At 73.0% G+C, this 110,718-nt stretch carries 102 protein-coding genes, 1 pseudogene, 1 CRISPR repeat array and 3 riboswitches (2 of these 107 only partly in view); of the genes and pseudogenes, 49 read left to right on the forward strand and 54 right to left on the reverse strand.

Annotated elements, in window-relative coordinates; translation table 11 throughout:
* Positions 1-3,181 carry the 3' portion of an ATP-binding protein gene (locus tag ACSTA4_RS12500; protein ID WP_444963666.1) on the forward strand. It extends 2,303 nt beyond the left edge of the window, so 3,181 of the gene's 5,484 nt are visible here — the last part of the coding sequence; its start codon lies beyond the left edge, outside the window; the stop codon is at positions 3,179-3,181.
* Between the two features lie 271 nt (positions 3,182-3,452).
* On the opposite strand, the gene ACSTA4_RS12505 is transcribed toward ACSTA4_RS12500, so the two are convergent.
* Entirely contained in the window at positions 3,453-3,884 is a 432-nt protein-coding gene (locus tag ACSTA4_RS12505; RefSeq protein WP_444963667.1) for a PPOX class F420-dependent oxidoreductase, read from the reverse strand.
* A gap of 324 nt (positions 3,885-4,208) precedes the next feature.
* Positions 4,209-4,422, forward strand: a riboswitch (cobalamin riboswitch).
* A gap of 59 nt (positions 4,423-4,481) precedes the next feature.
* On the opposite strand from ACSTA4_RS12505, the gene ACSTA4_RS12510 reads away from it, so the two are divergent.
* From ACSTA4_RS12510 to ACSTA4_RS12520, 3 genes are read left to right on the forward strand one after another with little or no spacing between them, the layout of a single operon-like run.
* A complete protein-coding gene (locus ACSTA4_RS12510) occupies positions 4,482-5,516 on the forward strand; it encodes an ABC transporter substrate-binding protein (RefSeq protein WP_444964159.1) in 1,035 nt (344 codons plus the stop codon).
* Entirely contained in the window at positions 5,513-6,529 is a 1,017-nt protein-coding gene (locus tag ACSTA4_RS12515) for a FecCD family ABC transporter permease (protein ID WP_444963668.1), read from the forward strand. Before ACSTA4_RS12510 ends, ACSTA4_RS12515 begins: the two co-directional genes overlap by 4 nt.
* Positions 6,526-7,581: an ABC transporter ATP-binding protein gene (locus ACSTA4_RS12520; RefSeq protein WP_444963669.1), complete on the forward strand. Its 1,056-nt coding sequence runs from the start codon at positions 6,526-6,528 to the stop codon at positions 7,579-7,581. Before ACSTA4_RS12515 ends, ACSTA4_RS12520 begins: the two co-directional genes overlap by 4 nt.
* Positions 7,582-7,620: 39 nt before the next feature.
* On the opposite strand, the gene ACSTA4_RS12525 is transcribed toward ACSTA4_RS12520, so the two are convergent.
* Positions 7,621-8,853, reverse strand: coding sequence for an RNA-guided endonuclease InsQ/TnpB family protein (locus ACSTA4_RS12525; RefSeq protein ID WP_444963670.1), 1,233 nt, complete (start codon positions 8,851-8,853; stop codon positions 7,621-7,623).
* Between the two features lie 119 nt (positions 8,854-8,972).
* Between ACSTA4_RS12525 and cobN the strand changes: the two genes are divergently transcribed.
* The 5 genes from cobN to ACSTA4_RS12550 all read left to right on the forward strand — a co-directional run bounded on the left by cobN (position 8,973) and on the right by ACSTA4_RS12550 (position 16,804).
* The gene (gene cobN / locus ACSTA4_RS12530; RefSeq protein WP_444963671.1) at positions 8,973-12,563 is read left to right on the forward strand and encodes a cobaltochelatase subunit CobN; all 3,591 of its coding nucleotides are present in this window, start codon (positions 8,973-8,975) and stop codon (positions 12,561-12,563) included.
* Positions 12,560-13,303: a precorrin-6A synthase (deacetylating) gene (gene cobF, locus ACSTA4_RS12535; protein ID WP_444963672.1), complete on the forward strand. Its 744-nt coding sequence runs from the start codon at positions 12,560-12,562 to the stop codon at positions 13,301-13,303. The genes cobN and cobF overlap by 4 nt, the downstream gene beginning before the upstream one ends.
* A gap of 95 nt (positions 13,304-13,398) precedes the next feature.
* Positions 13,399-14,988 carry a cobyric acid synthase gene (locus tag ACSTA4_RS12540; RefSeq protein WP_444963673.1) on the forward strand — a complete coding sequence of 530 codons (1,590 nt, stop codon included), beginning with the start codon at positions 13,399-13,401 and terminating at the stop codon, positions 14,986-14,988.
* On the forward strand, positions 14,985-15,704 hold the full coding sequence (locus ACSTA4_RS12545; protein WP_444963674.1) for a cobalt-precorrin-6A reductase: 720 nt from the start codon (positions 14,985-14,987) through the stop codon (positions 15,702-15,704). The genes ACSTA4_RS12540 and ACSTA4_RS12545 overlap by 4 nt, the downstream gene beginning before the upstream one ends.
* 263 nt (positions 15,705-15,967) lie before the next feature.
* Positions 15,968-16,804, forward strand: coding sequence for an NAD(P)H-binding protein (locus ACSTA4_RS12550; RefSeq protein WP_444963675.1), 837 nt, complete (start codon positions 15,968-15,970; stop codon positions 16,802-16,804).
* A gap of 117 nt (positions 16,805-16,921) precedes the next feature.
* Here ACSTA4_RS12550 and ACSTA4_RS12555 read toward each other — a convergent pair whose 3' ends face one another.
* Positions 16,922-17,596 carry a TetR/AcrR family transcriptional regulator gene (locus tag ACSTA4_RS12555; RefSeq protein WP_444963676.1) on the reverse strand — a complete coding sequence of 225 codons (675 nt, stop codon included), beginning with the start codon at positions 17,594-17,596 and terminating at the stop codon, positions 16,922-16,924.
* A gap of 131 nt (positions 17,597-17,727) precedes the next feature.
* Between ACSTA4_RS12555 and ACSTA4_RS12560 the strand changes: the two genes are divergently transcribed.
* Positions 17,728-18,903, forward strand: a complete 1,176-nt coding sequence (locus ACSTA4_RS12560; RefSeq protein WP_444963677.1) for a winged helix DNA-binding domain-containing protein — start codon at positions 17,728-17,730, stop codon at positions 18,901-18,903.
* Between the two features lie 439 nt (positions 18,904-19,342).
* Positions 19,343-20,551 carry an MFS transporter gene (locus tag ACSTA4_RS12565; protein ID WP_444963678.1) on the forward strand — a complete coding sequence of 403 codons (1,209 nt, stop codon included), beginning with the start codon at positions 19,343-19,345 and terminating at the stop codon, positions 20,549-20,551.
* Positions 20,552-20,605: 54 nt separating this feature from the next.
* Here the strand turns inward: ACSTA4_RS12565 and ACSTA4_RS12570 are convergent, their stop codons facing one another.
* The 3 genes from ACSTA4_RS12570 to ACSTA4_RS12580 all read right to left on the reverse strand — a co-directional run bounded on the left by ACSTA4_RS12570 (position 20,606) and on the right by ACSTA4_RS12580 (position 24,986).
* Positions 20,606-22,156, reverse strand: a complete 1,551-nt coding sequence (locus tag ACSTA4_RS12570; protein ID WP_444964160.1) for a cobyrinate a,c-diamide synthase — start codon at positions 22,154-22,156, stop codon at positions 20,606-20,608.
* Positions 22,157-22,278: 122 nt separating this feature from the next.
* The gene (cobO, locus tag ACSTA4_RS12575) at positions 22,279-22,893 is read right to left on the reverse strand and encodes a cob(I)yrinic acid a,c-diamide adenosyltransferase (RefSeq protein WP_061078750.1); all 615 of its coding nucleotides are present in this window, start codon (positions 22,891-22,893) and stop codon (positions 22,279-22,281) included.
* Positions 22,893-24,986, reverse strand: coding sequence for a VWA domain-containing protein (locus ACSTA4_RS12580; RefSeq protein WP_444964161.1), 2,094 nt, complete (start codon positions 24,984-24,986; stop codon positions 22,893-22,895). The genes cobO and ACSTA4_RS12580 overlap by 1 nt, the downstream gene beginning before the upstream one ends.
* Positions 24,987-25,020: 34 nt before the next feature.
* Positions 25,021-25,162, reverse strand: a riboswitch (cobalamin riboswitch).
* A 50-nt stretch (positions 25,163-25,212) separates the two neighbouring features.
* Between ACSTA4_RS12580 and cbiE the strand changes: the two genes are divergently transcribed.
* Positions 25,213-26,496 carry a precorrin-6y C5,15-methyltransferase (decarboxylating) subunit CbiE gene (cbiE, locus tag ACSTA4_RS12585; RefSeq protein ID WP_444963679.1) on the forward strand — a complete coding sequence of 428 codons (1,284 nt, stop codon included), beginning with the start codon at positions 25,213-25,215 and terminating at the stop codon, positions 26,494-26,496.
* Here the strand turns inward: cbiE and cobM are convergent.
* Genes cobM through ACSTA4_RS12605 form a run of 4 tightly spaced genes read right to left on the reverse strand, consistent with a single transcriptional unit; the run spans position 26,465 to position 30,400 of the window.
* Positions 26,465-27,247: a precorrin-4 C(11)-methyltransferase gene (cobM, locus tag ACSTA4_RS12590; RefSeq protein ID WP_444963680.1), complete on the reverse strand. Its 783-nt coding sequence runs from the start codon at positions 27,245-27,247 to the stop codon at positions 26,465-26,467. The two genes, cbiE and cobM, sit on opposite strands and share 32 nt — an antisense overlap.
* Positions 27,232-28,803, reverse strand: a complete 1,572-nt coding sequence (locus ACSTA4_RS12595) for a precorrin-2 C(20)-methyltransferase (protein WP_444963681.1) — start codon at positions 28,801-28,803, stop codon at positions 27,232-27,234. Before ACSTA4_RS12595 ends, cobM begins: the two co-directional genes overlap by 16 nt.
* Positions 28,800-29,465, reverse strand: a complete 666-nt coding sequence (locus ACSTA4_RS12600; protein ID WP_444963682.1) for a precorrin-8X methylmutase — start codon at positions 29,463-29,465, stop codon at positions 28,800-28,802. Before ACSTA4_RS12600 ends, ACSTA4_RS12595 begins: the two co-directional genes overlap by 4 nt.
* Complete coding sequence (locus ACSTA4_RS12605) at positions 29,462-30,400, reverse strand: nitrite reductase (protein WP_444963683.1); 939 nt, start codon at positions 30,398-30,400, stop codon at positions 29,462-29,464. The genes ACSTA4_RS12600 and ACSTA4_RS12605 overlap by 4 nt, the downstream gene beginning before the upstream one ends.
* Positions 30,401-30,454: 54 nt before the next feature.
* A riboswitch (cobalamin riboswitch) is annotated at positions 30,455-30,662 on the reverse strand.
* Between the two features lie 378 nt (positions 30,663-31,040).
* Here ACSTA4_RS12605 and ACSTA4_RS12610 point away from each other — a divergent pair.
* Positions 31,041-31,208, forward strand: coding sequence for a CsbD family protein (locus ACSTA4_RS12610; protein ID WP_130397637.1), 168 nt, complete (start codon positions 31,041-31,043; stop codon positions 31,206-31,208).
* Positions 31,209-31,397: 189 nt separating this feature from the next.
* On the opposite strand, the gene nhaC is transcribed toward ACSTA4_RS12610, so the two are convergent.
* Entirely contained in the window at positions 31,398-32,846 is a 1,449-nt protein-coding gene (nhaC, locus tag ACSTA4_RS12615; protein ID WP_444963684.1) for a Na+/H+ antiporter NhaC, read from the reverse strand.
* A gap of 35 nt (positions 32,847-32,881) precedes the next feature.
* Entirely contained in the window at positions 32,882-34,015 is a 1,134-nt protein-coding gene (locus ACSTA4_RS12620) for a trans-sulfuration enzyme family protein (RefSeq protein WP_444963685.1), read from the reverse strand.
* 362 nt (positions 34,016-34,377) lie between these two features.
* Between ACSTA4_RS12620 and ACSTA4_RS12625 the strand changes: the two genes are divergently transcribed.
* Positions 34,378-35,181 carry a FadR/GntR family transcriptional regulator gene (locus ACSTA4_RS12625; RefSeq protein WP_444963686.1) on the forward strand — a complete coding sequence of 268 codons (804 nt, stop codon included), beginning with the start codon at positions 34,378-34,380 and terminating at the stop codon, positions 35,179-35,181.
* Between the two features lie 154 nt (positions 35,182-35,335).
* Here ACSTA4_RS12625 and ligK read toward each other — a convergent pair whose 3' ends face one another.
* The 8 genes from ligK to ACSTA4_RS12665 form a co-directional block, all read right to left on the reverse strand.
* Positions 35,336-36,019, reverse strand: a complete 684-nt coding sequence (ligK, locus tag ACSTA4_RS12630) for a 4-carboxy-4-hydroxy-2-oxoadipate aldolase/oxaloacetate decarboxylase (RefSeq protein WP_444963687.1) — start codon at positions 36,017-36,019, stop codon at positions 35,336-35,338.
* Between the two features lie 41 nt (positions 36,020-36,060).
* Positions 36,061-37,077 (reverse strand): amidohydrolase family protein, encoded by a 1,017-nt coding sequence (locus ACSTA4_RS12635; RefSeq protein ID WP_444963688.1) that lies wholly within the window; start codon positions 37,075-37,077, stop codon positions 36,061-36,063.
* Positions 37,077-38,339, reverse strand: a complete 1,263-nt coding sequence (locus ACSTA4_RS12640; protein ID WP_444963689.1) for a 4-oxalomesaconate tautomerase — start codon at positions 38,337-38,339, stop codon at positions 37,077-37,079. Before ACSTA4_RS12640 ends, ACSTA4_RS12635 begins: the two co-directional genes overlap by 1 nt.
* Positions 38,340-38,453: 114 nt before the next feature.
* Entirely contained in the window at positions 38,454-39,479 is a 1,026-nt protein-coding gene (locus ACSTA4_RS12645; protein WP_444963690.1) for an ABC transporter substrate-binding protein, read from the reverse strand.
* 84 nt (positions 39,480-39,563) lie between these two features.
* The gene (locus tag ACSTA4_RS12650; RefSeq protein ID WP_212640240.1) at positions 39,564-40,424 is read right to left on the reverse strand and encodes an ABC transporter permease; all 861 of its coding nucleotides are present in this window, start codon (positions 40,422-40,424) and stop codon (positions 39,564-39,566) included.
* A complete protein-coding gene (locus ACSTA4_RS12655; protein WP_444963691.1) occupies positions 40,421-41,188 on the reverse strand; it encodes an ABC transporter ATP-binding protein in 768 nt (255 codons plus the stop codon). Before ACSTA4_RS12655 ends, ACSTA4_RS12650 begins: the two co-directional genes overlap by 4 nt.
* The gene (locus ACSTA4_RS12660; RefSeq protein WP_444963692.1) at positions 41,185-42,156 is read right to left on the reverse strand and encodes a DUF6282 family protein; all 972 of its coding nucleotides are present in this window, start codon (positions 42,154-42,156) and stop codon (positions 41,185-41,187) included. Before ACSTA4_RS12660 ends, ACSTA4_RS12655 begins: the two co-directional genes overlap by 4 nt.
* 110 nt (positions 42,157-42,266) lie before the next feature.
* Positions 42,267-42,944, reverse strand: a complete 678-nt coding sequence (locus ACSTA4_RS12665) for a GntR family transcriptional regulator (protein WP_249351927.1) — start codon at positions 42,942-42,944, stop codon at positions 42,267-42,269.
* 82 nt (positions 42,945-43,026) lie between these two features.
* On the opposite strand from ACSTA4_RS12665, the gene ACSTA4_RS12670 reads away from it, so the two are divergent.
* On the forward strand, positions 43,027-43,791 hold the full coding sequence (locus ACSTA4_RS12670) for a DUF1932 domain-containing protein (RefSeq protein ID WP_444963693.1): 765 nt from the start codon (positions 43,027-43,029) through the stop codon (positions 43,789-43,791).
* 198 nt (positions 43,792-43,989) lie between these two features.
* Here ACSTA4_RS12670 and ACSTA4_RS12675 read toward each other — a convergent pair whose 3' ends face one another.
* Positions 43,990-46,524, reverse strand: coding sequence for an ATP-binding protein (locus ACSTA4_RS12675; RefSeq protein WP_444963694.1), 2,535 nt, complete (start codon positions 46,522-46,524; stop codon positions 43,990-43,992).
* A 274-nt stretch (positions 46,525-46,798) separates the two neighbouring features.
* Here ACSTA4_RS12675 and ACSTA4_RS12680 point away from each other — a divergent pair.
* Together ACSTA4_RS12680 and ACSTA4_RS12685 are read left to right on the forward strand one after the other, a co-directional pair.
* Positions 46,799-47,569 (forward strand): annotated as a pseudogene (locus tag ACSTA4_RS12680) (response regulator); the annotation flags it as partial.
* 110 nt (positions 47,570-47,679) lie between these two features.
* Positions 47,680-49,119 carry a TrkH family potassium uptake protein gene (locus tag ACSTA4_RS12685; protein ID WP_444963695.1) on the forward strand — a complete coding sequence of 480 codons (1,440 nt, stop codon included), beginning with the start codon at positions 47,680-47,682 and terminating at the stop codon, positions 49,117-49,119.
* A gap of 423 nt (positions 49,120-49,542) precedes the next feature.
* Here ACSTA4_RS12685 and ACSTA4_RS12690 read toward each other — a convergent pair whose 3' ends face one another.
* Together ACSTA4_RS12690 and ACSTA4_RS12695 are read right to left on the reverse strand one after the other, a co-directional pair.
* The gene (locus ACSTA4_RS12690; RefSeq protein ID WP_444963696.1) at positions 49,543-50,838 is read right to left on the reverse strand and encodes an FAD-dependent oxidoreductase; all 1,296 of its coding nucleotides are present in this window, start codon (positions 50,836-50,838) and stop codon (positions 49,543-49,545) included.
* Positions 50,839-50,885: 47 nt separating this feature from the next.
* Positions 50,886-52,220: a YeeE/YedE family protein gene (locus ACSTA4_RS12695; RefSeq protein ID WP_444963697.1), complete on the reverse strand. Its 1,335-nt coding sequence runs from the start codon at positions 52,218-52,220 to the stop codon at positions 50,886-50,888.
* 854 nt (positions 52,221-53,074) lie between these two features.
* Between ACSTA4_RS12695 and ACSTA4_RS12700 the strand changes: the two genes are divergently transcribed.
* Positions 53,075-53,350 (forward strand): hypothetical protein, encoded by a 276-nt coding sequence (locus ACSTA4_RS12700; RefSeq protein WP_444963698.1) that lies wholly within the window; start codon positions 53,075-53,077, stop codon positions 53,348-53,350.
* An 8-nt stretch (positions 53,351-53,358) separates the two neighbouring features.
* Here ACSTA4_RS12700 and ACSTA4_RS12705 read toward each other — a convergent pair whose 3' ends face one another.
* Together ACSTA4_RS12705 and ACSTA4_RS12710 are read right to left on the reverse strand one after the other, a co-directional pair.
* Positions 53,359-54,285 (reverse strand): universal stress protein, encoded by a 927-nt coding sequence (locus ACSTA4_RS12705; RefSeq protein WP_444963699.1) that lies wholly within the window; start codon positions 54,283-54,285, stop codon positions 53,359-53,361.
* Positions 54,286-54,765: 480 nt separating this feature from the next.
* Positions 54,766-54,966 (reverse strand): hypothetical protein, encoded by a 201-nt coding sequence (locus ACSTA4_RS12710; protein WP_444963700.1) that lies wholly within the window; start codon positions 54,964-54,966, stop codon positions 54,766-54,768.
* A 244-nt stretch (positions 54,967-55,210) separates the two neighbouring features.
* Here ACSTA4_RS12710 and ACSTA4_RS12715 point away from each other — a divergent pair, with 244 nt between their 5' ends.
* Positions 55,211-56,317 (forward strand): protein-L-isoaspartate O-methyltransferase family protein, encoded by a 1,107-nt coding sequence (locus ACSTA4_RS12715; RefSeq protein ID WP_444963701.1) that lies wholly within the window; start codon positions 55,211-55,213, stop codon positions 56,315-56,317.
* A gap of 227 nt (positions 56,318-56,544) precedes the next feature.
* A CRISPR array of direct repeats spans positions 56,545-57,120; the repeat unit is 29 nt; unit sequence GTGAGCCCCGCGCACGCGGGGATGGACCG.
* A 112-nt stretch (positions 57,121-57,232) separates the two neighbouring features.
* Here ACSTA4_RS12715 and ACSTA4_RS12720 read toward each other — a convergent pair.
* Positions 57,233-57,661: a MarR family transcriptional regulator gene (locus ACSTA4_RS12720; RefSeq protein WP_444963702.1), complete on the reverse strand. Its 429-nt coding sequence runs from the start codon at positions 57,659-57,661 to the stop codon at positions 57,233-57,235.
* 14 nt (positions 57,662-57,675) lie between these two features.
* On the opposite strand from ACSTA4_RS12720, the gene ACSTA4_RS12725 reads away from it, so the two are divergent.
* Positions 57,676-58,485, forward strand: a complete 810-nt coding sequence (locus ACSTA4_RS12725) for an SDR family oxidoreductase (protein ID WP_444963703.1) — start codon at positions 57,676-57,678, stop codon at positions 58,483-58,485.
* A 329-nt stretch (positions 58,486-58,814) separates the two neighbouring features.
* On the opposite strand, the gene ACSTA4_RS12730 is transcribed toward ACSTA4_RS12725, so the two are convergent.
* The 3 genes from ACSTA4_RS12730 to ACSTA4_RS12740 form a co-directional block, all read right to left on the reverse strand.
* Positions 58,815-59,135: a MazG nucleotide pyrophosphohydrolase domain-containing protein gene (locus ACSTA4_RS12730; RefSeq protein ID WP_444963704.1), complete on the reverse strand. Its 321-nt coding sequence runs from the start codon at positions 59,133-59,135 to the stop codon at positions 58,815-58,817.
* A 49-nt stretch (positions 59,136-59,184) separates the two neighbouring features.
* Positions 59,185-59,805: a 3'-5' exonuclease gene (locus ACSTA4_RS12735; protein WP_444963705.1), complete on the reverse strand. Its 621-nt coding sequence runs from the start codon at positions 59,803-59,805 to the stop codon at positions 59,185-59,187.
* 95 nt (positions 59,806-59,900) lie between these two features.
* Positions 59,901-60,455, reverse strand: a complete 555-nt coding sequence (locus ACSTA4_RS12740) for a pentapeptide repeat-containing protein (protein ID WP_444963706.1) — start codon at positions 60,453-60,455, stop codon at positions 59,901-59,903.
* 871 nt (positions 60,456-61,326) lie between these two features.
* On the opposite strand from ACSTA4_RS12740, the gene ACSTA4_RS12745 reads away from it, so the two are divergent.
* Positions 61,327-61,863, forward strand: a complete 537-nt coding sequence (locus ACSTA4_RS12745; RefSeq protein ID WP_444963707.1) for a class IV adenylate cyclase — start codon at positions 61,327-61,329, stop codon at positions 61,861-61,863.
* A gap of 5 nt (positions 61,864-61,868) precedes the next feature.
* Here ACSTA4_RS12745 and ACSTA4_RS12750 read toward each other — a convergent pair whose 3' ends face one another.
* Positions 61,869-62,084, reverse strand: coding sequence for a helix-turn-helix domain-containing protein (locus ACSTA4_RS12750; protein WP_444963708.1), 216 nt, complete (start codon positions 62,082-62,084; stop codon positions 61,869-61,871).
* A 165-nt stretch (positions 62,085-62,249) separates the two neighbouring features.
* Entirely contained in the window at positions 62,250-62,702 is a 453-nt protein-coding gene (locus tag ACSTA4_RS12755) for an ATP-binding protein (protein WP_444963709.1), read from the reverse strand.
* A gap of 234 nt (positions 62,703-62,936) precedes the next feature.
* On the opposite strand from ACSTA4_RS12755, the gene ACSTA4_RS12760 reads away from it, so the two are divergent.
* Genes ACSTA4_RS12760 through ACSTA4_RS12770 form a run of 3 tightly spaced genes read left to right on the forward strand, consistent with a single transcriptional unit; the run spans position 62,937 to position 64,164 of the window.
* Entirely contained in the window at positions 62,937-63,758 is an 822-nt protein-coding gene (locus tag ACSTA4_RS12760; protein WP_444963710.1) for a helix-turn-helix domain-containing protein, read from the forward strand.
* The gene (locus tag ACSTA4_RS12765; RefSeq protein WP_444963711.1) at positions 63,755-63,934 is read left to right on the forward strand and encodes a DUF397 domain-containing protein; all 180 of its coding nucleotides are present in this window, start codon (positions 63,755-63,757) and stop codon (positions 63,932-63,934) included. The genes ACSTA4_RS12760 and ACSTA4_RS12765 overlap by 4 nt, the downstream gene beginning before the upstream one ends.
* Before the next feature lie 50 nt (positions 63,935-63,984).
* A complete protein-coding gene (locus ACSTA4_RS12770) occupies positions 63,985-64,164 on the forward strand; it encodes a DUF397 domain-containing protein (RefSeq protein ID WP_444963712.1) in 180 nt (59 codons plus the stop codon).
* Here ACSTA4_RS12770 and ACSTA4_RS12775 read toward each other — a convergent pair.
* Complete coding sequence (locus tag ACSTA4_RS12775) at positions 64,142-64,978, reverse strand: AraC family transcriptional regulator (protein WP_444963713.1); 837 nt, start codon at positions 64,976-64,978, stop codon at positions 64,142-64,144. The two genes, ACSTA4_RS12770 and ACSTA4_RS12775, sit on opposite strands and share 23 nt — an antisense overlap.
* Positions 64,979-65,060: 82 nt before the next feature.
* Between ACSTA4_RS12775 and ACSTA4_RS12780 the strand changes: the two genes are divergently transcribed.
* The 3 genes from ACSTA4_RS12780 to ACSTA4_RS12790 all read left to right on the forward strand — a co-directional run bounded on the left by ACSTA4_RS12780 (position 65,061) and on the right by ACSTA4_RS12790 (position 68,485).
* A complete protein-coding gene (locus ACSTA4_RS12780; protein WP_444964162.1) occupies positions 65,061-65,873 on the forward strand; it encodes a sulfite exporter TauE/SafE family protein in 813 nt (270 codons plus the stop codon).
* A gap of 144 nt (positions 65,874-66,017) precedes the next feature.
* On the forward strand, positions 66,018-66,734 hold the full coding sequence (locus tag ACSTA4_RS12785; protein WP_444963714.1) for an SDR family NAD(P)-dependent oxidoreductase: 717 nt from the start codon (positions 66,018-66,020) through the stop codon (positions 66,732-66,734).
* Between the two features lie 257 nt (positions 66,735-66,991).
* Positions 66,992-68,485, forward strand: coding sequence for a hypothetical protein (locus tag ACSTA4_RS12790; protein ID WP_444963715.1), 1,494 nt, complete (start codon positions 66,992-66,994; stop codon positions 68,483-68,485).
* A gap of 332 nt (positions 68,486-68,817) precedes the next feature.
* On the opposite strand, the gene ACSTA4_RS12795 is transcribed toward ACSTA4_RS12790, so the two are convergent.
* Positions 68,818-69,717: a macrolide 2'-phosphotransferase gene (locus tag ACSTA4_RS12795; protein WP_444963716.1), complete on the reverse strand. Its 900-nt coding sequence runs from the start codon at positions 69,715-69,717 to the stop codon at positions 68,818-68,820.
* Between the two features lie 207 nt (positions 69,718-69,924).
* Positions 69,925-70,866: a LysR family transcriptional regulator gene (locus ACSTA4_RS12800; protein WP_444963717.1), complete on the reverse strand. Its 942-nt coding sequence runs from the start codon at positions 70,864-70,866 to the stop codon at positions 69,925-69,927.
* A gap of 114 nt (positions 70,867-70,980) precedes the next feature.
* On the opposite strand from ACSTA4_RS12800, the gene ACSTA4_RS12805 reads away from it, so the two are divergent.
* On the forward strand, positions 70,981-71,508 hold the full coding sequence (locus ACSTA4_RS12805; RefSeq protein ID WP_444964163.1) for a DapH/DapD/GlmU-related protein: 528 nt from the start codon (positions 70,981-70,983) through the stop codon (positions 71,506-71,508).
* A 12-nt stretch (positions 71,509-71,520) separates the two neighbouring features.
* Here ACSTA4_RS12805 and ACSTA4_RS12810 read toward each other — a convergent pair whose 3' ends face one another.
* The 5 genes from ACSTA4_RS12810 to ACSTA4_RS12830 form a co-directional block, all read right to left on the reverse strand.
* Positions 71,521-72,693, reverse strand: coding sequence for an amidohydrolase (locus tag ACSTA4_RS12810; RefSeq protein WP_444963718.1), 1,173 nt, complete (start codon positions 72,691-72,693; stop codon positions 71,521-71,523).
* A complete protein-coding gene (locus ACSTA4_RS12815; protein WP_444963719.1) occupies positions 72,683-73,351 on the reverse strand; it encodes a DUF1028 domain-containing protein in 669 nt (222 codons plus the stop codon). Before ACSTA4_RS12815 ends, ACSTA4_RS12810 begins: the two co-directional genes overlap by 11 nt.
* Positions 73,348-73,770 carry a RidA family protein gene (locus ACSTA4_RS12820; protein ID WP_444963720.1) on the reverse strand — a complete coding sequence of 141 codons (423 nt, stop codon included), beginning with the start codon at positions 73,768-73,770 and terminating at the stop codon, positions 73,348-73,350. Before ACSTA4_RS12820 ends, ACSTA4_RS12815 begins: the two co-directional genes overlap by 4 nt.
* A gap of 7 nt (positions 73,771-73,777) precedes the next feature.
* The gene (locus tag ACSTA4_RS12825) at positions 73,778-75,055 is read right to left on the reverse strand and encodes a flavin-containing monooxygenase (RefSeq protein ID WP_444963721.1); all 1,278 of its coding nucleotides are present in this window, start codon (positions 75,053-75,055) and stop codon (positions 73,778-73,780) included.
* An 88-nt stretch (positions 75,056-75,143) separates the two neighbouring features.
* Complete coding sequence (locus ACSTA4_RS12830; RefSeq protein ID WP_094802439.1) at positions 75,144-76,460, reverse strand: MFS transporter; 1,317 nt, start codon at positions 76,458-76,460, stop codon at positions 75,144-75,146.
* 281 nt (positions 76,461-76,741) lie between these two features.
* Here ACSTA4_RS12830 and ACSTA4_RS12835 point away from each other — a divergent pair, with 281 nt between their 5' ends.
* On the forward strand, positions 76,742-77,650 hold the full coding sequence (locus ACSTA4_RS12835) for a LysR family transcriptional regulator (protein ID WP_444963722.1): 909 nt from the start codon (positions 76,742-76,744) through the stop codon (positions 77,648-77,650).
* Between the two features lie 39 nt (positions 77,651-77,689).
* On the opposite strand, the gene ACSTA4_RS12840 is transcribed toward ACSTA4_RS12835, so the two are convergent.
* Positions 77,690-78,829 (reverse strand): sensor histidine kinase, encoded by a 1,140-nt coding sequence (locus tag ACSTA4_RS12840; RefSeq protein WP_444963723.1) that lies wholly within the window; start codon positions 78,827-78,829, stop codon positions 77,690-77,692.
* 363 nt (positions 78,830-79,192) lie between these two features.
* Here ACSTA4_RS12840 and ACSTA4_RS12845 point away from each other — a divergent pair, with 363 nt between their 5' ends.
* Both ACSTA4_RS12845 and ACSTA4_RS12850 read left to right on the forward strand, forming a co-directional pair.
* Positions 79,193-80,461 carry a DUF418 domain-containing protein gene (locus ACSTA4_RS12845; protein ID WP_444963724.1) on the forward strand — a complete coding sequence of 423 codons (1,269 nt, stop codon included), beginning with the start codon at positions 79,193-79,195 and terminating at the stop codon, positions 80,459-80,461.
* Between the two features lie 218 nt (positions 80,462-80,679).
* A complete protein-coding gene (locus ACSTA4_RS12850; RefSeq protein ID WP_444963725.1) occupies positions 80,680-82,569 on the forward strand; it encodes a S9 family peptidase in 1,890 nt (629 codons plus the stop codon).
* 171 nt (positions 82,570-82,740) lie between these two features.
* On the opposite strand, the gene ACSTA4_RS12855 is transcribed toward ACSTA4_RS12850, so the two are convergent.
* Complete coding sequence (locus ACSTA4_RS12855) at positions 82,741-82,983, reverse strand: PLDc N-terminal domain-containing protein (protein ID WP_444963726.1); 243 nt, start codon at positions 82,981-82,983, stop codon at positions 82,741-82,743.
* A 529-nt stretch (positions 82,984-83,512) separates the two neighbouring features.
* On the opposite strand from ACSTA4_RS12855, the gene ACSTA4_RS12860 reads away from it, so the two are divergent.
* On the forward strand, positions 83,513-84,757 hold the full coding sequence (locus tag ACSTA4_RS12860; RefSeq protein ID WP_444963727.1) for an MFS transporter: 1,245 nt from the start codon (positions 83,513-83,515) through the stop codon (positions 84,755-84,757).
* Positions 84,758-84,914: 157 nt separating this feature from the next.
* The gene (locus ACSTA4_RS12865; protein WP_444964164.1) at positions 84,915-85,379 is read left to right on the forward strand and encodes a TetR/AcrR family transcriptional regulator; all 465 of its coding nucleotides are present in this window, start codon (positions 84,915-84,917) and stop codon (positions 85,377-85,379) included.
* 61 nt (positions 85,380-85,440) lie between these two features.
* On the opposite strand, the gene ACSTA4_RS12870 is transcribed toward ACSTA4_RS12865, so the two are convergent.
* Positions 85,441-86,637 carry an MFS transporter gene (locus ACSTA4_RS12870; RefSeq protein ID WP_444963728.1) on the reverse strand — a complete coding sequence of 399 codons (1,197 nt, stop codon included), beginning with the start codon at positions 86,635-86,637 and terminating at the stop codon, positions 85,441-85,443.
* Positions 86,638-86,764: 127 nt separating this feature from the next.
* On the opposite strand from ACSTA4_RS12870, the gene ACSTA4_RS12875 reads away from it, so the two are divergent.
* From ACSTA4_RS12875 to ACSTA4_RS12885, 3 genes are all read left to right on the forward strand, one after another.
* Entirely contained in the window at positions 86,765-87,658 is an 894-nt protein-coding gene (locus ACSTA4_RS12875) for a LysR family transcriptional regulator (protein WP_444963729.1), read from the forward strand.
* Positions 87,659-87,794: 136 nt separating this feature from the next.
* On the forward strand, positions 87,795-88,169 hold the full coding sequence (locus ACSTA4_RS12880; protein ID WP_444963730.1) for a DUF427 domain-containing protein: 375 nt from the start codon (positions 87,795-87,797) through the stop codon (positions 88,167-88,169).
* Between the two features lie 269 nt (positions 88,170-88,438).
* Positions 88,439-89,167 carry a hypothetical protein gene (locus tag ACSTA4_RS12885; RefSeq protein WP_444963731.1) on the forward strand — a complete coding sequence of 243 codons (729 nt, stop codon included), beginning with the start codon at positions 88,439-88,441 and terminating at the stop codon, positions 89,165-89,167.
* 12 nt (positions 89,168-89,179) lie between these two features.
* Here the strand turns inward: ACSTA4_RS12885 and ACSTA4_RS12890 are convergent, their stop codons facing one another.
* Positions 89,180-89,644: a hypothetical protein gene (locus ACSTA4_RS12890; protein ID WP_444963732.1), complete on the reverse strand. Its 465-nt coding sequence runs from the start codon at positions 89,642-89,644 to the stop codon at positions 89,180-89,182.
* Between the two features lie 123 nt (positions 89,645-89,767).
* On the reverse strand, positions 89,768-90,232 hold the full coding sequence (locus ACSTA4_RS12895; RefSeq protein ID WP_444963733.1) for a hypothetical protein: 465 nt from the start codon (positions 90,230-90,232) through the stop codon (positions 89,768-89,770).
* Positions 90,233-90,489: 257 nt separating this feature from the next.
* Here ACSTA4_RS12895 and ACSTA4_RS12900 point away from each other — a divergent pair, with 257 nt between their 5' ends.
* The 3 genes from ACSTA4_RS12900 to ACSTA4_RS12910 are packed head-to-tail and all read left to right on the forward strand — an operon-like array spanning position 90,490 to position 93,596.
* Complete coding sequence (locus tag ACSTA4_RS12900; protein WP_378771713.1) at positions 90,490-91,167, forward strand: TetR/AcrR family transcriptional regulator; 678 nt, start codon at positions 90,490-90,492, stop codon at positions 91,165-91,167.
* A gap of 9 nt (positions 91,168-91,176) precedes the next feature.
* Positions 91,177-92,031 carry an ABC transporter ATP-binding protein gene (locus ACSTA4_RS12905; RefSeq protein WP_444963734.1) on the forward strand — a complete coding sequence of 285 codons (855 nt, stop codon included), beginning with the start codon at positions 91,177-91,179 and terminating at the stop codon, positions 92,029-92,031.
* Positions 92,028-93,596, forward strand: coding sequence for a fluoroquinolone export ABC transporter permease subunit (locus ACSTA4_RS12910; protein WP_444963735.1), 1,569 nt, complete (start codon positions 92,028-92,030; stop codon positions 93,594-93,596). Before ACSTA4_RS12905 ends, ACSTA4_RS12910 begins: the two co-directional genes overlap by 4 nt.
* 115 nt (positions 93,597-93,711) lie before the next feature.
* Here the strand turns inward: ACSTA4_RS12910 and ACSTA4_RS12915 are convergent, their stop codons facing one another.
* The 6 genes from ACSTA4_RS12915 to ACSTA4_RS12940 form a co-directional block, all read right to left on the reverse strand.
* The gene (locus tag ACSTA4_RS12915; protein WP_444963736.1) at positions 93,712-95,346 is read right to left on the reverse strand and encodes an antibiotic ABC transporter; all 1,635 of its coding nucleotides are present in this window, start codon (positions 95,344-95,346) and stop codon (positions 93,712-93,714) included.
* Positions 95,343-96,260 (reverse strand): ABC transporter ATP-binding protein, encoded by a 918-nt coding sequence (locus ACSTA4_RS12920; protein WP_444963737.1) that lies wholly within the window; start codon positions 96,258-96,260, stop codon positions 95,343-95,345. Before ACSTA4_RS12920 ends, ACSTA4_RS12915 begins: the two co-directional genes overlap by 4 nt.
* On the reverse strand, positions 96,257-96,916 hold the full coding sequence (locus ACSTA4_RS12925; protein ID WP_444963738.1) for a TetR/AcrR family transcriptional regulator: 660 nt from the start codon (positions 96,914-96,916) through the stop codon (positions 96,257-96,259). Before ACSTA4_RS12925 ends, ACSTA4_RS12920 begins: the two co-directional genes overlap by 4 nt.
* A gap of 495 nt (positions 96,917-97,411) precedes the next feature.
* Entirely contained in the window at positions 97,412-98,170 is a 759-nt protein-coding gene (gene pepE, locus ACSTA4_RS12930) for a dipeptidase PepE (protein ID WP_444963739.1), read from the reverse strand.
* Between the two features lie 9 nt (positions 98,171-98,179).
* A complete protein-coding gene (locus tag ACSTA4_RS12935) occupies positions 98,180-99,031 on the reverse strand; it encodes an IclR family transcriptional regulator (RefSeq protein ID WP_444963740.1) in 852 nt (283 codons plus the stop codon).
* Between the two features lie 454 nt (positions 99,032-99,485).
* Positions 99,486-100,655, reverse strand: a complete 1,170-nt coding sequence (locus ACSTA4_RS12940; protein WP_444963741.1) for an RNA-guided endonuclease InsQ/TnpB family protein — start codon at positions 100,653-100,655, stop codon at positions 99,486-99,488.
* 106 nt (positions 100,656-100,761) lie between these two features.
* Between ACSTA4_RS12940 and ACSTA4_RS12945 the strand changes: the two genes are divergently transcribed.
* The 6 genes from ACSTA4_RS12945 to ACSTA4_RS12970 all read left to right on the forward strand — a co-directional run bounded on the left by ACSTA4_RS12945 (position 100,762) and on the right by ACSTA4_RS12970 (position 104,831).
* On the forward strand, positions 100,762-100,926 hold the full coding sequence (locus ACSTA4_RS12945) for a hypothetical protein (protein WP_444963742.1): 165 nt from the start codon (positions 100,762-100,764) through the stop codon (positions 100,924-100,926).
* 14 nt (positions 100,927-100,940) lie between these two features.
* Positions 100,941-101,648, forward strand: a complete 708-nt coding sequence (locus ACSTA4_RS12950; RefSeq protein WP_130397700.1) for an AroM family protein — start codon at positions 100,941-100,943, stop codon at positions 101,646-101,648.
* The gene (locus tag ACSTA4_RS12955) at positions 101,645-102,298 is read left to right on the forward strand and encodes an aspartate/glutamate racemase family protein (RefSeq protein WP_444963743.1); all 654 of its coding nucleotides are present in this window, start codon (positions 101,645-101,647) and stop codon (positions 102,296-102,298) included. The genes ACSTA4_RS12950 and ACSTA4_RS12955 overlap by 4 nt, the downstream gene beginning before the upstream one ends.
* 165 nt (positions 102,299-102,463) lie before the next feature.
* Complete coding sequence (locus tag ACSTA4_RS12960; protein ID WP_444963744.1) at positions 102,464-103,414, forward strand: DUF1177 domain-containing protein; 951 nt, start codon at positions 102,464-102,466, stop codon at positions 103,412-103,414.
* 311 nt (positions 103,415-103,725) lie between these two features.
* Entirely contained in the window at positions 103,726-104,262 is a 537-nt protein-coding gene (locus ACSTA4_RS12965; RefSeq protein ID WP_444963745.1) for a hypothetical protein, read from the forward strand.
* 47 nt (positions 104,263-104,309) lie between these two features.
* A complete protein-coding gene (locus tag ACSTA4_RS12970) occupies positions 104,310-104,831 on the forward strand; it encodes a GNAT family N-acetyltransferase (RefSeq protein WP_444963746.1) in 522 nt (173 codons plus the stop codon).
* A gap of 103 nt (positions 104,832-104,934) precedes the next feature.
* Here ACSTA4_RS12970 and ACSTA4_RS12975 read toward each other — a convergent pair whose 3' ends face one another.
* The gene (locus ACSTA4_RS12975; RefSeq protein WP_444963747.1) at positions 104,935-105,984 is read right to left on the reverse strand and encodes an NAD(P)-dependent alcohol dehydrogenase; all 1,050 of its coding nucleotides are present in this window, start codon (positions 105,982-105,984) and stop codon (positions 104,935-104,937) included.
* Positions 105,985-106,169: 185 nt separating this feature from the next.
* Between ACSTA4_RS12975 and ACSTA4_RS12980 the strand changes: the two genes are divergently transcribed.
* The 4 genes from ACSTA4_RS12980 (at position 106,170) to ACSTA4_RS12995 (ending at position 108,088) form a co-directional block, all read left to right on the forward strand.
* Positions 106,170-106,442 (forward strand): DUF2255 family protein, encoded by a 273-nt coding sequence (locus tag ACSTA4_RS12980; RefSeq protein WP_444963748.1) that lies wholly within the window; start codon positions 106,170-106,172, stop codon positions 106,440-106,442.
* 10 nt (positions 106,443-106,452) lie between these two features.
* Positions 106,453-107,097 carry a hypothetical protein gene (locus ACSTA4_RS12985; protein WP_444963749.1) on the forward strand — a complete coding sequence of 215 codons (645 nt, stop codon included), beginning with the start codon at positions 106,453-106,455 and terminating at the stop codon, positions 107,095-107,097.
* Positions 107,098-107,222: 125 nt separating this feature from the next.
* Positions 107,223-107,657 carry a helix-turn-helix transcriptional regulator gene (locus tag ACSTA4_RS12990; protein ID WP_274977629.1) on the forward strand — a complete coding sequence of 145 codons (435 nt, stop codon included), beginning with the start codon at positions 107,223-107,225 and terminating at the stop codon, positions 107,655-107,657.
* A 20-nt stretch (positions 107,658-107,677) separates the two neighbouring features.
* A complete protein-coding gene (locus tag ACSTA4_RS12995; RefSeq protein WP_444963750.1) occupies positions 107,678-108,088 on the forward strand; it encodes a VOC family protein in 411 nt (136 codons plus the stop codon).
* 129 nt (positions 108,089-108,217) lie between these two features.
* Here ACSTA4_RS12995 and ACSTA4_RS13000 read toward each other — a convergent pair whose 3' ends face one another.
* The 3 genes from ACSTA4_RS13000 to ACSTA4_RS13010 all read right to left on the reverse strand — a co-directional run.
* Positions 108,218-109,162, reverse strand: coding sequence for an RNA polymerase sigma-70 factor (locus ACSTA4_RS13000; RefSeq protein ID WP_444963751.1), 945 nt, complete (start codon positions 109,160-109,162; stop codon positions 108,218-108,220).
* Positions 109,163-109,291: 129 nt separating this feature from the next.
* The gene (locus ACSTA4_RS13005) at positions 109,292-109,765 is read right to left on the reverse strand and encodes a carboxymuconolactone decarboxylase family protein (RefSeq protein WP_444963752.1); all 474 of its coding nucleotides are present in this window, start codon (positions 109,763-109,765) and stop codon (positions 109,292-109,294) included.
* A gap of 277 nt (positions 109,766-110,042) precedes the next feature.
* Positions 110,043-110,718: the 3' portion of an SMP-30/gluconolactonase/LRE family protein gene (locus tag ACSTA4_RS13010; protein ID WP_444963753.1), read on the reverse strand. The gene runs 365 nt beyond the window's last position; the window shows 676 of its 1,041 coding nt (coding positions 366-1,041); its start codon lies beyond the right edge, outside the window; its stop codon occupies positions 110,043-110,045.

The following is a 110,718-nucleotide window of genomic DNA, read 5'->3' on the forward strand; positions in this document are numbered from 1 at the left end:
CTTCCACAGCTATCTGCAGAGCCTGGACGTGGAGCGCGCCGGGGTGAGCGAGGGTTTCCAGGCCAAGCTCACCCGGGTCCTGGCCCACTACGGGGTCGAGGACCTGGACCGCACGCCGGAGCTGGAGGCCGCGGTCTTCCGGATCTTCCTGGCCCAGCAGAACACGGGCGCCGCGCTGGCGATCGTGTCGGAGCTGCTGCGCCGCTGGCTGGCGGGCGGGCCGCCCGCGGAGGCGCTCAGCGAGCGCGCCGGCCTGGCCCTGGAGCACCTGGTGGAGGCCACGCAGGTGCGCTTCCCCACGGTGTCGGACCTGGCCCGCGGTGTGGTCTTCCGCTGGTTCGCCCAGCCGCTGCTGCGCCGCAACCGGGCCCGGGTCTACGCCGCGGTGCGCGACGACCTGCGCCACCTGGACCGTAACCCGGACGCGCCGGACCGGGCGGAGCGGATCCAGGCCATGGTGGCCAGCGCCGAGCCGCTGGTGCGGCTGGTCGGCCAGCGCATGGGGCGGACCGGGCGCGACCACGCCCCGCTGCTGGAGGTGCTGACCCGCCGCTACTACGGCAACCGCGGGCTGTCCGGGGTCGCCGCGCGCGAGGTCGGTGGCTGCCGGTTCGTCACCGCCGACCACAACGGCGCGGGCGGCCTGACGCGCGTGGTCACGACCGCCGTGGACATCGCCGCGCTGCCCGGCGCCGTCGGCGCGGTCGGTGAGCTCGCCGCCGACGTGGCCGAGCACGGCCTGGTGGCCGACCTCTACCTCACCTGGGAGGACCAGCCCGACGCCGACGCGATGGCGGTGCGGCTCGGCGGGCTCCTGGCCGAGCACCCGCTGCCCGCGGGCGTGCGCCGGGTCACCGCCACCGTCGCCGGTACCAGCGGCGCGGTGATGCACCACCACTTCACCTTCCGGCCCGAGGGGGACGGCTTCGCCGAGGACCGGCTGATCCGCGGCCTGCACCCGCAGATCGCGCGGCGCCTGCAGTTGCAGCGCCTGCGCGAGTTCGACCTGACCCGGCTGCCCTCGGCCGACGAGGAGATCTACCTGTTCCGGGCGGTGGCCAAGAGCAACCCGGCCGACGAGCGCCTCTTCGCGATGGGCCAGGTCCGCGACCTGACGCCGCTGCGCGAGGCGGACGGGCGCCTGATCGCGCTGCCCGCGCTGGAGGACACGGTCACCGGGTGCCTGGACGCGATCCGCAACATCCAGGCGCAGCGCCCGCAGAACCGGCGCTTCGACACCAACCGCATCATGATGTACGTGTGGCCGGCGACCGAGCTGACCCCCGAGGAGCTGGACACGCTGGTCCAGCGGCTGCTGCCGACCACGGCCGGGGCGGGGCTGGAGGAGGTCCAGTTCCTGGCCCGCCAGCGCACCTCCTCCGGTGAGCTGACCGAGGTCGCGGTGCGCATCAGCCTGGACCAGGGCCAGGACGCGCGGGTCCACGTCGAGGAGCCCTCGACGGAGCCGGTGCTGCCGCTGGACGACTACCGCCAGAAGGTGCTGCGCGCGGCCCGGCGCGGGACCGTCTACCCCTACGAGCTGACCGGTCTGCTGTCGGGTCCGGGCGGCGGTTTCACCGAGTACGACCTGGACGACAACGGTGTGCTGGTCCCGGTGGACCGGCCGCGCGGGCACAACTCCGCGGCGATCGTGGCCGGTGTGGTCACCACGCCGACCGTGCGCCACCCCGAGGGGGTCACGCGCGTGGTGCTGCTGGGCGACCCGACCAAGGCGCTGGGCGCGCTCTCGGAGCCCGAGTGCTCGCGGGTGATCGCCGCGCTGGACCTGGCCGAGTCGATGCGGGTGCCGCTGGAGTGGTTCGCGCTGTCGGCGGGCGCGCGGATCTCGATGTCCTCGGGCACCGAGAACATGGACTGGGTCGCGGCCGCGCTCAAGCGGATCGTGGAGTTCACCCAGGACGGCGGCGAGATCAACGTCGTGGTCGCGGGCATCAACGTCGGCGCCCAGCCGTACTGGAACGCCGAGGCGACGATGCTCATGCACACCAAGGGCATCCTGGTGATGACGCCGGACTCGGCGATGGTGCTCACCGGCAAGCAGTCGCTGGACTTCTCCGGCGGGGTGTCGGCCGAGGACAACTTCGGCATCGGCGGCTACGACCGGGTGATGGGCCCCAACGGGCAGGCGCAGTACTGGGCGCCGAACCTGGCCTCGGCCCGCGAGATCCTCATGGCGCACTACGACCACACCTACGTCGTGCCGGGGGAGGAGGCGCCGCGCCGGGCCAGGACCCTGGACCCGGTCGACCGCGACGTCTCGGCGTTCCCGCACGCGGTGGCGGGCAGCGACTTCGCCACCGTCGGCGAGATCTTCTCCGCCGAGCACAACCCGGACCGCAAGAAGCCCTTCGACATCCGCACGGTGATGCGTGCGCTCTCGGACCAGGACCACGCGGTGCTGGAGCGCTGGGCGGGCATGGCCGACGCCGACACGGCGGCGGTGCAGGACGCGCACATCGGCGGCTGGCCGGTGTGCCTGGTGGGGATCGAGTCGCGGTCGGTGCCGCGGCACGGCTTCCCGCCCACCGACGGGCCCGACACCTACACCGCGGGCACGCTGTTCCCGCGTTCGTCCAAGAAGGTGGCGCGGGCGATCAACGCGGCGTCGGGCAACCGGCCGCTGGTGGTGCTGGCGAACCTGTCGGGGTTCGACGGCTCGCCGGAGTCGCTGCGCAAGCTCCAGTTGGAGTACGGGGCCGAGATCGGGCGGGCGATCGTCAACTTCGACGGCCCGATCGTGTTCTGCGTGATCTCGCGGTACCACGGCGGCGCGTTCGTGGTGTTCTCCAAGGCGCTCAACCCGAACATGACGGTGCTCGCGCTGGAGGGGTCGTTCGCCTCGGTGCTGGGCGGGGCCCCGGCGGCGGCCGTGGTGTTCGCCGGTGAGGTCAACACGCGTACCGCGAGCGACCCGCAGGTGACCGGGCTCCAGGAGCAGGTGTCGGCGGCCAGCGGCGCCGAGCGGGCCGCGCTCAACGCGCGGCTGGCCGAGACGCAGTCCTCGGTGCGGGCGGAGAAGCTCGGTGAGGTCGCCGCGGAGTTCGATCGGGTGCACAGCATCCAGCGCGCGGTCGAGGTGGGTTCGGTGGACGCGATCATCAGCGCCGCCGAGATGCGGCCGCGCATCATCGAGGCGATCGAGCACGGCATGAAGCGCTAAGCAGTGTTTTTTTGGACCTCCGCTCCGCTTCGGTCCGTGCTCGGGCGCCCGGAGAACAGGAACCTTCGGTGCCTACGGCGGGTTCGCTCGTTCCTCACGAACCCGCCTCCGGCACCTCCAGAACCCTGTGGGCGCCCGAACGGACCCCTCCAAGCTGAGGCCGGTTCAAAAAACAGAACCTAGGGCCGGGCGCGGGTGGACCGCGGCCGTCCGCGCGGGGCTGGCGGGGCGGGGGTGCGGCGGCAGGCCGCGGCCCGCCCCGCCCGTGCGGTCAGCGGATCTTCTCGCCGTACACGTGGTCGACGGGCATGGTCATGAGCACCCTGCGGTCGGAGACCATGACCGACCGGTACTCCTCCCAGTCGGGGTGCTCCCCGGCGGCGAGGCGGTAGTAGTCCACCAGCGCCTCGACATCGGGGCCGTGCGGGTCGGTGCCCGGCCCGGTGAGGGTGGCCACGCCCTCGGCGGTGGCCCACGCCCAGCCGTCGGCACTGGTGACCTGGAGCGTGGCGCGCGGGTCGCGGCGCAGGTTGGCGGTCTTGGCCCGGCCCTCGGTCATGGAGACGTGCAGCAGGTCGGTCTTGACGTCGTAGAAGGGCTGGACGGGGGAGAGCTGGGGGCGGCCGTCGGTCTTGATGGTGGCCAGGACGCCGAGCTTGCTCTGGGCGAGCAGTGCGCGCGGGTCGAACGTCGTCGCGGTCATGGTTCCAGGACCCCTCTCTGCCGGGTGGTGGCGGTGCGCGGTGGCGCCGTCCGTGTGCGGCCGGTCACGATCGTACTCCCGGTGCGCGCGGCCGTCCCGCTCCCGCCGCGCGGCTCGCACCGCCGTGTCCGTCGGCCGGGGCCCGCGCGAGAGGGCCCGCCACCCGGCGCTCCGGGGCACCCGTGTCCGTATCGGCCGGGGCGAGGGTGCGGCCTGAGCACTCCAACGGCTCCGCCGGAGCCGCGCTGACCAGGGCGGGTACCGGAGCGGTGGCGCGGGCGCGGTCCCTGTGCGCCTTCCGGCCGCCAAGGGCCGAGGGGGCCTTGATAGTCTGCCGGGGCCAGTCGTACCACGTACGTGGTCAGGGAATCCGGTGCGAATCCGGAACTGACGCGCAGCGGTGAGGGGGACGGGCGGGGTACTCACGCCACTGGGGCGGAGGCCGCGGAGACCACGGGGTCGAGGCGGCACCGACCTGGGAAGGCATCCCGTCCGGACGAACCCGAGTCCGAAGACCTGCTGGCCCCTCCGCGTCGAGTGCGCGGAGGCGTCCCGTGCCAGGCTCCGCGTTCGAGCCCCGACATCCAAGGCATGCCCATGCTGCGTCGCGCCCCGCGCCCCCTTCCCCTCCTGCTCGCCTCCGCGCTGCTGCTCACCGCCTGCGCCCCCTCCCCGGAAGGGGGGAGCGGCGAGGGGGAGGCCGCCGCCGGCGCCCGCACGGTCGACAACTGCGGGCACCGGGTGGGCGTCGACTCCCCTCCCGAGCGCGTCGTCTCCCTCAACCAGGGCAGCACCGAGATCCTGCTCTCCCTGGGGTTGGCGGACCGCCTCGTCGGTACCGCCACCTGGACCGATCCGATCATGGAGGGGCTGGAGGAGGCCAACGGGGGCATCCCCCGCCTGGCCGACAACGCCCCCTCCTTCGAGGTGGTCCTGGACGCCGAACCGGACTTCGTGACCGCCTCCTTCGTCTCCACGCTCGGCACGGGCGGTGTCGCCACCCGCGAGCAGTTCGAGGAGCTGGGCGTGCCCACCTACGTCTCCCCGACCGACTGCGCCACGGGCAAGGACAACGACAGCGGGGGAGACGGCTCGCGCAGCGAACCCCTCACCCTCGACGCCGTCTACGGCGAGATCCGCGACCTGGCCCTGCTGTTCGGGGTCGAGGAGCGCGGGGAGGAGCTGATCGCCGAACTGGAGGGGCGGGTGGCGGCGGCCACCTCGGACCTGGACGCCTCCGGCGTCTCCCTCATGTACTGGTTCGCCAACTCCCAGTCGCCCTACCTCGCGGGCTGCTGCGGCGCCCCCGGCGCCATCACCCGCGCGGTCGGCGCGCGCAACGCCTTCGACGACACCCACGACGAGTGGCCCCAGATCAACTGGGAGACCGTCGCCGACCGCGACCCCGACGTCATCGTCCTCGGCGACCTGACCCGCGACTCCCAGACCGCGGAGTCCGCCGACGCCAAGATCGCGTTCCTGGAGTCCAACCCCGCCACGAGCAACCTCACCGCCGTGCGCGAGGAGCGCTACGTCCTGCTCAGCGGCCAGGCGATGAACCCCTCGATCCGCACGGTCGAGGGGATCGAGCAGGTCGCCGAGGGTCTGCGCGGCCTCGGGCTCGGCCGGTGAGCGGTGCGCGTCTGGCGCTGCTCTCCTGCGGTGGACTGGTGCTCCTGGCCGTGTCGGTCTCGGTCGCGGTGACCATCGGCCCCGCCGACATCACCACGGCCGAGGTCTGGAGGTCGGTCGCCGCGCGGCTGGGGTTCGGGGAGAGCGGCCTGTCGCCGCTGCGCGAGGGCATCGTATGGGACCTGCGCATGCCCCGCACCCTGCTCGCCGCGGTGTGCGGGGCGGGGCTGGCGCTGTGCGGGGCGGTCATGCAGTCCCTGCTGCGCAACCCGCTGGCGGACCCCTTCGTGCTCGGGGTGTCCTCGGGGGCCTCCACCGGGGCGGTCGCCGTGCTGGTGCTGGGCTGGGGCGGCGCGGTGGTGTCGCTGTCGGCGGGTGCCTTCGTCGGCGCCCTGCTCTCCTTCGGGCTGGTGGTGCTGCTCGCGCACACCCTGGGCGCGAGCATGGACCGCGTGGTGCTGTCGGGGGTGGCGGCCATGCAGCTGTTCTCGGCGCTGACCTCGTTCATCGTGCTGACCTCGGCGGACGCCGAGACCACGCGCGGGGTGCTGTTCTGGCTGCTGGGCTCCCTCAGCGGCGCCGGGTGGGACGACGTGGTGCTGTGCGCGGTGGTGCTGGCCGGTGTGCTCGCCGTGTGCCTGGCGCACACCACCACCCTGGACGCGTTCGCCTTCGGTGAGGAGGCCGCGGCGAACCTGGGCGTGCGAGTGGCCCGCGCCCGCATGGTGCTGCTGTGCGCCACGGCGCTGCTCACCGCGGCCCTGGTCAGCGCGGCCGGGGCGATCGGCTTCGTGGGGCTGGTCCTGCCGCACGCGGCCCGCGCGCTCACCGGCGCGGCCCACGCCAGGCTCCTGCCGGTCACCGCCCTGGCGGGCGCCGTCTTCCTGGTGTGGGTGGACACGGTCGCCCGCACCGCGCTGGACCCCCAGGAGATCCCGGTGGGGGTGGTGACCTCCCTCATCGGGGTGCCCGCCTTCGTCGCCGTGCTCTACCGAGCCAGGAGGCACACGTGATCCGTTCCAACCAGGCGGTGGCGCGCGGCCGCGACGGCGCGTCCTCCGCGACGGCGCCGGGGACAGACGCCGCGCCCGAGGTGCTCGGCGCGGGCGCTCCGCCCGCCCGCCCGGCGCTCACGACCGACGGCCCACGGCCCGAGGTAGGGGAGCGGACGCGGCGCGGCGTGCCCGGCGCCACCGGGCTGCGCGCCGAACGGGTGAGCCGCCTGATCGGCGGAGGGCTCGTCCTGGACGGAGTCACCCTCGCTCCGCGTCCCGGCGAGACCGTCGGCCTGCTCGGCCCCAACGGTTCGGGCAAGTCCACGCTGCTGCGGCTGCTCTCCGGTGTCCTGGCGCCCTCCGCGGGCGTGGTCGCCCTCGACGGCGAGCCGATCGGCCGGACCGCGCGCCGGACGGTGGCGCGGCGCGTGGCCGCCGTCGAACAGAACGCGCACACCCAGACCGAGCTGACCGTCCGCGACGTGGTGGCCCTGGGGCGCGTCCCCCACCGCCGCGCCTGGACGCCCATGTCCGCGGCCGACGCGGACGCCGTCACGGCGGCACTGGAGCGCACCGGCCTGACCGCCACCGCCGACCGGTCCTGGCACACGCTCTCCGGCGGTGAGCGCCAGCGCGCCCAGATCGCCCGCGCCCTGGCCCAGGAGCCGAGCGAACTACTGCTCGACGAGCCGACCAACCACCTCGACATCCAGTACCAGCTCGACCTCATGGAACTGGTCGCGGGCCTGCCGGTCACCACCGTCATCGCCATGCACGACCTCAACCTGGCCGCGATGTACTGCGACCGGCTGCTGGTGCTGCGCGGCGGGCGCGTCGTCGCAGAGGGCGCGCCCCCGCGGGTCCTGACCCCCGCCCTCATCGAGGAGGTCTACGGGGTCCGGGCCGAGGTCGAGACCGGACCCGGGCACCCGGTGATCCGCTTCCTGAGACGCGGCGCCGAGCCGCCGCGCCACCGTGACGCCCCCGCCGCCGAGGCGCGGGCGACCCCCGGACCCGAACGGTCCGACCGACGACGGAACACCAACCCCAAGGGAGGAATCCGGCCTTGACTTTCTCTCCTGCCTGAAGGCAGGAGATTCCGGAACCACCTACCGGTGGTTCGAGGCCAAAGCCTCGTCACGGGTCGCCCCGTGGCCTTCCTGTTTCACCGCCGGTCGCCCCGTCCGGGAGGAGTCCCGTTGAGGTCTCACACCAGCTCCGCAGGCAACAACCGCCAGCCCGGCGGCTTCGAGATTGAGCGCCGCGTTCACGTCCCGGTCATGGGCCACCCCGCAACCAGGGCATGTCCACTCCCGCACACGCAGTGGCAACGACGTGTGCACGTACCCGCACCAGGGGGTCGAGCACAACTTGGAGGAGGGGAAGAACCGGTCCACCACGACCAGATCGCGTCCGTACCAGGCGCACTTGTACTCCAGCATGGACCGGAGCTCACGCCAGGCCGCATCAGAGATCGCCCGGGACAGTCTGCGGTTCCTGACCATGTTGCTCACGGACAGGTCCTCGATCACGACCGCTTGGTTCTCGCGGACGAGTCGAGTAGTGAGTTTGTGCAGGAAGTCGCGCCTGCGGTCGGTGATGCGGGCGTGCATCCGCGCCACCTTGCGCCGCGCCTTGTCCCGGTTCGCGCTGCCCCTGGCCTTACGCGACAGGGCACGCTGGGCCTTGGCCAGCCTGGCCCGGTCGCGTTGCTCGTGGCGGGGGTTGGCCACCTTCTCCCCGGTCGACAAGGTCACCACGGAGGTGATTCCGGCATCGACACCGACCGCGTTGTTGACGGCCGGGGCCGATGTGATGGTGTCCTCGCACAGGAGCGAGACGAACCAGCGCCCGGCCGCGTCCCGCGAGACCGTGGCCGTGGAGGGGCGTGCTCCTTCGGGCAGGGGGCGCGACCACACGATGTCCAGGGGTTCGGCCATCTTGGCCAGGGTCAGGTGCCCGTCGCGGTAGCGAAAGGCGGACCGGGTGTACTCCGCCGAGGCTCGGGATTTCTTCTTGGACTTGAACCGCGGGTACTTCGCGCGGCGGTCGAAGAAGTTGCCGAACGCGGTGTGCAGGTGGCGCAGCGTCTGCTGGAGCGGGACACAGGAGACCTCGGCGAGGAAGGACAGCTCCTCGGTCCTCTTCCATGCGGTGAGCATGGCCGAGGTGTGGGAGTAGCCCACCCGCTCGCGGCGCTGCTGCCAGGCGGTGCTGCGTTCGGCCAGAGCGCGGTTGTAGACCAGGCGCACGCACCCGAACGTGCGCGACAGCTCAGCCGCCTGCGCATCGGTGGGATAGAAGCGGTACCGAAACGCCCGCTTCACGCTCTTCCTGGTCATGGCACACACCGTAGCGACCGCCCTGCGATCGCGTGAGGCGAATCCAACAGAAAGCCACAGAAAGGAGAGGGCGTGTTCTTCCCGTCCTGAAGGACGGGGTATCCACGCCCAACAAACAGATGACGGTACGGATCGCACTGCTGTCCACCTCCGACACCGACCTGCTCTCCGCGCGGGCCAGCGACCGCGCGTACGCGTGGGCCAACCCCTCCCGCGCCTCCGACACCGAACTCACCGGCGTCGTCGAGGACGCCGACCTGGTGGTGGTGCGGCTGCTCGGCTCCCCGCACGACCTGTGGCCGGGCCTGGCCGCCGTCCGGGAGCGGGGCACGCCGCTGGTCGTCCTGGGCGGCGAGCAGCAGCCCAGCGCCGAACTGATGGAGCACTCCACCGTCCCGATCGGCCTGGCGGCCGACGCCCACCGCTACCTGGCCGAGGGAGGTCCGGCCAACCTCGCGCGCCTGCACGCCTTCCTGTCCGACACCGTGCTGCTGACCGGCGAGGGGTTCGAGGCGCCCGCGCCCGTCCCGCTGTGGGGCCTGGCCGAGCGCGACCGGCCGCAGGACCCCGGCCTTCCGAAGGTGGGCGTCCTCTACTACCGGGCGCACGAGGCGGGCGGCAACACCGCCTTCGCGCACGCCCTGGCCGACGCCGTCGACGCCACCGGGCAGGCCGTGGGCGTGCCCGTGTTCGCCGGGTCGCTGCGCTCGGCGCCCGACGAACTGTACGAGGCGCTCGGCGGCTTCGACGCCTTGGTGGTCACCGTCCTTGCGGCGGGCGGCAGCGTTCCCGCGTCCGCGAGCGCGGGCGGCGACGACGAGGCGTGGGACGTGGAGCGGATGGCGGCCCTGGACGTCCCCGTCCTCCAGGGGCTGTGCCTGACGAGCCCGCGCGCCGACTGGGAGGCCTCCGACGACGGCGTCACCCCGCTGGACTCGGCGAGCCAGATCGCCATCCCCGAGTTCGACGGCCGCATCATCACCGTCCCCTTCTCCTTCAAGGAGATCGACCGCGACGGCCTGCCCCGCTACGTCGCCGACCCCGAGCGCTGCGCCCGCCTGGCCGGGATCGCGGTCGCCCACGCCCGGCTGCGGCACGTGCCCACCGCAGACAAGCGCGTCGCCGTCGTCCTGTCCGCCTACCCCACCAAGCACTCGCGCATCGGCAACGCCGTCGGGCTCGACACGCCCCGCTCGCTGGTGCGCCTGCTGCGCCGGATGCGCGCCGAGGGCTACGACCTGGGAGAGCCCGGCGCCCTGCCCGGCCTGGACCTGCCCGACGAGACCGAGGCCGGGGACGCGCTGATCCACGCCCTGATCGCGGCGGGCGGCCAGGACGAGGACTGGCTGACCTCCGTGCAGCTGACCGACGCCCAGGTGCGCATCACCCCCGAGGAGTACGCCGCCTGGACCGGGGGCCTGCCCGCCCCGCTGAGGGAGGCGATGACCGAGGCGTGGGGCGCCGCGCCCGGCAGCCTCTACGTCAACGACGCGGGCGAGCTGGTCCTGGCCGCGATGCGCGCGGGCAACGTCGTCGTCCTGGTCCAGCCCCCGCGCGGCTTCGGCGAGAACCCGATCGCCATCTACCACGACCCCGACCTGCCCCCCAGCCACCACTACCTGGCCGCCTACCGGTGGCTGGAGCACGGCTTCGGCGCCCACGCCGTGGTCCACCTGGGCAAGCACGGCTCGCTGGAGTGGCTGCCCGGCAAGAACGCCGCGCTCTCGGCCGCCTGCGCCACCGACGCGGTGCTCGGCGACCTGCCGCTCGTCTACCCGTTCCTGGTCAACGACCCGGGCGAGGGCGCCCAGGCCAAGCGCCGCGCCCACGCCACGGTCGTGGACCACCTCATCCCGCCGATGGCCCGTGCCGAGTCCTACGGGGACATCGCCCGCCTGGAGCAGCTGCTCGACGAGCACGCCAACATCGCGGCCATGGACCCGGCCAAGCTGCCCGCGGTGCGCGGCGAGATCTGGTCGCTGATGCGCGCGGCCGAGATGCACCGCGACCTCGGCCTGGAGGAGCGGCCCGACGACGAGGAGTTCGACGACTTCCTGCTCCACGTGGACGGCTGGCTGTGCGAGATCAAGGACGCGCAGATCCGCGACGGCCTGCACGTGCTCGGGGAGGCGCCCGAGGGTGAGGCCCGGGTGAACCTGGTCCTCGCAGTTCTGCGCGCCGCCCAGGTGTGGGGAGGTGTCGGTGCGGCGGTGCCCGGTCTGCGTTCGGCGCTGGGCCTGAAGGAGGACGCGCCCGCCGCCGAGGTCGACCAGGTGGAGGCCCTCGCCCGCGGACTCGTCGAGCGAATGGAGGCCGCCGACTGGGACCCGGCCGCCGCGTCCGGCCTGCACGACGACCCCGGGGTGCGCTCCGTCCTGGAGTTCGCCGCCGCGCAGGTGGCGCCCCGCCTGGCCCGCACCACCGACGAACTCGACCACGTCGTCCACGCCCTGGCGGGCGGCTTCGTCCCGGCGGGCCCCTCCGGCTCCCCGCTGCGCGGCCTGGTCAACGTGCTGCCGACCGGCCGCAACTTCTACACCGTCGACCCCCGCGCCGTCCCCTCCCGGCTGGCCTGGCAGACCGGGCAGGCGATGGCCGAGTCCCTGCTGCGCCGCCACCTGGAGGAGACCGGGGCCTACCCCGAGTCGGTGGGCCTGTCGGTGTGGGGCACGTCGGCGATGCGCACCTCCGGCGACGACGTGGCCGAGGTGCTGGCGCTGCTGGGCGTGCGCCCGGAGTGGGACGAGGCCTCGCGCCGGGTCTCGCGGCTGGACGTGGTGCCGCTGGAGGAGTTGGGCCGCCCGCGCGTGGACGTCACGGTGCGCATCTCCGGCTTCTTCCGCGACGCCTTCCCGCACGTGGTCGCCATGCTCGACGACGCCGTGAACCTGGTGGCCGACCTGGACGAGCTGGAGGAGAGCAACTTCGTGCGCGCCCACACCCGCGCCGACCTGGCCGAGCACGGTGACCGGCGCCGCGCCACCACCCGGATCTTCGGCTCCGCGCCCGGCTCCTACGGCGCGGGCATCCTCCAGGTGGTGGAGTCGGGCACCTGGCGCGACGACCGCGACCTGGCCGAGGTCTACACGGCCTGGGGCGGCTTCGCCTACGGGCGGGGCCTGGACGGCGTCGCGGCGGCCGACGACATGCGCGCCAACTACCGGCGGATCAAGGTCGCGGCCAAGAACGTGGACAGCGCCGAGCACGACATCGCCGACTCCGACGACTACTTCCAGTACCACGGCGGCATGATCGCCACCGTCCGCGCCCTCACCGGCGCCGACCCCAAGGCCTACGTCGGCGACTCCACCTCGCCCGACGCGGTGCGCACCCGCACCCTGGCCGAGGAGACCGCCCGCGTGTTCCGGGCCCGGGTGGTCAACCCGCGCTGGATCTCGGCCATGCGCCGCCACGGCTACAAGGGCGCCTTCGAGCTGGCCGCCACGGTCGACTACCTCTTCGGCTTCGACGCCACGGCCGGTGTCGTCCACGACTGGATGTACGACAAGCTCGCCGCCGAGTACGTGCTGGACGCCGAAACCCAGGAGTTCCTGCGCCGCTCCAACCCGTGGGCGCTGCACGGTATCGTCGAGCGGCTGCACGAGGCCGCCCGGCGCGGTCTGTGGGCCGAGCCGGACCCGGCGACGTTGGAGGCCCTCCAGGAGGTCTACCTGGAGGTCGAGGGAGACCTGGAGGACCGCTCCGAATGAGGGTGCGCATCCTGGGCATCGGCATGGGGCCGCGGCACGTGACCCCCGAGGTCGCCGACGCGCTGCGCGGCTGCGACTACGCGGTGGCCGCCCGAAAACGCGGGGACGACGGGCTGCTGGCCCTGCGCCGGGCCGTGTGCGAGGCGCACGGCGTGCCGCTGGTCGCGGTGCCCGACCCCGAGCGCGACCGCGACGACCCGGCGGACTACGCGGCCGCGGTGGCCGCCTGGCACGAGGCGCGGGTCGCCGCCTACGAGCGGGTGCTGGGCGAACGCGGCGGCACCGCGGCGTTCCTGGTCTGGGGCGACCCGGGTCTGTACGACTCCACGCTGCGGATCGTGGAACGGATCGCCGAGCGGGGGGCCGTCGCGGTGGAGTACGACGTGCTCCCCGGCGTCAGCGCCCCCCAGCTCCTCGCGGCGCGGCACCGGATCGTGCTGCACGAGGTGGGCCGTCCGGTGCACGTGACCCCCGCGCGCCTGCTGGGCGAGGCGGTGGCGGCGGGGCAGGACAACATCGTGGTCATGCTCGGCGGCGAGGCCGTGCTGGGGGGCGAGCTCGCGTTCGGGGAGTTGAGGGACTGGACGGTCTGGTGGGGAGCCAACCTGGGCACCGACACCGAGGAGCTGGTCGCCGGGCGGGTCGGCGCGGCCCAGCTCGACATCGCCGCGCGCCGCAGGAGGGCCAGGGCGCGGGCGGGCTGGGTGATGGACGTCGCGCTGCTGAGGAGGCCGGTGTGAGCGGAACCGGGTCGGAGGCCCCGTTCGAGGGTGGTCCGTCCCCGCGCGGAACGTCTGCGACGGAGGGCGGCGGGCGACGAGGAGGGGAGGGCCGCGTGGGGAGCGCGTCCGTTGAGGGCGGCGCCGGGCCGCAGGCCCCGGCGGGCCGCGGAGGAGGAGGGCTGCTGGTCGCCGGGACCACCTCCGACGCGGGCAAGAGCGTGGTCACCACCGCCCTGTGCCGGGCCTTCGCGCGCCGCGGCGCGCGGGTCGCCCCCTACAAGGCGCAGAACATGTCCAACAACTCCATGGTCTGCCACGGCCCCGACGGCCGTCCGGCGGAGATCGGCCGCGCCCAGTGGGTGCAGGCCCTGGCCGCCCGCGCCGTGCCCGAGCCCGCCATGAACCCCGTGCTCCTCAAACCGGGCACCGACCGGCGCAGCCACGCCGTCCTGCTCGGCCATCCCGCCGGGGACGTCTCCTCGGCCGACTGGGAGGCGGGCCGCCGCCACCTGGCCCGGGCCGCGCACGCCGCCTACGACGACCTCGCCTCCCGCCACGACGTCGTCGTCGCCGAGGGCGCGGGCAGCCCCGCCGAGATCAACCTGCGGGCGGGCGACTACGTCAACATGGGCCTGGCCCGGCACGCGGGCCTGCCCGTGGTGGTGGTCGGCGACATCGACCGGGGCGGCGTCTTCGCCGCGATGTACGGCACGGTGGGCCTGCTGGAGCCCGCCGACCAGGAACTGGTCGCGGGCTTCGTGGTCAACAAGTTCCGCGGGGACCCCGGGCTGTTGCGGCCCGGCCTGGAGGACCTCGAACGGCTCACCGGCCGCCGGGTCTACGGCACCCTGCCGTGGGACCCGGGGCTGTGGCTGGACTCCGAGGACGCCCTGGACCTGGAGGGCCGCCGCACGCGCGGGGGAGAGGGGCTGCGGGTGGCCGTGGTGCGCCTGCCCCGGATCAGCAACTTCACCGACGTGGACGCCCTCGGGCTGGAGCCGGGCCTGGACGTCGTCTTCGCCTCCGGCCCGCGCGACGTGGCCGACGCCGACCTGGTCGTCCTGCCCGGCACCCGCTCCACCCTGGCCGACCTGGCCTGGCTGCGCTCGCGCGGGCTCGACCGGGCGATCGTCGAGCACGCCCGGCGCGGTCGGCCGCTGCTGGGGATCTGCGGCGGATTCCAGATGCTCGGCCGCACCGTCACCGACGCCGACGGGGTCGAGGCCGAACCCGGGGCGCGCGCGGACGGTCTCGGGCTGCTGGACGCCCGGACCGACTTCACCGCGGACAAGACCCTGCGCCTGCCCTCGGGGGAGGCGCTCGGGGCGCCCGCGCACGGCTACGAGATCCACCACGGCCGGGTCACGGTCGGCGGCGGCGCGGAGGGGTTCCTGGGGGGAGCCCGCGCGGGCAACGTCTTCGGCACCATGTGGCACGGCAGCCTGGAGGGCGACGCCTTCCGCGCCGCCTTCCTGGCCGAGGCGCTGGGCTGCGCGCCCTCCGGGGTGCGCTTCGCCGCCGCCCGGGAGCGGCGCCTGGACCTGCTCGCCGACCTGGCGGAGGAGTACCTGGACGTGGATGCCCTGCTCGCCCTGGCCCGCGAGGGCGCCCCGGCGGGTCTGCCCGCGCTGGCCCCGGGGGCCCCGCCGGCCCCGCCTGCCGCCCGTCCGCGGCACGGGTCCGGAACGGAGGTGTCCCGGTGAGGCTGCTGCTCTTGGGGGGAACGTCCGAGGCCCGTGAGCTGGCCGCCCTCCTGGTCGAGGCGGGCGTGGACGTGACCACGTCGCTGGCCGGGCGGGTGGCCCGGCCCCGCCTGCCGGTGGGGAGGGTCCGGATCGGCGGCTTCGGGGGAGTGCCGGGCCTGCGCGCGGCGCTGGCCTCCTACGACGCGGTGGTGGACGCCACCCACCCCTTCGCCCTGGGCATGACCGCCAACGCGGCGGCGGCCTGCACGGACCTTCCCCTGCTGCGGCTGGAGCGGCCGGGCTGGGACCCCGATCCGGCCTGGTGGTACGCCGCCACCCACGAGGAGGCTGCGGAGCGGGCCGCGGGACTCGGGGAGCGCCCCTTCCTCACGGTGGGCCGCCAGGAACTCGCCCGCTTCGTGCCGAGGCTGGGACGGCGGGCGGTCCTGGCCCGGGTGGTGGACGTCCCCGAACTCGTGTTGCCCGGCACGTGGTCCCTGCTGACCAGCCGGGGGCCGTACACCCTCGACGGCGAACTGGACCTGATGGGCGGGCACCGCGCGGACGTGCTGGTCACCAAGGACTCCGGCGGCGCCTACACCTGGCCCAAGATGGAGGCGGCCGGGCTGCTGGGCGTCCCGGTCGTGGTGGTGCGGCGCCCGCCGGGCCCGACCGGCGTGCCCACCGTCCACGACGTGGCCGCCGCGTTCGCCTGGGTGACCGCCCTGAGGTGAGAGGAGACGCCTCCCGTCGCCGCGGCCGACACCACCGGCGCACGCAGGCCCTTCCGGCGGAGACGGATTCCCGTTCGGGCTCCGGGGACGGCTCCCCGCGGCCCTGGCGCGGGAGCCGACCCCGACCGGGGCGGCACGGGCCGCAAGGGGCCGCCCGTCCGTCGGCCAGCGGACACGTCCGCTCCACCGGGCTGGACGATGACGAAGGTATCGCAGCTTCTCGCCCATGGATTCGTCCGAGCGGGTGCCGTTGAATCGCTTCCATGAGCAACGACACCACCCTCGTCCTCGGCGCCACCGGCAAGACCGGCCGACGGGTCGCCGCCCGACTGCGGCTGCGCGGCACGCGGGTGCGCACCGCCTCCCGGACCAGCCGGACCCGCTTCGACTGGTCCGACCCCGACGGCTGGGGCGCGGCCCTGCGCGGCGTCACCGCCGCCTACGTCGTGCCCCCGACCGTGCCCGGACCCGTGCACGAGTTCGTGGCCAGGGCCGAGGAGGCTGGCGTGCGGCGGCTGGTCCTGCTCTCCGGGCGCGGCTCCGACACCTGGGGCGACTCCGCGTTCGGCCTGGACATGCGGTCGGCCGAGGAGGCCGTGCGCGGCTCGTCCCTGGAGTGGACCGTTCTGCGGCCGTCGAACTTCGACCAGAACTTCGACGAGGACCTCTTCCACGCCCCGCTGGTCGCCGGGGAGCTGGCGCTCCCGGCCGGCGCGGTTCCCGAGCCGTTCATCGACCTGGAGGACGTCGCCGACGTCGCGGCCGCGGTGCTGACCGAAACCGGTCGGCACGCCGGCCGGATCTACGAACTGACTGGACCGCGTGCGCTCACCTTCGGTGAGGCCACCGAACTGATCTCCCGGGCGTCCGGTCTGCCCATCGCCTACAAGCGGATCTCCCCGGACGAGTACGCCGCGGCGCTGGTCGAGGAGGGCTGGGGCGAGGGCGACGCCCACCACGTCGCCGAGATGTTCGTGCTGATGGAGCGCGGGGTCCTCGCCGAGACGACGGACGGTGTGGCCACCGTGCTGGGGCGCGCTCCCCGCACCTTCGAGGACTACGTGGTCCGGGCCGCGGCGGCTGGAGCCTGGCGGCGGTGACCGTCCGGTGGCTCCGGGCCGGGGCCGACCGCGGAGGCGCGCGCCTCGGGCCCCCGGCCGGTCCGGAGGCGCTCGCCCCGGGCCCCCTGCCGGTTCGGGGGCGGTCGTCCCGGCTGGTCAGGGCGTGTGTTCCGGCTCCGTTGAGGGGGCCTCGGCGCGGGGTCCGCGCAGCGCGGGCATCAGGACGCCGTCCACCAGCGACACGAGGAAGTCCCGGTCGAAGGGCCTGCGCTGGACGAGCGCGCGGTAGGCGGCCATCGACGCGACCACCTGCGAGAGGGTGTCGACGTCGGCCGCGGCCGAGGCCTCCCCGCGTTCGACGGCGCGCCGCATGAGGAGGCGGTGGGCCTCGGCCCAGGGCTGGACGATCGCGGCGCTGACGGCGTCGGCGCAGGCCTGGTCCTGGACGAGCACCGACGCCAGCCCCGCCATGATCCGGAGCCTGCGCTCGCCCTCCCGTGCCGACTGGGGCCGGAACAGGCCGAGCAGGTCCTCCCGGAGGTCGCCGGTGTCGGGCAGGCTCCCGGTGTCGACCTGGTCGCGTTTCATGCGCGCCACCGCGTCGATCACCAGTTCCGTCTTGGAGGTCCAGCGGCGGTAGAGCGTGGCCTTCCCGGCTCCGGCGCGGGCCGCGACGGCGTCCATCGTCAGCCCGGCGAACCCGGAGTCGGCCAGGACCTCCAGCGTCGCGTCGAGGATGGCGCCATCACGGGAGAGGTCCCGCCTGCGTCCGGGTCGCGCGGGACCGCCGCCGGTCGCGGCGGGGGCGCGGGTGTCGCTGTCTCGTGTCATGGCGGTCTCCTCCTCGTCTCACCGCTGGTCAGAACGATACACACCAGTTCCGGAACAGAGTAGTTCAGGAACGGAATAGTTCCGGAACTGGTTTGTATCGAAATGTCCGGGCGGTGTGGCACGATGAGCCGATGCACCACGTGAGTGACGACGAACGGCGTGCCCGCATCGGCGTCCGGCACGCCCTGGCCGCGGGTTTCCACGCGGACTCCCCGGAGGCGGCCACGCGGGCGGTGACCGCGCTGCACGCCACCGAACCGGCCACCGTCTACCTGTCGTGCCGGGCGCGCGTGCCCTCGCTGACCGTGGCCGACCTCGACAGGGCGCTCTACGAGGAGCGGCGGCTGGTGAAGCAGCTGGCGATGCGGCGCACGCTCTTCGTCTTCCCGCGCGAACTGCTGCCCGCCGTGTGGCCGAGCGCCTCCGCGCGCGTCACCGCCGCGGAGCGCGCCCGCATGCGCAAGGACCTGGTCAGAGAGGGGATCGCCGACGACGGCGACGCCTGGCTCGACCGGGCCCGTGCCGAGGTCCTGGCCCTGCTCGCCGACGAACCCGGAGGTCTGGTGGCCGCCGACGTGCGCCGGGCGGTGCCCAGGATCGACGTGAGGGTGGCGGGGTCGGCGGGAGAGGTGTGGTCGGCGCCGCGGGTGCTCACCCTCCTCGGCGCCGCCGCCGACATCGTGCGCGGCGCCAACACCGGCCGCTTCGCGGTCTCACAGCCGCGGTGGACCCTGACCGGGCACTGGCTCGACACCGTTCCCGCCCCGTGGAGCGCCGCCGAGGGTTACCGGGAGCTCGTCCGCCTCTGGCTGCACAGTTTCGGTCCGGGTACCGAGGACGACATCGTCTGGTGGCTGGGGTCCACCAAGACGGCGGTGCGCACGGCGCTGGCCGAACTCGGCGCGGTCATGGTCTCCCTCGACGGCGGCGCCACCGGCTGGCTCCTGCCCGACGACCTGGGCGAGGCGGCCGACCCGGGCCCGTGGGTCGCCCTGCTGCCGGTGCTCGACCCGACCGTCATGGGCTGGCGCGGCCGTGACTTCTACCTGGGCCCGCACCGCGCGCAGCTCTTCGACAACCGCGGCAACGCGGGCACGACGGCCTGGGCGGACGGCCGCGTGGTCGGGACGTGGGTGCAGGACGGCTCCGGCGCGGTCAGGGTGCACCTGCTCGAACCGGTGTCGACGGCCACGCGCCGGGCCCTGGGGGAGGAGGCGGCGCGCCTGACCGAGTGGCTCGGCGGTGTGCGGATCGGCACCGGCTACGTGTCGCCCGCGATGAGGGCCGCCCGGGCCGCATGGGAGTGAGGGCGGCGCGGCGGTGACGGGGCGGCCCCCACTGTCGGCAGGGCGGCCATCGCGCCCGCAGGCCCGGCGGCGGGCTCCCGGCCCGCGGTCGCACGCGGCCTGACCGGAAAAGGCGGCGAAGTCGGGTCCCGGCCAGCCTCGATAACTGCCGTCGCCCGAGGTGGCAGCGCGTTTTCCGTCTGGTGCCCGTCCGGCCCGAACTCGGTCGCTGTCGCCCCGGGACCCCCCTTCCGGTGCCACATCGGAGCGTGTAACGTGACCGGGGACCAATGTACGGAAAGTACACGTGGCGCCCGAATTCCGCTGACTGGGTGGGCGATTCTTTTACGAATGCGCCGACGCGCCGGTGACGTGCGTGAGATGGCCGGGGCCGTCGGGGGCGAAGAATGGTGCGAACCGCGTTAGTCGGCGCCATTATGCCCCTGCGCGGGAGACCGTTATGCCCAGCACGACTGTGAACAGCGGAAAGGCGGCCGTCTACGGCGCTTTCGCGACGAACGGAGTGATGTACGCGGCGCTCGTGAGTCGAGTGCCGGCCTTGGGGTCGGAGCTGGGTCTGTCCACGGCAGAACTCGGTCTGCTCCTGTTGTGGCTGTCCGCCGGTGCTGTCTCGGGGCTGCCCGCAGCAGGCCTCCTGGTCCAACGCCTCGGTGGGAGCCGGGGGGTCACCGCAGGTATCTCTCTCGCCGCGGCGGGGCTGCTGCTGCTCGCCATCGGCCTGGGCATCACCTCGTGGCCCCTCGCGGCGGCAGCGCTCTTCGCCGTCGGACTGGGGATGGGGCTGTGGGAGGTCAGCATGAACGTTGTCGGTTCACGCACAGCGCACCTCATCGGCAGCGAGAACCTGTTGCCGCGACTTCACGCCACGCTCAGTCTGGGAACAGTTCTCGGTGCTCTTCTCGGTGCGTTCCTGTCGAGTGTTTCGGTGACGCTGCCGATTCAGAACCTGGGTATGGCAGGCCTGCTTTCGCTGGTCGCTCTTGTGCTCAGGCGGGCCACCCAAGACGCGGATGATCCTGGCACAGGCGATGTCACGCGTGCGCCCGGAGGCGTGCTGCTGGGCTCCTGGCGTGAGCGGAGAACATTTCTTGTCGGAATATGTGTTCTCGGGTTCGCCTTCACCGAAGGAACGGCCAATGAATGGATCGCGTATGTCCTGGTCGACGGTTATGGTGCCGCCGAGCACACGGGAGCCCTGGCGTTCGCCGCCTTCGTGGCGGCGATGACGGCGGGGCGTCTCACCGGAGGCGCTCTCGTGGCCCGCTTCGGCCGCGTCCGCGTTCTTCAGGCATCGGTCGCACTGGCTCTTTGCGGCGTACTCGTCATGGCCTTCGGCGACGCGGTGGCGTGGGTACTCGTGGGAGCGCTTCTGTGGGGGCTGGGGGCCGCGATGGGATTCCCGGTCGGCATCGCGGCTGCGGCGGACGACCCCGCGAGAGCCGCGGCGAGGGTGTCCGTGGTCAGCTCGTTGGGATACGCGGCCTTCCTGGGAGGCCCACCACTGCTGGGACTGCTCGGAGGGCTCTACGGTATCCAGCAGGCGGTACTCGTGGTCTGCGCGGCGCTTCTGCTGGCCTTCCTCGCGGCCGGGGCCACTCGGCGAACCACCGAGACCGAGAAGGCGGGCGACCCCGGCGGACCCCGCTGAGAGGACCGCGCCACAGGCGCTGCCCGACCCGGTACCGCTGTCCGCGGTCCCCGGTCAGACGGCGCGCACGGCGTCCGCGAAGCGGGCGGCGAGCCGGGGGTGCCCGGCCCAGTGGACGTGCAGGTAGGAGGCGTGCAGCGTCGGCGAGGCGAAGCCCTCCGGCGCGCCCTCGATCTCCCACGCCGGACGGTCGCCGCAGGCGCCGGGGGTCGTCGCGGTGCGGTGGAACTCGTGCCCGGTGACCCGCTCCCCGGCCCGGGTCAGCAGGGTGTCCCCCGGTGAGACCGCCTCGGGGTAGCGCAGGGTGAGCCGCCCCGTCATCCGGGCGCGCGCGGGGACGGCCCCGGCCATGGGTTCGCCGTCGAGCGACTCGGCCAGGTAGAGCAGGCCCGCGCACTCGGCGACGGTCGGCACCCCGTCCCGCACCGCCTCGCGCAGCTGGGTCAGCAGGCCGCGGTTGGCGGCGAGCTCACCGGCGTAGACCTCGGGGAAGCCGCCGCCGAGGTAGACGCCCCGGGTGCCCGGGGGCAGCGCGGTGTCGCCCAGCGGATCGAAGGCGACGACCTCGCACCCGGCGGCGGCGAGCAGTTCCTCGGTCTCGGCGTAGCGGAAGGTGAAGGCCCGGCCGCCCGCCACCGCGACCACCGGCCGCCGGGGCGCGGGGGGCTCGTGGGGTCCGTGGTCCGTGTGGGCTGTGTGACGACCACAGGGTTCGCCGGGGACACGAGCCGTGTGGGGCTCATGGTCTGCGTGTGTGGAATGGGAAGCGCGGGACGCCTCCCGCGCCCATGCCGGACCTCCGAGCGGGGCACCGGGACCCGAGTTCTCCCGCGCCCATGCCGAGCCTCCGAGCGGGGCACCGGGACCCGAGTTCTCCCGCGCCGGGCCCCCGGGCGGGGCCCCCAGCGTCCGCGCCGGATCCCACGGGCGGGCCTCCAGCGCGGGCGCGGAACGGGCCACGGCGAGCAGCGCGTCCAGGTCCACCTGGCGCGCGACGTGCTCCCCGAGCCGTTCGACCACGCGCGCCGACTCCACCCGCTCCGACGCCGGGACCAGCCCCAGGTGCCGGGACGGGCTGGCGATCCGCTCGTCGCGGTGGACCACGCCCAGGACCGGCAGGTGCGTGGCCCGGATGATCTCGGCGACGTTGCGCGCCGAACCCGCCTGGTTGAGGATCACCCCGACCACCTCGACCGCCGGGTCGTAGGCGGCCATCCCCGCCACCAGCGCGCCCACCGAACGCGACATCCGCGACACGTCCACCACCAGCACCACCGGTGTCCGCGTCAGGGCCGCGACGTGCGCGGACGAGGCGAACCCGTCGGTGCCCAGCCGCCCGTCGTGCAGGCCCATGACCCCCTCGACGACGGCGACGTCCGCACCGCGCGCCCCGTGCAGCAGCAGCGGCACCACGCGCTCCTCGCCGACCAGGTGCGGGTCCAGGTTGCGGCCCGGACGCCCGGTGGCCAGGGCGTGGTAGCCGGGGTCGATGTAGTCGGGCCCCACCTTGTGCCCGCTCACCGCGTGCCCGGCGTCGCGCAGCGCCGCCATCAGCCCGGTCGCGACCGTGGTCTTGCCCTGCCCGGTCATGGGCGCGGCGATCATCAGCCGGGGCAGCGCCGTCGGCCGGAGCAGCCCTGTCGGCCGGACCGGCGGCGTCGGCCCGCCCGCCCACGGTCTCCCGGCGCCCTGCTCTCCCGCCGAGCCCCCGGAAACTCCGGGGGAGGTCACCACTCGATCCCCCGCTGCCCCTTGCGCCCGGCGTCCATGGGGTGCTTGACCTTGGTCATCTCGGTGACCAGGTCGGCGGCCTCCAGCAGCCGCGGGTCGGCGCGGCGGCCGGTGATCACCACGTGCTGGCGGCCGGGGCGGTCCCGCAGGGCGGCCAGGACGTCCTCGACGTCGACCCAGCCCCAGTTGAGCGGGTAGGTGAACTCGTCGAGGATGAGCAGGTCGTGCGTCTGGTCGGCGAGCCTTCGCCTGATCTCCGCCCAGCCCTCGGCGGCGTCCGCCGCGTGGTCCTCGGCGTCGCCCTTGCGACGGCTCCACGACCAGCCCGAACCCATCTTGTGCCACTCGACCGGACCGCCCTCGCCGGTCTGCTCGTGCAGCTCGCCCAGGCGTTCCAGCACGGTCTGCTCGCCGATGCGCCACTTCGCCGACTTGACGAACTGGAACACCCCGATCCGCCAGCCCTGGTTCCAGCCGCGCAGCGCGAGGCCGAACGCGGCGGTCGACTTGCCCTTGCCGTCACCGGTGTGCACGGCGAACAGGGGCTGGTTGCGGCGCTGGCGCGTGGTGAGCCCGTCGTCGGGGACGACGAGCGGCTGTCCCTTGGGCATCAGGCGGCCCTCTCTCGTACGGCGGTGCCCAGCGCGTCGGCGCTGACCTCGCTGACGGGCATGTGGTCGGCGCCCAGACGGGCGGCCAGGGTGGCGGCCAGGCCCAGGCGCAGCGGCCCGGACTCGCCGTCCACCACGACGGTGGTCACGCCCAGCCCGGCGACATGGTCGGCGGCGGCCATCGCGCGGCCCACCGCGCCCCTGCCGCCGGTGGCCCGGCCGTCGGTGACCACGACCAGGAGCGGGCGCAGCCTCGGGTCCCGCAGCCGCTCGCGCCGCAGGACGCGGGCCGCCTCCTCCAGGCCCTCGGCCAGCGGGGTCCGCCCCCCGGCGGGCAGGTCGTCGAGGCGGGCGGCGGCCACGTCCACCGACCGGGTCGGCGGCAGGGCGAGTTCGGCCTCGCGCCCCCGGAAGGTGACCAGGCCGACCTTGTCGCGGCGCCGGTAGGCGTCCAGGAGCAGGGACAGGATCGCGGTCTTGACCTCGGTCATGCGCCTGCGCGCCGCCATGGAGCCGGACGCGTCCACGCAGAACAGCACCAGGTTGGTCTCCTGCCCCTCGCGGACCGCGACGCGCAGGTCGCGGGGGCGCAGCCGCAGGCGGCCGCCGTGCTGGGGCCGCAGCGCGGCGGCCCGCACGGTCTCCACCAGGTGGACGGCGCTGCCCGAACCCCGTCCGGGCGCGGCGGCGCCGATCCGGCGGCCCCGCGTGCCCACGGCCCGGCTGCGCCTGCCGTCGGCGCCCTCGCCGGAGCCCCGCACGGTGAGCAGCCGGGTCCGGTAGGGGGCGGCGGCCCTGGCGGTGGCCGGTGGGGCGCCGGAGGGGCGGGGCTCGGGGGAGTCGCCCTCGGCGTCCTCGGGCGCGTGCTCGGCGGAGGCGGGGGAGTGCTCCGGGTCGGGCTGTTCGGCGCCGGGGGCCTCGGCTTCCCCGTCTCCCCCGGAGTGATCCGGGGGACTGGCGTTGTCGGAGGGGCCCTGTGGGTCCTGTGCGTCCGACGGGGTTTCGGAACCGTCGCCGTCGTCGCCTCCGCGCGGACCCGGCGGCTCCGGGGGGTCGGGCGGCGGTTCCTCGTCGCCCAGGATCCGGTCCAGGAGCTCCTCGTCCAGTCCCGGCGCGTCGAAGGGGTTGCGTCGGCGCCGGTGCGGCAGGGCGAGCGTGGCGGCGCGGCGGATGTCGGCCCGGGTGACCCGCGTCCGGCCCGCCCAGGCCGCGTGCGCCATCGCCGTGCGCGCGGTCACGATGTCGGCGCGCAGGCCGTCCACGTCGTAGGCCGCGCACACCTCGGCGATCTTCAGCAGCGCAGCCTCGGACAGGCGCACCCGGCCCAGCGCCTCCCGGGCCGCCGCGATGCGTTCGGCCAGGGCCTTCTCCGCCTCGTGGTAGCGACCGGCGAAGGCGGCGGGGTCGGCGTCGTGGGACATGCGCCTGCGCACCACCTCGGCGCGGGTCGCGGGCTCGGACGGCGCGGCGACCTCGACGGTGAGCCCGAACCGGTCCAGGAGCTGCGGGCGCAGCTCGCCCTCCTCGGGGTTCATGGTGCCGATGAGCAGGAACCGGGCCGCGTGCTCCACGGAGAACCCGTCGCGCTCCACGGTGACCCGGCCGGTGGCGGCGGCGTCCAGGAGCAGGTCCACCAGGTGGTCGTGCAGGAGGTTGACCTCGTCGACGTAGAGGATGCCGCGGTGGGCCCGGGCCAGCAGACCGGGTTCGTAGGCGACCCTGCCGTGGGTGAGGGCCTGCTCCAGGTGCAGGGAGCCCAGGACGCGGTCCTCGGTGGCGCCGACGGGCAGTTCGACCAGGCGCACCGGGCGGCTCTCCACGGCCGTGCCGGACCCGAAGGGCCCGTCGGGGGAGTGCTGCGCCGGGTCGGCGGGGTCCACGGAGAACCGGTCGCCCTCGTAGACGTCGACGGGCGGCAGGAGGGAGGCCAGGGCACGGACCGCGGTGGACTTGGCGGTGCCCTTCTCGCCGCGCACCAGGACGCCGCCGATCTCCGGGGAGACGCTGGTGAGGACGAGGGACAGGCCCAGGTCGTCGAGTTCCTCGGCGTCGCAGCCGACGATCGCGGAAAAGGGGTAGTGCGGTGACCGCAATGGCATGTAGAGGCTCCCGCTCATGTCGCCATCGGTAAGGGACGGGCGTGAGGCCGGTCTTCGGACTTGCCGGGTCCTTCCTGGACGGAAGGCTCGGTTCACCGCAGCGGGCCTGTGCCGGAGTCTCACCGGGCTTCCCAGATTCTCCCCGTCGGCCGTCCCCACCGTTTCCGATGGCTGGGCCGTTGGGGCACCTCATGCCTGCCGCCACGATAGCGTCCGAGGAATGAAGGATGACGCGCCCCCTCCCCCCGAACCCAGGATCACCGTCGTCGGCGTCGGCGCGGACGGCTGGTCCGGCCTGCCCGAGCGGCTGCGCGCGCTCGTCCTGGCCGCCGACACGGTGCTGGGCGGTCGCAGGCACCTGGCGATGCTCCCCGACCGGCCCCGGCAGCGCCGCCGGGTCTGGCCCTCACCCCTGCGCGAGGGCCTGCCGCCACTGCTGACCTCGCTCGACGCCGCCTCCGCCGACCACGCTTCCACCGGCGGCGCCTCCACTGACACCCCCTCCACCGTGGCGCTGGCCTCCGGCGACCCCCTGGTGTCCGGTATCGCCACCACCCTGATCGACCTGCTGGGCGCGGACGCCGTGCGGGTGGAACCCGCCGTCTCCTCGGTCGCCCTGGCCCGCGCCCGCATGGGCTGGCCCGCCGAACGCTGCGCGGTGGTGGGGCTGGTCGGCCGCGACCCCCGCCTGCTGCTGCGCCAGCTCGCCCCCGGCCACCGCGTCCTGGTGCTCTCCTCCGACGGCGCCACCCCCGCCGCGGTCGCCGCCCTGCTGGTCGGCGCGGGCTACGGCGCCAGCCGGATGACCGTGCTGGGCGACCTGGGCGCGGACTCCGAGTCGCGCCTGGAGACCACCGCCGACCACTGGCTCGCCTCACCTCCCGGCACGGTGCCCCCGCTGCACGTGCTGGCCCTGGAACTTCTCGGCCCGCCCGGCTACGGCCTGGTCGCGGGGCTGCCCGACGACGCCTTCGAACACGACGGGCAGCTCACCAAGCGCGACCTGCGCGCCTCGGCGCTGGCCCGCCTGGCTCCCTCACCGGGCCAGCACCTGTGGGACGTGGGCGCTGGCGCGGGGTCGGTCGGCGTCGAGTGGATGCGCGCCCACCCCTCCTGCACCGCCACGGCGGTGGAGGCCCACCCCGAACGGGCCGCGCGGATCGGCCGCAACGCGGGCCGCCTCGGTGTTCCCGGCCTGGATGTGGTCACCGGCCGCGCGCCGGACGCGCTGGCCGGGCTGCCCGCGCCCGACGCGGTGTTCGTCGGCGGCGGCGCGACCCGGCCGGGCGTGCTCGACGCCTGCCTGGGGGCGCTGCGGCCGGGAGGGCGGATCGTAGTGCACGGGGTGACGCTGGAGACCGAGCACCTGCTCGCCGACGCCCACCGGCGCCACGGGGGCGAGCTGACCCGGATCGCCGTCGAGACCACCGCGCCCATCGGCGCGTTCACCGGCTGGTCGCCCGCCCGCACGGTCACCCAGTGGTGCCTGACGGCGGGCCGCTGACCCGAGGCCGGGCCGGGTCGTAGAGGTAGGACTCACCACCCGTCTCGGGATCGAGCGCCCGCCCCACCAGGATCACCGCCGCCTGCCGGAACCCGGCCTCCTCCACCGCGTCGGCCACGGTGGAGACCGTGCCGCGCAGCACCGCCTCGCCCGGTTGGCTGGCCCGGTACACCACGACCACCGGGCAGTCGCCGCCGTACTCGGGTTCGATCTCGGCCATCAGCTCGCGCACCCGCCGGATCGCCAGGTGCAGCACCAGCGTGGCCCGGGTCGCGGCGAACGCGGCCAGCGACTCGGTCCCTGGCATGGCGGTCGAGCGGGCCCTTGTCCGGGTCAGCACCACCGACTGGGCGACCAGCGGCACGGTCAGCTCCCGCCCCGCCAGCGCCGAGGCGGCCGCGTACGCGGGCACCCCGGGCGTGACGTCCCACGGAACGCCGTGCGCGTCCAGCCTGCGGGTCTGCTCGGCCAGCGCCGAGTACAGCGACGGGTCGCCGGAGGTGAGCCGTACGACGTCGCGGCCCGCCGCGTGCGCGCGGACCAGGTGGTCGGTGATGCGGTCCAGGTCCAGGCCCTGGGTGTCCACCAGCTCCGCGCCGGGCGCGCAGTGCGTCAGGACCTGCGGGTCCAGGTAGGTGCCGGGGTAGAGCACCACGTCGGCCCCGGCGAGCATGCGCGTGGCGCGCACGGTCAGCAGGTCGGCGGCGCCGGGCCCCGCGCCCACGAAGTGCACGGTCACGGCTTCACCCACCTGGGGGTCCACACGCGGCCCGCCTCGGTGACCCGGGTTCCGGACGCGCCGACGATGAGCAGGCAGCGCATGTCCACGGCGGCCGGGTCGAGTTCGCCCAGGGTGGTCACCGTCAGGGACTCGCCGTCGCGGCCCACGTCGCGGCCCACGACGACCACGGTGTCGGGTTTGCGGTGCTCCAACAGGATGCGGCGCGCGGTGACGATCTGCTCGGTCCGGGACCGGGAGGCGGGGTTGTAGACGGCCAGCGCCAGGTCGGCCTCGGCGACGGCGCGCAGCCGCCGCTCGACCACCTCCCACGGTTTGAGGCGGTCCGACAGGCTCATCACCGCGAAGTCGCCGCCGACGGGGGCGCCCGCGCGGGCCGCGACCGCCTGGACGGCGCTCACCCCCGGCAGCACCCGGACGGGCACGTCCCGGTAGGCGGGGTCCTCCGCCGCCTCGAATACGGCGGTGGCCATGCCGAAGACCCCGGCGTCCCCGCCGGAGACCACGGCCACGCGTTCGCCGCGCCCGGCCAGGTCGAGGGCGAACCGGGCGCGCTGGAGCTCGACGGTGTTGCCGGAGGCGTGCCGGGTCAGCCCGGGGCGCTGCGGGACCCGGTTGACGTAGGGGCCGTAGCCCACCACGTGGTCCACCCCGGCCAGCGCCGCGCTCGCCTCGGGGGTGAGCCAGCCCTCGGGGCCGGGGCCCAGGCCCACGACCAGCAGTTCGGCCGCCGCTCCGGTGGCCTCGGACGCCGTGCCCGCCGCCGGTCCGGCGGAACCGGGCTCGACCCCGGTCGCCGGTTCCGTCCGCGTCCGCGCGTCCGCGCCGACCCGCCGGGAGCGCGGGCCGTTGCGGCTGTCCCCGGTCACCAGCACCAGGGAGAAGTAGGGCACCGTCGCCGGGTCGACCTCGGCCACCGGCAGCCGCCGCTCCCCGCCCATCGAGGCCCGCTCCACGTACACCGCGTGCTCCAGCCGCCCTGCCGCTGCCAGGGCGCGGCGCACGGCCGGGAAGGTCCGGCCCAGCTTCATGACCACGGCCGCGTCGGTGTCCGCCAGGCGCCGGGCCAGTTCCGGTTCGGGCAGGGTGCCGGGCAGCACGGTGAGCACGTCGGTCTGCCGGGCCAGCGGGGCGGCCGCGGCGGCCGTGGCGGCGGCGAACGCCGGGACGCCCGGCACGATCTCGGTGGGGTAGCGCTCGGACAGCCGGTCGTGCATGTACATGTACGACCCGTAGAACAGCGGGTCGCCCTCCGAGAGCAGGACGACGTCGCGCCCGGCGTCCAGGTGGGCGGCCAGCCGCGCGGCGGACTCCTCGTAGAAGTCGGCCAGCGCCCCCGCGTAGCCGCCCGGGTGGTCGGTCGCCCCGGTGGTCACCGGATAGGTCAACCGCTCCTCGACCACCCCGTCCGGGATCAGCGCGTCGGCGATGCGGCGGGCGTTGGACTCCTTGCCCACACCCGCGTGGTAGGCGACGACGTCGGCCGCGGCGATGAGCCTGGCCGCCTTGAGGGTGATCAGCTCGGGGTCGCCCGGGCCGACGCCGACACCGTGGAAACGGCCGGTCATTCCTCCTCCTTGGCGAGTGCGTTGAGGGCCGAGGAGGTCATCGCCGAACCCCCGCGTCGGCCGCGCGCGGTCACGTAGGGGACGTCGACGCCGTGCCGGTCGCGCAGCTCGGTCAGCGCCTGCTTGGACTCGGCGGCGCCGATGAAGCCGACCGGGCAGCCGACGATCGCGGCGGGTCGCGGAGCGCCGTCGATCAGCATCTCCAGCAGGTGGAACAGGGCGGTGGGCGCGTTGCCGACGGCGACCACGGCGCCGTCGAGCAGCGGCTCCCACAGCGACACCGCGGCGGCCGTGCGGGTGGTGCCCCACTCCCGGGCCAGGCCGGGCACCCGTTCGTCGCCCAGGAGGCAGAGCACCTCGTTGTCGCTGGGCAGGCGGCTCGCGGTCACGCCGGAGGCCACCATGCGCGCGTCGCACAGGATCGGCGCACCGGCCCGGAGGGCGGCGCGCGCCGCGGGAACCAGGTCGGGGTGGACGACGAGGTCGTCGGCGAGGTCGACCTGACCGGTGCCGTGGATCATCCGCACGGCGAGCCGCTCGGCGTTGGCGGGCAGGTGGTCGAGCCGGGCCTCGCGCCGGATGGTGGCGAAGGAGTCGGCGTAGATGGCGGGACCGTCGTCGACGTACTCGTAGTGCCGGTTCGGTCTTCTAAGGGAGGTCATCGCGCCTCCCCGGGAACGAGCCCGTGTTCTCCGGAAACGAGACCGTGCCCTCCGGCTCCGGGAACGAGCACGGACCGCCACGGCGTGACGACGAGTTCGCCGGAACCGGCCCCGACGGCTTCGGCGGCGAGCGCTTCGGCGGCGGCCCGGTCCAGGCCGTCCTCGGGCACGGGGACGTGCCGTCCGATCCCGGGCACCGAGCCGTGCGGCAGCGGCGGCGCGGGCTCGGGCAGCCCCGGGTCGGGCGGCGCCGGTTCGGTCAGGGGCGAGGGGAGTTCGGCCACATGCCAGGGGGCGTCGGGGCCGTCGCCGCGCAGCTCCAGGAACCGGTCGGCGAGGCGCACGAGCGCGGCCGGGGCCTCCTCCAGCGGCGTCAGCGGGCCCCAGTGCTCCCCGACCCTGAGCTGGGCGGTACGCGCGTCGAGGGCGACGAGCCCCAGGTCGCAGGGGCGCTCCAGCAGGTCGCCGCTTCCGTCGTCCAATACGAAGAGGAAGCGGCCGGGTAGGGCGGCGCGGCGCGGTTCGGCGCACAGCAGCGCGTCCAGCTCGGCGGCCACGGGCCGCAGGTCCGCCCCCGCGCCGCTGAGCCCCGTGCGGGGGGAGACCATGACGTTGCGGACCAGTTCGTGGGAGGGCGAGGGCAGCAGGCCGGTTCCCTCCAGGGCCCGGAGCACCTCGGGGGACAGCCGCCCCCCGCTTCCGGGCAGGGCGCGCAACTGCACGTTGGCCCGGCCGGTGACGTGGATACGGCCGTCGCCGTACTCCTGGGCCACGGCGGCCAGGGCGCGCAGCGAACGGACGGGGAGCCTGCCGCCGACGAGCCGGAGCCGCACCAGCAGCCCGTCGTCGGCGGGCCAGGGCCGCAGGGCGCCCGGGCAGCGGTCGCGCCGGGCGCGGACGGTGGGGGATGGGGATGGGGAACCCATCGGGGACATGCGCGTCCTTCTGGTCAGGGACCCGTTCGCGGGGTCCGCGGTCGACCTGGCGGCCCGTCACCGCCAGCGCCAGCAGGTCTTCGGACTCGGGATCGACCGGTGCGGAGCGCCTTCCCGGAGCGTTGCGCTCCAGTGGCTGTCCCGGGGAACCGCGTCCCCGGGGCGTGCCCGCCCGTCACCCTCACCGCTGCGCGTCAGTCCCGGATTCGCACCGGGTTCCCTGCCCCACGAGGTGGAGTTCGACTGGCTCGACGAGGGTACCGTTCCCCTCCCGGGCCAGGTCCGGGGGCCTTGCCCCCAAGGGCCGCGGGCCGGTGCGGCCCCGGGGCGCCGTGGCGGAGTCCGGAGGCCCGTGAGCGCGGCCCGCTCCCGGAGGCGGCACCCGGGCCCACGGCGCCGAACGGTGCCCCGCGCGGCTGTCCGCGACCGACAGCGGCGGTGCCCGGGCCCGCTGCGGCGCGTGTTTTCGGGCCTGGTTCCGGTCCGTGTTCGGGCGCGACAGCGGTGGTGGCGGCGGGTGTGGAGCGTTCCGAGGGCTTTGCGGGGATTTTAGGGTTTCCTGTTTCGGGCAGTGGGACGGGCGAAGGGCGGTTCGCAGCAGTACGCCGCTCCTCGCGAGGACCACCGAAGGAGGAAGAACATGAGCGCCAGTGAGAAGGGCCGCAGCCAGGCCGAGATGGTCAAGGGCAAGGCCAAGGAGACCACCGGCAAGGCCACCGGCAACGACCGCATGAAGAACGAGGGTCGCGCCGAGATGGCCAAGGGGCGCTTGCGCCAGGGCAAGGAGGACATGAAGAAGGGCCGGTAGGTGCCGCCTTCGCGGACGGTCGCGGACGGCCCCCCGCCAGCGGGCGTCTCCCGACCGGCCGGACGGGGAGGGCCGCGAGCCCCCGCCCCGCCGGGGCCGCCGACCCGGCCGCCCTCATGCCCGAGGGGAGCGGAGCACGTGCCTCGCACGTGCTCCGCTCCCCTTTCGCGTGGCCGCCCCGGGTGGGGCTCACGTCGTGGAGCGCTCCTGCTCCGGTTCGAGGCGGCGGATGCCGAAGCCCCGGGTCAGCGGCGCCAGGAAGGCGATCAGGGCGGAGAACAGGAAACCGCCCCAGTTGAACACCGCCCACGGCAGGAACTCGAAGTTGGCCACGCCCAGGGTCGTGGCGAAGAAGACTCCCGACACCGTCCACGGCATGAGCACCTCGGTGATCGTGACCGAGTCCTCCATGCTGCGCGACAGGTTGACCGGGTGCAGGTTCCTGGCCCGGTAGGCGTCGCCGTAGACGTCCTTGACCAGGAAGAAGGTCACCAGGGCGTTGGAGGTGCCGTTGATGATGGTGAAGCCGGAGAGCAGGGTGGTGAGGATGAGGCTGCCCGTGGACCGCAGCCTGGCGATGAGCCCCTCCAACAGGACCCGCAGCACGCCCGACTTCTCCAGCGCCGAGGCGAAGAAGAAGGCGCAGAAGACGAAGAACGCCGAGTTGTACATCGAGTACAGCCCGCCCCGGTTCAGCAGCTCGGCCAGGACGTCGGAGACCCCGTCCCCCTGCGGCAGCATGTCGGTGGTGAATCCGGAGACGACCGCGGCGAACAGGTCGCCCACGCTCGCCCCCTGGACCAGCAGCGCGATCAGCAGCGCCGTCATGGACGAGGCGAACAGCACGACCAGCGGCGGTTTCCTCATGATGGACCCGGCGAGCACGACCACCGCCGGGATCAGCAGCAGCGGGTTGAGGGTGAACAGCCCGTTCAGCTCGGTGACGACCTCGTCGATACCGCCCAGGCCGGCGGGCGAGGTGGTGATGGTGGTGCCCGCGAGCAGGAAGACGACGGCGGCCAGCACCGACGAGGGCACGGCCGTGTAGAGCATGTGCCGGATGTGCTCGTACAGGTCGGCGCCCGCCGCGAGCGAGCTCATGTTGGTGGTGTCCGACAGCGGCGAGAGCTTGTCCCCGAAGTAGGCGCCGGAGACGACCGCGCCCGCCGTGATCGCCAGCGACACGTCCATCGTCTGGGCCACCCCGATCAGGGCGACCCCGATCGTGCCGCCGGCGCCCCAGGAGGTGCCGGTGAAGGTGGAGACCAGCGCGGTGGCCAGGAAGGCCAGCACGTACAGGTAGGACGGGTTGATGAGCTCCAGGCCGTAGTAGACCATGAGGGGGATCGTTCCGGCGATCATCCACGAGCCGATGAGCATGCCGATGCTGAGCAGGATCAGGACCGCGGGCAGGGCGCTCCTGAGCTTGTCGCCCATGTTCGTCAGCACGTCGTCCCAGCGCACGCCGTGCCAGAGCGCGAAGAGGGCGAACACCACCCCCGCGAAGATGAGCATGAGCTCGGCGGGGTACTTCAGGACGCCGATGCCGCCGACCAGAATGGCGACGGTGATGACCACGGGGACGCACGCCGCCGCCACGCCGGGTCGGCGGACGTTTTCGTCCGGGGGGTTAGCCATCTACTTTCCTCTCGGTGATGACCGCTTTCGGTCTTCTACAGTGCGGTGAAAGCCCTTTCGAGATCCTCGATCTGGCTGTCGGCCCCCTCCAGGCCCACGGAGAGGCGGACCATTCCGGGGGAGAATCCCTTCTCCCGCATCGCCTCCTCTTTTCCGGGCCTGACGGGGGCGGTGACCAGGCTTTCGTAGCCGCCCCAGCTCGCGCCGATCCGGAACAGCGACAAACGGTTGATGAAGGCCGCGACCTTCTCGAAGGAGGCGTCCTTCAGGTCGAAACTGAGCAGCCCGGAGAAACCGCTGAACTGGTTCCTGATCAGCGGGTCGTCGGGCCGGTGGTCGTGGTGGGGGTGGTGGATCGCCGCCACCTCGGGCCGGGTCGCCAGGTAGTCGATGACCCGCACGGCGCTGCGCTCGTGCTCGGCCATCCTGATCGGCAGCGTCCGCAGCCCGCGCAGCACCATCGACGCCTCGACGGCCGACATGACCGAGCCCAGGAGCTGGAACCCCGTGTAGAAGAGGTCGCGCACGAAGGAGGCGGGGCCGATTACCGCCCCGCCCAGGACGTCGCTGTGACCGCCGATGTACTTGGTGCACGAGTGGATGACGATGTCCACCCCGGCCAGGATCGGCTTCTGGAAGAGCGGCGTGGACCAGGTGTTGTCCATCACGGTCCAGATCCCCCTGGCCCGGGCCGTGCGGGCGATCGCGGCCACGTCCAGGACCTTCATCCGCATGGTCCCGGGGCTCTCGACGTAGACCAGCGCCGTGTTCTCCCGCAGGTGGGGCTCGATGTCGGAGGTGCCGTCGGGGAGCACGGTGTGGTCGATGCCGAAACCGCGCAGGTGCTCGGCCATCTCCAGGGCCGGGCCGTAGGTGCTGTTGACGAAGAGGATGTGGTCCCCACCGCGCAGCAGGCTCATCAGAACGGCGCTGATCGCGCCCATTCCGGAACCGAAGCACTTACAGGCCTCGCCGCGCTCCAGAAGGGCCAGCCTCTCCTCCAGAAAGGCGACCGTGGGATTGGCACCGCGGCTGTAGACGTACCTCTCGTGTTCCTGTTCCTGCTCTTCGATGAACGCCTCGAACGAGGGTTTGGTGAAGATGCTGGTCTGGAACACCGGAGGGGCGACCGCGCCGTGGACGTTCTCCGCCCCCTCCCACGCGCTCATGCAGATTTCCCTGTCGGACCTGTCCACCGTTGCCCTCCGGTCGGCTCGTGGGCGCGGTCGTGCGGGCGCGGTGGGGGGAGGGTTTCCGACCCGCCGCCGCGCCCGCCGTCGCCGCCCGTGCGCGGGCGGTACCCGCGCTCGTGTCGGTGCGGTCGGCGGCCGTCCGGGGTCGGACACACCGCTCGCACGCGTGCTCACGGCAGGGCCGCGCGGTCGAGACGACGCGGGCCCGTGCCGGTGCGGTCATCTTGTAGTACAAGCTGCTAGGTAGTCAATGGGGTGGCGCCGGTCCGCCCGCGGGCCCCGGCGTCTGTACGCTGAGGATTCGGCACATCCCTCCAGCGAAGGACGAGGCGTACACGATGGGATCAGCGTCGCCGGGAACCCAGGGCGAAGGGCTCGCGGGCCGGTCCCAGCCGCGGCACGCCCGACCGAACTCGCTGACCTCGCAGGTCGTCGCCTTCGTGGAGGAGCTGTGCGTGGGCCCCGATGCGCAGCCGGGCAACCAGCTGCCCTCGGAGAAGGAACTCGCCGAACGCTTCGGGGTGAGCCGGGTCGTGCTGCGCGAGGCGCTGAGGACCCTGGAGGCCAAGGGCCTGATCCACCGCCGCCAGGGCAAGCCCGCGGTCATCGCCTCGCCCAACGCCCTGCCGGTGGAGAACTTCGTGGCCCTGTCGGTGCTGCGCGACCGCCGGGCGCTGATGGAGTTCACCGAGATCCGCAAAGCGCTGGAGGTGCACGGCGCCCGGCTGGCCGCGCAGCGCATCGCCGGACCGGAGGAGGAGCAGACCCGCGAGGACATCGCCCGGGCCCGCCAGGCCATCGCCGACATGCGCGCCGCGCCCCTGGACGTGCCCAACCGCGTGCGCACCGACTTCGCCTTCCACCAGGCCCTGATCTCGGCCTCGGGCAACCGGAGCCTCACCCAGATCCTGGACGCGCTCGAACGGTCGCTGGCCGACAGCCGCGAGCAGAGCCACCGCCGCTTCCTGGCCACGGCGGATGACCCGGCGGTGTCCGCGACCGAGCACGAGGAGGTGCTGGAGGCGGTGCTGAGCGGCGACCCGGCCCGCGCGGTGGCGGCGATGGAGGAGCACCTCCAGGTCACCCTGCGCGAGATCGAGACCCGCCCCAAGGCGGAGGGGGCGCGGGAGGACCCGGCCTGACCGGCCGCCGGGACGGGTGCGTGGCCGCCCGTGCGCACCCGCCCCGGAGGGGCGGTGCCCCGCCCCACGCGAACGGCGTCCACCGGGCCGTGGACGCCGTTGCTCCCAGCACTCCCGCGTTAGGGGGCACGCCGACGGGACGCTCCTGCGTGCGTCAGTCGACGTAGCGCAGACCGGCCGTCGTCAGCTTCTCGCGCATGCCGTAGATGTCCAGGCCCAGCTCGCCGTTGCGGAACCGGGCGCGCTTGGCCTCCTCGTTCTCCTCGCGCAGTCGTGCGGCCTCGGCCACCTGTGGGGCGCGGTCGCGGGGCACCACGACGACTCCGTCGGCGTCGGCGACGACGACGTCGCCCGGGTGGACCAGGGCGTTTGCCACGGTGACGGGCACGTTGACCGAGCCCAGCGTCGCCTTCACGGTGCCCTTGGCGTTGATCGCACGGCTGAAGACGGGGAAGTCCATCTCGGCGAGTTCCGCGGCGTCCCGGCAGCCGCCGTCGATGACCAGGCCCGCGGCGCCCCGCGCACGGAACGAGGTGGCCAGCAGCTCGCCGAAGAACCCGTCCTCGGACTCCGTCGTGCAGCCGGCCACGACGACGTCGCCGGGCCGGATCTGTTCGGCGACGACGTGGAACATCCAGTTGTCACCGGGCTGGAGCAGCACGGTGACGGCGGTCCCGCACAGCCTGGCCCGCGGGTAGACCGGACGGACGTAGGGCCGCAGCAGGCCCGTACGGCCCTGCGCCTCGTGCACGGTGGCGACCCCGAAGCGGGACAGCGCCTCGACGGCTTCTGGCGCGGCGCGCTCTATGGAACGGTGGACGACTCCGAGCTCGGTCATGACTCTCCCTCGTGGGTGTGTGGATGGGTTCGGGGCGGTCCTCAGCGGCCCTGCTCCCTCAACCTGGCGTCGAGCCGCGGGTACACCCGGCGCGCGTTGCCCTCCAGGATCGCCTCGCGTGCGGCCCCGGGCAGGTCCGCGCCGAGGAGGTAGCGGCCGGTGTCGTCGAAGTGGTGCCCCGTGCGCGGGTCGATGTCGCGGACGGCGCCGATCATCTCCGAGGCGAACAGGACGTTCTCGTGCGGGACGACGTCGAGCAGCAGGTCGATGCCCGGCTGGTGGTACACGCAGGTGTCGAAGTACACGTTGCCGAGCACGTGCTTCTCCAGTTCGGGCCTGCCGAGCGCCATCGCCAGCCCGCGGAAGCGCCCCCAGTGGTACGGCGCCGCACCGCCCCCGTGGGGGATGACGAGCCGCAGGTCCGGGAAGTCGGCGAAGAGGTCGCCCTGGACGAGCTGCATGAAGGCCGTGGTGTCGGCGTTGAGGTAGTGCGCCCCGGTGGTGTGGAAGGCGGGGTTGACGCTCGTGGACACGTGCACCATCGCGGGGATGTCGTACTCGCACATCGCCTCGTAGACGGGGTACCACGAACGGTCGGTGAGCGGAGGGGAGTCCCAGGCCCCGCCGGAGGGGTCCGGGTTGAGGTTGATCGCCACCGCGCCGAGCTCCTCCACGGCGCGGCGCAGCTCGGGCAGGCATCCGGCCGGGTCCGCACCCGGTGACTGCGGGAGCATGGCGGCGGGGGCGAAGCGTTCCGGGAAGAGCTCGGCCACGCGGGCGATGAGGTCGTTGCAGATCCGGGCCCACCGGGAGGAGGTGGTCGAGTCCCCGATGTGGTGGGCCATGAAGGAGGCCCGCGGGGAGAAGACGGTCAGGTCGATCCCGCGCTGGTCCATGAGGGCGAGCTGGTTGCCCTCGATCGCCTCGCGCAGTTCGTCGTCGCCGATGTGCAGCTCACCGGGCTCGGGGCCGCCGTCGAGCGCCGCGATCTGGGCCTGGCGCCACTGGCCCAGGGCGGCGGGCGCGGTGGTGAAGTGTCCGTGGCAGTCGATGATCATCAGAGTTCTTCCTTCGGGTTCCAGGCGTTCAGGGGGACGCGGATGTCTCCGGCCATGAGCGCGCGTGCGGTGCGCACGAGGGCGGAACGGGTGACGCGGGCGGGGTCGCCGGGTTCCCAGCCGAGCCGCACCTCGAAGGCCCCGCTCGGATGCTCGATGGACAGCGTGGCCTCGGCGTCGCGCGTGACCGGCAGGACCGCCAGCTCGTGCGCGACCGTTCCGGGGAGCACGCAGGCGGTGGCGGCGGTGACGGCGGCCAGCACCCCGATCGACTCGTGGACGACCCGGGGGATGAAGCTGCGCGTGGACAGGGCCCCTCCGTCGCGCGGCGGCGAGACCAGCGTCATCTTCGGGTAGTTGCGGGCCGAGACGTCGCCCAGGCCCATGAGCGCTCCGGCGGCCAGCCGCAGCGCCTCGACCCGTTCGCGCAGCACGGAGTCCGCGGCGAGTTCGGCGGGGCCCTCCCGTCCGGTGGCGCCGAGTGCCGAGGCGGCCACGATGACGAGGGGCTGCCCATTGTCGATGCAGGTGACCTCGACCGGTCCCAGGCCGGGCACCTCCACCGTGTCGCGGCGGTTCCGTGTCGGCAGCAGGGAACCGGCGACCGATCCGGCGGTGTCGAGGAAGCCGATCGTCACCGGTGAGGAGGAGCCGGGCGCGCCGTCGATACGGGTGTCCCCGGCGTACTCGACGCCGCGCACGCCGTCGCGGTCGCGGGGCGTGCGCACCGAGACCTCCGCGACCGCTCCGGTGTTGAGGGTGCGCACCCGCGCGGTCGTGGTGTCCGCGACGGGCACGACCATCCCGGTCTCTACGGCGAAGGGCACGACCGCGGCCAGCAGGTTGCCGCAGTTGGCGTTCATGTCCACGGAGTCGTCGTCGGGCCGCAGCTGGGCGAAGCGGAAGTCGAGGTCGACACCGGGCTCCGTGCTCGGACCGACGATGCCCGCCTTGGAGGTGAGCGGATGCCCGCCGCCCAGACCGTCGACCTGCAACGGGTGGGGGGAGCCGAGCGCGGCCCGCAGCACCCGGGCGAGGGTCTCGTCGTCGGCGGGAAGGTCCGCGCGGGCGAAGAACGGTCCGCGTGAGGTGCCTCCGCGCATCAGGACCGAGGGGATCGCCAGCTGGTGCCCGCGGACCCGCGTCCCGGGGCGCGGCTCGTCGGCCCCGGGCGCGGCGGCCGGGCCGGTCGCCGCCGGGGCCGGCCGCGCCTGCTCTCCCGCGAGCCCTTCCCCGGCCGGCGGTGTCTTCGAACGTGTCATCCTCGTCCTCGTGCGGTCGTGCGCGGAGCCCGTTGTGCTCGGCGCGGTGTGGTGGCCGTCGGGGCGGGCCGCGCGCCGCCGCAGCGGCGGCGCGCGGCCCGCCCCCGTGCCGTGCTACTCCTGGACCCCGGACCAGACGAGGGAGGCGTAGTCGGGCGCCTCCTCGACCAGCTGGGACTCCTGGTGGAAGTTCACCGCGACGTCGAAGGAGTCCTCCGTCACCAGGGTCGAGGCGGCGAACTCCTGCGGGAGGATCGTGGTGAGGGCCTCCACCGCTTCGGGGTCGGTGCCCTCCAGGTAGGCCGCGAGCAGCTCCGCGCTCCCCTCCCGGTCGGTCGCGATGAACTCCAGGGCCCGGTTGACGGCCCGGTTGAAGGCGTCGATCTGCTCGCTCTTGCGCTCGATCACCGCGCCGGTGCTGAACAGCGTGCCGTGCAGTGCGCCGGACAGGTCGGGGATGTCTCCGCGTTGCGGGGAGACGTAGATCTGACCGGCCCCCTCCGCCGCGGCCATCTGGCCGGTCGGCTGGAAGAAGGCCAGCGCGTCCACCTGCCCTCCGGACAGGGCGCCGATGGCCGACGAGGGGACCGCGCCCAGGTTCACCAGGGTGGCGTCGGTCTTGGCGTCGAGGCCCACCTGCTCGAACAGGTAGATGAGCAGCGCCTCGGTGCCCGACCCCGGGCCGGTGATGCCGATGTTCCTGCCCTCCAGGGCCCGGATCCTCTCCTCCAGGGGAGCGTCGGCCGCCGGTCCGTCGAAGTCCGTGGTCGTCACGATGTCCACGTAGTACTCGGTGACGAGGGAACCGGTGATCTGGGTGTCCGGATTGCTCTCCGCCAGGTTGAACGCGTCGGTGAGGACCCCAGCGGCGACGTCGATGGAACCGGAGGTGAGGGCCGCCGCGAGCTTGGCGCCGGTGCCCAGGCGGGGGCGCTCGCCGAGTTCGACGCCCTCGTCGTCGAAGTAGCCCTGCTGTTCGGCGACGTAGAGGGGGAAGAACGCGACGGAGTCGCTGATCTGGCCCACGTTGAGGACGTCCGGGTCGGAGTCGGCCGCGCCGCCGGCGCAGCCCGCGGTAGCGACGAGGCTCAGGGTCGCCGCGACCGCGGCAGCCCTCTTGAGGTGCGTGCTGAGTTTCATGGTGTGTTGCTCTCGGTTGAGGGGTGGGCGGCCGCGGAACGTCCTCGGCCTCGGGGGATGCGCCGCACGGCGTTCGCTCGGGGCCTACTCGGCGTCGAGCGGCTTCCAGCGGTTGGCGCGGGAGGCCAAGACGCCCACGATGGCGTTGAGTGCCATGGCCAGCGCGGTCAGCACCACGACCGCGGCGAACACACCCGCCGTGTTGAACTGCGCGGCGGCGTCGTTGATGAGGTATCCCAGGCCGCGGTTGGAGGCGACGAGCTCACCGATGACCGCGCCGATGAGCGCGTACGGGATGGAGACCTTCAGTCCGGTCATCAGGCCGGACATGGAGCCCGGCAGCACCACCTTGAACGCGATGTCCCTGTTGGAGCCGCCCATCAGCCGGACGGCGTCGATGAGGCCCCGGTCGACGTCGCGGACGCCGGCGGCGGTGTTGAGGAACACCAGGAAGAACACGCTCACGGCCGCCAGGATGACCTTCATGTCGATCCCGATGCCGAACCACACGATGAACAGCGGCGCCAGGGCCACCTTCGGGATCGAGTACAGCGCCATCATGAACGGCTCGAACACGTCGTAGACGAGGCGGACCGAGGCGAGCGCGAACCCGGCGAGGGCGCCCGTGGCGGCGCCGATGACGTAGCCGAGCAGCACCTCCTGGATGGTGATCCAGGTGTGCGTGCCCAAGGTGCCGTCCACGATCCAGTCGCGCAGCTGTTCGCCCACCGCGACCGGACTGGAGACGAACATGGGGTTGGCGACCGCCCCGCCGGCCACCTGCCAGAACAGCAGGAAGACCAGGAGCGCGCCCGCACGCAGTCCCCACACGAGGGTGGTGCGGCCGTTGCGGTGCCACCAACTGCGTCGGCGGGCCTCCTTGACGGGTCCGCTCGTGCTCAAACCGTCGTTGGCACGGGTGCCCGAAACCGATCCGGTGGTCATCGCCGCGCTCCCTTCTTCAGCGCGGAGGCCAGTGTGGTGTGCAGTTCCACGAACCGCGGCAGCACCTTGGTCTCGTCGGGGTCGCGCGGTCGGTCGATGTCCACCTCCTGGTCCAGCAGGACGGTGCCCAGCGGGCCCAGCACGACGACGCGGTCGCCGAGCAGCAGGGCCTCCTCGATGTCGTGGGTGACGAACACGATGGTGTGCCCGGTCGCGGCCCACAGGCGCAGCAGTTCCCGCTGGAGTTCGGAGCGCAGCTGCGCGTCCAGGGCGCCGAAGGGCTCGTCCATCAGGATGGTCTCGGCGCCGTTGGCCAGCATGCGGGCCAGGCTGGCGCGGCGGCGCATGCCGCCGGAGAGCTCGCGCGGGTAGCTGTCGGCGAAGTCGGCCAGGCCGACCGTGGCGATGAGCTCGCGGGCCTTGGCCTCGCGCTCGGCCCTGGCGGTACCCGTGATCTCCATGGGCATCTCTACGTTGCGCTGCACGCTCCGCCACGGTATGAGCGTGTCGGTCTGGGTGAGGTAGCCGATGTCGGGGGTGGGGCCGGTGTGCGGCCTGCCCCGGTGCAGCACCCGCCCCGAGGTCGGCTTGGACAGCCCGGAGAGCAGGTTCAGCATGGTGGACTTGCCGCAGCCGGAGCGGCCGAGGATGGTGACGAAGGTGCCCTCCTCGATGGTGAGGTTGAAGTCGCGCAGGGCGACCGTGGCAACGTCGTCGCGCTGGAACTCCTTGGTGAGGTGCTCGACCTCCAGGACGACGCTCACGGGGAGACCGCCTCCTCCGCGCGGTGGGCCGCCGGGGCGTCGGGGAGCGGGTCCGCGCCCGCGAGCCGACGCGAGTTGTGCACCACCATCAGGCGCACCTCCTGATCGGTGAAGCCGTTGTCGAGGAGGACGTCGGCGGCCAGCGCCAGGCCGTCCTCCACCGGGGGGTTGAAGGGCTGCCCCAGGTCGGAGCTGATGACGGAGGACTCCGGGCCCGCCGACCGGATGTTGTCCAACCACACCTGCCAGGACACCTTGCCGGTCAGGGGGGTGGTCAGACAGCGCTCCAGGTAGGCGCCGTGGTCGGCGAGCGCTCTCTGGTTCTGTGCGGGGATGCGCTGCGAGGTGAACTCGGGGTGGGTGACGACGAGGCGCCGGACGCCGCGTTCGCGGGCGAGCGCGATCACCTTCGCGGACTCGTCCCCGTGCAGGTGCCCGGTGGCCAGTGTCATGTCGTGCTTGGCGATGACGTCGATGACCTGGCGCGTCGCTGCCGTGACCTCCCCGTCCCCGTCGAGCACGTCGACGGCGGGACTGACGATGCCCGCGTCCCGCAGGTCCTGCTGGATGCGGGCCCACATGGGAGGCGTGGCTCCCTCGGGGGTCTCCTCCAGACAGCTGCGCTGGTTGTCGCTGTCCACGGTCGGCAGCCAGACGAACTGGGCGCCGCCGCGCGCCGCGATCTCGACCGCGACGGGGTTGAGCCCGCCCACCGAGGCGTTGAGCGTGATGGCGCCGAGCACGTCGACGCCCGGGTGGACGCTGCGGACCACCTCGGCTCGTTCGGCCGTGGGCGTGTAGTGGGACTTGAGCACGAAGCCCGCCATGCCGAGCTGTTGGAAGCGCGGGGCGAGTTCGAGGTCGCTCACCCTGCGCTTCATCACATCGGGGGCGATGTGGACATGGATGTCGTAGGCACCCCGGACGAGCTCGCGGGCGTGAGCGCTGGGTTCTTGATGATGCAACATGTCGCCCCTTTGTAAACAAACTGGTCAGCGACATTGTTAACGATCTTGGTGACGACAGTCAATACCCGCGTAACATCTGGTCAGAGCCGGTGCCCCCCCGGGGCGGGTGCTCATCCCCGCTCGGCGAAGTACTCCCGAGTGGCCTGGTGAACGCTGTTCAGGTGCGCCCGCATGGCTTCCGCGGCGCGCTCCGGGTCCTTCGCGCAGACCGCCTCCACGATCTCCAGGTGCTCGGGTAGCGACGTGGCCGGACGGTTGGGCTGCATGGCCAGCCGGATGCGGTACCTGACGTTCTGGGCGCGCAGGCGCATGACGACGTCGGGCGCCACCTTGGCGCCGCTGATGTCCATCACCTCCTGGTGCAGGTCCCGGTTGGCCTGCGAATAGGCCTCGCCGTCGCCCGCCTCCACGGCCTCGCGCATCACCTCGCCGAGGGCGCGCAGCCTCGCCACACCGGTCTCGTCGATGCGTTCGGCGGCCCGGGCCGCGCACAGCGATTCCAGGGCCGCGCGCACCTCGACGATCTCCAGTGCCTCGTCCAGGTCCACGGCGCGCACCCGGGCGCCGCGGTTGCGGACCCTCTCCACCAGGCCCTCCACCGTGAGCGTCGCCAGGGCCGCGCGCACCGCGCCCCGGCTGGCGTCGAACATCTCGATGAGATCCGTTTCCACGAGCCGCTGCCGGGGTGCGAACTCTCCGGCGACGATGGCCTGCCGAAGCTGTGACGTCACGCGTTCGGCGTCGCTCACGCCCTGGCGCGCCCCCCGGTCCACTGCTTCCTGGGTCATGGTCTTCCTTTCGCTCAACTTGGTATGCATTATTGTAAACAATGTTGTTGACGCCAAGATGGCTTCGTTGATGGAGGACGAGATGACCGTCATCACAATGGTCGGCCTGGGCGAGGCGGGCCGACTCATCGGTGAGGGACTGGCGCGGGCCGGGGCGCGCGTCCAGGGCCACGACCCCTTCGTCTCGTTGTCCGACACGCCCATCGTGCAGCGCTCCGAGCTGGAGGACGCGATCACCGGTGCGGAGGTCGTGATCAGCCTCGTCGGCCCCTCCGCCGCGGAGGAGGTCGCCGCGCGGGTCCTGCCCCTGCTGCCCGCCTCGGCCGTCTACGCGGACCTGAACACCCTCTCCCCGGGTGAGAAGAGCGCGATCGGTGCGCTGGCCGCCGACTCCGGGGTGCCCTTCGCCGACGTCGCGGTCATGGCCCCCGTTCCGCGGGCGGGCAGCCGCACACCGCTCCTCGCGGCCGGAACCGGAGCGGAGGCCTTCACCACTCAGCTGTCCCCCCTGGGTACGCCCGTCCGCGCGGTCTCCCGCGAGGCCGGTGACGCCGCGGCCAGGAAGCTGCTGCGCAGCGTGTTCATGAAAGGGCTGGCCGCACTGATCATCGAATCCCTCGACGCCGCGGACGCCGCCGGGGCGGAGGAGGAGATCCGAGACCAGATCGCCGCCGAGCTCGGCGAGGGAGGCCGGGACCTGGTGGACCGGCTGGTGGAGGGCACGCGTCAGCACGCCGGTCGGCGCGTGCACGAGATGGAGGCGGCCGCGGACTACCTGGCCGAGCTCGACGTGGAGCGCCCTGTCACCGAGGCCACGCTGACGCACCTGCGACGGTTGAGCGCCTGAAGCCGCCCGGTGCGGCGGCCCCGGGGGCGGCGTACCCGCGCCTGCCCGGGATGACCGTGCACCAGGTCGTCGGAGACGAGGCGCACGGCGTCCCGGCCGCCGCCCTGCGGGGCTGAACGGGCGCGGCCGGCACCCGCGGTCACCTGTTCCGCGAGCTCCGGGCACTGCGGTCGGCGGGCGGCGCCCGCCGACCGTGCCCTAACCCGACGCCCCCGCCACGGGCAGGGTCAGGCGCAGCGTCAGCCCGCCGCCCGGGGTGGTCTCGGGCAGCAGCGAGCCCCCCATGGCCTCCACGAGCCCGCGCGAGAGCGCCAAGCCCAGCCCGAGCCCCGTGGCGCCGTCGGTGTCCCCGAGCCGCTGAAAGGGCACGAACATGCGCTCGCGCTCGTGCTCGGGCACCCCCGGCCCGTGGTCGGTCACCAGCAGTTCCACCTGGTCGCCCGTCCAGGAGGCGGTGACCGAGGGCGGCCGGTCGGGCGGGCTGAAGCGCAGGGCGTTGCCCACCACGTTGGCCAGCACCCGCTCCAGCAGGCCGGGGTCGGCCGCGACCTCCGGCAGCTCCTCGGGCACCCGCACCCGCACGGCGCGCCCCTGCCCGCCCAGGTCGTCCAGGACCGCGAACACCGACTCGCGCAGCGACAGGCCCGTGACCGTCACGCCCAGCACGCCCGCCTGGAGGCGGCTCATGTCCAGCAGGTCGGTCACCAGCCGGGTCAGGCGGTCCAGGGACTCGTCCGCCGTGGCCAGCAGTTCGGCCTGGACCTCCTCGCTGAAGCGCACCTCCCGGCTGCGCAGACTGGTCACCGACGCCTTGGCCGAGGCCAGGGGAGCCCGCAGGTCGTGGCTGACCGCGGCCAGCAGCGCGGTGCGCATCCGGTCCGCCTCCGCCAGCGTCCCGGCCGCGGCCGCCTCCTGGGCCAGCCGCTCCTGGCGCAGCGCGACGGCGGCCTGCGCGGCGAAGGCCTCGATGATGCGCCGCTCGCCCGCGCGCGGCCGGTGCCCGTGCAGCACCAGGGTCAGCCCCTCGTCCACCGGCACGTCCACGTCGGCCCCGCCCGGGGCCCCGCGGGGGCGCTCCCCGACGGAGGCGACCGCCTCCCACGCGGCCGGGTCGTTGCGGTGGTCGGGCCGGGAGGAGGTCTGCGGCCTGCGCTCCAGCAGGGCCACCGACTCCAGGGAGAAGGTCTCGCGCAGCCTCTCCAGCAGCGCCTCCAGGGGGCGTGAACCCCGCAGCACGCTTCCGGCCACCGTGGCCAGGGTCTGGGCCTCGGCGCTGGCCCGCGCCGCCTCGCGGGTGCGCCGCGCGGCCTGGTCGACCACCACGCTCACCGCCACGGCCACGAACACGAACACGACGAGGGTGAGCAGGTTGCCCGGCTGGTTGACCACCAGAGTCTCGTAGGGCTCGGTGAAGAAGAGGTTGAGCACCACGAACCCGCTGAACGCCGCGGCCAGCGCGGGCCACAGCCCGCCGACCAGCGCCGTCGCCGTCACCGTGGCGAACACCAGCAGGATTCCGCCGCTGAGGTACTCCTCGCTGTGGGGGACGCCGGTGCCGAACGCCAGTAGCGCCAGCGCGGTGAGCGCCAGCGCGTACCCCGCCAGCCTGCGGCGGCGCGAGACCGCGCCCGAGCGCGTCCGCCCGGAACCGCGGTCGGTCTCCTCCAAGGTGACCAGGTGGACGTCGATGGACTCCGACAGTGCCGCGGTGGCCGCGCCCACTCCCGGCCGCAGCAGACGGGCGAGCCTGCCCCGACCGCTCGCGCCCAGGACCAGCTGGGTGGCGTCCGCCCCCTGGGCGAACGCGGTCAGCGCGGCGGGCACGTCCTCGCCCAGGACCTGGTGGTAGGTGCCGCCCAGGTCCTCCACCAGCACCCGCTGCCGGGCGAGCATGGCGGGGTCGGCGCCCACCGGCCCGTCCCCGAGCGCCACGTGCACGGCCAGCAGCTCGACCCCCTCGCCGCGCCCCGCGATCCGGGCGGCCCGGCGGATGAGCGCCTCCCCGCCGGGGCCTCCGCTCAGACCCACGACCACGCGTTCGCGGGTCTGCCACGCCGGGGCCGCGCGGTGTCCGCCCCGGTGGCGCCTCAGTTCGTCGTCCACGCGTCCGGCCAGCCACAGCAGCGCCAGCTCGCGCAGGGCGGTCAGGGTGTCGACCCGGAACCGGTGGCCCAGCGCGGCGTCGATCCGGTCGGGGCCGTAGACGTTGCCGTGCGCGAGCCGCCGCCGCAGGGCCTCGGGCGTCATGTCCACGAGTTCGATCTGGTCGGCCCCGCGCACCCACGCGTCGGGCACGGTCTCGCTCTGGCGGGTGCCGGTAACGCGCTCGACGACGTCGTTGAGCGACTCCAGGTGCTGGACGTCGAGCGTGGACAGCACCGTGATCCCCGCCTCCAGCAGGGCCTCGATGTCCTGCCAGCGCCGGGCGTTGCGCGCCCCGGGGGCGTTGGCGTGCGCGAGGTCGTCCACGAGGACGACCTGCGGTCGGCGGGCCAGCACGGCGTCCAGGTCCATCTCCTCCAGGCGGGCGCCCCGGTGGGTCAGGACGGCGCGCGGGACCGTCTCCAGGTCGTCCACCATCGCCTCGGTCATCGCCCGGCCGTGGCTCTCCACGAACCCGATGACCACGTCGGCGCCGCGGTCGCGGCGCCGGTGCGCCTCGTCCAGCATCCGGTAGGTCTTGCCGACACCGGGCGCCGCGCCCAGGTAGACGCGCAAGTGGCCGCGTGTCATCGTGTGCCCCCTTCCGGCCTCCCCATCCTGACTGGTCACGGACGTGTTTTCGGACATTTCACTGCTAACGGGGCGCTAAATCCGGCACCGGGGCTGGGAGGGAGCGTTAACGTGCCTCTCGTACCGGCCGCCACCGCGCGGAGTCGCCGCGGCGCCGGTGCCGTCGCGACCTGCGGACACGGCGCCCGCACCGCCGTCCGCGGACGCGGCGCGCCTGGCATCGTGAGCGCGGAGCCCCGCCCGGGGCGTCCGAACGGGGGAGATACGGACCAGCATGGACACGGACACCGGCACCGGCGCGGACAGAGCGCCCTCGGTCCTGGTCGTCGACGACGACCCCCTCATCCGCAGGACGCTGGAGGTGAACCTGCGGGCCCGCGGCTACACGGCCTACCTGGCCGACACCGGTGAGCACGCGCTGCGGCTGGTGGCCCGCCACCGCCCCGACCTGCTCCTGCTCGACCTGGGCCTGTCCGGGATGGACGGCCTGGAGGTCCTGCGTGGGCTGCGCGGGTGGACGGACGTGCCGGTGGTCGTGCTCTCGGGGCGCGACACCGAGCCGATGAAGGTCCAGGCGCTGGACCTGGGCGCCGACGACTACGTCATCAAGCCCTTCGGGATGGACGAGCTGTTCGCCCGGGTGCGCGCGGCCATGCGCCGTTCCGCGGTGCCCGAGTACACGGCGTCGGTGGTCACCGCCGACTTCACGGTGGACCTGGCCGCCAAGCAGGTCCTGCGCGGCGGTGAGCCGGTGCGGCTGACGCCGCGCCAGTGGCACATCGTGGAGGTGCTGGCGCGCAACCCCGACCGTCTGGTCACCCACAAGCACCTGCTCAACGAGGTGTGGGGGCCCTCGTACGGGCGCGAGACCAACTACCTGCGGGTGTTCATGACCAAGATCCGCCAGCGCCTGGAGCCGGACCCGCCCCGGCCGCGCTACTTCCTCACCGAACCCGGACTGGGCTACCGGTTCCGGCCCGCCGGTGGCGGCCTCGGGGGAGGGGCTGCCGGGGGCGTGCCCGGGTCGGAAGGTCGTGAGAGCGGGCCGGAAAACCGGGAGGCCGGGGCGGGTGGCCCCGTTTCCGGGCCGCAGGGCGGGGAGAGCGGGCCAGACGGCCCGGACGCCGCCGGACCGGAATGCCGGGAGAGCGGCCGGTGAGAACGGGAACCGGGCAGCACCCGACGGGCCCACGGCCCCAGCGGGTCCCGCGGAACCCGGTCCGCGCCGGTGCCCGCGCGGACCGGAGGCTGCGCGACCTGTCCGGATGGTTCAAGCCGCCGCAGCTCACGGCGGCGGCCTTCGCCGCCCTGATCCTGGTCGGCGCGGGCCTGCTGTCGCTGCCCGCCGCCACCGGGGCCGGGGAGCGCGCGCCCTTCGACACGGCCCTGTTCACCGCCACCTCGGCGGCCAGCGTGACCGGCCTGGCGGTGGTGGACACCGCCTCCTACTGGTCGGGGCTGGGCGAGACGGTGATCCTGGCCCTGATCCAGGTCGGCGGGTTCGGCATCATGGCGCTGGCCACCGTCCTGACCCTGGTGGTCGGTCGGCAGCTCGGGCTGCGGATGGCGGTGCGCACCGGTTCGGAGGCCAAGGTGGTCACGCTGGGCGAGGTGCGCCAGCTGGTCACCGGGGTCCTGGTGGTGACGGTGGTGTTCGAGACGGCCCTGGCGGTGGCGCTGACGCTGCGCTGGTGGCTGGGGTACGGGCTGCCCCTGCCCGAGGCCGTCTACACGGGCGTCTTCCACGCCGTCTCGGCCTTCAACAACGCCGGGTTCGCGCTCTACGCCGACAGTCTCACGGGGTTCGCCGAGGACCCCTGGATCACGGTCCCGGTGGCCCTGGGGGTCCTGGCCGGAGGGCTCGGGTTCCCGGTGTGGGTGGAGCTGTGGCGCTTCACCCGGCGCCGGGCCGAGCACCGCCACTGGACGCTGCACGTCAAGATCACCCTGGTGATGACGGGGCTGCTGCTCGTGGTGGGGTTCGTGGCCTTCCTGGCCCTGGAGTGGACCAACCCGGCGACCATGGGCGGGCTCGACCTGCGCGGGAAGCTGCTCACCGCCTTCTTCCAGTCGGTGATGCCGCGCACGGCGGGCTTCAACAGCCTCGACTTCGGACAGATGAACACCCAGACACTGCTGGTCACCGACATCCTGATGTTCGTCGGGGGCGGCAGCGCGGGCACGGCCGGGGGCATCAAGGTGACGACCTTCGCCGTGCTGGCCTTCGTGATCTACGCCAACGTGCGCGGTGAGCCCACGGTCCACGTGTCGGGCCGCCGCCTGGCCGAGGGCACCACCTCGCAGGCGACCACGGTGGTGCTGCTGGCGCTGGGCCTGGTGCTGGCGGGGACGCTGACGCTGATGACGATCACCCCGTTCACCCTGGACCAGATCCTGTTCGAGACGACGTCGGCCTTCGCCACGGTCGGGCTGTCCACCGGCATCACGGCCGACCTGCCCTTGCTGGGGCATGTGGTGCTGATGTTCTTGATGTTCGTGGGCCGGATCGGGCCGATCACGCTGGCCTCGGCCCTGGCGCTGCGCCGTCGTCCGCGCCTGTACGAGCTGCCCGAGGAGCGGCCGATCGTCGGTTGAGCGGTGAGTGGTGAGCGGTGAGCTTTCAGCGGTAGACGATGGTCAGCGCGCGGTCAGCGGTGAATGGTCAGCGGTGTAAGGGCCGCTGGAGTCCGATTCCCCGTTCCTGTCCGGTGTTACGCCGGTGGTTGGGTTCCGCGCTCCGCACGGGACGCGGCTGCCTGGGATCGGCGGCCCCGCCCTACCCGGCATCACGCCGGTGTCAGGGGCCACGTGCACCACACGAGTCGCGGCGGCCGAGGGACACGGCGGCCTCCGCCCTGGTCGGCGCCGGGGCTTCGCGCCCCGCAACGGTCGCGACGGTGGAGCGGGCGGTGGCCCCGCTCCGGTCGGCGTCACTCCGCTGGCGTGCGACGCTGTCAAGGCGGCGATCGCCGGACGAGGGCGACGGCCCTCAACCCTTCCCGGCGGGAGCCGCGGCCCTCACCCCTGCCGGGCGAGGGCGGCGGTGATCTCGGCGACGGTGGCCTTGGCCGTGCGCCCGGCACCGATGAGGGTGGCCGACGCGGCACCGGTCCAGTCCCCGTAGCCCAGCAGGAACAGCCGGGGTTCGGCCACGGAGCGGGTCCCCTCCAGCGCGATCCGGCCCCGGCCGTCCGCCAGCCCCAGCGGGGCCAGGTGGTCCAGCACCGGCCGGAACCCCGTGCACCACAGGACGGCGTCGCAGTCCAGGGCCGTGCCGTCGTTCCAGGCCACACCGGTGCGGGTGAGGCGGTCGAACATCGGCTCGGCCTTGAGCGCGCCGCGCTCGCGCGCCTCGCGGACCCTCGGCACCGCCACGATGTCCCCGAGGCCGCCGACGCCCTCGGGGGCCTGCCCGCCCCGCTGCGCCGCCCGCTGCGCGCGGGTGGCGATGTCGAACAGGGCGCGCCCGTCCAGGTCGTCGGGCATGAACCGGGGCGGGCGCGCGGTGGCCCAGGTGGTCTCGGCCACCTCGGACAGTTCGGCGAGGATCTGGGCCGCGGAGTTGCCGCCGCCCACGACCACGACCCGCTGCCCGGCGAACTCCTCCGGCCCCCGGTAGTCGACCGTGTGCAACTGCTTGCCCGCGAACAGCTCCCGGCCCGGGATGTCGGGGACGTGCGGCGCCCGCCAGGTACCGGTGGCGCTGATGACGTGGCGGGCGCGCCAGCCCACCAGCGGGGCAATCCCGGCGGGGGAACCAGTGGAACTACTGGTACCGGGGGAACCAGTGGTACTGGGGGAACCGGGGGAGGCGAGGGAGCCGGGGGAACCAGTGGAACCGGGGGCGGCCGGTGGAGGCCCGCCGCGCGTTTCCCCCTCCTGCCGCCCGCCGCCGTCCACGGGCCGCTCCGCCACGGAGCGGGGCGTCCCCGACGGGAGCCCGCGCCCGGTCCCCTCCCGGGCGAGCACGCGCAGCGCCCCGTCCGCCCGTTCGACCGCCTCCACGCGGACCGGGCGGCGCACGGGCAGCTCGTAGCGGCGCTCGTACTCGGCCAGGTAGCGGGCCACGTGCCGCGCGCTGGGGTACTCCCGCCCTTCTTCGGCGGGCATCCACCAGCCCGGCAGCATGCTGTGCTCGGCGGGGGAGAACAGCCGCAGCGAGTCCCAGTACTCGGTCCAGGAACCGCCCGGCGCCTCACCCGCGTCCAGGACGGCGAAGTCGAGCCCGGCCCGCCGCAGGAAGTACCCCGCGGCGAGCCCGGCCTGTCCGCCGCCGACCACCACCACGTCGTGCACGTGCTCCGCGTCGTCCATTCCCCGTCCCCCCGTCAGCGGTGCCGCGGCGACCGCCGCGCCCGGATTCAGCAGACGCTGTCGCCCGGCTTGGGCACGCCCAGACCGAACAGGCTGCGGGCCCGCAGCCCCGCCCAGGTCCCGGCCAGGGCGAAGACCGCCCACAGCCACCCGTGCAGGCTGCCCGAACCGATTCCGGCCAGGTAGGCGCCGATGTTGCAGCCGCCCGCCAGGCGGGCGCCGATGCCCATGAGGATGCCGCCCAGGAGTCCGGCGGCGACCAGCTTCCAGCTCAGGCCGGTGTGCAGCTTCCACGCCCCGGCGGCGGCCGCGGCCACGGCGGCGCCGAGGATGATGCCGATGTTGGTCAGGCTGGTCTTGTCCTGGAGCACCGGACCGGCGAGCTGCGCGGCCTGCTGGGGCTGGTTCCAGAACGCCCAGGTCTCGGGGTGCGCGCCCACCAGCTGGAGCGCCTTGGCGCCCCACAGGTTGAAGGCGGAGGTGACGCCCCAGGCGCCGCCGGAGACCAGCAGCACCGCCGCGCCGAGCACCGACAGCACCAGGGCACCGATGATCATGGGCCAGCTGCCCCGGACCACGCGCAGCAGGCCCCGCGCCGAGGGCGGCGTGCCCACGGGCGGCGGGACGCGGCGGTTCTGCACCGCGCGGGTGCCCACGACCACGGCCGCCAGCACGGCGATGGTGATCGCCCAGGAGCCGCCCCACCCGACGTGGTCGGAGAGCAGGAACGGCGGCAGCGCGGGCAGGTCGTTGACCAGCGGCCACGCGGCGCTGTAGATCACCGATCCCGCGATGAAGCCGACGAGGGTGATGACGATGGCCGACTGGCCGGAGCCGACCGCGAAGAGCGTGCCCGAGGCGCAGGCGCCGCCCAGCTGCATGCCGACTCCGAACAGGAACGCGCCCAGGAACAGGGCGATGCCGATCGGTCCGGCCGAGGCCTGCGGGTCGTTGCCGAACAAGCCGGTTCCGGTGCCGATGACCAGGGCGAACAGGGTCGCGGTGGTGCCCAGCAGCACGGCGTGCGCGCGCAGGCCGGTGCCGTTGCCCACGGCGAGGAACTGCCGCCAGGCGGAGGTGAAGCCGAAGCGGGAGTGGAACAGGGTGAAGCCCAGTCCCGTGCCCAGGAGCAGCAGAACGGCGGGCAGCGCGCCGTGGGTGTTCCACACGTAGGCGGCCAGGCCCACGGCCACGGCCAGGGCGATGCCGAGCGGCCACCAGCGGACCGGTTCGGCCTCGGCCGCGCGTGGCTGGGGCACGGACAGGGCCGGGCGCCAGCCCAGGGACAGGGCGGACGGCATGGGCGCGGCGGCGGCGTCCGGTGCGGCGTCCGCGGAGGCGGGTTCGGCGGCGCCGGGAGGCGCGGAGGGGTGAGTGGTCACGGAGAAGCTGTCCAAACGGTGACGGAGCGGGTGTCGGCCGTGGCCGAACGGGGACGGGACACCGGTACCGCGGGGACGCCGGGCGCGGAGGAGACCGCGCGCGGGGGAAGGGGACGGGGCCCGGTCAGCGCACGCCGTCGCGGCACCGGCGGCGACAGAGTCCGTCGTCGGTGCTCGTCAGCGACATGGAGATGAGCACCATGCGCAGGAAGCGGGCTTTATCGGACACGGGGCTCAGTGTAGGACAAAGTCCGGTGGGGGTGAGGAGACCGTGACGAAGCGCACGGACGCGCGCCGGTCCGGGAAGCGGGGTGTGTCGTCCCGGAACCGGTGTCGCGTACCGGTGCGCGGAGGGGATTCGCGCGGAATTTGCGCGGAATTCGCGCCGGATGCGCGGAATCCACCGGACGCCGTCGTTCCTGGTGGGCGGGTGTCAGGGGCTTGTGGTGCCCGATGTCCGCGGCGGGTGGCCGGGCGGGTCCGTGTTTACCCGGAGCAGGACGGGTAGACAGGGGGTTGTGCACCTGCGCACCCCGCGGACCACGGGGGCGGCCGTCACGGCCACGAGGTCCCGGGGGCACGGCGCGGGTGCGGGGTCGGGCGCCCACGGGGGTGAGCGCGCGGCCCGCGCCGGACCTCCGCTATCGGGGGATTCGAGAGGGTCCGGCGAGACGCGGGAGCCCCCGCGCGACCCGGTCGCGCGGGGGCTTTTCCCTTTCCGGAAGGCGGCTTGGCCACCACGTGCATTTACTAAGAGTTGCTGTATAACTACTCTTGGTGAACACTGGATGTGTTCCGCCGCCGCGGCCCGTCCGCGGGCCTCCGCCCGAGAAGGAAGAACCCTCCCCGTGCGCATGAACCTGACGCGTGCCGCCCTCACCGCGGCCGCCGCCCTGGCCCTGGCCGGGCTGGCCAGCGCCCCCCTCCTGGCCGACGAGGCCACCGCCGAGCCCACCACGGAGCCCTCCTGCGGCAGCCCCCTGGTACTGCTCTCGCCCGGCGCGAAGGTCGAGGGCAGCAGTTGCTCGGTGGTGAGCACGGTCGACCAGGAGCTCCAGAGCCTCGCTCCGGGCGGCCTGCTGCCCAGCGCGCCCGACATGTCCGGCATGCCCGGCACCGGCTGGGGCTGATCGCGGGCTCAGTCCTCCTCCGCGTGCCGGGGCACCACGACCACGGGCACCGGCGAGCTGTGCATCACGCCCTGGCTGACCGACCCCAGCAGCACGCCGCGCACACCGCCCCGGCCGCGCGAGCCCACGACCACCAGGTCGGCCTCGGCGGCGGCCTCCACCAGTGCGTCCACCGGGTTGCGCTGGGTGCGCACGGCGGAGATGTCCACATCGGCGGTGGCGTCGTCCATCACCTCGGCCAGCACACCCGAGACGAGTTCCTCGGACTGGCGTTCCAGCAGGTCGTCGGGCGGTGTCCACCCGGACTCGGTGAGGGAGGCGGTGGCGAAGGGCAGCGGGACCTCCCAGCTGTGCACCACCACGACCGAGGAGCCCTCCTGGAGCGCGGCCCGGTGCAGGGCGAAGTCCAGCGCGCGCCGGGAGTCCACCGAGCCGTCCACGCCGACCGCGATCCGCAGCGGTTCTGACGGTTGCGGCGCGCGTCCCTCGGTGCCGGGGACGACGACCACCGGGCAGTGCGCCTTGGCGGCCAGCCGCATTCCGGCCGCGCCCGCCAGCACCGAGCGCACCGGACCCATGCCGCGCGAACCCACGACCACCAGGTCCCCGTGGCCGACGCGGTGCAGCAGCGCCAGCGGCGGCTCCTCCAGCCCCAGCGCGGTCTCCACGCGCAGCCCCGGCCGCAGCGAGCGCACGTGCTCGGCGGCCTCCTCCAGGAGGCGGCGGCCCTGGGCGGTCATCTCCTCGGTGGGAGGAAAGCGGGTGGGACCGGCGTAGACCGACATCACCAGCGGCATGGACAGGGCGTGCACGACGTACAGGGGGAGTTGCCTGAGCTCGGCCTCCGCAGCGGCCCACTCCAGGGCTCCGCGCGCCGACGCCGATCCGTCGACGCCCACCGCGACCTTGGGAGAGGGGATCGGGTCATCGGGCATGGTTTCCTGCCTTCTCGTCGCGGGACGTGTTCTGCGGGAGGTGGACTCCTCCCACCGCAGAGCGTGCCCTACGGCGGGGGTCCGCACCCGCCGCGGCGGCGGTGTGGCGCGAAAAACGTCCGCCTTTCCGCCTGGTTCCCCTACCCGGGTCGCTTGCTCGGACGCACTGGTGTGAGTGGTGGGGGGTGAGTGCTGTCGTGTGCTGGGTGAGGATGTACGCCGAGGCCAAGAGTGTTTCCCCTGGCTCCGCGGCTCCGCGCACGCGGAGGCGGACTGGTCTTCTGGGGAGCGCGACAGGGACGCCCGACCCGCACGGGCGCCCCTGTCCGCATTCGGCCACGGCCCCCCACGCCACTGCCGGGTACATCCCCGTGTGGAGGTGGTCATGTCAGGCAACTGCCCAGCGGGCCAGCACGACTGGCAATCCGGCCCCAACGGCACGGCCAAGTGCAGCAGATGCGGAGCGATCAGCTCGAAGAACTACTGAACCCCGACCTCGCAGACCGGGGGGTGGCAGTCCACACAGTCCTCCCGGCACTCGCCGTAGTTCGTCATCGACATCGACTTGCACCGGGTGCACAGCAACCGCTTCCCGCCCGGCGGGTCGTGCCGCCACTGGTGGTGGCCCCGGCGGCAGATCCCGGACGGTTGGATACGGGTGCGGTCTGTGGAGGTCTCCATGGATGCTCACCGTAGCCGTGACGAGACAGGCGGGGAAGGCCAAACGGCCACACCCGCACTCATCTCCTGGCGCTCGGGTGGACCAACAGCACCCCCGACGCTGACAGGAGCCACCCCTGGCCCAGCGCTCCATCCGCAAAGGTGAAGGCACCGTAGTGATCGAGTCCGACGGAGACGGCAGCGGCGGCGGTTGGACACACCGCCAGGTGGTCACGTGCAGCGGCTGTAAGGGAACGGGAGAGACGTGACGGATGACCTCGACGCGCTTCACACCGCCCTGATAGAGCGCCTGGACACCACCGCCACGATCCGCGACGCGTTCGCGGCTCACCCCCGGCACCTGTTCATCCCCGACCTGGTCTGGCCCGACGCGACCGGCCTGCCCCTGCACCGGACCTCCGATCCTGGCCGGTGGACGCATCTGGTGTACGGCTCCGACGCGGTCACCACTCAGGCCAACGACGGCGGTCCGGGGCCGCGCAACGAACCCAGCTCCTCGTCGTCAGCGCCCCAGGTGATGGCGGACATGATCGCCGCGGCCGGAATCGATGAGGGCATGCGGGTGCTGGAGGTCGGCACCGGCACCGGGTGGAACGCCGCGATCCTGAACTCCCTCGTGGGGGAGAAGGGGTCTGTCACCAGCATCGAGATCGACCCCGGTGTGGCTGCCCTGGCACGGGAACGGCTGACCGGAACCGGCGTCATCGTGCGAACCGCCGCCGAGCCGCCTCCCGGGGAGGTGTACGACGCGGTCATCGCCACCTGCGCGGCGACCCGGATACCGGGCGGGTGGCTCGCCGCCGCTGAGGGTGCGGTGCTCGTGCTTCCCTGGAGTCCGCACCCGGTCGCCCACAGTACGCCGATCGTTGCCCTTGCTGCTCGCGAGGGACGCGGGTCGGGGCCGTTCGTGCGAGAGGCCGCGTTCATGCGCGACCGCACACAGCGCCCGGGTGACCTCCCCTTCCCCGGCCTCGGGCAGCAACCGACTCGGGCTGCCGACTTTCCCGTCGGGTCGGTGGAACTCATCGGCTCGGGGATGATGACCCAGCTGATGTTGATGATGCCCGGGGTCCGTCTGGGAACAGGGCTGCGGCCCTTCCGGGGTGAGCCCGGCCGGATCGTGTGGTTGGGCTTCGGGCGGGCGTGGGCGTACGTGTGGCCGGACGGCACCGTCACCGGCGGCGGTGATCGTGCCTTGGGCGAGGAACTGGGTCATGCTTACCGGCTGCTGCGGGGTGCCGGGCTCCCAGGTCTGGAGAGTTTTGACCTGGAAGCCGACACCGGCCAGGATTCCTGCCGGGTGGTGTGCGCGGCCCTGGAACAGCACTGGGATCATCCCGTATCGCCCTAAGCTTCTCGCCTTTCATCCTGCTCGTGCTGCTCTTCAGAGCTATTTCTTCGGGGCTGTGAGCCTGCGACCGCAGCCCAGGCATGGAACGCCTGTGTGCCCGGCGCAGTAGTGGGGATGAGCGCCGCCGTGCACTGTGTGAGGATGTACGTCTAGGTCAAGAGCCCCCAGCACGTTCCGGGCCAAGGTTGCGGCGAGATAACGGCCCGCGTTGTCGCAGGTCGTTAAGCGTGAGCCCCGCGCACGCGGGGATGGACCGACCTTCACCACCCCCATGTGGGAGATCAACCCGTGAGCCCCGCGCACGCGGGGATGGACCCGCGCCCCGCAGGCTCTCGCGGGGCGCGCTAGGTGAGCCCCGCGCACGCGGGGATGGACCGCGCCGCAAGACCATCACCGACGCCATCCTGCCGTGAGCCCCGCGCACGCGGGGATGGACCGCGCCGCAAGACCATCACCGACGCCATCCTGCCGTGAGCCCCGCGCACGCGGGGATGGACCGGACGATTGAGGCCGGGATACGGCCGCGCTCGGTGAGCCCCGCGCACGCGGGGATGGACCGCAGCGCAACGAGCTGGAGATGGAACTGCAGATGTGAGCCCCGCGCACGCGGGGATGGACCGCTCGGCGGCGGGTGGCGGACATGGCCGCGCGTGTGAGCCCCGCGCACGCGGGGATGGACCGACGCCTGGGTGCGCACCGCGGACTGGTCCAAGGTGAGCCCCGCGCACGCGGGGATGGACCGGTAGTGGAGCTCGCCGCGCGGGCACAGGTGTCGTGAGCCCTGCGCACGCGGGGATGGACCAGCCGGGCCCGGGGACGCGGCAGGCTACGGCCTGTCCTTGATCCGCTTCTCTCGATCGGCCTGCATCCGGACACGGTCCGGTGCTGGCGTGGCCGGTTCGCCGACCAGGGCCATCAGTGTTTCGAGTTCGGTGCTGTTCCGGGGGTGAGCGCGGTTGCCAGGGCGGCGAGGCGGTCATGTTCCTCGGGTGTGAGACGGCGGAACCGGTCGGCGACCGATTCGGCGAAGCGCTCCCGTAGGCGCGCAATCAGCTGTTCGCCCTCCTGGGTGGCCGTTACGCGAATCACCCTGCGGTCCTCGCTGTCGCGCTCTCTCGCCAACAGCCCCCGCCTCTCCAGCCGGTCGATCATGCCGGTGACATTGGTCCTGTCGCAGCCGAGAGTGGTGGCCAGTTCACTGAAGGACGGCCGATCGGTAGTCAGGACGCACAGCAGCTGGGCCTGCTGAGTGGTCATGCCGAACTCGCGCCCGATGAGCGCGTAGAGGGCGGCGGCCTCGCGGTGCAGCGTAGTTACGGCGGCAGCAAGGGCATGCGAGTTCATGAGAGACAGTCTAGATGATTGACCTCATCGACAATTTAGGAGAGCATCTCACCTATCGACACCATCACCTTTCGAAGGACTCAGGCATACGCATGAACAGCAAGGTCGCAGTCGTGACGGGAGCGTCCCGGGGGATCGGGCGCGCTGTCGCCGAACGGTTGGGGGCGGATGGAGCGCGGGTGGTCGTCAACTACCACTCGGACGCGGTCGCGGCGAAAGATGCCGTGGCCGCCGTCGAGCGTGCGGGCGGACGGGCCACCGCGGTGCGAGCCGATGTGCGCGACGCGACGCAGCTGAGCTCTCTGTTCAAGGCGGCCGTTGCGGAGTACGGCGGGCTGGATGTCCTCGTCAGCAATACGGGGATGGCGCGCCCTACATCCCTGGCGGATGCCACGGACGAGGACTTGGAGCTGCACTTCGCCATCAACACCTGGCCCGTCTTCAGAGCCCTGAAGGAGGCCGCACTCCACATGCGCCACGGTGGGCGGGTCGTCGTGGTCTCCAGCGGTGCGACCGTCGTGGCGCATCCTGGCGCGGGCCTCTACGCCGCGAGTAAAGCGGCAGCTGAGCAACTGGCCCGGACAGCGGCACACGAGCTCGGACAGCGCGGAATCACGGTGAACAGCGTGTTGCCCGGCGCTACCCGCACCGATGCCCTGCAAGCCCAGATGCCGGCTGACGTGGCCGCATCCATCCGTAGCCAGACGCCCCTCGGCCGCCTGGGCGAGCCGGCCGACATCGCATCGGTGGTCGCGTTCCTGGTCTCGGACGAAGGCGCATGGATCAACGGCCAGACCATCCACGCAAGCGGTGGCCTCTTCTGAGGTGCCCTGGCAGCTGTTGCCCTTTCAAGCCTGATGACGGCGTCTTCACTGGTCAGGCACAGAGTCGCTGAACCGGGGAAGTCGTGGCCTGTGCGGATTGACGGCGCAGCAGCACGTTCCCGCGCTCCGAGTCACCGACCCGCCCGCTGGAGTGCTCTCCCATCAAGGAGAGACATGTCCGACCCCTGGCCGGAAACCCGACCGAAGCGACCACGTCGTGAGCCCCGCGCACGCGGGGATGGGCCGCTACGGGCGACGCTGGTGGTGACGGTGTGGCGGTGAGCCCGTGAAAGGAAGAGGGGCTGCCCGTCGCGGGCAGCCCTTGAAGCTCATGACCAGGTGCGGGTCTCGTTCAGCGCTTCCTTCTCCCGTAGCGCCTGGCTCAGATCGATGCCTTCGCGGTTGGCGATGGCCGCGAGGTAGATCAGCACGTCGGCCAGTTCCTCGCCGAGGCCGCCCACCGTGCTGGTGGGGTCCATGCTGAGCGAGGCACGCTTGCGCACGGCCTTGCACACCTCCCCGGTTTCTTCCGCCAGCTTCAGGGTCTGCTCGACCAGGGTGCTGTCGGAGAATCCGCGCTCCACCTCCATCTTCGCCACGTAGTTCTGAATCTGGGCCAGGGTGAGCGGGCGGTCGGGTAGCGGCTCCATAGCGAGATTCCTTCGCGAGGTGGTGAGCACGGACAGAGCGAAAACGATTTCAGAACAAGGTTGCGTTCTCCCTGGACAGAGGTGATCCGGCCACACGCGTCAGGTCGGACAGCGAACGGAAGGGACAGGAAACGTCGGAGACAAGCGCGGACAGCACCAACGCGGCAGCGACGGTGTCCCACAACGCCCGGTGAGGGCGTCCCCCTGGCACCAAGGTGTTGACGCGCTCTCTGAGTTCGTACCGTTCCACCAACGACGCCAGCGCTTTGGGCCCCGGAACCTTCAGGGCCCGAGCCAGACGCAAGGTGTCGATCAACCCCGCCGGGCGCAACCCCGGGTAGTGGCGGTGGAGCAGCCGCCAGTCCACCGCCACGTTGTGCCCCACCAGGTACCGGCCCTCCACCCGCGCATGAAGCTCGGTGCCGACCTCCTCCGGCGGTGGGGCGCCGACCAGCACCTCATCGGTCAACCCGGGGCTGATCCACGGCCGAGACGGCACGGGCCGCCCCGGGTTGATGAGGGATTCGTAGGCTTCCCCCATGGTGGGGAACCCGCCTGCCAGCGGTACCACCGCGATCTCCAGGATCGCCTCGCGGTCACGGTCCTGGGCTCCGGTGCCTTCCAGGTCCAGGGCGGACAGCGGGGCGTGGGTCCACAGCTGGCCGGTCATGGCGGGTCCCCCTAGGGTGTAGGAGATGGTATTTGGACGGTAGCCCGTTGGCACGCTAAGCCAGTCCGGATTTCGCAGCCGTTTCTTCGGGCCGGTTACAGCGGCGCCTCGGCCACGGTCAGGTCCAGGTCGCGGACCATGACCTCGCTGAGCTGACGCAACTGCATCTCGGTCACCTTGGCCCCGCGCAACGACGCCAGTCCCGACAGCCCGGACAGGTCGCTGCCTCGCAGGTCCGCACCGGCCAGGGAAGTGTCCTGGAGGTCCACACCGAAGGCGCAGTCGTCGAAGACCGCTTTCCGCAGGTCGCACCCCTCGAAGGCGGCCTCCTTGAACGAGCAGTTCACGAACGCGACGTCACTCGCGGCCCTGACCTGGGCCCAGGTGGCGTAGTCGAACTGGCAGCCCTCGAAGACCACATCCCGCAGGGACACCCGTACCAGTGACACGCCCATCAGCCTCGACGTGCGGAACCGGCAGCGGTCGAGAGTGACGTCCACCAGGCGGTGCGAGGACAGGTCCACCGACCGAAAGTCGGTGTTGGCGACCCGCTCCTCTTCCAGGGGGTTCGGGTACGGCCAGGAGTTCACCGGCTCCTCGTCGTCGCTGGGTAGGAGTACGTTCGCGCTCCGGATTCGGGCTGTCTCCATGCAACCTTCTCCGTTCTGGTTGTCTCAGATGTCGCGGTTGTCGGATCGCCCCATTGGGATGCTCGGCCGGGGTTGGCTGATCAGGTCGGCGACCTCGCAGGGCCGTTTCAAGTACGGCGATGACACTGCTCATCGTTCACACTTGCACCTCCCGGCTCAGAGCACGGGTGAATTCGACGGTGATGACGAAGTCGCGTTAGCTGTTGTCGGTAGGAGAAGGTGGGGATGAGCGCAGCCGTGCGCTGTGTGAGGATGTACGTTGAGGCCAAGAACGCTCAGCATGTCCCGTGCCAAGGTTGCGGCGAGATAACGGACTGCGTTTTCGCAGGTCGTTAAGCGTGAGCCCCGCACACGCGGGGATGGACCGATGACCGTCAATACGCGCGGAATGCGCAAGCTGTGAGCCCCGCACACGCGGGGATGGACCGTCGGGATGACCCCCATGGAGGTGAACCAGTTGTCGCCGTTCACTCAGGCGTACAACCGGAGGATCGCTGAGGGTACGGGGCTGGAGTCACAACCACGAGGGCCGAAGAAGAAGCCCTAGACGCACGTCAGCCCCCGCATGGCAGGGGCTGACGCTGTTCCTCTGAGGAAGTATGAAAAAGGACAAAGGTGATGCCTTGCCCGTGAATCGCGACTTTTTGCTACCCCTCTAAGGGCGTATGAAAAAGCTCAATCTTATTATACTCCCGCGATGGTGAGCCCCGCGCATGCGGGGATGGACCGCCGGTCAGCTCCGCAGGGGTCGCGTACTCGGTGTGAGCCCCGCGTATGCGGGGATGGGCCGTCTTGGGAAACTCCCGCCTGGTGGGGCGCGGTCTCGGTACGCTCGCCGGGACGGTGGTGCCGAGACGCGAGGGGGCCTGTGGTGCGGGAGATCGAGACGAAGTACCGGGTGGCCGATCTCGAAGCGCTGCTGGCCGCGCTCAAACAGGCCGGGGTGCGCATGAGCGACCCCGCCTACCAGGACGACCAGGCCTACGCCCCCGCTGGCTGGCGGCCGGAGTTGGGCCAGGTCGGTCACACCTTCGCCCGTGTGCGCACCCAGGACAGCGTGCACCTGCTCACCACCAAGACCCCGCTGGCCAACGCCATGGAGTGCGTGGAGTACGAGACCATCGTCGCCGACCGCGAGCAGATGCACGGTGCCCTGCTGGCGCTGGGCTACGAACCCACGGTGCGCATCGTCAAGCACCGTCGCACCGGCACCACAGGACCCATCGGGGTGTGCGTGGACCTGGTCGAGGGCCTGGGCGCCTTCGTCGAACTGGAACTGGTGGTCGATGACGACCGCGACGGCTTGGCCGCCCAGGCCGAACTCGACGCGTGGGCGCGAAAGCTCGACGTGGCCCTGGAACGCACCACCGACACCTACGACACCCTCGTGCGCGCCGCGACGGCCTGACGGTTTCAGGGGGTGGGGGCGGACTCATCCGGCTGGTTGAGGAGGGTGGCGATGTGTTCTTTGGGGTAGCGGCGTGCTCCGCCGGGGGTGCGGAAGGGTTTGAGGACGTTGTCCCATTGGCCTCGGTGGAGGCTGCGGGGGCGGATGTTGAACAGGGCGGCGACTTCGCTGGGTGTGAGGACGTCGGGTCGGCCGTCGAGGAGGTAGCTGTAGTCGGGCATGAGGGGCTTTCCGTGTCCGGTGTTGTGTGAGTGGTCGATCGGGTGGCCCCGCCTCCCCGGGGAAGGAGGAGGCGGGGCTTCGGGCTGGTGTTGAGGTCACCGGCCCTGGTCCGCGCCGTCACGGTGGAGGGCGCGGAGGCCGAAGGGCGGCCAGGGACGCGTGGGTTACCAGGGGAAGACGGCGCGGACGGTGATCGCGCCGCAGGAGTGTTGCTTCCAGTCCCAGTAGGAGCACAGGGCTTCGACCAGGCGCAGTCCGTTGCCACTGGGGCGCAGGGGCTCGGGGCTGGGCACGGCCGGGAAGCTGGGTTGTTCTCCGGGGCGGGGGCCGTTGTCGGTGACGCGGAGTTCGAGGTGGCGCGGGGTGCGTTCGATCTCCACGCGGATGCTGCCGCCGGGGAGCCCGGACGCCGAGTGACGCAGCGCGTTCGTGGTCATCTCGGACACGGCGATGCCGACGGGCTCGGCCAGGCTGGGGCGGGAGCGGGTGGCTTGGACGGCCCAGCGGCGGGCGATCTTGACGTGGCCGAGTTCGGGGCCGAGCAGAATGCCTGAGTTGGTGGCGGTTCCGCACAGTCGGCGTGGAAGCGTTGGGACCTGGACGATAGGCTTGTTCATGTCTCACCTCGGGGCTTTCCGGGTGGGGCACTTTGCCTCGGAGACCGCTCTCACCTTCGGTCTCCGGGGCTTTTTCATGCCCTTGTGGATATTTCGCCCGATATGGGCTGCCAAGCTTTCTGTATTTGCTTCGTCATGAACCTTGCCAACTGGTCTGTCTTCGGCGCTATGCTTATCGCTTAAGACGGTAAAAGTTCTATGGCCAGCGGTATGTTCAGTTGACCTGGTGGTGGGATGGTGCAAGAAGAAGACGCAGACAGGGCTGCGCAGCTTCGTTTCGGCAAGCTACTCAGGAAACTCCGGGACCAGGCGGGTCTTACTCAGCAGGAACTCGCTGACCTGGCCGTGATCGCGCAGAGCACCGTCAGCGATTTGGAACTGGGGAAAAAGGGGACGCGGAGAGACCCAGTAGTACGTCTCGACAAAGCCCTTACCGCTCGGGGCGTGCTCGTGGACGCATGGGATGCGGTCTTCTCAGGGGTCGGGGTGACCGCATATTTCCGTGAGGTGGCCGAGGCGGAGCAGATGGCTCCCAAGATCCGCGACTACTCCTACGGCCTGGTTCCTGGACTGTTCCAGGTCGAGAGTTATGTGCGGGCCATCAGTGAACTCTCCAACCCCGAAGCCACCACGGAGGCCATCGACCAGATCGTGAAGGCCAGGAAGTACCGACAGCAGATCCTGGACCGGCCCCACCCGCCGACGATCACGGTGCTCCTGGACGAGGTGGTGCTGCTGCGACGGTTCCGGGATCCGGAGGTGATGAAGGAACAGATCGATCACCTCATTGACCTGTCCCATCGCCCGCGAGTGAAGCTCCAGATCGTGCCGATCGCAACCGAGGGACATCCGGGTCTGTTCGGGTCCTTTACGCTGATGGACGTACCTGATTCCGGCACATTCGCCTATGTCGAAAGCCAGAGGACAGGGGTGTCACTGAAGCAGCCGGACGTTGTGGCAAGCTACGACCGGGTATTCGCGGAGCTGAGGAGCGCCGCCCTGCCGGTGCCCTCGTCGCGGTCCCGCATGGAAGAGATTCGAGGCAGCATCACATGATGACCGAGGACTGGAGCAAGTCCAGCTACAGCAACGGTGAGGGCGGCCACTGTGTGGAAGCCCGTCGTGACCAGGCGGCCGTCCTGGTCCGCGACACCCAGAACCGGCCGCTCGGCCACCTGGCCGCTCCGGCTGCCGAGTGGACCGCCCTGTTGGGTGCGGTACGCGGTCGGTAACGCCAGCCCCTGAACGGATCCCTCATGGCAGAGATTCGAGGCATGATCGCATGATGACCGAGGACTGGAGCAAGTCCAGCTACAGCAACGGTGAGGGCGGCGACTGTGTGGAGGCCCGTCGTGACCAGGCGGCCGTCCTGGTCCGCGACACCCAGAACCGGCCGCTCGGCCACCTCGCGACCCCCACCGTCGAGTGGACCGCACTGGTCAGCGCCGTTCGCGCCCAGTAGTCCATAGACACGACCGGCCCCGCCCAGACGCACCGGGCGGGGCCGTGCACTGTCCCGCCGCGTAGTCCCGGGGCGATGACCCCAGCACGCGCAGGAACATCGTGGAGAACGCCGACGGGCTCTCGTACCCCAACCCCATCGCCACCCTGGTCACCGGCTCACCTCTGGCCAACAGCGGCAGCGCGTGCAGCACGCAGGCCCGCTGCCGCCACCGCGCGAAGCTCATCCCCGTCTCCGCCCGGAAGAGCCGGTGCACCGTCCGCTCGCTGACGTGCAACCGTCCCGCCCACCGTGCGGGCGGATCGTGCACGTCCGGCGCCCCCAGGAACTCCTCGCACATCCGCCTCAACCCCTCGTGCCCGGGCAGCGGCAGGTCCAGAGGCAGCGGCACGAGCTGACGCAGTTCGTGCAGTACCAGCGCGAACACCGCCGCGTCCCGGCCGTGCGGGGAGTAGCGCGGCTCCAGGTCCACCGCCGTCAACAACAACTCCCGGAGCAGCGGCGATACCTCCACCACCTGGCAGCGCTCCGGGAACCACACGACCGCACTCGGTTCCAGGTACAGACTGCGCGTGCTCACCCCCGTCATGACCACCCGATGATCGGTCCCGGCCGGGATCAGCACGGCCCGGTGCGGCGGCACGGTCCACTCCCCGTCCGCGGTCTGGACCCGCATCACCCCCGTCGCCCCGTAGAGGAACTGCGCCCGCCGGTGCCGGTGGGCGGGCAGCACGTGCTCGGGCGGGTAGTCGGTGCCGATCGCCAGGACGGGCCGGTCGATGGAGTCCACCTCGGCGACGGGGATGTTGCGCATGGGGTGGACGCTACCGGTGTTGTCCGCTGCGCGAAGGATGGTGGCCTTCTTTCGAAAGCGCGCCAACCACCGCCTGCCTAACGTGGTCGGGGTGCTCACCTTCGTCCTTCCCCTGCTCGCCCTGGGCCTGCTGACCGGCGTCACCACCGTCCTGTTCGGCTTCGGCGGCGGCTTCGTGGTCGTCCCCGTCGTCTACTACGTCACCCGCGCCCAGGCCGACCCCGGCGTGGATCCGATGGCCGTGGCCGTGGCCACCTCCACCGCCGTGATGGTCGTCAACGCGCTCAGCGCCACCCTCTCCCAGCACCGGGCCGGGCGGCTGCGCCGCGACTACGTGTGGCCGCTGGCCGCCTACATCGGCGTCGGCGCGGTGCTGGGCTCCCTGGCAGCCACGGTCGTCGGGGGAGGGGCCCAGCGCGTGCTGTTCATCGCCTACATCGCCGTCACCCTGCTCGACACCCTCCTGCGCAAGGGCTTCCTGACCCGCGACCCCGACGCCGGACCCCGCCTGCTGGGGCGGCGCACCACCACGGCGGGCGGTGTCGGTATCGGCGCGGTGACCAGTTTCCTCGGCGTGGGCGGCAGCGTCATGACCGTCCCCCTGCTGCGCCGCAGGGGCCTGCCGATGGGGGAGGCGACCGCGATGGCCAACCCGCTCAGCCTGCCCGTCGCGGTGGTGGGCACGGCGGTGTACGCGCTGTTCGGCGACGGGGGAGGCGCCGGGCCCGGACACCTGGGTTCGGTGGACCTCGTGGCCGGGGCCCTCCTGCTCGCCGGGTCGCTGCCCGCCATCGCCGTCACCCGCCGCCTGGTGGGCCGGGTGCCCGACCGGGTGCACGCGGTCTCCTACGTCGTGCTGCTGGCGGTGGTGCTGGCGGCCTTCCTGTTCGTGTGAACGTTCGGCCGCGGGGTGTCCCGCCGCTGGCCCCACCGCCGCGTACCGCTGGCCGCCGGGGCGCTCCGGCGGAGGGGCCGTACCGGTGCCCGGGGGTGCGTGTCGGTGCCCGGTCCCCATACCACCTGCGGAAATACTGGCCGTATGGATCTTGAGGGAGCCCGAGTCCTGGTGGCCGGGGCCACGGGCGTACTCGGCGGACACATCAGCAGGGCACTGAACCGGGAGGGCACACGGGTCGTCCTCGCCGGACGAGACGAGGAGGCGCTCGACGCGCTCTCGCGGGAACTCGACGGGTCCTCCACGGCCGTGTTCGAGGCGGCCGACACCGAGGGCTGCGCGGCGCTCGTGCGCCGCACCGCCGAGGAGCAGGGTGGTCTGGACGGACTGGTCATCGCCTTCGGCGTCGTGGCCTTCGACACCGGCCCCGACTCCGAGGGCGGCATCGAGGACGCCGCGGTCGAGAAGATGTTCCAGGTCAACACGCTCGCGCCGATGGCGATGCTGCGCGCGGCGGTCGACGCGGTCAAGCCCGGCGGGGCGGTGGCGGCGGTCACCGCCGTGACGGCCGAGTACCCGACCCACGGCATGGCGGCCTACTCGGCCAGCAAGGCCGCCCTTTCGGCCTGGCTGACCGCCGCCCGCGCGGACTACCGGGCCAGGCACGTCGCGGCCCTGGACGTGCGCGCGCCGCACATGGACACCGGCCTCGCCGACCGCCCCCTGGCCGGGACCGCGCCCGGGCACCTGCCCGAGCCCCACCCCGTGGACGAGGTGGTGGACGCGATCGTGCGGGCCCTGCGCTCCGACGCCAGGTCGGTGGCCTTCGACCCCCGGGAGCGGAAGCTCAACGTTCGGTAGCCGCTGGCTCCCTGCCCGTCGGCTGCCGGGCTGCTGAGTTCCGGGGCTGCGGGGCGGGCCCCGTACCGTGCCCGCCGGTGGCCGGTCGGAGGTCTGGGCCCTGTGCGATGCTCGCCGGTGGCCGGGTTGCGGGGCGGGCCCGCAACTATGCGCTGTCCGGTGGCCGTTGGCCGCCGAACGGGCGGTTGCGGCGGTCGACAGCCCCGCTCCCGTCCGCCGGTGACACCCGGGCCGCCGCCCTGTGCAAGGGTTCGGCTATGAGACCCCGGCCCTCCGCGCATCCCCCCGTTTCCCCTGAGTCCGGCGAACCGGCCCTCGCCGCGCTGGGCGCCCTGGTGGACCGCTCCGTCGTCCAGATCGCCGAGGCCGCACGCGACGCGCGCAGGTTCGACCGCGAGACCGTCCGGGCCGTCTCCGACCTGTGGGACAACGCCGTTCTCCCCCTGTTCCGGGCCGCGACGGGCCGCCCGGGGCCGGAGCGGGAACGGCGCGCCCGCGCCGCTCTGGAGTGGACGGCGCGCCTTCGGCCGACGCGCTGGGACTGGATGGTGGAGCAGGCCGCGCTGTGCGGGCACCGCCTCGACGCGCTCGTCCCACCCCCGCCCGTGTACTTCGACAGGCCCTACCGCGACTGCCGGGGCAAGATCCATCCGGCGTATTCCCGGTGGACGCCGCAGGCGCTGGCCGACCTGGCGGACGACTACGCACTCGGCGCCGCCGCCCTGCGCCACGTGCGGCTCGAACGGGAGGGCACCCGCCTGTGCGGGTTCCTGACCCTGGAACTGACCCGCTCCTACGACCCCGGCGACGACGCTCCCGGCGGCCCTCCCACGCTCGACGTGCACCTGGAGGACCTGACCGGGGTGGACGTGGACACCGACTCGGCGCGCGGGGCGCGCCTGGAATCCGACGCGCGCGGGGTCGTGGTCGGCCTGGGAAACGGGAGAGCGCTGCGGGCCCGGTCGGCCTCACTGCGGCTCGCCGACGGCTCCTGGCAGCTGTCGGGGGCCGGTCGCCGCGCCGACGCGCTGACCCCGCCCCGTGGGGACGGGCCCCGGCCCGCCCAGCCGCCGCAGGAGGGGAGTGTGGAGGGCTCCGCCCGGGGCGCGGCGACCTTCCTGCTCTGGGCCATGTTGACGATCCGTAGGGTCCGCTATCCCGGTGAGATCGCGCGCGTGCCGGTGGACGCGTACTGCCGTGCGCTGGAGGGGGCCGGGCGGGACATCCTGGCGGCGGGGGCCCTGCGGCCGCGGCGGCGCGAGGCCGCGTTCCGTGCCCTGACCGCCGAGTGGCTGCGGCGCGGCGGAACCGATCTGGCGGCGGACTGGAGAATGCTCCTTCGAGGTGTTCCGGACGCCGGGGAGCTGGCTCGGGGCGTGCGCGACGAACTGCTCGCGCGGGGAGAGGCCCCGCCCGCCCCCGTCACACCCCAGGAGGTCACCGGACTCCCGGAACGGGCCGCGTTGCGCATGGTCTCCTACACGGCCGAGCACACCGACGGGCGCGTCCGCCGTGAGGCCGACACCGTGGTGCACCTGGCCGTGCCCGGTCCGGAGGCGGACGGGCCGTGGCGGATGCGCGTCCTGACCGCGACCGACCCCGTTCGGCTGCGGGTGCGGACCGGGGCGTTCGACGGGACCGGCCGCGCCCGCGTGGACAGGGACGGGGGCGGGCGGGAGGTCCTCGCGGTGGACGGCGACGCCCTGTGCCTGGACGCCCGCGCCTGGGTCCAGGAAACCCCGCCGCGCTGACCTCGGGTGCTCGCGCTCGGGTTCGCGATCCCTCCGCGTTGGTTCTGGACCCCGTGCCCGTGCCCGGGGTCATGGCGCCTTCGCGCGCTGGCTCTGGACGCCCGGGTCCGGGCCGAGACGCAGGGCGCTGATCCGAGAGGCGCGGGGCGGTGGGAAGGGGCGCGCCCCGGCGGCGCGGGGCGGTGAGGGGCATGCCCCGGCGGAGTGTTCGCCGCCGGGCGGTGGTGCGCCGCGCGCCCGCCTCCGCGCGGTGTTCTCCGGGTTCTCCGGGAACGACCACGACGTGCCCTCCCGCTCCGGGCGGGCCCGCCGTCGCCGGACCGGGCGGCGGGTCAGCCTTGAGGGTCCAGCATCGCCGCCGCGGCGGCCAGATCGTCGTCGGCGCCGGTGGTCAGCGCGTACAGGGCGTACCCGACGGGGGAGGCGTCCCACAGGTGCCTGGCCTGCGCCGCCAGGCCGGGGTGGACGTGTCCGCCCGCCCGCTCGTAGGCGGTCAGGGTGGCCTTCAGCATCTCTTCGCCCGCGGCGCCGTACTGGGCGGACAGGTCGCGGGCGGGGTCGTCCACGCGTGCGGTCGTCCAGTCCAGGACCCCGGTGACCGCGCCCTCCTCGTCGAGCAGCACGTGCGCGGGGTAGATCTCGCCGTGGGTCATCACGGTCCGCTCGGGCCAGCAGGTGTCGTCGTCGAGCCAGGCCCGCCAGGACTCGGTCAGGGCGGGGGAGACGGTGAAGGCCTCGCTCACGCGGGCGATGTCGTCCCGCCACGCCTGACGTACCCGGGCCGGGGTACGGACCTCGACGCCCGCGGCCTCGGCCCGCTCCGGGGAGATCGAGTGCAGGCGGGCCAGCAGGCGCCCCAGACGCTCGGCGTAGTCGGGGCTGGCGGGGTCCATGTGCCAGACGGGCTCCCCGGCGTCGGTCAGGGTCAGGCCCGGGGCGCCGGGCAGGGCCGGGTAGGCGATCAGCTCGGGGGAGCGGACCCGCCAGTCGGGGACCGCGACGCCGTCCTCGGCCAGGACCGGGGCGACCAGGTCGAGGATGCGCTTCTCGGCGGTCATGCCCTCGGTGACGTCGGCGCGGCGCGGGACGCGCAACACCCACTTGCGGCCGGTCGCGTCGTGGGCCATGACGACGCGGTAGTCCAGGCCCGCCTCGTTCACCGTGGCGTCCCGCGCGGACAGGTGCAGGCCGTGGGCGGCCGCCAGGGTGATGGTGTGATCGATGGTGCTCATGGGACCAAGCTCCCACCCGCGCCCGCGTAACGCGAGGCGACAGGTCGTGCGGGCGCCGCCGGGCATGACCCGCGAGCGGACCGCTCCGGACCGGCGCTGAGCCGCCGCCGAGCACCGGCGCGGGGCCGTCGTCGCCTTCCGCTCAGGACGGGGCCGAGCCCCCGCCGCCGACATCCCGTCGTGGACGAACCGGAGCGGGCGGCCGGATCAGTCGTCCGCTCGGCGGACCACCCAGTCCGGGGTCCACACCTCACCCGGGGTTCGCGGGCCCGAAGTGCGCAGGTACTCGCGCAGCGCGCTCAGTACGGGGTGCCGCTCCCCGCTGCGGGAGAGCAGCACGTGCGGGTAGACCGGCGTCGGGTCGCGCAGGGGGACGCGCCGCAGGTCGTGGGCCCCGGGCCACAGGTACCGGTCCCCGCCGCCGACGAGGGTGGCCAGGGAGGCCGAGTCGGCCAGCGCGTCCATCAGGGCCTCGTCGCCGAAGTTGGGGCCGAGCGCGTCGATGCTCAGGCCGAAGGCCTCCGACAGCGCCCGGTAGAACGCCGCCCACTCCGTGTCGGGCCTGATCCCGGGTATCCAGATGCGGTGACCGGCCAGGTCCGCGGGCCTGATCCCGCGTGCGTCCGCCAACGGGTGGGCGGGTCCGACCAGGAGCTCCAGGGGCGCGTCCAGGAGCCGTTCGGCGCTGATTCCGGCCGGGACCTGCTCGGCCGCCAGGGCGCGGAAGGACGCGTCGACGGTTCCTTCGAGCACCGCCCGGGCGGCCTGGGCGGCGTTCTCCTCGCCCAGCGTGACCGCGTCCAGGTCCGCCCCGGGGTGGGAGCGGTAGAACCGGTAGACGGCCTGGGCCGGGGCGATGCGCCGGTTGAGTACGTCCACGCGCAGGGGGCGGCTGCCGGGGCGCACGGCCCGCTCGGCCTGCTCCAGGGCGGCGAGGACCCTCCGGGCGTGCGGCAGGAGGACCTGCCCGTCCAGGCTCGGCCTGGAGCCCCGGGAGGTCCGCACCAGGAGCGCGGTCCCCAGGTGCCTCTCCAGGGCCGCGATCCGCTTGGAGACCGCCTGCTGGCTGATCCCGAGCTCGTCCGCCGCGGCCTGGAACTGGCCGGTCCGGGCGACGGCCACGAACGTCCGCAGCGCTTCGACATCCACGGCCCCAGCCTACTCGCACAACCAGTGGTTGTGCCCGGCGGGCCGTGCGGTTGTTTGACCGCGCGTTCCGCCGGGTGGTGGGATCAGCGCATGTCCACACGCACAGAGCAGGTCATGTACGTCAAAACGCCCGAGTTCGCACGTCACGCGGAGCGCATCGCGGAGGTGACCGACGCGACGTCCCGGCTGAACGTGCTGCCGTTCAGCGACAGTGAGGGCCGCGGTGAACTACTTTCGGTTGTGTTCGGCGGCCCTCTTCCGGAGTCGGTGACGATCTATCCGCCGTTCTTCACCGAGTACGGACTCAACACAACGTTCGGGGATGACGTCTTCGTCAACCAGGGGTGCACGTTCATGGACAGGGGCGGCATCCGCATCGGCAGCCGCGTCATGATCGCGCCGAGGGTCAGCCTCATCACCGGAGGGCACCCCCTGCCCCTCGCCGAGCGCCGCGAGTACCTCTCCTTCGCCCCCATCGTCATCGAGGACGACGTCTGGATCGGAGCGGCCGCCGTGGTCACGCAGGGGGTGACCGTCGGCGCCGGGGCCGTGGTCGCCGCGGGCGCGGTGGTCACCCGCGACGTCCCCGCCCGCACCCTGGTCGGGGGAGTCCCCGCCCGCGTGATCACGGCGATCGACTGAGCCCGCCCCGGGTCAGCCGGCCCGGGGCGGGCCTGACTCCGGCGCCGGGGCGGCGAAGTACTCGTGCGCCGTGCGGGCGAGCAGCGTGGCGCCGTCGGCGATGACCCCGTTGGCGGCCTCCCCCACGCAGACGGCGGCGAACTCGGGCTGGTGGTTGCTGACCGGGAAGCAGCCCAGGCCGATGTAGGGGTGGATGGCCGGAACGTGCTGGGAGACGTTGCCCATGTCGGTCGAGGCGCGGTTCATCGTCTGGTGTTCGGGGGGCGCGTCGAAGCGCCGCCCGAGCGCCAGGGCGTGGCGGGTGTAGATCTCCAGGGCGCGCTCGTCGGTACGGAACTCCGAGTAGGGCTGGGACTCCGGGGTGAACTCCAGGGCGGTGTCCGTCGCCAGCGCTCCGGCCCGGAAGCACTGCTCCACCCGGCGGCGCAGCGGCTCCAGCTCGGCCAGGCTCCCGGCCCGGGTGTACCAGCGGCCCTCGGTCACCGCGGGGATGGCGTTGGGCGCCTGCCCGCCCACCGTCTGGATGCCGTGGACGCGGGTGCCCGGCGGGAGCTGCTGGCGCAGCAGGCCGAGGGCCACCTGGGCGACCACGAAGGCGTCGTTGGCGTTGCGGCCCTCGTGCGGGTAGGCGGCGGCGTGGGCCGACCGGCCGGTGAAGCGGACGTGGTCGTGGGCGACGGCGTAGGGCTCGGCCCGCGGGGCGTCCACCGGCCCGGGGTGGGCCATCAGCGCCAGGTCCAGGTCCCGGAAGGCCCCCGCGTCCAGCAGTTCGATCTTGCCGCCGCCGCCCTCCTCGGCCGGGGCGGCGATCACGTCGATACGCAGGTCGAGCCGGTCCGCCCAGGGGCGCAGCGCGATCGCCGCGCCCGCCGACATCGCGGCGATCAGGTTGTGCCCGCAGGCGTGGCCCAGGCCGGGCAGCGCGTCGTACTCCACGACGAAGCCGACCCGGCGCCGACCGGACCCGTAGGTGGCGTGCAGCGCGGTGGGAAAGCCGAGGTAGGCGTTCTCGACGGTGAAACCGAACCGCTCCAGCAGCTCCGCCGTCCACCGCGCCGCGCGGTGCTCCTCCCAGGCGGTCTCGGGGTGGGCGTGCAGCGTCTCGGAGTAGGAGACCAGGTCCGGCAGGTGCTCCGCGGCGCTCGGCAGTGCGCCGTGTTCAGGCGCGCCGGGTTCAGCGGTCATCGCCCGGCACCCCGTATCCCGGTGAGGCGGCCGGTTCCAGGCCGCGCCGGACGTAGTCGTCGCGCTGGGGGAGCCAGACCCCGAGCAGTTCCCCCAGCTCCTCGATCGGGTCCTCCCGCCAGTCCACGCGCAGGTCCGTGTCGCGCCAGCCGTGCGCGGACACGGTGGACAGCCCCGCGGAGTAGACCGGTCCGGCCTCGCCTCCGGCGGCCAGGCCCGCGGCCAGGGCGGTGAGCAGGCGTTCCTCCAGCTCCCCCCGGGCCGAGGCGAAGGCCTCGCACATGGCCGCGGGGACGCCGGGGTCCGCGAGCATGTTCCCGGCGGCGGCGCAGTGGGGGCCGGTGGCCTCACCGTGGACGCCGAGGGTGAGGCCGCCGCTGAACGTGGCCGCGTCGCCCGAGGCGTCCACCACGGTGAGCTGCCGGTAGGCGGTGTCCGGTGCGGTGCCGGTCACGGCGTCGAGCGCGGCCCGGGGGCTCGCGCCCGCGGCGAGCCGGTCCAGCAGCGCCGTTCCCAGCCGCGGGTCGGTGATGTTCTGTGAGGCGACCGCGCCGACGCGGTCGCGCAGGTGGACGACCCGCGCGGCGACGGCGGGGGAGGACGAGGACGCGGCGATGCCGAACCTGCCGTCCTGGTGGGCCGCGATGGAGAAGGTCACTTGTCGCCTCCCGAGATCACGGCGGTCGCGTCGATCTCCACGAGCCATTCGGGCCGGGCCAGGGCCTGGACGACGATGCCCGTGGAGACCGGGTGGACCCCCTTCAGCCAGCGCCCCATCTCGCGGTAGACCTCCTCGCGGTAGCGCGGGTCGGTGAGGTAGACGGTCACCTTCACGATGTCTTCCAGACCGCTGCCCGCCTCCCTGAGCAGGAGGTCGATGTTGGCCATGGCCTTCTCGGCCTGCGCGCGGACGTCGCCGACGCCCACGGACTCGCGGGTGTCCAGGTCCTGGCCGATCTGGCCGCGCAGGTACACGACCCCTCCGGCCACCACCGCCTGGCACAGGTCGTTGTCGAGGTTCTGCTCGGGGTAGGTGTCCCTGGTGTTGAACTTGCGGATGCGCGTGTGCGTGGTCAAGGTGTGATCACCCCTGGGTGTGGGACGGGTGCGGGTGCGCGTCGTGGTGTTCCATGTAGCCGCGCTGGATGCAGATCTGGTCGGCCACGTACTTGGCGTCGTGCCAGGCCCCCCAGATGAAGCTCGAACCGCGGCGCGACTGCCACGGCAACCCCATGAAGTAGACGCCGGGCTCGGAGGAGACCCCGCGCTGGTGCCGGGGCCTGCCGTTCTCGTCGAACGCGTCCACTTCCAGCCAGCCGTAGTCGGCGGTGAAGCCGGTCGCCCACAGGACGGTCCGGACCCCGGCGGCGGCGAGGTCGAGTTCGAGGAGGGGGTCGGTCACCGACTCCGGGTAGGCGCCCAGGGCGCGGGCCCCGGGCTCCTCGGGCAGGTCGAGGCCGTTGCGCTTGACGTAGGCGTCGGCCTCGTCCAGCAGCGACAGGTAGTTGGCGTCGCCGCGGGCGATGTTGTCCCGCAGGTCGGGCGCGAAGCGGACGGTTCCGGCGTCGAAGGACTCCGTGCGGCCGACCAGTGTGACGCCGCGCCCGGCCAGGTCCCGGAAGTCCACGGTGTGGCCGCCGTGCGCGCCGCTGACCGCGATCGTGACGTGCTCGGCGCCCTGCGCGGGGGCCGAGGCCTCCCACTTGCCGAGGACCCCCAGCCACCAGACGAAGTCGTGGTCCCGGTACCTGCGGGGCGGGCGGTCGTGCGGACCGACGGACAGGTACACCCGTCGGCCGCTGGCGCGCAGTTCGTCGGCGATCTGGACCCCCGAGGAGCCCGACCCGACCACGAGCACGCCGCCCTCGGGCAGCTGCGCGGGGTTGCGGTAGGCACTGGAGTGGAGCTGGACCGGGTCCGCGTCCTCGGGGATGACCGGGGGGACGACCGGCCGCTGGAACGGGCCGGTGGCGGCCACGACGTAGCGGGCGTCGAAGTCCCCGTCCGAGGTCCGGACCCGGAACCCCCGGCGTCCGGTGTTACGGCGCACCGAGGTCACCTCGACCCCGCACCGGATCGGCGCGCCGATCTTCTCGGCGTAGGTCGCCAGGTAGTCCGCGACGCCGTCCTTGGAGGCGAAGTCCTCGGGGTCCAGGCCGGTGAACTCCAGGCCGGGGAACCGGTCGTGCCAGACGGGCCCGTTCGTGACCAGCGAGTCCCACCGCTCCGAGCGCCAGCGCTCGGCGACGCGGCTCCTCTCCAGGACGACGTGGGGCACCCTGCGGTCGCTGAGGTGCTCGCTCATCGCGATCCCGGCCTGCCCCCCTCCGACGACGACGACCTCGATCTCTTCCAGTGACATGCACAGCCTCCAGGCTCTGGTCAACGCGTGTGTTCAGGGCGGGTGTGTCCCGCGTGCCCTCCCCGACCGGCCGGGGAGGGGGGAGGGTTCAGCGCGGGGCCCGGTCGCTCTCGTGCAGCAGGTCGGAGCCGCTGGTCTCGGGCATGGTGCGCAGCGTGACCGCGCCGATGACGCCGATCACGACCATGGTGAAGGCGGGGACCATGCTGCTGCCGGTGAGGGAGATCAGCCAGGTCATCAGGTACGGCAGGGTTCCCGCGAAGAACGCCCCGGCGACGCTGTAGGCCATCGACAGCCCGCTCTGCCGGGTCCGGGTCGGGAACAGCTCCGCCACCGCGGACGCGTGGGTGCCCAGGATGACCGCCAGGATCGCGGCGAGGCCGAAGGTCGCGGCGAACGCCGCCCACGAGGTCTGCACCTGCATCAGCCAGAACAGCGGCACGGAGGCCGCGATCAGCAGCGCGGCGGCGGTGTAGAGCACCGGCTTGCGGCCCACGCGGTCCGAGATCCTGCCCGAGAGCGGGATGATCCCCATGGCGACGACCGAGGCCACCGCGGAGAGCAGGGCCGCCCGGTCGGCGGGCACCCCCACGATCTCCTCCTGGTAGGTGATCAGGTACACCAGGACGATGTAGAAGGTGGAGTTCATGAAGGTCTCGATGCCGACCGTCTGGAGGAACTGCCTGCCGTTGGAGCGGAACACCTCGACGACCGGCTGGCTCGGGACGTTGTTCATGTCCTCCAGCGCGCGGTACTCGGGCGTGTCCTCGATGCGCAGGCGGATGTAGAGGCCCACCGCGGCCATGGGCACCGTCAGCAGGAAGGGGATCCGCCACGCCCAGTCGAGGACGACCTCGGCCGGGAAGGACGCGTGCAGGGCCCACACGGCGAACGACGCGCACAGGAACCCGCCGACCGAGCCGAACTCGATCCAGGAGCACCCGAACCCGCGGCGCTTGGGCGGCGAGAACTCCGCGAGGAAGGCCGCGGCCGAGCCGAACTCCCCGCCCGCGGCGAGCCCCTGGACGATGCGGGCGACCACCAGCAGGATCGGCGCGAGGATGCCGACGGACTCGTAGCTGGGCAGCAGCCCGAGCATGAGCGTGCCCGCCGCCATCGAGATGATGACGATCGACAGCGTGGTCTTGCGCCCGAAGCGGTCGCCGAGGTGGCCGAAGAGCACCGAGCCGAGCGGTCGCACGAAGAACGCCACGGCGAAGACCGCGAAGACCGACAGCAGGGCGGTGGTGCCGTCCTGCTCGGGGAAGAACACCTGCGCCATGGTGGTGGCCAGATAGGCGTAGACGGCCCAGTCGAACCAGTGGACGAACACGCCCACCGCCCCGGCGAACACACCCCGCCGCAGGTCCTTCTCGTCGACTTGCTCCGCGACCTCGCTCGTCATCTCTTCTCCTGGGGTCTCGTCCTGGCGCGCACCGGGGTCGGTGAGGCCGCGGCGGCCTCCCCGGTCGGGGCGTCCCTGTGCATGGTCAGGAGGCCGCTCGTTCGCGGGAGTGTGGTCTCGAACGCCTGGCGGGAGCGGGGTGGGGCCCACGGCGCCGTCGGCAATCGACCTGCCTGTGTCATGGGTCACCACTATCCAGGCGGGGACTAGGATCTGTAAAACACATAGTTCCGAAGATCTCCTTCGGAAAAAGCGATAGCTCCGAAGGGAGGGCCGGACCGATGGGCGACGTGAGCCTGCGGCAGTTGGAGTACCTGAGGGCCATAGCCAGGCTCGGATCGGTGACGGCGGCGGCGCGGGAGCTGTTCGTCTCGCAGTCGACGGTCTCGACGGCGTTGTCCGACCTGGAGGCCGCGCTGGGGGTCACCCTCTTCGTCCGCTCCCCGAAGGGGATGCGCCCCACCGCGTCCGGGCAGCGCGCCCTGGCCGTGGCCGACGACGTGCGGGCCAGCCTCGAACAGCTCCGGGAGACCGCCAGCCGGGAGAGGGAGGAGGTCGAGGGGGACCTCACCATCGGCTGCTACGCGACCATCGCGCCGATCCTGCTGCCGAGGGTCATCGCGGAGTTCTCGCGCCGGTATCCGCAGGTGCGGCTCTCGTTCGTCGAGGCCTCCCACGGGGCCCTCGTGGACGACCTGCTCAACTCCCGCATCGACCTGGCGATCACCTACCACTACGAGCTGGCGGGCGTGCGCCCGGCGGTCGGCGTGACCTCGCAGTGGCTGCGGTCCGACCCCCCCTACGCACTCACCCCGGTGGACGGGCCCCTGAACGCGAAGGGGGAACTGACCCTGGCGGACCTGGCGGTCGAGCCGCTGATCCTCTTCGACCTGCCGCCCGGCGGCGACTACTTCCTCGGCCTGTTCGACAGGGCGGGGCTGACGCCCAACGTGCGCTTTCGCACCACGAGCTTCGAGATGGTGCGCGCCCTGGTGGCCCGCGGCCTGGGCAACGCCCTGCTCACCCAGCGCACCGTGCTGGAGCGCAGCTACGAGGATCTGCCCTACACGACCAGGGAGCTCGACATCCGGTCCGAGGGGCTCGGGATCGAGGTCATGCGGCTGGCGGGGCGCAAGCCGGTGCGGCGGATGGAGGCCTTCGTCGAGGTCTGCAGGGAGGTCGTGGTCTGACCCGCCGGGGCCGCACCGCGCTGACATGGGGCGCGGCGCTCACCCCCGCGCGGTGTTCTCCGGACTCGGCGCGGGGGCCAGGTGCGGGAACTCCGCGGCGGTCGTGAACCGGCCCCCGTCGTGTCGGACCGTCAGTTCGCCGCCGCTGTCGGCCACCCGTTCGCGCAGGGTGGCCAGCCCCCGCAGGCGCGCGGGCGGCTCCTCGGCGGCGCCGTCGTTGACGATGGTGATGCCGGTCTCGGTCAGGGTGATGCGCACCTGCGCGGCCTGGGCGTGGCGCAGGATGTTGGTGGTGGTCTCGCGCAGCACCTGGCCCAGCAGCTCGCCCGCGCCCGGGGCCACCTCGGCCTCGCGGTCCACGCGCACGTCGATCTCGGCGGCCTCGAAGAGGTTCTTGGCGTTCTCCAGCTCCGCGGACAGGTTCAGGCGCCGTTGGGCGTGGGCCAGCTCCCGGGTCTGGGTGATGGTGTCGCCCACCAGGGACTGGATCTCGCCCAGTTCCTCCTCGGCGCGGTCGGGGTCGGCGCGCACCAGTCTGCGGGCCAGCGCGGTCTTGAGCTTGACCACGTGCAGGGTGTGGCCCTGGATGTCGTGCAGGTCGCTGGCGAAGCGCATGCGCTCCTGTGCCACGGCCAGTTCGGCCTCGCGCTCACGCGCCGCCGCCAACTCCGCGATGAGGCCGTGCATCGCGTGGACGAGGATCGTGAGGACGACCCCGCCCAGGGCGACGCCCGCCGAGGCGACCACGTACTGCAGCAGGAAGTCGACCACGCCCTCGCGCGACACCACCAGTTTCGCCGTGAGCCCGGCGACGGCGAAGACGGTGATCCCCGCCATCGCCGCCCGCTGGTGGCGCGGCAGGTCGAGGATGAGGATGGTGGCCACGATGGCGAACCCGTAGGCGGGCATGGACACGTCCACCAGGAGCATGCCGAGCAGCCACAGGAGCGCAGTGACGGCCAAGCCCGCGAGCGTGGCCCGGGAGAGGCGGCCCACGTGCCACCGGCCGACGACCAGCAGGGTCACGGCCAGGCTCACGGCCATGAGGATCGCGTCCTGCCACGAGCTGGCGTTCACCGCCACCAGCAGCGCCCCGACGGCGGAGACCGCGCCGGTGATGAGGTCCACGTGGAGCTTGCGCAGCCGTCCCTGCGTCTCCTCGGTCTTCTCGGACGCCATGCGTGTCCCTTCCAGGTTCGTGTCCACCGCGCACGGTCCTCCGCCCCGGCCCCTCCGCCGCCGGAGCGGCGCCGCACGGGCCGCGGGGTCCGGGCCGAGCGCGGGTGTGCCGCCCTCCTCAGAAGCGGGAGAGCCGCGTCCGCGTGAGGGCGCTCCGCACGAGCGGGCGCCGGGTGCGCCCCCAGTATTCTCCCGGCTCCGCCGCGTGCACCAGTGACGCCGCGTCATGACCTGGACCCGACAAACGTCACGGCCGGGTGGTGACGTGGTCCCACTGCCGCCGGAGCGCGGCGACGGCTGCAATGGACACCAGTCCCCCGAACGCAGACCGATCGCCGCGAAGACCCTCTGGAGCCCGTCACCATGACGACCGACCGCGCCGAAGGCCCGCCCTCCGTCCCCGGAGGCGAAGACCCGCCCGCAGCCGCCGCCGACACCCGGGCCCCGGCGGGTTCGACGCCGGTGGCCGAACGGGCCCTGGCCCCCGACCTGGCCCGCGGCATGATGCTGCTGCTGATCGCGCTGGCCCACGTGCCGTGGTTCCTGTACCAGGCGCCCACCGGCCTGGCCATGCTGCACCCCGTCGACGGCGACCTGGCGGACAGGATCGCGCAGTTCATGACGATCGTCGTCGTGGACGCCCGCACGCACACGATGTTCGGCTTCCTCTTCGCCTACGGCATCGGGCAGATGTACCGCCGGCAGAGGGCGCGCGGCACCAGCGAGAAGGAGGCCCGCGGGCTCCTGCGCAGGCGCCACCTGTGGATGCTCGTCTTCGGCGCGGTGCACGCCGCCCTGCTGTGGCAGGGCGACATCCTGGGCACCTACGGCCTGATCGGGCTCATCATGGTGCCGCTGTTCCTCAACCGCAGCGACCGCACCCTCAAGATCTGGCTGTCCGTCCTGCTGGCCCTGGGCGCCCTGGTCACCCTCGTCTCGGTGGCCGCGGTCCTGCTGGCGCCGGACGCGGCGTCCACGGCCGCGGCGACCGACATGCAAAGGGCCAGCATCGCCGAGACGGGCTACCTGCTCTCCGCCGTGTTCCGCCTCCCGGCCTGGTTCTTCGGGCTCTTCTCCGGCCTGTTCACCCTGGCTCTGCCAACGGTGTTCCTGATCGGCCTGCTCGCGGCGCGGCACCGGTTCCTGGAGGACCCGGCGCGACACCTGGGGCTGCTGCGCCGGGTCGCGGTCCTGGGCATCGGCGCGGGGTGGGCCGCCGGAGCGGTGCTGGGCCTGCAGCACGTGGGCGTCCTGGACGCCACCTACATCTCGGCGGTCTCCTCGGTGCACTTCTACACCGGGATCTTCACCGGGGTGGGCTACGCGGCGCTCTTCGGGCTCCTGGCGCACCGGCTCTCCGCCCGGGGGGCGCAGCGGTCCCTGCCGGTCCGGGCGCTGGTGTCCCTGGGGCGGCGCTCCCTGAGCGGCTACCTCGCCCAGTCGGTGGCCTTCGCCCCGTTCCTGGCCGCCTGGGGACTGGGCCTGGGCGTGTACCTGTCCAGCTGGTCGGCGGTGCTGGTGGCCGTGGGCACCTGGCTGCTGACCGTCGCGGCGGCGTTCTGGCTCGACCGCGCGGGCAGGCGCGGACCGGCGGAGGTCCTGCTGCGGAGGCTGACCTACCGAAGGTCGTGACGCGGGGCCGTGGCGCGCCCCCGCGACGGGGCGCCACCACCCCGGCGTGACGTTATCCCCCCTTCCGGCTCATGACGCGGTGTCACCGGTGGCGCCCCGGAGCCGGGAGAACACCGAAAGACGGATACCAACCGACGCCGCGGAGCCGCGGACGGGCGCGAGGGCACGGCCCCTCAGATCCGCGGCTCCCGTCACCGAACACCAACGAAAGGAACGACATGGCACTGCCCGCGAGGATCTCGGTCGAGGACTTCTTCGGTGCGCCGGAGCGCGCCGGTGCGACGATCTCGCCGGACGGCACCCGCATCGCCTACCTGGCGCCGTGGAAGGACCGGCTCAACGTCTGGGTCCAGGACCTCGACCCGGCCGGAGGCTTCGACGGCGAACCGCGCTGCGTGACGGCCGACGAGACCCGCAGCGTGCAGAGCTACCAGTGGACGGACGATCCGCGCTGGCTGCTCTACCTCCAGGACAGCGGCGGGGACGAGAACTGGCACCTGTTCCGGGTCGACCTGGACGCCGCCGAGCCCACGGCGGTGGACCTGACCCCCTTCCCCGGCGCCCGGGTGGTGGACTTCGAGCCCTCCCGGGGGCGGCCGGGGAGGATGACCGTCTCGCTCAACGCCCGCGACGCCGCCGAGTTCGACCTGCACGAGCTGGACGTGGCCACCGGCGAGCTCACCATGCTGGCCCAGAGCTCCGGTGCCGGGGAGGCCTGGTTCCAGGGCCGTGAGGGCGAGCTGTTCAGCATCTCCCTCACCGCCGAAGGCGACTTCGAGGTCTCCCGCCGCGACCCCGAGACGGGCGACCTGCACCCCGTTCTGGTCCACGAGGGCGCCGACTATCCGGTGGGCGTCTTCCCGACGCAGGTCACGCCGGACGGGACCGGGATGTGGATCGGCTCCAGCCGGGGCACCGACCGCACCCGCCTGGTGCGCGTGGACCTGAGCACGGGGGAGGAGACCGAGGTGGACAGCCACCCCTCCTTCGACATCGACCTGCGCTCGCAGGTCTTCCCCACCTTTCCCCCGCCGCTGATCCGGGACCGGCGGGGTGAGCTGCTGGGGGTGCGCTACACGGGCGGGCGTCAGGTCGTCCACGCCCTGGACCCGCACTTCGCCGAGGTACTGGCCGAGCTGGAGAAGCTGTCCGAGGGCGACCTGTCCGCGGTGTCCTGTGACGACAGCGGGCGGCGGTGGGTCGTGGGCTTCACCCACGACCGCGACCCGGGCGTGACCTGGTTCTACGACCACTCCACTGGCGAGTCCCGGTTGCTGTTCCGCCCCCACCCGCACCTGGACCCCGAGGCGATGGCGCCGATGACGCCGGTCACCATCACCGCCCGGGACGGGCTGGAAATGCCCTCCTACCTGACCCTGCCGGTGGGCGTGGAGCCCGAGAACCTGCCGATGGTGCTGATGGTGCACGGCGGCCCCTGGGCCCGCGACAACTGGGGGTTCAACGGTTCCGCGCAGCTGTGGGCCAACCGGGGCTACGCGGTGCTCCAGGTCAACTTCCGCGGCTCCTCCGGGTTCGGCAAGGCCCACATGAAGGCGGCGATCGGCGAGTTCGCCGGGAAGATGCACGACGACCTCATCGACGCCGTGGACTGGGCCGCCGCCCAGGGTTACGCCGACCCGGAGCGGGTCGCGATCCTGGGCGGCTCCTACGGCGGCTACGCGGCTCTCGTGGGGGCGGCCTTCACGCCCGACCGCTTCGCCGCCGCCGTCGACGTCGTCGGCATCTCCGACCTGGCCAACTTCATGCGGACCCAGCCCGCGTTCGTGCGGCCGTCGCTGGTCAACAACTGGTACCGCTACGTGGGCGACCCGGCCGTCCCCGAGCAGGAGGCCGACATGCTCGCCCGTTCGCCGATCAGCCGGGTGGACCGGATCACCGCGCCGCTGATGGTGGTGCAGGGGGCCAACGACGCCCGGGTCGTCAAGGCCGAGTCCGACAACATCGTCGCTTCGGTGCGCGAGCGCGGCGTGGACGTGGAGTACCTGGTCTTCGACGACGAGGGACACGCCATCGTCAACACGGAGAACCTGATCACCATGTTCGGCGCCATCGACCGCTTCCTCTCACGCCACCTCGGCGGACGGTGAACCCGTGACCGGTCGCGGCCGGGCCTTCGGAGCCGGGGCCGGGGACCGGGGCAGGAGTAAAGCCTCGTCCCGGGTCCGGGCCCGGGCCCGGGTGTGGGCCGGGTCCGCGGTCGGTCGGGAGCACGCGGGGGCGCCTTCGCCTCCCGTTTCCCGGGAGGCCGGGAACCCCGGTCAGTAGGGGACGCGGTTGCGTCCGACGAGGAACCACAGGATGGCCCCGATCAGGGGCGCGACGCAGACGAAGATGAGCCAGACGACCTTCATCGCCCCGTCCACCCGCGACGTGAGGATGCTGAACACGGCCGCGATGATCAGCACGACCGCCACCAGGGACACCAACGCGATCCCGACCAGCAGCAGGATCGGGAGCACGGTGTGGACGAGGTTCGGGTCGTTCAGCGCCAGGAGCGGCATGTCGTTCCCTTTCGAGGTCCGGGGTCGGGCGTGGTGTCCCCGCCCGGCCGCGGCGGGACCGCGGGCGGAAGGGCTCCCGGCGGTCCGTCGGTGCGGGCCGACCGGGCGCCCCTGCGGGGACGAACACCACGCTAGGTGCGTGGCCTGCGGGGGCGCATCCGTCTGGAGAACCCACCGTGCCGTCTCCTAAGGCGGCACGCCCCGGGGGAGGGGCCTCGCTTTGGTCGGTGCGCCGACCGACTTTCGTCGGTGCCTCCCGCTCCCGGGACACGCTCCGGCCACGGGACACGGTGCCGATGCCCTCCACGGCCGGTGTGACCGTGCCGTCTGGGGAACGGTTCCGGGCCCTGGTGTTCGCGGCTCTCCAGGGCGGAGCCGAACAGTCACGCAGTGGTGCGCGGCCATGTGTCGTGCGCCACTCCGGCTTGCGCACGCGCGGCGTCGGGTAGAAAGTGGGACGGGCGTCCCAGTTTTTTTGACGGGGCGCTCCCCGACCACGAACCCCGTACACGCGGAAGGACCCCCCGCCATGCCCAACCCGTACGCGCAGATCTTCGCGGTGCGTGGAGCCAAGGGCTTCACCGCCGCAGGGCTCATCGGGCGCATGCCCGTGGCCATGACCAACATCGGCATCATCACGATGCTCTCCACCACCCACGGCAGCTACGCCCTGGCGGGCGCGGTGGCCGCCACCTTCACCCTGTCCATGGCGCTGATCACCCCGCAGGTCTCGCGCCTGGCCGACCGCCACGGCCAGCGACGCGTCCTGCCGCCCGCCGCCGCCGTCAGCGTCGCGTCCCTGCTCCTGATGCTGCTGTGCGTGCGGTTCGACGCGCCGTACTGGGCCCTCTTCGCGTTCGCTGTCCCCGCCGGGACCATGCCGAACATGTCCGCGATGTCCCGCGCGCGCTGGACCGAGCTGCTGCGCGGCTCGCCCCGGCTGCACACCGCCTACTCCTTCGAGTCCGTGGCCGACGAACTCACCTTCATCACCGGCCCGGCGCTGTCGGTGGTGCTGAGCACCATGGCCTTCGCGCAGGCGGGTCCGCTGGCCGCCGCCGCCTTCCTGGCCCTGGGCGTCACCCTGTTCGTGGCCCAGCGCGGCACGGAGCCGCCGCTCCAGACCTCCGAGGCGCGGGGGGCCAGGGGCGCGACCGTGCTCAGCGGCTCCCTCCTGGTCCTGGTCCTGACCCTGCTCGCGGGAGGCGTGATCGTCGGCGCGGTCGACGTGGTCGCGGTGGCCTTCGCCGAGTCGCTCGGCGTGACCAGCGCCACCGGCGTCGTGCTGTCGGCCTACGCGCTCGGGTCGGCGATCTCCGGACTGACCTTCGGGGTGCTGAACCTGCCCTGGCGGCTCCACACGATGCTGATCGTGGCCGTGGCCGGCACGTTCGCGACCACCCTTCCCTTCCTGGTGGTCGGTAGCATCTGGACCCTGTCCGTGGCCGTGTTCCTCGCGGGGATCTTCTTCGCCCCCACGATGATCCTGGTGATGACGCTGATCGAGCGGACCGTCCCGCCGTCCAAGCTGACGGAGGGCATGACCTGGGCCCTGACCGGCCTGACCATCGGTACCGCGATCGGCACCTTCTCCTCGGGTCTGGCGGTGGAGGAGAGCGGCACCACGGGCGGCTTCCTCGTCGCGGTCGCGGCCGGCGCCCTCGCCCTGGTCCTGGCCCTGGTGTTCGCCCCCCTCCTGGCCCGAACCCAGGCGAGGGTCGAGCTGGCGCAGGAGGAACAGACCGAGGAGGGGGCGGCCGGGGCCGCTGGGTGAGCGCGCTCCGGAGCCCGCGCCGACCTCCGCCCCGCGGCACCACCCCACCCGAACCGGAGGAGAAGCGTTGAAGCAGTCGGACGGACGCCGCCTGAAGGGCGAGCAGCGCCGCCAGGCCCTGATCGAGGCCACCCTGCGCGTGATCGAACGCGACGGGGTGGCCGGGGTCAGCCACCGCACGGTCTCCCAGGAGGCGGGGGTGCCCACCTCCGCCACCACCTACTACTTCACGGGCCTGGGCGACCTGCTGACCGCGGCCCTGACCAGTGTGATGGACGAGGACTCCGAGCGGATGCGCCGCATGTCCTCGGGGGGCGACCGCCGACGCGACCTGGCCGAGCTGTTGGCCAAGGTCGCCTCCGACCCGGGCCGCCTGCTGGCCGAGTACGAACTGTTCCTGCTCGCCGCTCGCCAGCCCCACCTGCGCGGGGCCACGGACCGCTGGCTGGCCGCGGTCTCGGCCTTCGCGCGGTGCTACACCGACGACCCCGTGCGGGTGCGCAACGTGGCGGCGGTCATCGACGGCATTCTCCTGCACACCCTGCTCAGCGACCACAAACCCGACGCCGACGAGTTCGCGGCCCTGCTGGAGGACGTCCTTCCACGCGCGCCCCGGACCTGAGGCGGGCCGTCCGCAGAGTCCCCCTCCTCTGTGGTGCGGGGCGCGCCCCGGAAGGAGGGGCTCAGGCCGTCCGGGCGGGCGCGCGGCCCAGGAGGGCCGTGGCGAGCGCGCCCAGGGCCAGCGCGGCGGCCAGCCACAGGAGCGCGGTGCCGCCCGCGCCGTCCAGGACCGGGCCGCCCACCAGCGCGCCCAGCGCGATGCTGCCGTTGAACACGCCGACGAACAGCGACGAGACGGCCTCTCGCTCCTCGGGGGCCGCGCGCATCATCCAGGTCTGGGCGCTGACGGACACCCCGCCGTAGGCCAGACCCCACACGACCATGAGCACCCCCGCCCCCAGGACCGTGACGCCGATCCAGGGGAGGAGGAACACCGATCCGCCCAGGGCAGCGCTGAGCACCACGAGGGTGGCGCGCGGGGCCCGGACGGCGCGCGGGCCGGAGGCGAAGTTGCCGACGACACCGGCCAGGCCGTAGACCAGCAGCATCGTGCCGATCAGACCCGCGCTGACCCCCGCCGTCGTCTCCAGGACGGGGCGGACGTAGGTGTAGGCGGCGAAGTGGCCGGTCACCAGGAGCACCGCGAGGAGCAGGCCGGTGACCACCCTGGGGTTGCGCAGCAGGCCGGTCACGCCGCTCAGGCGGGCCGCCCGCTCGGAGGGCAGGCGCGGCAGCAGCACGACCATGGCGACCGCGACGGACAGGGCCAGCACCGCGAAGGCCGCGAAGGCGGCGCGCCAGTCGGTCAGGGCCCCGATGTAGGCGCCCACCGGCACGCCGAACACCGAGGCGACGGCGATCCCGCTGAAGACGGCGGCGGTCGCCGACCCCACCGACCGCTCGGGCACCAGCCGGGGCGCGAGCCCCGCCGCCAGCGCCCAGACACCGCCCATGCCCAGGCCGACGAGCACGCGTGCCGTGACCATGACCGCGAAGTTCGGCGCCCACGCCGACAGCAGGTTGGCGGCGGCGAGCAGGAGCATGAGAGCCACGAGGACGGCCTTGCGGTCGGCGCGGCCGACGAGGGTCGGGACGAAGGGCGCGGTGGCCGCCGCCACCAGGCCGGTGACGGTCAGGGTCAGCCCGGCGGTGCCCTCCGTGACCTCCAGGGAGGCGCCCATGGGGGTCAGCAGTCCGACGGGCAGCATTTCCGTGGTGACGACGGTGAAGGTGCCGAGGGCCACCGCGACGACGGCGGACCATCCCCGGACGGGGGAGGGCACGGGCGGAGAGGCCTGGGGAGACGAGGTCGTGGACATGCCCCGAGTCAAGTGCCCTCCCGGTCGCCGAACAACGGCGAATCCCTCATACTTCGATCAGCTGGGCTCATCGATCCCGGAGTCCGCGGCCGCGGCGCCCGGGCACCGACGCCGGAAGGGTACGGCCGTGGCGCGTGAGATCGACTTCCACGAGATCGAGTGCTTCCTGGTACTGGCCGAGGAACTCCACTTCGGCCGTACCGGTGAACGCCTCCGCGTCTCCCAGAGCCGGGTCAGCCAGCTGATCCGCTCGCTGGAGGGCCGGGTCGGCGCGCGCCTGGTGGAGCGCACCAGCCGCCGCGTACGGCTGAGCGAGTTCGGCGCCGACTTCCTGGAGTCCCTGCGCCCGTCCTACGGTGCGCTGGTCGGCGTGTTCGAGGACGCCCGCTCCCGGGCCCGCTCCACGGTCGAACGCGTGCGCATCGGGTTCCAGGGGGCCGTCTACGAGCCGCTGGCGCGGGCGCTCACCGTGTTCGAGCGGCGCAACCCGCTGGTGGCGGTCGACCTGGTGGAGATCCCGCTGGCCGACCCCTTCGGCGCGGTGCGGGAGGGCGGGGTGGACGCGGCCGTGGTCCTGACCCCCGTGCGCGAACCGGACCTGACCCTGGGCCTGACCTTCTCCCGGCAGCCGCAGACCCTGGCCCTGTCCAGCGCCCACCCGTTCGCCGGGCGGGACGAGATCGGCGCGGAGGAGCTGGCCGGTGTGCGGCTGGTCCCGCTGGCCGGAGGGGCGCCCGCATACTGGCGGCACGTCAACTCGCCCCGCGTGACCCCGGGCGGGGCGCGCATCCCCCAGGAGGGAGGGGCGGCCACGCTCCAGGAGGGGTTGTCGCTGGTCGCGGCGGGCAGGGGCGCCCTGCTGGTGTGCGGAGCCGCCGCCGAGTACAACCGGCGGCCGGACGTGACCTATGTGCCGGTCACCGGGCTGGCCGCGTCGGAGCTGGGGCTGGTCTGGCGGACCGCGGCCCGGGGCTCGCGGCTGGCGGCCTTCGCCGCCGTGCTTGCCGAGACGGTCGCCTGACCGCGGGGACGGATGATCGCCCGGCCCGGGGACGAACGCCTTCGCGGTGTCCGGGGTCTCCGGGGCAGGGGCGTGTCACCGTCCCACGAATTCCCGTGCGGGCGAAGTAGCCTCGGCGGTGAGAGGGAGGACCACCATGACAGGACAGGGCAGGACACCCGGACCCGACCACCCCATCACCGTCGAACCCGCCGGCGCGCGCGTCGTCGCGCGGGTGGGGGACCGGGTCGTCGCCGACACCGAGGACGCGCTGACCCTGCGGGAGTCCGTCTACCCGCCGGTTCAGTACGTTCCGCTCGCCGACGTGGACCCCGCGGTGCTGCGGCCGAGCGCGACCACGACCCACTGCCCCTACAAGGGCACCGCGACCTACCGCACGCTCGCGGTCGGGGAGGGCGAGGAGCTGGTGGACGCGGTGTGGGCGTACGAGGAGCCCTACCCGGCGGTCGCGGAGATCGCCGGGTACGTCGCCTTCCAGCCGGACAGGGTTCGGGTCACCGTCGATTCCTGAGCGGTCGCGCGGCGGGCGTTCCCACCGGGGAGTGTCCGCCGCGCGTCGAACAACCCGGCTCCCGTGCTCATCGCCCGCGTCACCGGAGCCCGCACGCCCATCAGGACCATCGTCGCGTCGGTGGCGAAACGCACCGCGATCGTGCCGACGACACCGCCGCGCTCGCAGGCGTCTGTCCGGTGCCGAACGCTCCCCACGCCGCCACGGACGGCCTTGGGCGCCTCCCACGGGACGCGATCGTTGGACGGGCAGGCGTCATACTGGCTGGCGTGAGTCATGATGCCGTTCCGACCCCCGTCCGGATTCCGGGGTACCACTCGGAGAACCCCCTCAACCGGCGCCCGGAACTCCTGGATGAGAGGCTGTTCTGGCTGGTGCACCTCTACGACGGTGCCCAGGGCGAGGTCGGAAGGCAGCTGTTCGGTCCGGACCACGCGTGGGACGACTACGTACGCTTCCAACGCAGGGTGTGGCGCCGAGACGCCCTGCCGACCTTCACCCTCCCGCTCGCCACCGGCCACTGCCTCTACGTCGTCTACAGCATCAGCGACGGCGATGCGGGCGTCGTCTACCTCCTGCACCATCCGGACTGGGACGAAGCCGATGTCATCGCCGTCCACGCCGGGGAGGGCATGGTGCCCGGTCTGTCCTGGCCGGAACTGCTCGCCGCCGCGGACAACGGTCCGTCCGGGACAGGGAGCATCGATTCCCACGCCCGTCTGCTGCTTCTCCTGCCCGCCTGCGCGGACGGTTCCGCGCCGGGCGGCGCGGTCCGCCGGTTGGCGGCGGCGCTGCGCGCACGTGTGGGAGTCGAGGCCCCGGAGGTGCTCGCCTCCGCCATCGTGGAGCGCTGGTCGGCGTCCGGTCCGGTGCGCTGGAGGACGACCGGTGCCGGGGTCCGGGTCAACGACGGAACGTACTCCTTCCGCAACCCCGACACCTTCTCCGCCCTGACGGGGGCGAGCCTCGTCCGTGTGTCCGCCGCACTCGCCCCGTGAGGCGGATTCGGCTCAGCCCTGTCGCGGGGCCGTGTTGACGCAGTACACGTGCGCGTTCAGGTCCGGCTCGTGTTCGAGGAGGTGGTCGACGGTGTTCCAGAACAGCGGCAGCCACGGGTGCGGCAGGGCCTCCTCCCGGTCGAGCCGGTCACCGTAGAAGGGGTTTCCCTCGTGGAACCGGGCGGCCTGGACGAGCGAGCACGCGGGAGCGGGGGAGCCCTCCACCGGGCCGACCCGGCAGCCGAAGGTCGTCCGGTGAGGGCCGGGCTCCGAGGGATCGCCGGGTGCCCAGGCGTCGTCCATGACGAGGTCGACGTAGGCCTCGTGCACGCCGCCGTGGTGGTAGAGGTGGGCGTAGTAGATCGCGAACAAGCCGTGCTCGCTGTCGAGGGAACCGCGGATCCGCAGGTGCTCGGAGCCGCAGTGGTCACAGGTGAAGGGGGTGACACGGCGGTCCGGGTCGATGCTCAGTCGCATTCCCGGATTGTCCCACCGGGTACCGACTCCCACTGCCTTGACGGCGGTCCGCCGCAGGCGGCCCCGGGCGAGCCGTTGGTTCAGGAGCGGTCGAACCAGCGGCTGCCTGGACGGTGCGGACGTTCAGTGCCGCTGCTCCCAGGTTCCGGCTTCGGTCAGGGCCGTCGTGACCACGGCGACGTCCATGGTGACCACGGCCATCTCCCAGACCTGTGCGCCCGCGCGGAAGCGGATGACGCGTACGTCGCCCAGCACGGCCTCCCGGAAGGAGGTGGGCTCCCGTACGCCGAGCACCTCGGTGGGACCGGGCACCGGAACGGGGCCCGCGTAGGTGCGCAACGGCCGCCACCTGCGCCAGGTGAGGCGTTCGGCCGCGGCGAAGTGCATGACGAGAACGCCCTGCCGGAGGGAACGCCCGTACCGCAGGTGGGCCACGGAGTGCAGCGGGAGGCCTTGGCGCAGGTCGTGGAGGTCCTGCCTGGCGACTTCGGGGTTGCCGCCCATGAGCCCCCACCACCACTGGCGAGGGTCTCGGACGACGTCGGGGATGCTCCTGGTGCCCGCGGTGTTGCGGGAGGCGAGGGCCATGTGGGGGCTTTCTGGGACCGGTCCTGGTGTCGCACCCTCTGACGGAGGGGACGGCGTACGGGTTCCCCGCCCCGGAGATCGTCTCCGGCGGGTGCGGCCCGTGAGCGCGTCACAGGCCCGGGTGTCCGGGAGGAGGCCGGGCTCCGGTCAGCCTCTCAGGTGCCTCCACGGGCTCCGGGCCCTCGCGGAAGGGATCGGCGAACTTGTGTTAGCGAGTAACATCTCTTGTGTCGGAACCGGTCGGGGGAGGGGCGGACGTGGACCAGCGCACGCGCCGCAGGCAGCGCAACAGGGCCGCCATCCAGGAGGCCGCCCTGCGCCTGTTCGAGCGGCAGGGCTACGAGGCGACCACGGTCGCCCAGATCGCCCGTGAGGCGGGCGTCTCGCACATGACGTTCTTCCGCTGCTTCCCCTCCAAGGAGGACGTGGTCCTGCGGGACGAGTACGACCCGATGCTGGAGGAGCTGGTCCGCGAGCAGCCCGACACGCTCCCGGCCGTCGAGCGGATCCACCGGGCCACCCTGGTCGGACTCGGCCGGGTCTACGAGGACAACCGGGAGGCGCTGCTGGCCCGGGCCCGCCTCCTGCTGTCCATCCCGGCCCTGCGCTCGCGTATCGGCGAGAACCTGGCCTCGGCGAGCACCGCCTTCGAACGCGGTCTGGCCCCGGCCCGGAATGAGGCCTTCGATCCGAATCCGCCTGGAAGCGACGCCCCCGCTCCGGATCCGTCTGGAAGCGCAACCCCCGGCCTGTCTCCGCCCGGAACCGAACCCCCCGACCTGGAGACCAGGGCCGTCGCCGCCGCCTGTTCGGCGGCGCTGTCCGAGGCCGTCGTCGCCTGGGTCGACTCGGACGGGCAGGACGAACTGCCCGCGCTCGTCGACCGGGTCTTCCTCGCCCTGCGCGCCGCCCCACCCTCCCACCACCGATCCTGAGGACCCCCCATGACCGACCAGGTCATCACCGTCGAGGACCTCATGGTCCGCTACCCGAACGCCGACCGGCCCGCGGTCGCGGGGATGAGCTTCTCCGTGGCCCGCGGCGAGGTCTTCGGCTTCCTCGGACCCAGCGGCGCCGGGAAGTCCACCACCCAGAAGGTGCTCACCCGGCTGCTGCGCCGTTACGAGGGCGAGGTGCGCGTCCTCGGCCGGCCCCTGCGCGACCGGGGCGCGGACTACTTCGAGCGCGTGGGCGTGGGCTTCGAGCTCCCGGCCGGGTTCGGCAAGCTCACCGCCCGCGAGAACCTCGCCGCCTTCGCCTCCCTCTACCGCGGTCCCGTCGAGGACCCCGGCGAACTCCTGGCCCGGGTGGACCTGGCCGACGCGGCCGACCGCAGGGTCGACGACCTGTCCAAGGGCATGCGCATGCGGCTCAACCTGGCCCGGGCGCTGGTCAACAGACCCGAACTCCTCTTCCTGGACGAGCCCACCTCGGGCCAGGACCCGGTGCGCTCCGCCCTGCTGCGGGAGGTCGTCCGGGAGGCGGCCGACCGGGGGTGCACGGTCTTCCTCACCACGCACGACATGGTCACCGCCGACCTGCTGTGCGACCGGGTCGCCTTCGTGGCCGGTGGGCGCATCGCCGCCGTGGACACACCGCGCGGCTTCAAGCTCCGCTACGGCCGCCCCGGTCTCGTGGCCCGGGTGCGCGGGCGGGCCGCCCGGGAGATGCCGATGGAGGCCCTGGCCGAGGACGCCGAACTCCTGGAGCTGCTGAGGCGGGGCGAGGTGGAGACGCTGCACACCCGCGAGGCCTCGCTGGACGAGGTCTTCGCGACGGTCACCCGGGAGAAGCTGTGAACCGCCTGCTCGCGGCCGCCGCACTGGAATCGCGGGTCGCACTGCGCTACGGCGTCGTACCCGTGGCCGCTGCCCTCGGCGCCGTGTGGACCCTGGTCCTGCTCGCGGTCCCCGCCGAGGCGGCCGGGACGGTGGCGGCCTACCTGCTCTTCCTCGACACGGCGGGCTTCGGCGCGCTCTTCGCCGCGGCCCTGCTGCTCTTCGAACGCACCGAGGGAACACGTTCGGCGCTGACCGTGACCCCGCTGCGCGCGGGGGAGGGGGTGGCGGCCCGACTCGCGGTGCTCACCGCGCTGACGCTGCTCATCGCCGTGCCGATGCTCGCGGCGGCGCTGCGGGGCCGCTTCACCGACCTCGCGCAGGCCCTGCCGCCGGTCCTGGGCGGGGTGGCGCTCACCTGTCTGCTGCTGCTCACCGTGTGCCTGGCGGTGGGCGCCCGCTCCCGGGACCTGTCGGGCTTCCTCCTGGCGGCCCCGCTCACCGTCGCGCCGCTGGTCCTGGTCCCCCTCGTACACGTCAGCGGAATCCTGGAGCACCCGCTCCTGTACGCGGTGCCGACCACCGCGGGCGCCGACCTCATCCGCCTGGGGGCCGCGCCCGGATCCCCCGACGCGTCCCCAGCGGCCCTGGTCGCGGGCACCGTCTACGCCGTGGCGTGGGCGGCGACCGGGGTGGTCGCCGCCTCCCGCGCGGTCGGGCGCGGAGCGGCTCCCGCTCCCCGGAGGCACGCGAACGGCAGGGGCGCGGGCGGGCCCGCCCGGCCGGTCACCGGGCCTGTCCACCCGCGCCCCGGGCCCGCCCGGCCGGTCAGCGGGCGCGGCGGCCTCCCGGTGATCGTGCGCTTCGCCCGCGTCGACCTCTTCGGCACCGGGCGCGACCCCCTGCTGCTGCTCATGCTCGGCGCCCCGGTCCTGCTGGCGCTGGTCATCCGCTTCGCCTTCCCGGCGGCCTCGGAGTTCGTCCTCGGCTCCTACGGGTTCGACCTCGCGCCGCACACCCCCGTGGTCCTGGCGGCGCTGGTCCTGCTGCACGTGCCCATGATGTTCGGGGTGGTCGGCGGCCTGCGCGCCGTCGAGGACTCCGACGAGAACGTCCTGCTGGTGCTGCGCGCCTCGCCGGTGTCCGTGCCCGCCTACCTCGGCTACCGGACGGTCCTGGTCACCGTCCTGTCCCTGGCCGGGCTCGCCGCGGCCCTGCCCCTGAGCGGGCTCATGACCTCAGGGTGGACCGCGCCGGTCGCGGTCGCCCTCGTGCTCGCTGCTCTCCAGGCGCCGCTGCTGACGGCGTCGATGACCGCGCTGTCGGCCAACAAGGTGGAGGCCCTGGTCGTGGTCAAGGGGATCGGCGCGCTCCTGGTCCTGACCCCCGTGGCGGCCTGGGTCCTACCCGCGCCCTGGAACCTCCTGCTGCTGCCGCTCCCGCCGTCCTGGCCCGCCCTGGCCCTGCCCGGTTACGACGCCGGACCGCTGGGGCCCTGGCTGTGCCTGGCGGGCGGGGTCCTGGTCTCGGCCGCCGCGCTGGCGCTCCTGCTGCGGCGCACCGTGCGGCGGATCGAGGGCGCGTAGGCCGACGCGCGGGGGAGGCGTCCCCGGCCCCGCGGTGAGGCCGCGGACCGGGGCCACCGGGACCTCCCGTGGCGCAGGGAAGCCCCGGAGGCGGACGAGCGGTCACCCGTGGCGTTCAGGCGGGCAGGTCGCGGCGGCGCAGCGCCCACAGCCCGACGGCCGTGAGCACCGCGGCCAGTGCCGCCAGCAGCGGGTAGGAGGCCCAGGTCCCCCGGTAGTACGGGTTGACGTGGGCGAAGGGCGAGACCAGCGTGAACACCGCGTCCGGCACCAGGTTCACCTTGACGGCGATCTCGGTCAGTATCCCGAGGGCCAGGAACCCCCAGCCCACCGCCGCGCACGCGCGCGGAACCGTCCCGTAGGCCAGGAGGGTGACGGCCACGACCACCCACACCGCCGGGGCCAGGGACAACGTCAGCGCGGTGAAGCGCCCGACGTCGAACCAGACCCGCTCACCGCCCAGACCCGCGCCCAGGCCCACCGCGACGCCCAGGGCGGCCAGCAGGACCACGGGGGCGGTGAAGGCCGCCGCGGCGTGCGCCAGAGCCCAGGCCGTCCGTCCGGTCGGCCCCGCGAGCAGCAGTTCCCCCGTCCCGGCGTTCTCCTCGGCGCGCACGCGCAGGGCCGTGAGCACGGCGTGGGCCGCCACGGGGAACACGAAGGCGAAGACGACGTAGACGAAGAAGGTGTCGGCGGGCGCCACACCGAGTTCGGCGGCCATCGCGCGTACCCACGGCATGTCGGCGTACTCGGCCATGGCCTGCGCGCCGGTGCGGCCCATCGCCAGTCCCATGACCGCGAGGGCGGCCGCCCACATCAGCACGGAGTTGCGGTGCAGCCGCCACACCAGGGCGGGCACCGAGCGCAGCCAACCGGCCGCCCGCACGGGGCCGCCCCGCCGGGAGAACAGGGCGCGACCCAGGTCACGCCGTTCCACCAGGGCGAAAGCGGCCCCGACGGTCAGCGCGATCCAGGCCAGGACCGGGAGCAGGGCCCACCACCGCTCGTCTGCGAAGGGGCGCACGTTCTCCAGCCACCCGTTGGGCACCGCCCAGGTCAGCCACCGGGCGTCCCCGCCCGCCGCGGCGCCCGTGCCGCGCACCATGTGCATGACGTAGAACGCGCCCAGGGCCAGCCCCGCCGCGGCCCCCGGGCGGGTGGTGCACTGCACCGCGACGGCGGCCAGGCCCGCGCCCACCCCCGCCGCGGCGGCGGTGACCAGGGCCAGCGCCACCGAACCCGCCACGGGCAGCCCCAGGGCGAGCAGACCCGCGGCGACGACGGCCGCCAGCACGACCGCCGAGCCCAGCGCCACGGTCAGCGCGGATGCCAGGCCCGCGTGCCGGCCCAGCGGCGCGCCCCCGAGCAGTTCGCTCCGGCCCGAGGCCTCCTCGGTACGGGTACCGCGCACCACCAGCAGCACCGCGCCCAGCGCGGCGCACATGGTGGCGGCGGCGAACGCCTGCTGGGCCACCAGGGCCTCGGCGCTCGCGGCGAAGGCCCGGCCCTGGAACAGGGCGAACATGGGCAGACTCTGGAGCTGCTCCCACCGCTCCTGGCGCGCTTCGGGGGTGGGGTAGGTGGCGTCGGCCGCGGCCGCGCCCCCCAACACGATTCCGGCCGTGACGGTCAGCCACACGGCGACCAGGACCCGGTCGCGGCGCAGTGACAGCCGCACCAGGTGCCGCGTCCCGGCCGGTGGCGGGCGGAAGGCCGCGCGGACGGGCCGTGCCGCGGCGGGCGCGCTCATCGGACCCGCTCCGTGTCCTCGCCGCCGCGGTCGGCCGCGGTGTAGTGGCGAAGGAACAGCTCCTCCAGTGTGGGCGGCCGCACGGTCAGGTCGCGCACCCCCAGCCCGGCCAGGAGCGAGCACAGCGCCTCCAGGGCCGACGGCTCGGCGTGCAGGCGTACGCGCGGGCCCTCCACCGCCAGGTCGTGCACACCGGGCAGGGCGGTGAGCCCGTCGGGGGACCCGGTGAGTTCGGCGGTCACGGTCAGGCGGGACAGGTGGCGCAGTTCGGCCAGGGTCCCGCTCTCCACCGTGCGTCCGGTCCGGATGATGCTGACCCGGTCGCAGAGCGCCTCCACCTCGGACAGGATGTGGCTGGAGAGCAGCACGGTGCGTCCCCGGGCTTTCTCCTCGGCGACGGTGCGGCGGAAGACCTCCTCCATGAGCGGGTCCAAGCCCGAGGTGGGCTCGTCCATGACCAGGAGTTCGGTGTCGGCGGCCAGCGCGGCCACCAGCGCCACCTTCTGCCGGTTGCCCTTGGAGTAGGCGCGGCCCCGGGTGCGCAGGTCCAGCGCGAAGCGGTCCACGAGTGCGGCGCGGCGCCGCGGGTCGGCCCCGCCGCGCACGCGGCCGAGCAGGTCCAGGATCTCCCCGCCGGAGAGGCCCGGCCACAGGGCGACGTCGCCCGGGACGTAGGCCAGTCGGCGGTGCAGGGCGGCGGCGTCCCGCCAGGGGTCGCCGTCGAGCAGGCGCGCGGTACCGGAGTCGGCCCGGGCCAGGCCGAGCAGGACGCGGATCGCCGTCGTCTTGCCCGCGCCGTTGGGACCGAGGAAACCGTGCACCTCACCGGTTCGTACGCGCAGGTCCAGTCCGTCCAGGGCCCTGGTGGACCCGAAGTGTTTGGTCAGGCCCGCGACGTGGATCGCGTCCGTCATGGTTCTTCTCCCGGGGGGTCGGGGTGGGGGAGGGCGTCGGTGATCCGCCGCCCCTGCTCGTCGGCGAAGAAGTCGGCCATCGCGGTGTAGACCCCGGCCATGGCCGCTCCGACGCGCGGAGCGTGGGCGGGGTCGAGAGAGTCGGCCGCCATGCGGCGGGACAGGTGGGCGTGCAGGACCAGCGTGCCCAGGTGCATGGCGCCCATGACCGCGGCGGTGTCCCGTGTGACCCGCGCTCCCGGCGGATAGCGGTCGGGCCAGCGCTCGCTGAGGAAGCGCTCGGCGAAGTCGGCGCCGGTGTCGAAGAACTCCGAGGCCGAGGCGGACCCCTCCACCAGGGCGCGGGCGAGGTAACGGGTGCTGGTGTGGCTGGCCTGGTACATCGCCGCCCCGAACCCGGGGGCGGACGCCTCCTCGCCCAGACTGCCGCGGGCCTGTTCGAGCAGGGTGCCGATGGCGTAAGCGTCGCAGGCCGCGCGCAGGCCCTCCTTGGAGCCGAAGTGGTGGCGGATCAGGCCGGTGGACACTTCCGCCTCGGCGGCGATGGCCTGGACGGTCGCGCCCTTGACCCCGCGGTCGGCGAAGACCGCCAGGGCGGCGTCGCGGATGCGCGCCCGTCCGGTGAGGTCCTCGTTGGGCGGTGGTGTGGAGCTCATACGGCCAGACTACACGTCCGTGTAGCGAACTACACGTCCGTGTAGCACTTTTTGCCCAGGGCCGACCGGTCGACGTGAAGGCGGGTGGCTCCCGTGCTCCGTGGGGCGGCGGTGTTTCCTGACCGGACGGTCACGCGCGGGGCGAGGCCGGACTCCGGCCGAGGGGATTCCCGGCCGGACGACCGCGCGCGTGGCGGCGAGGGCCGGGCCTGGAACGGCGAGGGGTGTGCACGGGAGGCGGAGCCGGTCCCGGGGAGTGAGGGGGCGTGAGGGGCGCGCACGGGATGGTGGAGACCAGGACCGAGGCGGCGAGGGGCGGGCCCGGGCCGGGGACCGCACGCGGGACGGCGGTCTGCGGCGCGGTCACCAACGGCGCGCTGAGGGAGGTGGGGGCCGCGCGCGTGGCGGCGAGGGCCGGGGCGTAGGGGGACGCCATCGCCGGATCCCCGTCCCGGCCCGCCGGACACAGCGCGGGGCCCCGCCCCAGCGACGTCCCTAGACCGGCTGGTCGAAGCGGGGCGTGCGCGCGAACAGGTCGGTCACCTCGCCCGACACCTCGAAGGGGGCCGTGCCGCGCCGGAAGACGATCGCCGGGCCCGGGGCGTCCGGCTGCACGGCGGTGCCGCCCACGGTCGCGCGGACCACGTCCGACCCCGTGCCCCGCACGCGCAGGTGCGTCCCCTCGCGCAGGCCGAGGACGTCCACGTCGTTGGCCTCCAGGAACTCCGTCAGCCGGGTCTCCCGGGTCTCGCCCTGGTGCGTGGACCGGGGGTCGGCGTCCAGGTAGTGCGGGTTGATCTGGAAGGGGACGAAGCCCAGCGCGGTGAAGGAGGGCGGCTCCACGATGGGCATGTCGTTGGTGGTGCGCAGCGTGGGAGCGGTGATGTTGGTGCCCGCGCTCGCCCCCATGTAGGGCAGCCCGGCCAGGACGCGGTCGCGCAGGTCGTCCATGAGCCCGGTGCGCTGGAGGGCGGCCACCAGGCGGAACGTGTTGCCCCCGCCCACGAAGACGGCCTGCGCCTCGTCCAGGACCCGCGCGGCCCCGGCGTCCGCCGCAACCCCCGTCACACGGATTCCGCGCGCCGCGAAGGCCTCGGCCACCCGCGCGGTGTAGGCGGCGTGGTCGCCCCCCGCGAACGGCACGAAGGCGACCGGGTCCCGGCCGTCGAGGAAGGCCTCCACCTCCTCCCACGCGTGGTCGAGGTAGTCCCGGCCGTGGTTGGTCGAGTTGGAGAAGAGCAGAAGCTCGGGCATGGTCCCCCTTCAGGGAGCGGTCGGGCGCGGGGAGGAGCGGGAGCCGTGCCCCCGCCTCCAGTTGCGCGTGGGCGGTGCCGGGCGGCGGTTGGAGAGCAGCCCGGTGAGACCGTCGGCCGCGGCGCGCAGCGGCGCCAGGTGGTCGAGCAGGTCGTCCTCGTGGTCGGAGTGCTTGTTCTCCACCAGCGTCACGGAGCCGACCGGGCGCTTGCCGCCGAACACGGGGACGGCCAGCGCGCGGGACGCGGCGTCGTACTCGCCCTGGGAGAGCGCGTAGCCCTGCTCGACGGCCTCGTCGAAGAGCTCCTCGACCTGCTGCTCGTCGAAGGGCGTGAGGTCGGAGAAGCGGGCGGAGGGGCGCCCCGCCAGCAGGGCCCTGCGCTCCGCCGGGTCCAGGAAGGCGAAGTAGGCCCGGGAGGTGGCCCCGGCGTGGGCGGGGTAGAGCTCGTCGAGGAAGGGGTGGGAGCGGCGCGGACCCTCCGAGCCGCCGACCGCGGCGATGCAGCGCACGTGCGCGCCGTCGGGGACGCAGAACAGGCAGGTGCGGCCGCTGGAGCGGGCCAGGTCGGCGAGCAGGGGCTCGGCCAGGACGGAGAGGCCGCCCGAGCGCTCCCACAGCCCGGCCATGCGCCACATGGCGGGGCCCATGCTGTAGCGGCGCGTGTCGGGGTCGGCGCGCAGGAACCCCTTGCCCGCGAGGGAGGCCAGGAGGCGCTGGGCGGTCGACTTCGACAGGCCGAACTCGTCGGCGAGTTCGAGGACGCCCCAGCTCGTGCGGTACTCGTCGAAGCTGAGGAGGACGTCGAGCGCCCGGTCGACCGTCTGGAGCGGGCCGGTGCGTTCCGTGGAACCGGTGGACATGGAAGCCCACCCTACGTCCGCCGCGGGGTCCGGGACCCTCGGCTCCGGGGATCGAAATGTGATCTTAACTCCCACATAGTGGGAAACCTTTGCCCCGGCGGGTGAACGGGAGGCAGCCTGGGCGTGACGGGCCGGGACGCGGCAGCCGCGCACCGCAGGTCTTTGGCCAGCGACACTCCGTCCTCGACGGACGTGAGCCACCCCTGAAGGACACACATGGAACCGTCGGCACCTGGTTCGTCCACCGAACCGCAGACCCCGGGAAGCGCCCGCCACCCGCGCGCGTTCGAACCCGTCGTCGTCATCGGAATCCACATGTTGACTTCCTCTCCCTCGTGAACGAGGAAGATTCCGACCGGGCCTTACCGCCCGATGGTGCTGCGCGCCTCGCGGCCGCAGCTGGTTCCTGCTTCATCGACATGGCATCCCAGAGGTCTCGGCAGGCTGGCACGGTTCACCCCGAAGGGCTAGTCCATCCGCGCATCAGAATGTTCTGGGCCGCGTTCACGTCCGCGTGTGTCCTGTGCTCGCACCTGCCGCAGCAGAAGACCGATTGGCTCTCTCGGTTCTCCGCCGCGACATATCCGCACGAGTGACAGGTCTGGGACGTGTACGCGGGATTGACCTCCACGACCCGGGTACCGGTGCGCCGGGCCGCGTTCTGACAGGCGAGCTTGAACCCGTGCCATCCCTTGGCCAGGATCGCCCGGTTCAACCCCGCCTTCTGACGCACGTTGACGCCCGGCGCCTCAACGGTGCCTCTGGCCGAGGCCGTCATACCTCGGGTGTTGAGCTTTTCCAACACCACGACCGCGTTCTTGGCACACAACGTATGGGCGACCTGCGCGGCGAAATCGGCGCGCCGAGCCCGCACCCGCCCGGTGAGCTTGCCCAGGGCGGCCCTGGTCCTGGCCCGGTTGCTCGATCCCTTGCGTTGGCGGCACAGGCGTCGGCGCAGACGGCGCTCCCGCTCGGCCTCTTTGGGGGTTTGGAAGGCGAGGTCGAGCAGGTCGCCGTTGGAGGTGGCCACCGCTACCGCCACACCCCGGTCGATGCCCACCGCGCTGTCGGGGCGCTCATGCGCCTCGGGGGTGGTTTGGCCGTCCTCGCACAACAGCGACACGTACCAGTGGGCCCCATCCCGGGAGACAGTGGCCGAGCGGACCGCGCCCCGGGGTGCGCGTGACCAGCGAAAGCGCACCCATCCCAGCTTGGGCAGCTTGATGCGTCCCCACCTGCGGCCCAGGCGTTCGATGCTCATCCGCCCACCGTCGGGGAAGCGGAAGGAGGGCCTCCACCGGTCCTTGGCGCGCCACCGCACCTTGAACGTGCCGTGGTCCTTGCAGGCCCGGTCCAGGTCACGCAGGGTCTGCTGGAGGATGTGGGAAGGGGCGGCCTGGAGCCAGGTCTCCTCGCTCTTGGCCTCGGCCAGTTCACGGGCCTGGAGGTGGTAACCGCAGTAGGGCAGGCGCTGGCCGCGCCGCCAACGGGACACGGCCTCACGGCGCTGGTCAAGGCCGGTGTTCCACACCGCCCGACAGATATCGCCATAGACCTGACACGACTCGGCCTGCTCGTCGGTGAGCGCGAGCCGGTACCGAAACCCCGTCAACACAGTGTGCACACCTCCCCTCGAACCAACACACACCGTAGCCACGCCCTACGACATTGCGGCGGGGGCGGCTCGCCCCGCTCTGAAGGACAGAGGCTGCCCCTCTACCGGCCTGCTCGTGGCCACGCCCAACGCCGGATGGCTGGTCCTCGCCGGGCTGGCGATCCGCCTGGTGTGGGAGCGCCGCCGCGGCGAGAAGGGCGAGCAGGAGATCGCCCTGGTCGGCGCCGGGCTCATCGCCGGGGACTCCGTCCACTCCGTCGGCACCGTCTTCAGCCGCTGAACCCGGGAGGAACCATGACACGACTCGGAGTCGTCACCATCGGCCAGGCGCCGCGCACGGACCTGACCCCGGAGATCACCGCCCTGGTACCCGAGGCCACCGTGGTCGAGCGGGGCGTCCTGGACGGCCTCACCCGCGCCCAGATCGAGGCGCGGCCGGTCGCCCCCGACGACCACGCCCTCACCACCCGCCTCGCCGACGGCACCTCCGTCGTCCTGGGCGAGTCCCTGGTCATGGAGCGCCTGCCGGGCCTGCTCGCCGACCTGGAACGCGAGGTGGACGCGGTGCTGCTCGCCTGCACCGGCGCCTTCCCGGAGCTGGAGCACACCAAGCCGCTCTTCGTGCCCGACCGGATGATCGCCTTCGGGGCCGCGGCCCTGCTCGGCGACACCGGACGCCTGGGCGTGGTATGCCCCCTGCCCGAGCAGAGGCGCGACACCGAGGCCAAGTTCGGCCGCCGCCTGCCCGCCGGGACCCGGGTGCTCACCGACGTGTGCTCCCCCTACACCGGCACCCCCGACGACCTCGCCGCCGCCGCGCGGCGCCTGGCCGACGCCGGAGCCGACCTCCTGGCCCTGGACTGCGTCGGCTACACCGAGCGGATGCGCGCCCGCGCGGCCGCGGCATCGGGCCTGCCGGTGGTCCTGGCCCGGTCGGTGTGCGTGCGCCTGGCCTCGGAGGTCCTGGACTCGCTCGGCGCGCGGACGGAGGCGGCGGCATGAGGATCGGCGTCATCCGGGTGGTCACCACCGACGACCGGGAGCAGCTCGACGCGCACGGCCGCGTCATCCGCGAGGAGCTCGGCGTGGACACCGTCTCGCGGTGCCTGCCCGACCAGCCCGACGGCGTGCACGACGACGCCACCTTCGCGCTCGCCTCGGCCAAGGTCGCCGACCTGGCCGCGCGCATGGAACGCGAGGACGGCGTGGACGCGCTGCTCGTCAGCTGCGCCGCCGACCCGGGCCTGGCCCCGGCCCGCGCCGCGGTCGGGATTCCCGTCGTCGGCGCGGGGGAGGCCGCGGCCCGCCGGGCCCTGGAACTGGGCTCGCGGGTCGGCGTCCTGGACCTGACCACCCGCACCCCGGACTCGGTCACCTCGGTGCTCGGGCCCTCCCTCGTCGCCGCGCTCGTGCCCGAGGGCGTGCGCCGGACCCACGACCTGCGCACCGACGCGGGCCTGGCCGCCTCGGTCCGGGCCGCCGAACGCCTGGTCGCCATGGGCGCGGACACCCTGATGTTCGCCTGCACCGGCATGACCACCATCGGCCTGGCCGCCCGGCTCACCGACCGGGTCGGCGTCCCCGTCGTGGACGCCGTCCGCGCCGGTGCGCGCGCCGCCGTGCGAGCGGTGGAGGGTGCGGCCCGGGGCTGAGCCCGGAACCGCGACAACACGACAACCGGCTGACGCGCCAACGCGGCAAGCCGTGTCGCCCGCGCGCACAGGCCGCGCGGCGACCATCCGAACGACCGCCCCGGCCGGGGCGCCGACCGCGGTGTCCGGCCGGCCCGGCGGTCCACCACCTGAGAGAGGGAACCCATGTCCTGGAGCCACGTCATCGAGACCCACGACCTGCTCGACACCCCGACCGCCGACGGGGCGTCCGTGGCCGAGTACCTGCGCCGCCACGGCGCGGCAGACGGCGAGGTCCTCGTGGAGACCGTCGCGGGCGAGGGCGGGTCCACCGACTTCGTCCGGGTGACGATCGCCGGTACCGACGGCGCCGCCTCCGGCGGTTCCGCGCCCACCCTGGGCATCCTCGGCCGCCTCGGCGGCCTGGGCGCGCGCCCGGAGCAGATCGGCTTCGTCAGCGACGGAGACGGCGCCCTCACCGCCGTCTCCGCGGCGGCCAAGCTCCTGGACATGCGCCGCCGGGGCGACACCCTGCCCGGCGACGTCGTGCTGGCCACCCACATCGACCCCGACGCCCCGACCCAGCCCCACGACCCGGTTCCGTTCATGGGCTCGGTCGTGGACCAGGACGTCAGCAACCGGCACGAGGTCCTGCCCGCGATGGACGCGATCCTGTCCGTGGACACCACCAAGGGCAACCGGGTCTGCAACCACCACGGCATCGCCATCACCCCGGCCGTCGTCGACGGGTGGATCGTCCGGGTCCCGGAGAGCCTGCTCGACATCGTCTCCCGCACCACCGGCCGCGCCCCGGTCGTGATGCCGCTGACCATGCAGGACATCACTCCGTACGGCAACGGCGTCTACCACGTGAACTCGATCCTGCAGCCGTCGACGGCCACCAGCGCCCCGGTCGTGGGCGTGGCCATCGTGACAGAGGAGGCCGTGGCCGGGTCGGCCACCGGCGCCACGGACCTGCGCAGCGTGGAGAGCGCGGTCCGGTTCGTCATCGAGACCGCGAAGGACTACGGCCGCGGCATCGCCCGCTTCGTCGACGCCGACGAGGTGCGGCGGCTCCAGGAGCTGTACGGGAGCATGTCCCACCTGCGCGGCGCGGGCGAGTCCGCCGCCTCCTGAGGCGCTGAGCTTCGGAGACTTTGGGGAACGCCGTCCCGCTCGGGCCACGGGGCGGGACGGCGTTCCCTGTTTCCAGGCATGGGCTTCCTGGGCGCCCCCGGGCGGGTCTGCGGCGCCGAGCAGCGCGCACGCGCCGGGGCGCGGCGGCGACACGGTGATCGTCCGACTCCCGCGGAGGAGGCGCGTGCGGTCAACGGACCGGGCGTCGCTCCCACTGAGCCCGATCACGACTGTTTCCAGTACGGGTGTCTTCGGCTGGAGCCTCTGTAAGGTTGGCGGTGCTCGTATTCCGACGCCCCGGAGGGATCACCGTGGGATTCCGTGTCCATGGATCCGTCTTCGAGGGTTCGGTGAGAGTGTGCCCCCTGGAGTTCTCCTTCGGGTTGGAAAAGGGTTTCGTTCATCCCTCCGATGTGATAAGAGCGTGTTCCCACTATTTCTCCCTCGGTCTTTCGTGTGACTTCGAGGAACGGATCGGGATGCTCCTGTCCGACGAGGAGGACCAGGTCGTTCCGCTCTTCTCTCGTTGGCGCTCCCGCCTTCCCCGAGACTTCCCGCACGAGGATCCCGCCAGGGTGTGGGTCTTCCTCGTCTCCGGTGAAGTGTCCGGGAAGGACATCCCCCTGGAGAGGAAACTCAGCGCGGTCGAGGACCTGTGGGCAGAACTGGATTATCCGGACATCCTTCTGGACGTCGTCCACCCTCCTCCGCATTTCGATCACTACGGGCTCAACCTGCCTCACGCGCGAAGGGAACTGGATTCCCTCGTCGCCGTTATGGGTGCGTCTTTCGGTGCGAGGGAAAGGTGTATGTGCTGCTCTGTCGAGGGTGCCGGTGCCGACTGGTAGAACGGCGCGGAGAACGCCCGCCCTCGGGTGCTGCCGAGAGGAGTTCCGTGGACCACGTGATCGAATGTCCACTCGCCGATGACGCACCGGCGATCGCGCGGGTACTGCTGACCGCCTGGATCCAGACCTATCCCAACAGGCAAGCGGGGATCGACGAAGACTGGATCCGTGAACAGCGTGGTTCTGGCACCATGCCCGATGCGATCGCCCATTGGCGGGAATTCATCGTCCGCGCCGCGCGCCAGCCCGACCGGCTCTTCTGCCGTGTCGTACGGCGCCAGGGCGAGATCGTCGGAGTCCTGTGCGGACGCCGGGAGGAGGAAGCGGTCGACCTCGGCCCGATGTACCTGCTGCGAAGGACCCAGGGCAGCGGCATCGGCGGTCTGCTGATGAACGCCTTCCTCGACTGGGCGGGAGAGGCACCCATGCGCCTGTGGGTGACGGCCTACAACGAGCGTGCCGTCCGCTTCTACCAGCGCTACGGGTTCAGGGCCACCGGTGAACAGCAGCTGTGGCGGGGCAGGCTCCCGAATCTTCGCATGGTCCGTGCCCCCCTGACCGACCGTTGACCGACCGCGTCATCTGACCCCGTCGCATGTGACGGGACGGGCCCCGCCGACTCCCTCGCGCCGGGGAGCGGCGGGGCCCGCCGTGCTCAGGCCCTCGGGGCGGTCAGGCGCCGCCCAGGGTCGAGGCGTCGATGACGAACCGGTACCGCACGTCCGAGGCCAGCACCCGCTCCCAGGCCTCGTTGATCTGGTCGGCACCGACGATCTCGACCTCGGGGGCGATGCCGTGCTCGGCGCAGAAGTCCAGCATCTCCTGGGTCTGGGCGATACCGCCGATCTTGGAACCGGCGAACGAACGGCGGTTCTCGAACAGCGTGAACAGCGTCACCGCCACCGGCTCCGGCGGTGCGCCCACGCTCACGATCGCGCCGTCCAGCGCCAGCAGGTTGAGGTAGGCGTCCAGGTCGATGGGCGCGCTGACCGTGTTGACGATCAGGTCGAAGGTGTTGGCCAGTCGCTCGAAGGTGTCCGGGTCGCTGGTGGCGTAATAGTGGTCGGCGCCGAACCGCAGCCCGTCCTCGCGCTTCTTCAGGCTCTGCGAGAGCACCGTCACCTCCGCCCCCATGGCGTGGGCGAGCTTGACCGCCATGTGCCCGAGGCCGCCCAGCCCCACCACGGCGACCTTCTTGCCCGGTCCGGCGTTCCAGTTGCGCAGCGGCGAGTAGGTGGTGATGCCCGCGCACAGCAGCGGCGCGGCCTTCTCGAAGGGGATGGCCTCGGGGACGCGCAGCACGAAGTGCTCGTCCACGACGATGCGCTGGGAGTACCCGCCCTGGGTCACGGTCCCGTCCCGGTCGGTGCCGTTGTAGGTGTCGGTGAACCCGCGCAGGCAGTACTGCTCCACACCGGCCAGGCAGTTCGCGCACTCCCGGCAGGAGTCGACCATGCAGCCCACCCCCACCCGGTCGCCGACCTTGTGGCGGGTGACCTCGGAGCCGACCTCGGCGACCACACCGGCGATCTCGTGCCCCACGGTCAACGGATAGGGAACCTCGCCCCAGTCCCCGCGGACGGTGTGGATGTCGGAGTGGCAGATCCCCGCCCAGGCGATGTCGATCAGGACGTCCTTCGGGCCGACCTCCCTGCGCTCGATCGTGCCCGGCGCCAGGGGCGCGGTCGCCGAGGAGGCCGTGTAGGCGTGAACGAGGGACATGAATCTCCTCAGAATTTTTTCGTGTCGGACGTGCGTCGAACCCCGCGGGAGGGCGCGGTCAGCCCTCCGGGCACGGGTCGACGGGACGGCCGCGCATGCCGCGTCGACCGCCTCCGGCAGTCAAACACCCCGACGCCACCTCTGGGAGGGTCTGTCAGTGCCCGTCACGGCAGGTCCCCCTTTCGGTGCTTCACCGTCCCCGCCCGACCGCCACCGGCGAACCCCCGTCCGGCGACCGGAGCACCCGGGTGCGCCCCAAGGGACGCGTCCGGGTCGGCCGGATCGCCAGGACCGTGGCCTTCGTCGACGCCGACCCCGGCGTCAACGACCGGATCGACGCCGCATACCAAGCCAAGTACGGTCACTACGCCACCAGCCGTCTCAGGGCCATCACCAGCCCCGAGGCTGTGGCCACGACCCTCCGGGGAGGGCTTCACCCCGATGCCCGTTCCGGCTAGCATGCGGCACATGCCCGACTGGCCGCACGCCCTGGTCGTCCTCCCCGCCCGTGCTCTGAGCGCCGTCCACCGCCGCCGCCGGTGCCAGCTCTGCCGGTCGCGCATGTCGTCGAAGACGTACGGGCGCCACAGCGAGCGCCGTCCCGCCACCGAGACCCTGTTCCTGAACGGGTACACCGACTGGCGGGGGCACTCGCGCACCCGGGTGAGGTACCTCTGCGACCGCTGCCGGAAGAGGAACGACGAGGCCGGTGCGACCGTGCGGGAGAGGTCGGACCGGACGCTCGCCGCCGCGGTGCGCAGGTACACCGCGTGGCTGCGCGAGGCCCCCGTCCTGACCCGTCTTCCGGACGAGGTGGGCACCTTCGACGACCCCGGTCCGGAGCCCTTCGTGGAGATCCTGGACCCGGCCACGGTGGCGGACCAGTTCGCGCGCCACGCCTACCATCACGAGCGCTGGCTGCACCTGAACGTGTACCACCCCCGGTACAGCACCGCCAAGCGCATGCCGAAGACCTACCAGGACATGGCGATGCGCATCCTCACCGTCCCCGGCAGTCAGGACACGTGGGTGTGGACGGGTTCGGTCTTCCGCCTCCAGGACGGCAGGATCGCGCTGCACTGGCACACCCACTGGGAGAACCGCGTCGACTGACCCCGAGAGGACGTCCCGGTTCCCCCTCCCCGCCCTGTGCACGACCGGCCCACCCCGGTCGTCGCGGTGCCCCCGCCCTGCGCGCGACCGGTCCGACCCTGGCGCGGCGTGGGATGATGGCACCCATGGCCGACAGGGACGCACAGGAACAGCGGTTGCGCGACATCGCCGCCATCCGCCGTGTCCGCGACAGGATCGACCGCGAGTACGCCCAGCCGCTCAACGTCGAGGCGCTGGCCCGCGGGGCGCACATGTCGGCCGGGCACCTGAGCAGGGAGTTCCGCCGTGTCTACGGCGAGTCGCCGTACTCGTACCTGATGACCCGGCGGATCGAACGGGCGATGACGCTGCTGCGGCGCGGCGACCTCAGCGTCACCGAGGTCTGCTTCGCGGTGGGCTCGTCCTCGCTGGGCACGTTCAGCACGAGGTTCACCGAGCTGGTCGGCGTGCCGCCGAGCGTCTACCGCCGCGACCACTCGCGGGCGGCGGCGGGCATCCCGCCCTGCCTGGCCAAACAGGTGACCAGACCGGTCAGGAATCAAGAAGCGCGCTCCCTGTAGCCCGGCCTAGCGTTGGGGGCATGGACATCACCATTCACCACGCCTTCCTGCCGCACACCGACGCCGAGGCCGCCCTGGCCTTCTACCGCGACATCCTCGGGTTCGAGGTCCGCAACGACGTCGGCTACGAGGACATGCGCTGGATCACCGTCGGACCGGCGGGGCGGCCCGCGACCTCCATCGTGCTGCACCCGCCCGCCGTGGACCCCGGTGTCACCGAGGAGGAACGCCGCACCGTCCTGGAGCTGATGGCCAAGGGCACCTACACCGCGATCACCCTGGCCACCGACGACCTCGACGGCCTCTTCCAGCGCCTGGAAGCCGCCGGGGCGGACGTGGTCCAGGAACCCATCGACCAGGACTACGGAGTCCGCGACTGCGCCTTCCGCGACCCGTCCGGCAACCTCGTGCGCATCAACCAGACCGTCTGAACGGGGGGCTGGACGGGCCTCCGTAAGACCCTGCGGCCCGGCCTTCGGCCCGCCCACCGGTCGAGGCCGGTCTGATCGGGACCGGTCCGATCAGGGCCAGTCCGGGCCGGGACCGGTCCCGGCCGGGGATCAGTGCGACCGCTTCCGGGCCCGCCTCACCTCGCGGTCCACGGCCCAGGCGTCGGCGACCGGGCCGAGGTGGCCCAGTTTGTCAGGGTTGATCACCCCGCGCACGGTCTGGACCCGCCCGTCGAGCACATCCAGGACCAGCGCCTGGAGGACACGGCCGTCCCGGTCGCGCAGGAGCGCGCCGGGCTGGCCGTTGACCTCGTGCGGCTCCAACGACACACCGATCCGCAGCAGCTCGGGGAAGACCGTGCCCAGCAGCCGCGCCACGCCCGCCGCGCCCGTGACGGCCCTGGCCAGCTGCGGGGCCCGGCCGCCGCCGTCCCCGACCAGCTGCGCGTCGGCGGCCAGCAGGTCCCGCAGACCGTCCACGTCGCCGTTCTCCAGCGCGTCGAAGAAGCGCGTCGCCAGCTCCCGCTGCTCGCGACGGTCCGCCGCGAACCGAGGCCGCCCGGTCGCCATGTGCCGCCGGGCCCGAACGACCAGCTGTCGGCACGCCGCCTCCGAACGCCCCACCGCCGCGGCGACCTCGTCGAACCCGAAGGCGAACACCTCCCGCAGCAGGAACACCGCCCGCTCCAGCGGGCTGAGCCGCTCCAACAGCAGCAGCGCCGCCATCGACACCGAGTCGGCCAGCTCCACCGACCGCGCCGGGTCCTGGTAGGGGTCGCTCAGCAGCGGCTCGGGGAACCACGGGCCGACGTACTCCTCCCGCCGCACGCGCGCCGAACGCAGCACGTCGATCGAGATCCGGGTCACCGCGGCCGACAGGAAGGCCTTGGTCGACACGGGGCGGGTCGTCGAGCGGTCGAAGCGCAGCCACGTCTCCTGCACCGCGTCCTCGGCCTCGCTCACGCTGCCCAGGATCCGGTAGGAGATCGAGAACAGCAGCGGCCGCAGCTCCTCGAAGTCCTCCACCTTGCCCACGCCGACCCGCTCCTCTCCCATGCCCTTCCGCCCGGCCGTACTCCCCGGTACGGGCGGCTCGCGCCGACCGGTCCGCCCGGGGGCGGACCGGTCGGCGCCGGGTCCGGGGGCGGAACCCGAAGTCCGCAGCCGCCGGGCCCGTGTCAGAACCTAGTGGAACTGCCCGGGCTCGTAGCTTCCGGCGGGCTGCCGGGTGATGATGTTGAGCCGGTTCACGGCGTTCATGAACGAGACCAGCATGACCAGGGCGGTGAGCTGCTCCTGGTCGTGGTGCTCGGCGGCGCGTTCCCACACCTCGTCGCTGACCCCGTCGGCCGCGTCCGCGACCCGGGTGCCCTCCTCGGCCAGCTCCAGCGCGGCGCGCTCGGCGTCGGTGAAGACCGTGGCCTCCCGCCACGCCGCGACCAGGTTCAGCCGCACGGCGGTCTCACCGGCAGCGGCGGCGTCCTTGGTGTGCATGTCGAGGCAGACGGCGCAGCCGTTGATCTGGCTCACGCGCAGCGCCACCAGTTCCTGTGTCGCGTCCGGCAGCGCCGAGTCCTTGAGCGCCCTGCCCACGGACATGAAGGGCTTGATGACCTTGCCCGCGGTCGGGCTGGTGAAGTAGTCGAGTCTCGCGTCCATGGGGTGCTCCTTCGCGGTCGTCGTCGGTTACACCCTCTGAGACGAGATGGCCCGCCGCCCTGTGACACGGTGGGTTGTGACCCGGGTCTCCCGCTGTTCCGGAGGTTGGCTGACGTGCCCCTGGGATGGGACGGCCCGTCGCCCCGTGACCCGGGCGGGCCGTGGCCCGAGCCCTCCCCTCCCGCCCGGGAGTTGGCCGACGTGCTCCCGGGCGGGCCGCGCGACCGCTTCCGACCCCGCGCGACCGGTTTCGACCCCCTCCGCGCGGGGCGGACGGTCAGCCGCCGTTGGACTGGCGGATCCCCTCGGCGAGCGCGTCGAAGGAGTAGACGAACCCGCCGTCGTCCCCGCTGACGGTCATGTAGGCCTCGGTGGTCCCCGGCGCGATGGCCACGTTGGTGGCCGAGTACAGCCCTTCGGCGGCGTCGGCCGGGACGCCGACCGTCGCCAGGTGCTCACCGAGCGGGCTGTACACGAAGATACGCGGCTGGCCGTGGACGGCCTGGTAGAGGTTGCCGTCGGCGTCCACCGCGATGGAGTCGATCCGGCTCGTGCCGCCGCCGAAGTACAGGGCGGCGTGGGAGGTCACCACCTCGGTGCCGTCCTCGTTCAGCGCGTAGTGGTCCACGCGGTTGTCGCCGTACTGGCCGACCCACAGCCCCGAGAAGTCCGGGGTGAACGAGATGCCGTTGGGCGCGGGCAGCTCCTCGGCCAGGACGGTCGCCTCCGCGGTGTCGCGGTCGACGCGCACGACCCTGCCCCGGGCCTCCCACGCCGGGCCGTCGAACCCGGCCGAGTCGCTGACGTACATGTTCCCGGCCTCGTCGAAGGCCAGGTCGTCGGGGTTCATCGGCGCGCCGTCGACCTCCCCGGAGAAGAACGTGGTGTGGTCCTCGCCCTCGGGGGTGATGCTGTCGATCCTTCCTCCGGCGAAGTCGGTCAGGTAGAGCCGG

This window comes from Nocardiopsis sp. M1B1, from assembly GCF_052466615.1.

Bases quoted from the DNA above. Each gene is read 5' to 3' on its own strand.
- ACSTA4_RS12755 (WP_444963709.1), bottom strand. From the start codon at position 62,702: ATGAACAAGCCTATCGTCCAGGTCCCAACGCTTCCACGCCGACTGTGC.
- ACSTA4_RS12840 (WP_444963723.1), bottom strand. From the start codon at position 78,829: ATGGCGTCCGAGAAGACCGAGGAGACGCAGGGACGGCTGCGCAAGCTC.
- ACSTA4_RS12760 (WP_444963710.1), top strand. From the start codon at position 62,937: ATGGTGCAAGAAGAAGACGCAGACAGGGCTGCGCAGCTTCGTTTCGGC.
- ACSTA4_RS13005 (WP_444963752.1), bottom strand. From the start codon at position 109,765: ATGGACGCGAGACTCGACTACTTCACCAGCCCGACCGCGGGCAAGGTC.
- ACSTA4_RS12700 (WP_444963698.1), top strand. From the start codon at position 53,075: ATGAACCTGACGCGTGCCGCCCTCACCGCGGCCGCCGCCCTGGCCCTG.
- ACSTA4_RS12605 (WP_444963683.1), bottom strand. From the start codon at position 30,400: ATGTCCCCGATGGGTTCCCCATCCCCATCCCCCACCGTCCGCGCCCGG.
- ACSTA4_RS12795 (WP_444963716.1), bottom strand. From the start codon at position 69,717: ATGAGCACCATCGATCACACCATCACCCTGGCGGCCGCCCACGGCCTG.
- ACSTA4_RS12880 (WP_444963730.1), top strand. From the start codon at position 87,795: ATGACAGGACAGGGCAGGACACCCGGACCCGACCACCCCATCACCGTC.
- ACSTA4_RS12905 (WP_444963734.1), top strand. From the start codon at position 91,177: ATGACCGACCAGGTCATCACCGTCGAGGACCTCATGGTCCGCTACCCG.
- ACSTA4_RS12915 (WP_444963736.1), bottom strand. From the start codon at position 95,346: ATGAGCGCGCCCGCCGCGGCACGGCCCGTCCGCGCGGCCTTCCGCCCG.
- ACSTA4_RS12710 (WP_444963700.1), bottom strand. From the start codon at position 54,966: ATGGAGACCTCCACAGACCGCACCCGTATCCAACCGTCCGGGATCTGC.
- ACSTA4_RS12550 (WP_444963675.1), top strand. From the start codon at position 15,968: ATGAGCAACGACACCACCCTCGTCCTCGGCGCCACCGGCAAGACCGGC.
- ACSTA4_RS12675 (WP_444963694.1), bottom strand. From the start codon at position 46,524: ATGACACGCGGCCACTTGCGCGTCTACCTGGGCGCGGCGCCCGGTGTC.
- ACSTA4_RS12790 (WP_444963715.1), top strand. From the start codon at position 66,992: ATGAGACCCCGGCCCTCCGCGCATCCCCCCGTTTCCCCTGAGTCCGGC.
- ACSTA4_RS12635 (WP_444963688.1), bottom strand. From the start codon at position 37,077: ATGATCATCGACTGCCACGGACACTTCACCACCGCGCCCGCCGCCCTG.
- ACSTA4_RS12925 (WP_444963738.1), bottom strand. From the start codon at position 96,916: ATGAGCTCCACACCACCGCCCAACGAGGACCTCACCGGACGGGCGCGC.
- ACSTA4_RS12960 (WP_444963744.1), top strand. From the start codon at position 102,464: ATGTCCTGGAGCCACGTCATCGAGACCCACGACCTGCTCGACACCCCG.
- ACSTA4_RS12920 (WP_444963737.1), bottom strand. From the start codon at position 96,260: ATGACGGACGCGATCCACGTCGCGGGCCTGACCAAACACTTCGGGTCC.
- ACSTA4_RS12725 (WP_444963703.1), top strand. From the start codon at position 57,676: ATGATTGACCTCATCGACAATTTAGGAGAGCATCTCACCTATCGACAC.
- ACSTA4_RS12650 (WP_212640240.1), bottom strand. From the start codon at position 40,424: ATGACCACCGGATCGGTTTCGGGCACCCGTGCCAACGACGGTTTGAGC.
- cobO (WP_061078750.1), bottom strand. From the start codon at position 22,893: ATGCCCAAGGGACAGCCGCTCGTCGTCCCCGACGACGGGCTCACCACG.
- ACSTA4_RS12855 (WP_444963726.1), bottom strand. From the start codon at position 82,983: ATGCCGCTCCTGGCGCTGAACGACCCGAACCTCGTCCACACCGTGCTC.
- ACSTA4_RS12850 (WP_444963725.1), top strand. From the start codon at position 80,680: ATGGCACTGCCCGCGAGGATCTCGGTCGAGGACTTCTTCGGTGCGCCG.
- ACSTA4_RS12625 (WP_444963686.1), top strand. From the start codon at position 34,378: ATGGGATCAGCGTCGCCGGGAACCCAGGGCGAAGGGCTCGCGGGCCGG.
- ACSTA4_RS12750 (WP_444963708.1), bottom strand. From the start codon at position 62,084: ATGCCCGACTACAGCTACCTCCTCGACGGCCGACCCGACGTCCTCACA.
- ACSTA4_RS12645 (WP_444963690.1), bottom strand. From the start codon at position 39,479: ATGAAACTCAGCACGCACCTCAAGAGGGCTGCCGCGGTCGCGGCGACC.
- ACSTA4_RS12510 (WP_444964159.1), top strand. From the start codon at position 4,482: ATGCTGCGTCGCGCCCCGCGCCCCCTTCCCCTCCTGCTCGCCTCCGCG.
- ACSTA4_RS12640 (WP_444963689.1), bottom strand. From the start codon at position 38,339: ATGACACGTTCGAAGACACCGCCGGCCGGGGAAGGGCTCGCGGGAGAG.
- ACSTA4_RS12735 (WP_444963705.1), bottom strand. From the start codon at position 59,805: ATGACCGGCCAGCTGTGGACCCACGCCCCGCTGTCCGCCCTGGACCTG.
- ACSTA4_RS12670 (WP_444963693.1), top strand. From the start codon at position 43,027: ATGACCGTCATCACAATGGTCGGCCTGGGCGAGGCGGGCCGACTCATC.
- ACSTA4_RS12595 (WP_444963681.1), bottom strand. From the start codon at position 28,803: ATGACCGGCCGTTTCCACGGTGTCGGCGTCGGCCCGGGCGACCCCGAG.
- ACSTA4_RS12810 (WP_444963718.1), bottom strand. From the start codon at position 72,693: ATGACCGCTGAACCCGGCGCGCCTGAACACGGCGCACTGCCGAGCGCC.
- ACSTA4_RS12610 (WP_130397637.1), top strand. From the start codon at position 31,041: ATGAGCGCCAGTGAGAAGGGCCGCAGCCAGGCCGAGATGGTCAAGGGC.
- ACSTA4_RS12690 (WP_444963696.1), bottom strand. From the start codon at position 50,838: ATGGACGACGCGGAGCACGTGCACGACGTGGTGGTGGTCGGCGGCGGA.
- ACSTA4_RS12730 (WP_444963704.1), bottom strand. From the start codon at position 59,135: ATGGAGCCGCTACCCGACCGCCCGCTCACCCTGGCCCAGATTCAGAAC.
- ACSTA4_RS12705 (WP_444963699.1), bottom strand. From the start codon at position 54,285: ATGCCCGATGACCCGATCCCCTCTCCCAAGGTCGCGGTGGGCGTCGAC.
- ACSTA4_RS12935 (WP_444963740.1), bottom strand. From the start codon at position 99,031: ATGTCCACCGGTTCCACGGAACGCACCGGCCCGCTCCAGACGGTCGAC.
- ACSTA4_RS12665 (WP_249351927.1), bottom strand. From the start codon at position 42,944: ATGACCCAGGAAGCAGTGGACCGGGGGGCGCGCCAGGGCGTGAGCGAC.
- ACSTA4_RS12830 (WP_094802439.1), bottom strand. From the start codon at position 76,460: ATGACGAGCGAGGTCGCGGAGCAAGTCGACGAGAAGGACCTGCGGCGG.
- ACSTA4_RS13000 (WP_444963751.1), bottom strand. From the start codon at position 109,162: ATGGGAGAGGAGCGGGTCGGCGTGGGCAAGGTGGAGGACTTCGAGGAG.
- ACSTA4_RS12955 (WP_444963743.1), top strand. From the start codon at position 101,645: ATGAGGATCGGCGTCATCCGGGTGGTCACCACCGACGACCGGGAGCAG.
- ACSTA4_RS12765 (WP_444963711.1), top strand. From the start codon at position 63,755: ATGATGACCGAGGACTGGAGCAAGTCCAGCTACAGCAACGGTGAGGGC.
- ACSTA4_RS12805 (WP_444964163.1), top strand. From the start codon at position 70,981: ATGTACGTCAAAACGCCCGAGTTCGCACGTCACGCGGAGCGCATCGCG.
- ACSTA4_RS12860 (WP_444963727.1), top strand. From the start codon at position 83,513: ATGCCCAACCCGTACGCGCAGATCTTCGCGGTGCGTGGAGCCAAGGGC.
- ACSTA4_RS12505 (WP_444963667.1), bottom strand. From the start codon at position 3,884: ATGACCGCGACGACGTTCGACCCGCGCGCACTGCTCGCCCAGAGCAAG.
- cobF (WP_444963672.1), top strand. From the start codon at position 12,560: ATGAGGGTGCGCATCCTGGGCATCGGCATGGGGCCGCGGCACGTGACC.
- ACSTA4_RS12985 (WP_444963749.1), top strand. From the start codon at position 106,453: ATGCCCGACTGGCCGCACGCCCTGGTCGTCCTCCCCGCCCGTGCTCTG.
- ACSTA4_RS12560 (WP_444963677.1), top strand. From the start codon at position 17,728: ATGCACCACGTGAGTGACGACGAACGGCGTGCCCGCATCGGCGTCCGG.
- ACSTA4_RS12565 (WP_444963678.1), top strand. From the start codon at position 19,343: ATGCCCAGCACGACTGTGAACAGCGGAAAGGCGGCCGTCTACGGCGCT.
- ACSTA4_RS12720 (WP_444963702.1), bottom strand. From the start codon at position 57,661: ATGAACTCGCATGCCCTTGCTGCCGCCGTAACTACGCTGCACCGCGAG.
- ACSTA4_RS12835 (WP_444963722.1), top strand. From the start codon at position 76,742: ATGGGCGACGTGAGCCTGCGGCAGTTGGAGTACCTGAGGGCCATAGCC.
- nhaC (WP_444963684.1), bottom strand. From the start codon at position 32,846: ATGGCTAACCCCCCGGACGAAAACGTCCGCCGACCCGGCGTGGCGGCG.
- ACSTA4_RS12825 (WP_444963721.1), bottom strand. From the start codon at position 75,055: ATGTCACTGGAAGAGATCGAGGTCGTCGTCGTCGGAGGGGGGCAGGCC.
- ACSTA4_RS12620 (WP_444963685.1), bottom strand. From the start codon at position 34,015: ATGAGCGCGTGGGAGGGGGCGGAGAACGTCCACGGCGCGGTCGCCCCT.
- ACSTA4_RS12890 (WP_444963732.1), bottom strand. From the start codon at position 89,644: ATGCGACTGAGCATCGACCCGGACCGCCGTGTCACCCCCTTCACCTGT.
- cobN (WP_444963671.1), top strand. From the start codon at position 8,973: ATGACGGTACGGATCGCACTGCTGTCCACCTCCGACACCGACCTGCTC.
- ACSTA4_RS12525 (WP_444963670.1), bottom strand. From the start codon at position 8,853: ATGACCAGGAAGAGCGTGAAGCGGGCGTTTCGGTACCGCTTCTATCCC.
- ACSTA4_RS12770 (WP_444963712.1), top strand. From the start codon at position 63,985: ATGATGACCGAGGACTGGAGCAAGTCCAGCTACAGCAACGGTGAGGGC.
- ACSTA4_RS12785 (WP_444963714.1), top strand. From the start codon at position 66,018: ATGGATCTTGAGGGAGCCCGAGTCCTGGTGGCCGGGGCCACGGGCGTA.
- ACSTA4_RS12740 (WP_444963706.1), bottom strand. From the start codon at position 60,455: ATGGAGACAGCCCGAATCCGGAGCGCGAACGTACTCCTACCCAGCGAC.
- ACSTA4_RS12660 (WP_444963692.1), bottom strand. From the start codon at position 42,156: ATGTTGCATCATCAAGAACCCAGCGCTCACGCCCGCGAGCTCGTCCGG.
- ACSTA4_RS12975 (WP_444963747.1), bottom strand. From the start codon at position 105,984: ATGTCCCTCGTTCACGCCTACACGGCCTCCTCGGCGACCGCGCCCCTG.
- ACSTA4_RS12775 (WP_444963713.1), bottom strand. From the start codon at position 64,978: ATGCGCAACATCCCCGTCGCCGAGGTGGACTCCATCGACCGGCCCGTC.
- ACSTA4_RS12990 (WP_274977629.1), top strand. From the start codon at position 107,223: ATGGCCGACAGGGACGCACAGGAACAGCGGTTGCGCGACATCGCCGCC.
- ACSTA4_RS12570 (WP_444964160.1), bottom strand. From the start codon at position 22,156: ATGATCGCCGCGCCCATGACCGGGCAGGGCAAGACCACGGTCGCGACC.
- ACSTA4_RS12870 (WP_444963728.1), bottom strand. From the start codon at position 86,637: ATGTCCACGACCTCGTCTCCCCAGGCCTCTCCGCCCGTGCCCTCCCCC.
- ACSTA4_RS12950 (WP_130397700.1), top strand. From the start codon at position 100,941: ATGACACGACTCGGAGTCGTCACCATCGGCCAGGCGCCGCGCACGGAC.
- ACSTA4_RS12895 (WP_444963733.1), bottom strand. From the start codon at position 90,232: ATGGCCCTCGCCTCCCGCAACACCGCGGGCACCAGGAGCATCCCCGAC.
- ACSTA4_RS12600 (WP_444963682.1), bottom strand. From the start codon at position 29,465: ATGACCTCCCTTAGAAGACCGAACCGGCACTACGAGTACGTCGACGAC.
- ACSTA4_RS12845 (WP_444963724.1), top strand. From the start codon at position 79,193: ATGACGACCGACCGCGCCGAAGGCCCGCCCTCCGTCCCCGGAGGCGAA.
- ACSTA4_RS12995 (WP_444963750.1), top strand. From the start codon at position 107,678: ATGGACATCACCATTCACCACGCCTTCCTGCCGCACACCGACGCCGAG.
- pepE (WP_444963739.1), bottom strand. From the start codon at position 98,170: ATGCCCGAGCTTCTGCTCTTCTCCAACTCGACCAACCACGGCCGGGAC.
- ACSTA4_RS12555 (WP_444963676.1), bottom strand. From the start codon at position 17,596: ATGACACGAGACAGCGACACCCGCGCCCCCGCCGCGACCGGCGGCGGT.
- ligK (WP_444963687.1), bottom strand. From the start codon at position 36,019: ATGACCGAGCTCGGAGTCGTCCACCGTTCCATAGAGCGCGCCGCGCCA.
- cbiE (WP_444963679.1), top strand. From the start codon at position 25,213: ATGAAGGATGACGCGCCCCCTCCCCCCGAACCCAGGATCACCGTCGTC.